The sequence below is a fragment of the Micromonospora sp. NPDC005710 genome (assembly GCF_040630995.1).
In the GTDB taxonomy this organism is placed as follows: domain Bacteria; phylum Actinomycetota; class Actinomycetes; order Mycobacteriales; family Micromonosporaceae; genus Micromonospora.
Window position 1 is genome coordinate 1 of sequence record NZ_JBEXYP010000005.1, and the last position, 115,343, is coordinate 115,343.

Sequence of the window (115,343 nt, forward strand, 5' to 3'; positions counted from 1 at the left end):
CCGAGGCAGATACGACTCCTGCACATGCCCATCCGCCACATTCACCGTGAACACACTCGTATACCCCTCATGCACCACCGCCTGACCCGCCTGCGCAGTCGATGGCGCTGCGGTGCCACCGGCAAGTGCGGCGAGGTCGGCGAGCGTGCCGTTGAAGACGTTGTAGTCCCGGGTTGCGCCACGCCCGCACGCGTCGATCTCGTACTGCCAGAACGTCCAGTTGGTACCCCACCCCGGCACCGATGGCGGCGCGGAGTTGCAGCTGCTGATGTCCAGCGGATACTCCCCGAACGCCGCGCTGCTGCCGGTGCACGGGTTCCACCAGTTCACATTGGTGTAGATCATCGGCGTCGTGCCGATACGCGTCTTGACCTCGGCGAGGAACGAGCTGATCCACGACCGCATGGCCGACTGCGAGAGCCCGTAGCACGCCGGCAGGTTCAGCGACGCGTACGGCCACTCCATGTCGAGAAAGGGTGGCAGCGTCCGACCGTCGGTGGACCACTGCAAGGTGTTGACGAAGTGGGTGGCCTGACCTACAGGGTTGCCGAGGTCCGGCCGGCCGAACGCGTACGCGCCGGTGTAGAGGCCGACATTCTTCGCGTCACGGTTGTCCTGGTCGAAGTATGGATTGACGTATGACGTTCCTTCGGTCGCCTTCACGTAGGCAAACTCGTCACCACCTGCCCGCTGGGCCGCCCAGTTGACCGTCTTACTACCCGCGTGATCATGGCTGGAGACGTCGATGCCGTTGATGGGATACCCGGCAGGCTGTGCGACCGCGACTGCTTTGTCTGCGGCGAGGCCACGGGCGGCACCGTGGCCGGCCCAACCGTTGTCGCCGTCGCTGTGCGGCTGCGGTGCCGCCAACGCCGGGCCGCCAGCGAGCAGAGCACCGAGCGCCGCCGCGATCAATGCCACAGCCCTGAGGCCACCAGTCGATCTCCGAATGTTCACCATGCCTGTCCCTCCGCTGTGGTGGTTCCCGATGTGCACCGGAAACAGCTACGGGCGAGAGCGTGGCAGCGAGGGCTGGACCAGGACTGGACGACGATCGCCCGTAGTCCGCGGCAGCGACGGGCTGCCGCGCGGACCGACGGGACGGCGTCGGAGGGCCCACATTGGCTAGCGTGTGGGGTCAGTCAGACGATTGCAGAGGATGTCGCCGATGGACTTTGCTCTGCTCGGACCGCTGGAGGCGCGGTTGCACGGACGGAGCCTGCCACTGGGCGGGGTCCGCAGTCAGCTTGTCCTGGCATGCCTGCTGCTGCACCGGGGTGCGACGGTCACCGTGCATGAGCTCGCCGATCTGGCCTGGGACGGTAACCCACCACCGACGGCGCGTAAGCAGATCCAGACGGTTGTCTATCAGCTCCGACGCCTATTCGCGGCGGCGCCGGAGCTCCTGCATACGGACAGCGCCGGCTATCGCCTCGTGCTCGGCAGTGACCAGCTCGACGTGGACCGATTCTCGGAGATGGTCCTCGACGCGAGGGCGCGGACGTCCCGCGGCGACCTCGGCGGGGCCGTCGAGCAGTTCAGGACGGCGTTGGGACTGTGGCGTGGGCGTCCGCTCGCCGGCCTGCCGGGACGGACCGTCGAACGGCATGCGACGCATCTGGAGGAGCTGCGGCTGACGGCCGTCGAGGAGTGCGCGGAGATCGAGCTGCGGCTCGGGCGTCACCGGCAGCTCATTCCCGAACTGCGGGCACTCGCGGATGCACTTCCTTTGCGCGAGCGCCTCACCGGTCTGCTGATGTCCGCCCTGGCCGGCGACGGCCGGCAAGCCGAAGCGATCAGCGCGTTCCACGAACGGGCCGCGACCCTGCGAGAGGAGTTGGGTGTCGATCCCGGCCCAATGCTGCACGCCGTCTACGTCGAGACCTTGCTCGGAGCAGCGCAGGCAGCATCGGTCGCCGCGGCACCGTCACCAGCCACACCGGCGGCGCTGCCCACCGAGCCGGTCGCCGCCGCCGACGACCACGCCGCAACCCTTATCGAACCGGCGCAGTTACCGACCGACGTCAGCGGATTCGCGGGCAGGAAAGAAGCGATCGCCCTACTCGACCAGTTGGCCGCGCGCGTCGGCAAGGAGCGGGGGACCGTCGTCGTCGTCGCGTTGGCCGGCAGTGCAGGCGTCGGAAAGACCGCGCTCGCCGTGCACTGGGCGCACCGTGTCGCGCACCGGTTTCCTGACGGGCAACTGTATGTCAACCTCCGCGGTTACGGGCCCTCCGATGCCATCACCCCGTCCGACGAGGCGGCCAGAGTCCTGCTCGACGGATTGGGCGTGTCCGCGCAACGGATGCCCACCGGCCTGGACGCGCGCACCTCCCTGTACCGCAGCATCATGACCGGACGCCGCATGCTGATCCTGCTCGACAATGCCCGCGACGCGGCCCAGGTCAGACCGCTGCTGCCCGCCTCGTCGGGTTGCCTGGTCCTGGTGACCAGCCGCAGCGACCTGGCTGGACTCGTCGTCGGCGAGGGCGCGGTCCCGCTGCCGATCGATGTCCTGAGCCACGACGAGGCATGCAACCTGCTCCGCAAACGACTCGGCGCAGCTCGCATCGAACGGGAACCGGCCGCCGTCGAGGAGATCGTGGACCGGTGCGCCCGGCTCCCGTTGGCTCTGGCGATCGCGGCCGCGCGCGCCGCAATCGATCCCCGACGTTCCCTCGGCGACATCGCCCGCACGCTCGCCGAAGCCGAGGGGCACCTCGACCCGTTCGCCGGCCCGGACACCACGACCGATATCCGTGCAGTCTTCTCCTGGTCCTACCAATTGCTGCGTCCAGCCGCCGCGCGCCTGTTCCGGCTACTCGGTCTGCATCCCGGCAACGACATCTCCGTGGCGGTCGCGGCGAGCCTGACCGGCACGCCGCCGAACCAAGTCGTGGCCGCCCTCGCCGAGTTGGTCAGCGTGCACCTACTCACCGAAGTCAGAACGGGCCGGTACAGCTTCCATGACCTGCTCCGAGCCTTTGCCCGCGAGCAAATCGCCGCCGATCCGGACGCCCGGGAGGGCCTGCGTCGACTGCTCGACCATTACCTGCACACTGCCGCATCCGCAGCCCGGCAGCTTGACGCCTCGCGCAGGACGATCCCGTTGCCAGCACCGGCGCCCGGCGTGGTGCCCGAGACCATTACCGGCCAGGACCACGCCATGGTGTGGTTCGGCGCCGAGTACCGCGCGCTCGTCACGGGTGTGTCGCTGGCAGCCGGGTCCGACGACGCCGGCCTCGCCCTACATCCGGCCCGCCTCGCCCGTACGCTCACCGACTACCAGAAGCGCACCGGGCGGTGGGACGACGCACTCGCTGGGCACCGCACCGCCGAGGTTGCGGCCCGGCAGCGCGGCGACCGGCTGGGCGAAGGGCTCGCGTTGCACGGCCTCACGCGGGCACAGACGTACCTCGGTGACGCCGACAGTGCGCGGGACGCGGGTATGCGTGCCGTCGCGATCTTCCGAGACGCAGGACTGCACCTCGCCGAAGCGGACGTGCACCGCAGCATCATCGTCGCCCTGGCTCGCGTGGACCGTCACGGCGAGGCGTTGGCGCACGCCGAGCGACAGGCGGAGTTGTACGCCGAACACGGAGACGCAGCCGACCGGGCCAACAGTCTGAACACCTACGGGCTGACGCTCACCGACACCGGCCGGTACGACGAGGCGCTCGACCCGCTCAACCGGGCGCTGAAGATTCAGTACGAGCTCGATGACGACTACGCCGCAGCTTTCATCCACGACAGTCTCGGGCGCGTCTACCTCGGGCTTGACCAGCTCCAGGACGCGGAGCTGCACTATCGGCGGTCATTGGCACTGTTCGACCAGGAGGGCGACCGATACGCCATGGTGTACCCGCTCTCCGGCCTAGGTGACGTCTGTGCGGCTCACTCCGATGCAGCTGGCGCCCGGGCCCTGTACGAACGGGCATTGGTGCTCTGCCGTGAGGTGGGCCAGCACCACTGGACGCTGCGGCTCAGCGAGCGGCTGAGACGCCGTGAGGAGCAGCCGAGCTGACATCGACCCCTACCCGATCTGCACGTCCGCATCCTTGCAGAGCTTCACGACCACCGATCCCGGTCGTACCGCCACCGGCCGAGCACTCCTTGAGGGATCTGAACGGCGGGGTTTCCCGAGCGACTCCAACCACAACATCGAAGGACATGGCAGCACAGCCTGACCACCGCCGGGTAGAGGTCCAGGACGCGCCTTCGCCTAGGGCTCGGTCTGCTTTTACGTCCAGCAGCCTGATCGTTATGTGTCGCCGTCCTCACGGCACCCTCCTCACCAGGCAGGGACGCCGGGCAGGTCAGACCGGCAACATCTCTGGATCCAGAATCCCCGGTGGCCCGCTGGTTGGCTCAGCTGACGACAAAATTCGCCATCATGGCCATGTCTTCGTGTTCCAGGTTGTGGCAGTGGAAGACGTATTTGCCTTGGTACCCGTCGAAGTGGATGAGGATCTTGGCTTGTTCGCCGGGGCGCAGGTCGATGGTGTCCTTCCAGCCGGCGTCGAAGGGGCCTGGGCCGCCGCTGCCTCGAGCGAGGACGTGGAAGGGGCTGAGGTGGATGTGGACGGGGTGGTGGAAGTCGGCGTTCAGTTGCCAGATTTCGGTGGTGCCGAGGTGGACGTGCGCGGCGATGGAGTCGGGGCTGAACGGGGCTTGGGAGATGAGCCAGCCGTCGTGGTCGTTGACGTCACCGGCCCGGAAGTCGAACCTGCGGGTGGCGATTGCATCGGCGGGCCGTAAGGCCGGGATGGCGGACAGTCGGTCCGGCACCCTGAACGCCTGCGGACGGCCGTCGTCGACGATGAACCGCATGACCTGTCCCATCGCCGCAGTGTCGTAGTCGTTGATCAGGGTGACTTCGCTGCCGGGCGCGTAGTGGGAGAAGTCGACGAGTATGTCGAAGCGTTGGGCGGGGGCCAGTTCGAGGTGGTCGTGGTGAATGGGTTCGACGAGGAGCCCTCCGTCGGTGCCGATCTGGGTGATGGCGGACGGGGGTGGCGGGTCGAGTCGTAGTGACAGTCGTCGGGCGTTGCAGGCGTTGAGTAGGCGTATCCGGTAGGTGCTTCGCTGGACCGGTGCGACGGGCCAGGGTGTGCCGTTGACGAGCATGACGTCACCGAGGACGCCGGCGACGTAGTCGCCGTGGACTCCGTGCTGGTTCACGAGGGTGGGGTCGAGACTGGGGTAGAGCAGTGATCCGTCGGTGTCGAAGCTGCGGTCCGTGATCATCAGTGGCAGGTCACGGTCGTCGGCGGGCAGGTGCAGCGCTGCCTCTTCGTCGTCGTGGTGCAGGTGGAAGCCGGCGAGGCCCTGCCAGACGCTGGGGCCCGTGAAGTCCATGCGGTGGTCGTGGTACCACAGCGTCGCTGCCCGCTGCTGCAACGGGAAGGTGTAGGTCCGGATGCCCTGTCGCGTGTCTCCGCCGGTGACCATGTCGTGGCCGCCGCCTGCGTGATCATGACGGAGGTGCCGGTTGTAGTAGCTCATGTCGGTCGGATAGACGTAGTCGATCGGGTAGCCGTCGCTGTCCTGCGGTGTCCGTCCGCCGTGCAGGTGCACGACGGTGGGTACCGGCAGATTGTTGGTGTGCCGGACCATGACGGTGCGGCCTCGTTCGCTTCGGATCGTGGGCCCTGGGAAGGAGCCGTTGTAGGTCCACAGTCTCGTCGTCAATCCGGGGAGAATCGTGGCCCGGGTGACGCTCTGCACGATGTCGTAGTAGTCGGTGGTCGTGTCGGAGCGGGTCGGTCGCAGCACGGGCGGGAGGGTGAGTGGCCGTTGGAATGGCGGTGGCAGGGGTGCGCGGCTGGGCAGGACCTTCCCCGTGGAGCTGGCCCCGGCGATGCCGCTGATGAAGGGGACGCCGATCCCGGCGGCGGCGATCCCGGCTCCGGCGACGCCGAGGAAGGTTCGGCGACTGATGCTGTTCATCGGGTCTTCCTCCACGCTGCGGCGGTGAGGGCGATCAACAGCACGATGATGGTGACGCCCAGGGGGATGTGCACGGCAAGGATCAGTTGGTAGCCGAGCCAGGTCTGCAGTGCGGTCAGGGCGAACAGCACGATCGCCGCGGGCAGTGGCCAGAGTGGGCCTGCCCCGGCGCGGCGCCACAGGATCGCGGTGACGATGCTGGCCGCGATCGCTGCGACGGTGGCCGTGGCGTTGTCCCGGTGCAGGTGCAGTGCCCCGTAGCTGCCGGACAGGAACTGACCGGCGAAGACGGCCTGGTCGAAGGCCAGCACCGCCGCGGTGGTGATGGTGAGCCGGAACAGCCAGATTGGCCACCGCCGTCTCGATGACGTGGCCGGGCGCTGTCGGATCGGTGTGGTCCCTGTGATCGTCACGATGCCTCGAAAGCTTGAACGTCGTGGGAGCGGAAGACCTGCACCTCGGCAAGCAGACGCGACGCCGCGATGCTGGCACGTGCAGCCGGGCTGGCCAGCATGGCCGCCAGGGCACCGTCGTCGCGCCAGCGCGCATGGTGGACGACATGTCGCCCATCGTCGGAGCGGGTCAGTGTCGAGCCGAGGAAGCCCGGTGTGTGCTCCAGCACGTCGTGGCCGTTGGCGGTCAGCAGCGCGTACAGCTGGGCCTGGTGTTGTTCGGTCACGGTGAAGACGCTCGTCACGGTCAGTTCGATGTTTGTTGCCGCGGGACTGTCTGGTCGGCTTGTTGGGCTCTCGGTAGGGGTCGTCATCGCTGAGACGCCAGGGTCTTGCGGACAGCGACGATCGTGACCGCGACGAGGGTGGCGAAGACCGGTCCCGTGGCCGCGTGGGCGATGGCGAGCACGACGGTGTCACCCCGCCCGTAGAAGATCACCTGTACGGCGGCGTTGACGACGTTGATACCGATCGCCGCACCGGTGGCCCTGAGGTGGACGCGGCGCAGCCCCGCGTTGCGGTACCAGTCACGCGGGCCGCCGGTCATCCGGTTGAGGAGCAGGCCGGTCAACGGTCGGCGCGCGATGATGGTGGCCAGGCACGCCATGATCACGGCGAACGGGATCAGGGTCGGGACCAGGAAGAAACCCCGCGCGTCCCCGGTGACGGCGGCGACCACCGCGCACACCGCTACGACCAGGATGCCGATCAGCGCGGACCGCGGTGACTGTCGGCGCGCGAGCCGGAAGCCGAGCCCGGCGACGGCAGCGACGGCTGCGGCGGCGATCGCCGGGTACAGGGATGCCACGACGTTCACTGCCACGAACACCAGGCCCGGCGCCGCAGCCACGCCGATCCCGACCCAGCGCTCCGGGTCGCGCCACATCCGCCTGATCGCCGCCCACCCCGACTCCGTTCCCTGGTGGCGGCCGTGCTGTGGGCCGGATCGCGGGGGTGGCTCCGGGTGGCTGCTGACGTCGTGCTGAGGCATCCGGTCGCCGATCGTGAGGGTCGCTCGTAGATCGCTCATGGGCAGAATGGTTGCACGTGAAACAGTATCTTGCAAACCCGTCTCTCGTGAGATAGTGTTCGGGTGTGCCTACAGAATCAGCTTCCGCCGAGCAGCCAGCCCCGTCCGGTAGTCCGGAGAACCCGGAGGAGGGGTCTCCCTTCGCGATCGGTCTGCTGCTGCGTCGAGCGCATGATCGCGTGGCAACGGCGATGGACGACGCTTTGGCGCCGTTCGGCATCGAGCGGCGCCATCTGATGGTGATGATGCGGCTGCACGCCTCGGGCCCGCTCAGCCAACGTGACCTCGTCGCGCACACCAACCACGACAAAGCCTCGATCGTCCGGATCGTCGACGACCTCGAACGACTCGACCTTGCCTCACGCCAGCTCGTGCCGGGCGACCGGCGGCTGCGGGCCGTCACCCTGACCGAGCACGGTCGTGACGTCTTCACACAGGCCCACCAGGCCGCCGAACCCGCCGCCGCAGCGGCGACCGCGCCCCTCACCCCAGCGCAGACCCAGCAACTCCAGCGCCTCCTGCGCGCGATGGTCGCCCCGTAGCCCGCCTGCCTGACACCCGGGCCACACCAGGGCCGTCCCAGGTCGCCCGACGGCGAACGGCAGGCCCCTACCGCCAGCTCGCTGGCAGGAAAGGCACCACCTCATGCGTGTTCTCATCATCGGCGCGGGTCTCGGCGGGCTCACTCTGCTGCACGGACTACGACGCGCAGGAATCGACGCCCGAGTGTTCGAACGGTCGGCGCACCAGGCACGACAACCGGCCAGCTACGGGATCCACCTCAATGCCGACGGCCTGCACGCCCTGCACGCCTGCCTCCCCGATGAGAACTGGAAGATGATCGACGCGGCCGGAATCCCCGTACCGATGATCATCAGGTTCCACGACCCCCACCGCGGCGTCCTGGCCACCATCGACAAGCGGTTCCCCGCAGACACCACCGACCCGGTCACCAAACGCCGCGCGGTCAGCCGCGGCAAGCTCCACGAAGCCCTCCTGCACAACACCCACACCGACGTCGGCGTGGAACCTCTCGTGCACTGGGACAAGAAGTTCACCCACTACGAGCTGCACACCGGCGGCGTCCGGGCGTACTTCGCCGACGGCTCCCACACCGACGGCGACATCCTCGTGGGCGCCGACGGCAGCAACTCCCTGGTACGCCACCAACGCCTCCCCGGCCTGCAACGTCAGGACCTCGGCATCGTCAACATCGCCGGCCGCGTACCCCTCGCAGGCGCCGTCGCCGCCGCCTTACCGGCCGACCTCACCGATGGCGGCATCAACAACGTCGTCCCCGCCCGCAACGGGTGGATGTTCCTGTCCACCTGGCCCACCGGCGATCCCGACAACACCGACGTCAGCAACGGCGCCGCCGAGTACGTCGTCTGGGCCTGGGCCGGGTCGCGGGACTCGTACCCGGACGGGGTCGAGAAGCTCGACGGAACCCACCTGAAGCGGCTCGTCAGCGAACGCGTCCAGGACTGGACAACACCACTGCGGACCATGGTCGACGCCACCGACGCCACCACCATCACCACAGTGCCGCTGCGGACCATGCCCCAGCTCTCCGAATGGGCACCCTCGCGAGTCACACTCCTCGGCGACGCCATCCACAACATGACCCCCATGGCAGGCATCGGCGCCAACACCGCCCTGCGCGACGCCGAGCACCTCTGCCACGCCCTGACCACCGCCGTCGACCCGGTCGGCGCCATCGGCGTCTACGAGACCGCGATGCGGCACGCTGCCAACCAAGCCCTGGCGCTGTCCACCCGAAACGCCACAAACGCCGCCCTGGCCGGCCCGACGAACCGGACCATGTTCCGTACGCTCCTGCGCGCGAGCGCGGCCATCCCCGCCTTGAGGCGCAAAGTCTTCGGGCCGTCCATCTGAGCGATCAGACCCTTGTCAGTTACGCGCCCTCTTCGGCGGCATCTCATTCATTCCCCAGCGAGGAATGGCCAGACGCTCTCGACCCCTGGGCCACAGTGGTGTGGGGGTTCGAGTCGGTCGGGGCAGCTCCGATCCGTCCGGCGTGCGATGCCTGCCTACCATTCGGTTTGTGCCCGACGACACCGGACAGCCCTCTCCCACCGACCCGGCACGGCAGCAGTTTGTGGTCTGCGGTGACGGTGCGGTGGCTCGCCGTCTGGTCGCTGAACTGGTAGAGCGCTACGGCGTAGCGGTCACCGTCGTCCTACCGTCGTCGAGCGATCACCTTGTGTCCGAGAGTGCCGACTTCGCGTTTGAACTCGAGGTGCCGGGGAGACTGCCGGAAATCGTCACTGCGCGCCGCTTGACCGCTGAAATCCTCGACCAGGCTGGAGTTCGGGACGCCGCAGCTGTGGCGTTCGTTGGCGGCGACGAGGTGGCCAATGTGGATGGCGCCATGATCGCCAGGGAACTGGCTCCGGACGTCCGACTCGTGCTCAGACTGTTCAACCCTGTGCTCGGCGAGGGCGTGGCCGCGATGCTCGGGGACTGCGCCGTGCTCTCCGGATCCGAGATCGCCGCACCGGCGTTCGTCGCCGCCACGCTCGGGGACGCGACGCCCACTTATTTGCGGCTGCCCGGCGGTGAGCTTCTGCGTACCGCGATGCGGAGCGCCGTTGATCCGGCCGGTGTGGATGTGGTCTGCGGTCTGGCCGACACGACCGGTTCGGAGCCGGCCGTCCTTCCATCGGATCAGGCTTCGGCAGACCTGGTACTTGTCCGCGCCCATGGGCGGCCGCGAATGGCCCCGCCGCGCCGAAGGCCACGCCTGCTTCGGGCCCTCGGGCTGGTGTTCAGCCGCAATCTGCGACTGGCGTTGGCCGGCACGGCTGCGGTACTCGCCGCGGCCAGCGTGCTGTTGGCGTACACCCGCGGGGTGAACCTCGCGGAGGCTGCCTACCTCACGCTGCTGGCGACGATGGGCGGCGCCGAGGCGGAACCAACCGCGCCGCTCACCGAAAAGGTGGCCACTGTGGTCCTGGCGACCACCGGAGTGGCGCTACTTCCCACGGTCACGGCCCTCGTGGTCGACTCGCTGGTGCGTGCCCGCCTGGCGGTCGCCGCCGGCGGCATGATCGGGCCGATCGACGACCACGTCGTGCTGGTGGGGCTTGGCAACATCGGCACCAGGGTGCTGGAAGAACTACACTCCGTCGGTATTCGGGTGGTCGCCGTTGACCGGATGGAGTCGGCGCGCGGCGTTGGTGTCGCCCGTGCACTGGGCCTGCCGGTGGTCGTCGGTGACGCGACCCGGCCCGAGACACTGCGAGCCGCCTCCGTACCCACCTGCCGGGCGCTGGTGGTGCTCACTGACGATGACGTCACCAACCTGGAGACCGCCCTGTCCGGGCGGTCATCGTACGAGGCGGGCCGCACCCGGTCCGCAGCAACCGGGCCTCCGCTGAGGGTGGTGTTACGGCTGTTCGACGATGGCTTCGCCGAGCGCACTCAGCGCATCCTGGGCATCAACGAGTCACGCAGCGTTTCGTCGCTGGCGGTGCCGGCCTTCGCGGCCGCCATGATGGGCCGGCAGGTCATCGACACCATATCGGTCGGCCGCCGGGTCCTGCTGGTGGCCGAACTCCCCGTCGGCGCCGGCTCCGAACTGGAGGGCCGGTACTGCCACGACGTCAACCAGCCCGGCGGGGTGTGGGTGATCGCGCTGCGGACCGGCCGGGCGGGACAGACCATCTGGTCGTTGCCGCGACGTCGTGCACTGGTCCGCACCGACCGGCTGATCGTGCTGGCCACACGTGCCGGTCTCGCCGCACTGCTGCCCCGCACCGTACCGAGCCCCGATGCTGAACCACTGGCCGACGTCGCGCCCCTGCGACTGCTCGCTCCGGCACCACGCGATGAAGCGTAAGAGGTTCCGTAACCCCTCGCCCGCACCGCGGTCGTTGCGATTATCGCCCGCGGAGACCGTCGATCAAGAAGGTCGTCTGCGGCGGTTGCCACTGTCGTCACGACTCGTGCTCGTCACGTATCCGTGACCTGATGAACATTTGTCCTGGCGGATCGACTGCCTGTCTTTGAGCCCTTAACCTGGCGATCCAGATAACATCAGGTGACGGAAGGTAGCGCGATGGCCGGCGTCCCGGTCGCCGTCGACACCAGCCCAGACGGCACCCTTGTCATACGACCACGAGGTCCGCTCGGCCTCGAAGACGCGGTCGACCTACGTCGTGCCGTCGTGCGCGCCATCCGTCATGATCGGCCGCTGCGGCTGGTCCTCGACCTACGCGAGGTTGACGGACTCGATCCCATCAATGTCGGCACCCTAGCCGCTGCCTGCGACCTAGGCGACGATCAGTGTGTGGCCGTCTTCCTCGATTACCCCTCCAGCGCGATCGCGGACCGGCTGGTGATGGCGGGCATACCCGCCCACCGCCTGCGCCACGTCGGCAGTCGCCCGACTGATTAGTGTCAGCACGACGGGCCTGGAAGATCGCGCCGACTGCGCTCTGCGCGAGAGGCGCCACACCGTCTGCGGAGCCAACCGACATCGGGGGCGGGCAGCGAGTACTGCCGCCCACCCCCCTGCCACCGGGTCAGTACCGACGCAGGATCCGCTTGTCCGCGTCCAGGTGCCGGGCGAGCTTGATCACGATGAACTCGTTGTTGTCCGGCTGTCCGCTCGTCCGGCCCGACGAGGACGGGAAGTTGTTGTCGTTGAGGACGGCGAGCGTGCGGTCGTCGAGGATCACCACGTCCTCGATCGTCTGGAAGGGGAACGTGAACGTGTCACCGAACCCACCGACGTGCCGCGGGTTGGCGATGTCCATCAGGTCGGCGACCAGCGTCTTGTCGACAAGGCCGTCGCGGTTCCGATCGCGCTTGTCGGCAAGGTAGATCTTCTTGACCTTCGCCGTTTCGCCCTGGCCGTTGTCCCGTTCGATGATCAGGAAGCGGTCCCGATCGACCATGACGGCGTCACCGATCGCGTGAGCAGGAGAGTCGAGCGTGTAGGTCCAGCGTCGGCCGGTATAGGTGTTGGTCCGGATATCGAACTCGTGAAGCCGTAGCGTGCCCGCGGGGTCGCCGGTGACGGTGCCTTCGAGCAGCGGATAGAGTGTGCGACCATCTGGCGATTGGGCCATGCCCTCGAAGCCCTTGCTGCTGGCCAGGTTTGCCGGGTTCGCACCGCGGCCAGGATTCTCCGGTGCGAACACCCCTGGCAGCGGCACCGGCGCCTGTAGCAGGCGGCCGGAGCGGTCGAAGTGCAGCAGGAACGGGCCGAATTCGTCACCGAGCCAGTAGGTGCCGTCCGCCGATCGGGTTATCGACTCGACGTCGAAGTCGGCTCCGGTGAGCACGCGATCGGCACGAGTAAGCGGGAATGGCACCTTGCCGAACGGGTCGGTCAGGTTGATGCCGCCGACCACGTCCACGACATTCTTGCCATCGTCAGGTGCGATCCGCTGAATACGTAGCACAAAGTCAGCACTGTTGGCCTTGTTGCCGAAGCCGTTGTCGGACAACACGTCGAAGGTCCCGTCGGTGTTGCGCAGGACGCCACTGAACCCCTGAACGGGCTGGTCGGCAAACGGCGGAGTGATGCCATTGATGGGGGCACTGCCGAGTGACGAGCCGGATGGTTCGCTGCCCGGAACGAAGGTCGCCGCCGGTAGCGCAGCGAACTTCAGCAACTCGGCCCGTCCCCACGTGCTCCGCCCAGCCGCACCGGCAGCGCCCGGCAGCGTCAGGGTCAGGGCAACCACCGCGGTAGCCAGGCCCACTCGCTTGCTTACTGCCATCGATCCTCATTCCGTCGAGTACGAGCAGGATGTCTCGGTGTTGATCCGGATGGGATGGTAGAGCGACGCGGTGAACGCGAACTGGCCGTCGGGGAATCGATGCCCAAACCGTGCGGCCATGGACGACCTGGTGACCGTCCTGGCAGGACAGCGACATGCCCGGGCCGTTCAGCATTCGGCCAGAGTCGATGCCTCAGACAGACATTCCGCGTTCATGACGCAGCCACCCGCACCGCCGCTGTCCGGCGTTCACTGATGGGAGGAGAACGGCGGGGAGGTGGGACGTGGCGTTACCGCTGAACGAGGCTCTTCTGCTCGCGTCGTGGGTGGCCGAGCTCGTGGCCAGCGCTGTCGCCATGTATGCGGGCGCCACGCTGCGGCTGTCTACCCGGCCGGCTGCCACGATGCTCACCCTTCGGATCGCCACTGGTGTCGCGCTCGCGATGCTGGCCGGGTTGACGCTCTGGGCTCTTGGTGCACTGATGTGGTAGGTCCAGCCATATTGGACCGTACTGTTCGCCCAGCGGATCGGTTCCGGCGATGTCCCCGACAGGTCCATCGACATCCATATAGATATGACTGGACATCACCCGCATCACTGCGATCACGACCGTGGATCCAACGACGATGTGCCGTACGGCCAGGTTGACCTCCCTGCGGGCTTCGGCCGACGCGCGCTGCTGGCCGGTGCCGCCGGGACGCTGATGCTGGCCGCGCTACCGACCGCGGCCCGGGCGGCCACCACGACGGTGGCCGGCGCGCCGACCGCGGCGGTCGGCGCCGGCCGGTCATCCCTGATCACCCAGGGCACGATGTTGGTGCACACGGACATGCATAACCACACGGTCATGTCGGACGGTGACGGCAGCGCCGAGGCCGCGTTCGCCTCGATGCGTGAGGCCGGTCTGGACGTCGCCGCCCTGACCGACCACGCGACGCTCTTCGCCATCGACGGGCTCAGCTCGTCGGAGTGGCGAACCACCGGCGACCTGGCCAACGCCGCCAATGACCCGGGTCAGTTCACCGCGATCCGCGGCTTCGAATGGTCACATCCCCTTCAAGGACACATCAACGTCTGGAACACCTCCGACTTCGTCGACCTGTTGCGGGCCGGCAGCCCCGGCAGCCTGTACAACTGGCTGGCCGGTCGGCCCGGTGGTCTGGCGAGCTTCAATCACCCCGGCCGGGAGGCAGGGAGGTTCAACAACTTCTCCTTCAACGCCTCGGCCCGCAGTCAGCTCGTGGGGCTGGAGATGTTCAACCGGACCGACGACTTCCTCTTCGAGGGCTGGTCGTCAGGCGTGACATCGCCGCTGGTGGCCTGCCTGAACGCCGGCTGGCGGCCAGCTCTGACCGGCGTCACCGACGAGCACGGCACCACCTGGGGCTTCCACGAGGGCAAGGGCCGCAGCGGCCTGTGGGTCGCCGAGAACACCCGCGCCGCGGTGTTCGAGGCGATGGCTGCCCGCCGGTCCTTCGCCACTCGCGTCTCCGGGCTGCGGGTGGACGCCACCGCCAACGACGTACGCATGGGTGGGGTGCTGAACGTGAGCTCCGGCGACATCCGGTTCCTGCTTGATCTGGACCGCGGCTCGGCCTGGGACGGCAAGCCGCTGCGGATCCAGGTCCTGCGTCCCGGCACGTCGGCACCGACCGTCGTCGACGTCGTCGACACGGTCAACGGTCGGGTCACGGACTTCACCGTGCCGCTCGACGTCGCCGACGGCGACTGGGTGGTGCTCCGGATCTCCGACCCGTCCCTGCCCAACGGCACCCCCGGCCCGGCCGGTCACCCGTGCAACGACTTCGCTGTGGCGTACACCAGCCCGTGGTGGCTCCGGCCCTGACCCCGAGATGCCGGTCCCGGCACCGGAGTCAGCCGCATGGCTGCCCCGGTCGTGCCGGGACCGGCACCCCGGTGCCGAGAGGTGGTCGCGCCCCGACGTGGTCAGACCACGCGGGAACCTCGAACGGCTGCGACGCTGAGCACACCGGCCACTCACGCGCAGGCCTGCTCAGCGCGATCATCCACGGCGTACTAGCCGCGAGACACCTGCTGCGCCTCACGTACCTCGCGGACGCCTCACCCGAGCAGATCATCGACCTCCTGCGCCCGTGCTTCCAAGGCCTGACCACAGAGCGTGAAGGTCGCTGAGACCGTAGGCCGAGACATCCGCGGCTGCGACGCCGGTAAGGTCAACGGCCGCAAGTAGTTCATCTTCACTGAACATTTTGGACCGCGCATCCGCTTGTCGACTGTGCCCGCCTGCTGCTTTGCAGGCCCGCCATCGTCAGTGTGCGGGCCATCCCCCGCCGGACGGTCAGAGACTGCCCGACGGAGAACGTTGGCGAGGCTTCAACATGAGACTTCGCCGGCGATGCCCACTGTCAACGATTGCGGTACCGCATCAGCATGCAGAGCTTATTGGCGTGTTGCCGACATACAATCGGCCTGACGCATTGATGTCGACTGTCGTTCCACTGCCGCCGTAGGTGTTGCTGCCCCAGAGGGCGTAGTTGTTGGTGTGGTAAATGACGAAGTTTCCGTCACTTTGGTAGACGGCTCGTCCGGACGACTGCCCCTGCGTGCCGGACCACCAACAGGCTTTGGTGGCCACGTGGCTGGCATTGCCCTTGTACAAAACCAGATTGCCGTCACTCTGGAGAATGAGCCAGTAGTAGGTCGAACCGCTGGAGCGCTGGATGTAGTCGTTAACATAGAGCAGCGTAGGAGCTGTTCCGCTGCTGAGGTCCCTCCTGAGGTAGCTGCCGACGTTCCCGGCGAACGCTGGCGCCGCTATGGCAAGCGCCCCAGCGGCCACGAAGGCCGTAACGAGTACCTGCGCGATTTTCTTTCTGGCCATGAAATCCCCCATTCAGCTACGGTGAACCCTCGGAAGCTAGGCGGATGATCGCCCATTGTGGACCACGTCGGCGTAGTCGTTGAGTTGGGCAATCCACGCATTTGCTCCTTTCGTCCTGTCGGCGCGACGATGCGAAAGATACACAGATCGGTCGGATGATCTACCTGCCGGCCGGCAATCATGATGATGGACGAAGCTGCGCGGCAATTGTTGGCAGAGCGCGCAGGAACGTTGACCCTCAGCGCAAGCTTTGGCGCGAGGTGTAGAGCTGGCGGTATTCCCCCGGGGGTAAGCCGAACGCTTGCTTGAATGTACGGCTGAACGCTGTCGCGTCCGCAAATCCCCAGCGTGCGCCGATGACGGCGACCGAGCGGCCCAGCAGCGCCTCGTCACTGAGCTCGCGACGGCACCGGTCCAACCGGCGTTCCTTGATCCAACTGGCGATCGTAAGCCCCTGCTCACGGAACTGGGTTTGGAGTTGGCGGAGGGAGATGGCGTGCGCCGCTGCGACCCCTGCGGGTGTCAAGCCGGGGTCCGCCAGATGCTTGTCGATGAAATCGAGCACCCTGAGGTGAAGAAGGCGATGTAGCGCGTCCCGTCCGGCGCGGTCCGGATGGCTGAACTGCGCTAGGACCGAGACCACAAGATCGATAAGAATCGGCGCAAGACGTCGCACGTCAGCCTCGGCGTAATGGTCGGCGGAGTCCCTGATCTGCCTGGCCATCGTCATCATCAACGATCCAAGCCCGCCGCCGAGAGGCAGCGGCCGCGCCAGCAGCGCGGCCAGTTGCGCCTGTCGCGTCGGCATTTCCGAGCGCTGGAGGTGGATGATCACCTGCTCGACCACCTCGCGGTTCGCAACAACGCCCGGCAGTGATGTGTCGATGATGGTGAACTGTCCCATTGCGACAGCGGACTCCCGGTCGGCGTGGTCGATGGCCAAGCGCCCAACTACTGGCACTGTGAGGTAGTACCAACCAGGATCTGAGCGGCGAATGTGCCGTAACGCCCGCTCTGCGCGCAGTGGCGGATAACGGATCCTGGACAGCTGGACGGCACCGAGATCGAGCAACTCGACCTCCGCCGCGAAGCCGTTCGCATTCTGCGTCGTCACCGTCGTGCTGATCATCGCGGTCGCTGTCATCTCGTGCCACACGGCGAACCGAAGATCTTGAGGAACGCTGCTGGTGCTGAACCGGTCTATCCGCATGAAGACTCCTGAGACAGGCAGGGCTTCCCGTCAATCCCCAGTGAATAGAAGTTATTGTATGTGTATTCCTTGACCCAAGGTTCGTGGCGTGGACGCCAACGTGGGCATTGTGAATCCAGCGGTACGAAGAGGCGCCTGTCTGTTCCTGCCGTAGCCAGCTCGACTGGGAGCGCCCTGAGTTCGACAACGAGCCGGCCGAGCCAGCCGCCACATCCGCGCCAACCTCGGCGCCATCTACGACGCGACGGGTCGCCTGCGGGCGGCCGGCGAGGCAAGCGGTGGCGAGCGCGTCGCGTCGAGGATCGCCTGTTGACCGTCCGGCCGTTGATGCAGAGACCTGGTCGTTGTGGGCCGGCCGGTGTGGCTTTCTGTGGCTTGCCCCTTGACTTGCCCTGAAGTCGGGCGTAAACAAAACCCAAGCAAAACGAAACGGCGGTGAAACAACATGTACGCCGAAGAACGACAGCAGGAGATCCTCCGCCTCGCCCGGGACGTGGGCCGGGTCGAGGTGACCGGTTTGGCCGACGGTCTCAACGTGACGTCGGAGACCATCCGCCGCGATCTCACCATCCTGGAGCGGGCCGGGGTGCTGCGTCGGGTCCATGGCGGAGCCATTCCGGTCGAGCGGCTCGGGTTCGAGCCCGCCCTGGCTGCGCGTGATGCGGTGCTCATCGAGGAGAAGGAGCGCATCGCCAAGCTCGCCCTGAGCGAGGTGCCGGAGGAGGGCGCGATCATCCTCGACGCCGGCACCACGACAGCCCGGCTGGCCCAGCTGCTGCCGGTCGACCGCGAGTTGACCGTCGTCGTCAACTCGCCGGTCATCGCCACGACCCTCGGCACCTGTGCCAACCTCAACGTCCTGCTCCTGGGTGGACGGGTTCGCGGGAAGACGCTGGCGACCGTCGACGACTGGGCGCTGTCACCGTTGGCGGATCTCTACGTCGACGTCGCGTTCATCGGGACCAACGGCATCTCGGTCGAACGTGGGCTGACCACCCCGGACCCGTCCGAGGCGGCGGTGAAGCGGGCAATGGTCCGTGCGGCCCGCCGCACTGTGGTGGTCGCCGATCACACCAAGCTGGGCAACGACTATCTGGCCCGGTTCGCTGAGCTGGCCGACGTCGACCTGCTCGTCACCGACAACCGTGCCGACCCCGACCTGACCGGCGACCTGGAGTCCGCAGGCGTCCGGGTGGTGCGCGCATGATCGTCACCGTCACCCTCAACCCCAGCCTCGACCGGGCCGTGGAGGTCGACTCACTCACCCGGGGCGAGGTCATCCGGGCTGCCACCGCTCACCTCGACCCCGGCGGCAAGGGCGTCAACGTCTCCCGTGCCCTGCTGGCCAACGGGGTGCCGTCGGTGGCGGTGTTGCCATCCGGCGGTGACGAGGGCAACCAGCTCATCCGCCTCCTCGAGGCCGAGGGTGTGGAGGTCCTCGCCGTGGCAATTTCCGGGAGGACCCGTTCCAACATCACCCTGGCCGAGCCCGACGGCACCGTCACCAAAATCAACGAGCCCGGCCCGGTCATGGACGCCGCCGAGTTCGACGAGGTGATCGACGGTGTGCTCACCCGCGCCAACGGCGCCGACTGGGTGGTGCTGTGCGGCAGCGTCCCGCCCGGCCTGCCCTCCGACGCCTACGCCCAGGTGTGCCGCAAGCTACGCGCCGCCGGCGTCAGGGTCGCCGTCGACACCAGCGGTCCCGCCCTGCGCGAGGCCGCCCTGGCCGGGGCGACCCTCCTCAAACCCAACCGCGACGAACTGGCCGACGTGGTCGGCACCCCGCTGACGAACCTCGACGATGTGGTCGACGCCGCCCAGTGCCTGCGGGCCTGGGGAGCCGACACCGTCGTGGCCAGCCTCGGCGCAGACGGCGCTGTCCTCGTCGACGCCGAAGGAGTCCACACCGGCACCTGCCCGGTTGCCCGGCCCCGTAGCAGCGTCGGTGCCGGCGACGCGCTGCTCGCCGGGTTCCTCGCTGCCGGCGCCCAGGGTGCCGCCGCCCTCGCCGAGGGCCTGGCCTGGGGCGCCGCCGCGGTGAGCCTGCCCGGCAGCCGGATGCCCGGCCCCGCAGACCTGTTCCGCCACGACGTCACCATCCACACCTAGCCGGACGAGCTTCTTCCCCTGCGGCCGTCTGGACCGCCCCTCGATGAAGGAGATACCCCCGTGACCTCCTCTTCCTACACACCAGAGGTGAAGGGCCAGGGCCTCAGACCCACCGTGCAACGCCTCGGCGGCTACCTGGCCGCGATGGTCATGCCCAACATCGGCGCGTTCATCGCCTGGGGCCTGATCACCGCACTGTTCATCCCGACCGGCTGGATCCCCAACAAGACCCTGGCCGAACTGGTCGGCCCGATGATCAGCATCCTGCTTCCGGTGCTCATCGGCTACACCGGCGGTCGGCTGGTTCACGGCCAGCGCGGCGCCGTCGTGGGCGCGGTGGCCACCATGGGCCTCGTCGTCGGCGCCGATGTGCCGATGATCCTCGGCGCGATGATCATCGGGCCGCTCACGGCTTACCTTCTCAAGCTGTTCGACGGCCTGGTGGAAGATCGGATCCGTCCCGGCTTCGAGATGCTCGTCGACAACTTCAGCGCCGGCATCATCGGTGCCGCGATGGCCATCGGCGGTGTCTACGGCATCGGCCCCGTCGTCGAATGGCTCACCAAGCAGGCCGGCTCGGGCGTCGACTGGCTCGTCGGCAAGGACCTTCTGCCGCTGACCTCGGTGCTGGTCGAACCCGCCAAGGTGCTCTTCCTCAACAACGCCATCAACCACGGCGTGTTCGGCCCGCTGGGCATCGCCGAGGCCGCCGACAAGGGCAAGTCGATCCTGTTCATGATCGAGTCGAACCCCGGCCCCGGCCTCGGTCTGCTGCTCGCCTTCCTGCTCTTCGGCCCCCGCGCCTTGCGCCCCAGCGCCCCGGCCGCGATCATCGTGCAGTTCCTCGGCGGCATCCACGAGATCTACTTCCCGTACGTGCTGATGAAGCCGAAGCTGATCCTCGCCATGATCGCCGGGGGCGCGGCAGGCGTCGGCACCTTCGTGATCACCGGTGCCGGCCTGGTCGCCACCCCGTCGCCGGGCAGCATCTTCGCCTACCTCGCCGTCACCCCCAAGGGCGGCCACTTCGGGGTCATTCTCGGCGTCGTGATCGCCGCCGCCGTCACCTTCGCGGTCGCCTCGGCCCTGCTCGGCTTCGGGCGCGGCGAGCCCGCCGCGGACGCCGTCGGCCCCGACGAAGAGACGGTTGTACGCCCGGAGCAGGAACGGGTCCTCGACCCCGACGAGACCCTCGACACGTCGGCGAAGCAGGAGGTCTGAACAGATGTCCACAATCAACGGCACCGACATCAAGAAGGTCGTCGTCGCCTGCGATGCCGGCATGGGCAGCAGCGTGATGCTGGCCAGCCAACTTCGCCGGCAACTCGCCAAGAACGCGGTGACGGTCGAGCACACACCGGTCAACTCGATCCCGGCGGACGCCGACGTGGTCATCTGCCACCAGGGCCTCGCCGCCCGGGCCCGGGTCAGTGCACCCGACACGGTGATCGTGCCGATCCAGGTGTTCATCGGCGACCCGGCTGTCACCAGGGTCGTCAACGCAGTGCAGCGCGGTGGTGAGCTGAGTGGCTGACCTGCTGGCCCGCGACGCGATCCGGCTCGACGAGCGGGCCGGATCGCGCGACGAGGCGATAAGCCGCTGCGGCGCCGTACTCGTCGAGGTCGGCGCGGTCGACCCGGCGTACGTGGACGCGATGTTCGCCCGCGAGCAGAGCGTCTCCACCTACATCGGGGAGGGCGTCGCCATCCCGCACGGCACGCTGAACAGCAAGGAATCGGTCAAGCGCGACGCCCTCGCGGTGCTGCGCTTCCCCGACGGCGTCGACTGGGACGGCTTCGACGTGCGGGTGTGCGTCGCCATCGCCGCAGCCGGCGACGGGCACGTCGACATCCTCGCCCAACTCGCCTCGGTGCTGATGGACCCGGAGCAGGCGCAGCGACTCCGAGAGTCGACGAACGTCGATGACGTGATCACCATCCTCGAAGGGAAGCCCTCGTGAAGGTCGTCCGATTCCACGCACCCGGTGACGTCCGCATCGAGGACGCACCCGAGCCCACACCCGGCCCCGCCGAGGTGAAGATCCGCGTCCGGGCCTGCTCCACCTGCGGCACCGACGTGAAGATCTCCCGCTTCGGCCACCACCACATCGCCCCACCGCGCGTGATGGGCCACGAGATCGCCGGCGAGATCGTCGACGTCGGCGGCGACGTCACCGGCTGGCAGCCGGGGGACCGGGTCCAGGTCATCGCCGCCATCCCGTGCGGTACGTGCGCCGAGTGCCGGCGCGGCCGGATGACCGTGTGCCCCAACCAGGTGTCGATGGGATACCACTTCGACGGCGGGTTCGCCGAATACCTGGTCGTCCCGCACAACGTCCTCGCCGTCGACGGGCTCAACCGGATCCCCGAGGCACTCAGCTTCGCCGAGGCGTCCGTCGCCGAACCCCTCGCCTGCGTCCTCAACGGCCAGAACCTCGCCGGTGTGGGGGAGGGCGACGACGTGGTCGTCGTGGGCTCCGGGCCGATCGGCTGCCTGCACGTCCGCCTGGCCCGCTCCCGCGGGGCGGCCCGGGTGTTCCTCGTCGACCTCAACCGCGAACGCCTCGACCTGGCCGCCAACCTGGTCCAGCCCGACGCGGCGATCTGCGGCGCCGAGACCGACGTCGTCGACGCGGTCCTCAAGCTCACCGAGGGCCGCGGCGCCGACGTCGTCATCACCGCCACCGCCGCCGGCGCCGCCCAGGAACAAGCGGTGCAGATGACCGCGCGGCAGGGCCGGATCAGCTTCTTCGGCGGCCTGCCCAAGGACAAACCGGTCATCTCTCTGGACTCCAACCTCGTGCACTACCGCGAACTGACAATCGTCGGCGCCAACGGCTCCAGCCCCGAACACAACAAGGAAGCGCTGCGACTCATCGCCAACGCCTCCGTGCCGGTCGCCGATCTCATCACCCACCGCCTGCCGCTCGACCGCACCCTCGACGCCTTCGGCATCGTCGCGCGCGGCGAAGCGATCAAGGTGACGATCGAACCGTAGGAGGATCCGTTGCCCAGCAGAACAGTCCTTGTCGGCTCCGCCAGCGGGCTGCACGCCCGCCCGGCGGCGCTGTTCGTCGCCGAGGCGGCGAAGCAGCCGGTGCGTGTCACCATCCGCACCGGCGACACCACACCAGTGCCGGCCCGCAGCATGCTCGCCGTGTTGTCGCTCGGCGCCAAGAAGGGCACCGAGGTCATCCTGGAGGCCGATGGCGACGGCGCGCAGGACGCCGTCGACACTCTGGCCGACCTCCTCGAACGTGATCTGGACGCCGCCGATGCGTGAACTTCGGGGGATCGGAGCCAGCCCCGGTGGCGCGGCGGGGCCGGTCTACCGGCTGGCCCCGCCTCCGGCCCTGCCCCCGCCGGCACACACAGTTGACGCCGAAGCCGAGAAGGCCGCCGTGCGGAACGCTGTCCTCGCCGTCGCCGCCGACCTGACCCGTCTCGCCGACACCACCCGGGACACCACCGCAGCCGAGGTCCTGCGCGCACAGGTCCTGATGGCGCAGGACGAGACGCTCATCGACGCGGCCGACATCGCCATCGACGACGGTGCGGACGCGCCGCACGCCATCACCGACGTACTCGCCGTACATCGGGCCGCCTTCGAAGCCGCTGGCGGTTACCTCGCCGAGCGGACAAGCGACCTCGACGACCTGCGCGACCGGCTCGTCGCCGCGTGCCTGGGGCTGCCCATGCCGGGCGTGCCGAACCCCGGCCACCCGTACCTGCTCATCGCCCGCGACCTGGCACCCGCCGACACCGCAGGCCTCGAACCGGCCCTGGTGCTGGGCCTGGTCACTGCCGAGGGCGGGCCGACCAGCCACACCGCGATCCTGGCCCGGACCCTCGGTATCCCGGCCGTGGTCCGCTGCGCGGGCATCCTGGACGTGACCGACGGCGCGTTGGTGAGCCTCGACGGCGGGAGCGGTGTCGTGGTGGCCGGCGTCTCCGCCGAGACCGTGACGACAGTCAACACCGACCGGCTCGCGCAGATCGAACGCCGCGCCCGCTCCCAGGGCCCCGGGCGGACCGCGGACGGCCATCCCATCGCGCTACTGGCCAACATCGGCTCCGCCCGCGACCTCACCGGCGAGGTGGAAGGCGTCGGCCTGTTCCGCACCGAGCTGCTCTACCTCGACCGCACCGACCCGCCGTCGCACGAAGAACAGGTCGCCGCGTACGCGGACGTCTTCGCCGCACTGCCCGGCCGCAAGGTCGTCGTACGTACCCTCGACGCCGGCGCCGACAAGCCGCTGCCGTTCCTGCGTCTGGCCGACGAACCCAACCCCGCCCTGGGCATCCGCGGCCTGCGGGTCGCGCGGCAGACACCGTCGGTGCTCACCACGCAGTTGGCCGCCATCGCGGCGGCGGCTGCCGCGGCGGATGCCGACGTGTGGGTGATGGCGCCGATGGTCGCCACCGCGGCCGAGGCGGCCGCGTTCACCGAGTCCTGCCGCGAGCACGGCCTGCCGACCGCCGGCGTGATGATCGAGGTGCCGGCCGCAGCCCTGCGCGCCGGCCAGGTGCTGTCCCACGTGGACTTCCTCAGCATCGGCACCAACGACCTCAGCCAGTACACGTTCGCCGCCGACCGCATGTGCGGTGACCTCGCTGACCTGCTCGACCCGTGGCAGCCCGCGCTGGTCGCGCTCATCGCCTCCTGCGCGGCAGCCGGCGTCGAGGCGGGCAAACCAGTCGGCGTGTGCGGCGAGTCCGCGGCGGATCCCGCTTTCGCCCTGGTGCTGGCCGGCCTCGGCATCACCAGCCTGTCCATGGCACCCCGCAGCATCCCGGCGGTGCGCGAGGCCCTGGCCGCGCACACACTCGACGAGTGCCGACAGATCGCCGAGGCGGCAGCGGCCGCCCCCAGCCCCGAGGCAGCCCGGGCCGCAGCGGCCGGTGCGTCGCGTCAGCTCCGGTACGCCGACGGCCTGTCCGTGCGCTGAGCTGCGGGGCGCCACGCGGACTGGCTCCGCGCGGGCCCGATTGCGGCCAGGGCCCGCCGTCCGGCGGACCCTGGCGCACAACAGGGACGGTCAGCGCAGGGTGTCGATGTCGATGACGAACCGGTATCGAACGTCCGATGCGAGCACCCGCTCGTACGCGTCGTTGACTGCCTCGGCGCCGATGACCTCGACCTCGGGGGCGATGCCGCGTTCGGCGCAGAAGTCCAGCATCTCCTGCGTCTCGGCGATGCTGCCGATGCCGGAGCCGGCGAACGAGCGCCGGTTGCCGAACAACGCGAAGACGGGCACCGGCAGCGGCTCCGCAGGCGCGCCCACGCTGACAAGCGTGCCGTCCAGACGCAGGAGACCGAGGTAGCTGGCCATGTCGATCGGTGCGCTGACGGTGTTGATGATCAGATCGAAGCTGTTCTTGAGCGCCTCGAACGTCGCCGGGTCCTTGGTGGCGTAGTAGTGCTCGGCTCCGAAGCGCAGGCCGTCGTCCTTCTTGCCGAGCGTCTGCGATAGGACTGTCACCTCGGCGCCCATCGCTGCGGCGATCTTGACGGCCATGTGGCCCAGCCCTCCCAGGCCCACCACGGCGACCTTCCTGCCGGGACCGGCGTTCCAGTGCGCCAGCGGAGAGTACGTGGTGATGCCCGCGCACAGCATCGGCGCGGCCGCCTCGTACGGGATGCTCTCCGGCACCCGCAGCACGAAGTCCTCGTCCACGACGATGTGGGTCGAGTATCCGCCCTGGGTGACGGTGCCGTCCCGGTCGACGCCCGCGTACGTCTGGGTGTTGCCCTTGAGGCAGTACTGCTCGTTGCCGGTGCGGCAGTTCTCGCACTCGCGACACGAGTTGACCATGCAGCCGACACCGGCACGTTCGCCGACGGCGTGGCGGGTGACCTCGGCACCGATCTCGGTGATCCGGCCGACGATCTCGTGGCCGACGGTGAGCGGGTAGGGAACACTGCCCCAGTCGCCGCGCACGGTGTGGATGTCGGAGTGGCAGATACCGGCGTAGCGGATCTCGATGAGAACATCGCGCGGGCCCAGCTCCCGCCGCTCGATCGTCGTACGCACGAGCGGTTCGGTGGCGGAAGGCGCGGCGATGGCGTTGACGGTGAGAATGATGTCCTCCGATGACGTGTTGCTGACCTACCTGCACCTCACCACAGCCGCGGCGGCGCTGCGAGTCCCTGTCAATGGGTGTACCAGCAGTACATCCCACCTCGCGGCCGCCCGCCGTATCGTCGAAGTCGTGGACAACCGAGTCGAGGTACGCGATTTTCTCACCACCCGCCGGGCGAAGCTCACTCCGGAGCAGGCTGGGATCCCGACCGTTGGGCAGCGCCGGGTGCCGGGGCTACGGCGCAGCGAAGTCGCCACGTTGGCCGGGGTGAGCGTCGAGTACTACGCCAAACTCGAACGCGGTCACCTGGCCGGCGTGTCCGCCAGCGTGCTGGATGCGATCGCCCGTGCGCTGCGACTCGACGACGCCGAACGGACCCACCTGCTCCGCCTCGCACAGGAGGCGAACGGCAGCAACGCGTTGCTCCGCCCGAACCGCCGACCAAAGCAGTGGACGGCCCGGCCCAGCCTGCAATGGTCGCTCGACGCCATCACCACCCCGGCGATCCTGATCAACAACCGGCAGGACCTTCTCGCCGCCAACCACCTCGGCCGAGCCATGTACAGCGACGTCTACACCGACCCGACAAACGCGCCCAACTTCGGCCGGTTCACCTTCCTCGACAGCGCCGCACGCCGCTTCTACCCCGACTGGAACCTCGCCGCGGACATGACCGTCGCGAACCTTCGCACCGCGGCTGGCAAGGACCCACACGACAAGGGCCTCCACGACCTGGTCGGCGAGCTGTCCACACGCAGCGACGACTTCCGCCGCCGCTGGGGCGCCCACAACGTGCGTACCCACGGCACCGGCACCAAGAAGTTCCACCACCACGTCGTCGGCGATCTCACCCTGGCGTACGAGAGCATGGACCTGCGCGCCGAGCTGGACCTCACCCTGATCATCTACGCCGCCGAGCCGGCCTCACCGACCGCCCAGGCGTTGACCCTTCTCGCCTCCTGGGCCGCCACCGCGCCCGACAGCAACAAGTCGGTGCGACAGCGGTAACGGCCACCGTCAGGGGTTGGTGCGTGCCCGCCGGGTAGGCAGAAGCCCGCGCGTGCGCCGCGCTACCCGCTCGATGGTCGGGTGGCTGTGGCCGGTCCAGGTGGCGTGGGCGGTGTGTCCGGCACGACGACGAGGCTGACGACCCGGCGTGTCCGGCTGTCGCGGGTGTTGCCGGTCCGGCTGACGACGGCGTGTTCGATCTCGGCGACCATCGCGGCGAACTCCTCGTCGGTCAGCCAGACGGCGGCCTGCCGGTAGACCACGCCGTCCCGGTGGGGGTCGGCGTGGTCGTGGCCGAGGTAGCGGTTGAAGTCGCCGAGCAGGGACGTCACGAACGTGGTGTAGGCGCGTCGGTGATCGTCGAGGGTCATCGCAGCCCGGGCGGCGGGGTCGATCGTGCCCTGGTCCTGCCGTATCCGGTAGCTGCGCTCCACAGTGCCGCGTACTCGCCGCTCGTCGACCACCTCCAGAACGCCTGCCTCAGCCAACACGGCGATGTGCCGGTACATCGTCGCTGGGGGGACGTCGGGTAGGCGCTCACGGAGCTGCGTGGTGGTCAGCGGGTCGGTGTCGAACAGTGTCTGCATGATGCGCATCCGTACGGGATGCAGGAGAAGGTCCGAGGTTGCCATCGACCCATCTTCCCACATACGATAATGTTCCCAGCGCCTGATAATGTTCGCAGGTGGTGAGAATAATCGGAGATGACACATGCGCGATGTCGACATGACGGCAATCGCAGACGACGGACTGTCCCTGGTCGGCACGCTGACCCTGCCCGTCGGTCCCGGACCGCATCCGGCCGTCCTGCTGCTGCACGGCTCCGGGCGACTGGATCGCGATTCCAACACCGCGCGTCTTCGGATGGACCTCGGACCAGCACTGGCCAAGAGGCTGGCACATGCCGGGATCGCCACGTTGCGATACGACCGGCGCGGTGTCGGCGCCACGGGCGGCGATTGGCGCCGCACCGGATTCACCGCCGGTCGGCACGACGCTGCCGCCGCGCTACGCGCCCTCGCGGTGCGACCCGACATCCGTGCGGACGCCGTCGGCGTGGTCGGACACAGCGAGGGTGCCGTTCACGCCATGTCCCTCGGGGCACTCCCGGAGGTGGCGGCGGTGGTACTGCTGGCCGGGTTCGCCCGCCCTGGGGAGGACGCCCTGCGCTGGCAGGCGGCAATGATCGCCCGCGATCTCCCCGCTCCCGTACGACCGCTCCTGCCGCTGCTGCGATTCCTGGCCAACCGGCAACTCACCCGGATCAAGGCAACCAGCACGGACGTGGTGCGCGTCCTCGGGAGGCCGCTCAACGCCCGTTGGCTGCGGGAACTGCTCGACCACGACCCGCGCCCGGAACTGGCGAACATCAAGGCTCCCGTCCTGGCCATCACCGGCGACAAGGACGTCCAGGTCGACCCGGCGGACCTGGACGAGATTCGTCGGCTGGTTCCCGGTGACATCACGGTCCACCGGATTCCCGACCTCACCCATGTGCTGCGTCGCGACCACGGCCGTCCGTCGGTGCGCTCCTACCGACGCCTGCTCCGCGAGCCGGTCGACCACGACCTGCTCGCGCAGGTGGCCGGCTGGCTCGTCGATCGACTGCATGGGACGCCCGACACGCTTCGTTTCAGCTAACCGACGACCCACCCCAGGCAGACCCCCCCGACAACCTCTGTTCCGAACCCCGCGAAGGGAAAAGGCGTGACCACCGCAAACCCTGCTCGCCAACACCACGGTCTCACCACGTTCTGGATCGTCACGTTCGCATGGACCTTTGCCTTCTGGCTCTTCGCGATCACACTCGACGAACCGGCGATGACGTCCCCCACCGTCGTCCCGTACCTTCTCGGTGGATTCGGTCCGGCGATCGGCGCGATAGTGGTCCGGATTCAGCGCGCTCGCCGCCACCAACCGATCCCCGCCCACACGGTGCGACTTCGGCTGCGACCACGACTGTTCTGGGCGCTGCCCATGCTCGTCCTGGCATCGGGGACAGTCCTGGCAGCGGCACTGCTCGCGGAGTTCCTGGGCGGCCCCGCGATGAGCCTGACCGAGGGGCGCGAATTGATCGCGACGGCGGGCGGAACCGTACCGTTCCTGATCGGCATGCTGATCGGCGGTCCGTTGGCCGAGGAGCCCGGTTGGCGTGGCACAGCCTACCCCCGCCTGCGCGCCTCGATGAGCCGCCTGCGGGTCGGTCTGCTGCTGGGTGCCGCCTGGGCGGTGTGGCATCTGCCGCTGTTCTTCATCAACGGGACACTCCAGTCCGAATTCGGCCTGGTCAGCTGGAGTGGCCTGTTGTTCACGCTCAGCGTCTTCCCGATGGCACTGCTCACCAGCTACGCCTACGAACTCGCCGGGGTCGCGGCCTCGGTAGCGGTCCACTTCGGCGTGAACACCACCATCGCGCTGCTCACCGTCAAGGCACCCGCCGCCCAGGCGCTCGTCCTCGCGATACAGGTCGTGGTGGCGGCCGCGCTGCTCGCGTCGCGACGCGACGGTGGACAGGACCGACCGGCGTCGGACCGCGAGTTGGCTCGTCTGCGATGACCCGGCAGATCGTCGGGGTCCAGCTGCCAGGCGTCCCCACGCCGACGGCAGGCAAGATGGACCGATGGCGACGATAAGACTGTTCGACAACGCCGATGCCGCGGCCGTGGCAGGCCTCATCGAACGCTGCCTACGGGACGTCAACAGTCGTGACTATCCGAGCGAGGTGATCGAGCGGATGTGCGCCCACTTCACCGCACAACGCATCAAGGAACTCGCCGTCCAACGACAGATGTTCGTCGCGGAGTCAGACGGGATCGCCGGCACCGTCTCCCGCGACGGCAACAAGGTCTACACCATGTTCGTGCACCCACGGGCCGCCGGTCGCGGCATAGGACGGCAGCTCATGCGCCACATCGAGTCGCTGGCGGCGACCGACGGCTACGACCACATGGAGACCGGGGCGAGCATCACCGGGCACGGCTTCTACCATCGGCTCGGCTACGTCGACGTCCGCACCACGGAGACAGAGTTCGGCTTCAACTACATCCTGCGCCGCGATCTGCCCTGACGAGGTGGCCACCGAAGTCGGTGGACGGTGCGCCCTCATGTCCGCTGGCATCCTGCGGCTGCGACAGACCGCCGGCGGATACGTCCGATCGTCCTGCGGGAGCCGTCAGAACGGGTCGGTGGCGCGCAGCCGCGGCCACCGCTGCTCGGTCCAGGCCCGCAACAACCACTCCAACGGTCCGTACCGGAACCGGGCCATCCACGCCGCACTGGCAGCGAGCTGCACACCGTAGACCGCGACCGCGATGAGGACGACGACCGGCGGCGCGACGGCACCGGCGAGACCCATCCCGACACCCGTGAAGACCAGCACGCAGAGCAGCGACTGACCCAGGTAGTTCGACAGGGACATCCGGCCGGCCGGTGCGAGGACGGCGACGACCCGCCGCCCCCGGTCGGTCTGGAAGAACTGGAGCACTGTGGCGGCGTACGCGGCGGCGAGCAGCGGCGCGGTGAGCACGCCCACCGTGAGGCCGGTCAGGTTGGCGGTGCCCCCGCCCGAGGCGAAGATGACCGCTCCGGCCAGGCCGATCGGATAGCCCAGCTGCTGCACCCGGCGCAGGAGCTGCCCGTTCCCGACGACGTCGGTGAGCAGCCGGCGCCGCCCGGCCGCGTAGCCGAAGAGGAACGCCGAGAAAGCGAGCGGCCCCTGCACGAGTAGCGTGCCGAACATCGCCGGCAGCTGACGTACGTGCTCGGTGACCACTGAGCCGATGCCACCCTGTAACGCCTCGGTGGACTGCTGCCCCGCCGCCAGTGCCGCCGCCGGATCGGTGACCAGTTGGACCCCCCCGACGGCGGCGAGCGCGAGGACGAAGCCGATCCCGCCGGTCAGCAGTACGGCAACCCGCAGCGCGGTCCCCACGCGGACCTCCCGCATGGCGAGCAGGACCAGACCGAGCAACGCGTACGTGGTCAGGATGTCGCCCTGGAACAGCAGCACCGCGTGCAGGATGCCGAGCACGAAGAGCCCGGCCAGCCGTCGCCGGAACCGTGGGGCGACGTCGACGCCGCGCCGTGCGGCGGAATCGAGCTGAAGCGTGAAGCTGTATCCGAACAGGAAGGAGAAGAGCAGGTACGCCTTCATCGTGAAGAGCAGCTCGACCAGCCACCGCACCCCCTGGTCGGCCCACGAGTCGTAGGTGGGATCCGGGACCAGGTGGAAGGAATAGCCGGAGGAGAAGAAGGCGATGTTGACGATCAGGATGAGGAGCAGCGCCACGGCGCGTAACGCGTCGACATCGACGATCCGGGGGGACGTCCCAGACGATCCCTCGTTGACGACTGGCGGTTGCTCGATGGAGAACGTCACGCGGCTACCCCCGTAACCAACAGAAAAGCGAATCCGATCGCTCCCTCCGACCCTACGAAGCGGCAGATCCGGGTGACAGCCGGTGAGCGGGAGTGTCGCCGGTGGGGCAGGCCCTACCCCATGGGGTGAGCAGCCTCGGCGGTCAGGCGGGAGTGACAGTCATCAGGTCGGCGAGGCCCGCGATGGTCAGGACGGGAGCCAGGAGTGGGCTGGTGACGAGGTGGATCCGCTCCACATGGGGAAACAGGACCGCGAGGCCCGCGCTGTCGAGGTACTGCAGTTCGGTCAGGTTGACGGTCAGCTGGCCGGGGGCGGCTTCGACGGCGCGGGTGAGGGCGACCGCGAACTCGTCGGCGTTGCTCATGTCGACCTCGCCGGCCGCGGTCAGTACGGGCGTGCCGTCGGGCTGGTGGCTGGTGGTGAGCGTCAGCGCGGTGCTCATGGGATCCTCGCCTGCATCTCGATTGTGGTACCTGTGGCACCGGGCGTGACGGTGATGGCGTCCATCAGGGCGCGCATGAGGACCAGGCCACGTCCCCGGTGGGTGTCGACGTCCGGCCGAGGTGTCTTCCAGCGCCCGCTGTCGGTGACGCTGACGTGCAGGCCGTCGGCGGTGGCGGTGGCCCGCAGATGGATTCGTCCGCCGGGGTTGTCGCGGTGGCCGTGCTCGATGGCGTTGGCGCAGGCTTCACCGGCGGCCACCAGGACGTTGTAGGCCTTCGTGGGGTCGAGGCCGCAGCGTTCGAGCCAGCTGCGCAGAGCGCTGCGTACTGGTGCGAGACCGCCGCGTTCGGCGGCGAATTCGAGTTCCAACGGGCCGGGCTGGCGGTAGAGCAGGACCGCGACGTCGTCGTCGTAACCCCCGGGCGGGGAGAGTTGGTTCATGACGTCGGTGGCGAGTGTCTCGATGGGGTGGGCGCGTCCGTTCTGGATCACGGCGACGACGTGGTCGATGCCCGCGGTGAGGGGTTGGCGGCGGCGTTCGACGAGTCCGTCGGTGTAGAGCATCAGGGTCGCCCGCGGCGGCACGAGTTCCTCAGCTTCGGGCCGCTCGGCGCGACCACGAACTCCCAGCGGGCGGGAGTGGCCCTGGTCGAGCATCCGGGTGGTGCCGTCCGGAGAGGTGACGATGGCGGGAGGATGCCCGGCGCTGGCGTAGCGCAGTCGCCCGGTCGTCGGGTCGAGGACGCCGCAGAAGACCGTCGCGCACAGGGCCCCGGGCAACTGGGCGGCGAAGCGGTCGAGCGCGGTGAGCGTGCGCGACGGGCTGGAGTCCTGCAGCAGCAGGGCGCGGCAGGCGCTGCGCAGCTGGCCCATGACGGTGGCGGCCTGCAGACCGTGGCCGACGCAGTCTCCGACGACGATGGCGATCTGCCCGTCGACGAGCGAGATGGTGTCGTACCAGTCACCGCCGACCTTCAGCGGCCGGGTGGCGGGTGCGTAGCGCACGGCGAAGCCGCTGGGCAATTGCGCGGGCCCGAGGATGGCCCGTTGCAGCGCGAGGGCGGTCTCGCGTTGCTGATCGATCTGCTGCACCCGGTGCAGCCCTTGACCGAGGTGACCGGCCAGCAGGGCCAGCAGGGTCTCATCCTGCTCGGTGACGGGACGACGTTCGCCGAGGTCGATCCACAGGGCCATCGTGCCGTGCGGGTGCTCGACGGCGATTCCGACGCCGGTGGTCTGGTCCGCGACAGTGGTGAGCAGGGGTCGGTCCCGCACGGCGATGAGGATCTGCCGGCGTTGGTCGGTGAGGGTGTCCCAGCGTTGGTGGGGGTCGGTAGTGGCGAACGTCGGGGTGTGCGAGCCGTCGAAGACAGCGGCGAGGACGCGGGTGGCGCGCCACAGCCCCTTCAGCTCGGCAAGGACGCCGTGCAGGGCGTCGGCGAGGTTGTCCGCCTGCGACAGCCGGATGCTCAGCGCGGCCAGCGCGCTCTCCCGTTGCACGGCGTAGTGCTCCGCCGTGACGTCCCGGAAGGTGCCGACGATGACCCGTCGGCCGGTGTCGGGATCCTGCACCTGGTTGAATGCGGCGGCAACCCACAGGCGATGTCCGTCGCGGTGCGTCACCGGGATGGTGTACGTGCCGGTGGTCTGACCGGTGAGCAGGGTGAGGGCGTCGGCGACCTGCTGGTGTGCCTCCGGTTCCGTCTCCAGGCTCGGCCACCAGGGGTGTTTGGCCGTGTAGGGAAGCCCTTCGGGGCCGTAGCCGAGGATGTCGGTGAAGGTGGTGTTGATCTCGATGACGGCGCCGCTGTCGTCGCAGACGAAGAACGCCTCCTGCAGCGAGTCGACAAGCGCGGTCCGCCACCGGGCGTGGTTGTTGCGCAGCCGGGCCAACTTCACGTTCGTCCGCACCCGGGCCAGCAGTTCGGCGGCGGCGAACGGCTTGACCAGGTAGTCGTCCGCTCCCGCCTCCAACCCCTCGATGGAGGCCTCCTGCCCGGCCCGGGCCGACAGCAGCAGGACCGGCATTCCCGCCGTACGGGGTTCGGCGCGCAGCGCCGCCACCAGTTGCAGACCGTCCAGGCCGGGCATCATCACGTCGCTGACGACCAGGTCGGGCTGGTTGACGCGTGCCGACCGCAGGGCCGCTCGACCGTCGTCGACCGCCTCGACCCGGTAGCCGGCCGAGCGCAGCAGGCGGGTGAGGTATTCCCGCATGTCGGCGTTGTCGTCGGCGACCAGGACGTGCGCCCGGTTCGGCGGCGCGTCCGTCGTCGTCTCCTGGACACGGCGTTCGACAACCTCGTCGGGCGCACTCGTCGCAGACGCGTGGGGCAGCCAGCGCAGCGCCTCTTCGACGAACGGCTCGGCGGTGGCCGAGATGTCACGCTCCTCGGCGGCAGCGACGGCGCCCGGCGGCAGGTGAACGCTCCCGAAGGGCAGCCCGATGGTGAAGGTGGTGCCCTCTCCGACGGTGCTGTCGGCGCTGATGTCGCCGCCCTGCAACCCGACGAGTTCCCGCACCAGCGCCAGACCGATGCCACTGCCCTCGTTCGAGCGGGAGCGGGCGTTGTCGATGCGGTGGAACCGCTCGAACAGGCGCGGCATCTCCTCGGCGGGCACACCGATGCCGGTGTCGGCAACTGTCACCACGGCCCGACCGTCCTCGGCGCGCAGTCGTACCCGGATCGCGCCGTCGAAGGTGAACTTCAGGGCGTTGCTGAGGAGGTTCAGGACGACCTTTTCCCACATGCCGCGGTCGATGTACACCGGCTCGGGCAGCGGAGGACAGTCCACCTCGAAGGTGAGGCCGGCGCGTTCGACGGCGGAACGGAACACGCTGGCGAGATCAGCGGTGACCGCGGCGAGGTCCACCGGCTCGTAGCGGGCCTGCATCCGTCCGGCCTCGATCCGGGAGAAGTCCAGCAGCGCCGTGACCAGCTTGCCGAGGCGCAGCCCGTTGCGGTGCATGACCTGCAACTCCTCGCGCACCCCCTGGTCGGTGTCGCCGAGACGGGAACGTAGCTCCTCCAGCGGTCCCATGATCAACGTCAGTGGGGTGCGGAACTCGTGGCTGATGTTGGAGAAGAACGCCGTCTTGGCGCGGTCGATCTCGGCGAGTTGCTCGGCCCGCTGCTGCTGCGCCTGGTAGCTGCGCGCGCTCGCGATCCCGGCCGCCACGTGGCCTGCGGCCAGTTCGAGGAAGCCTCGGTAACCGTCGTCGAGGGGGCGGTAACGGTTCAGGCCGGCCACCAGGAAGCCGTACGGGGTGCCGCCCTGTTGCAGCAGCGGCACCAGGAGTGCCTGTGCGGGCGGCTGCGACCACGCGCCGGTCGGTAGTCCGACGAAGGGGGCGCCGTCGAGCGGGACACGTGGTGACTCACCCCGCACCAGTGCTGCCACCGGCCACACCGGGGTCGGGTCGTCCGCCGCAATCGTCCGGGGGACCGCGGTGTGACCTGCGGATATGCCCGCAGCCGTGGCCAGGCGGGCGCTGCCGTCGTCGTCGAGGAGGTAGATCGCCGTGAACGGCAGGTCGAGGCCGTTGCGGCTGAGCTGCCGGCCGGCGAAGGTCAACATCTCCTCTTCGGTACGCACCACGCTGGGATCGGAGCCGAGGTCACGCAACGTGGTCATCCGCCGTTCGCCGACGACCCGCTCGGTGTCCTCGCTGACCACGCACAGCATGCCGACGAGAGCGTTGTCGTCGTCGCGGAGTGGGCTGTAGGAGAAGGTGTGGTAGCTCTCCTCCCGGTAACCGGACCGCTCCAGGAACAGCAGCAACGCCTGGTCCCAGGTCGCCACCCCGGTGCTCAGCACCCGATCGATGCGGGGGCCGATGTCCGGCCAGATCTCCGCCCACACCTCGCTGGCCGGGCGACCCAGAGCCCACGGGTACTTGCGGCCGAGGGTGTCCCGTCGGTATGCGGCGTTGCAGAAGAACGTCAGGTCAGGACCCCAGGCCATCCACATCGGGAAGCGCGACGACAGCAGGATGCTCACCGCCGTCCGCAGGCTCTGCGGCCAGCCGGAGGGATCCCCGAGCGGTGTCGACGCCCAGGCCACCTGCCCGAGGTCATGGCCGATCTCGCCGTCGCCCGCGAAGACGTCGGCGCTGGTGGAAGACCGTTCTGCGGCGCTGCTCATCGTTGCGACACTCCCTCGAACCGCACACCTGACCCGGCCGCACCGTCTCGCCGCCAGGATCGGTGCCGCCCTCCGCGTCGACGTGCCGACGGCGCGGATGCCTCGCGGCATCGTAAAACACGTCCACCCCGCGGGCTTCTCCGGACAGCCACGATCAGAGAGCCGCGCGGCCGGTCGTACTCTTAAGATTCTTTGAAGTTCGGCCGCTCAGCTTGATGGTCGGCAAACAGGCTTACTAACCTCATCCCGTCCGGATCATCCCCAGCTCCACGATCCGGGCGAAACATCCCCTGAGGAAAGTTGCCACAGTCATGAGGCTGTCCCGCCGTACCCTGCTCGGCTCAGCGATGGCTGGCACCGCGGCCACCGTCGTCGGCGTCTCGCTCGACGCCCTCGCGGCCAGTCCCGCCGCCGCCGCCGTCAGCCCGCCCGGCGACGTGGTCGGAAAGATCACCGTCGGCTACCAGGGCTGGTTCACCGGGGCCGGCGACGGAAGCCCGTTGTCGGGCTGGTGGCACTACGGCCAGGACTGGCAGAAGACCCCCTCGCCGGTGAACGAGGCGCTCAAGTCGTGGCCGGACGTGCGTGACTACGACCGGGTGTACAAGACCGGCTACCAGAACCTGGGCAACGGCCAGCCCGCGTCACTCTTCTCGTCCTACGACCAGCAGACGGTGGACACCCACTTCCGCTGGATGCAGGAGAACGGGCTGGACACCGCCGCGCTGCAACGCTTCAACCCCGTCGGCGGGGAGGGCCCGATCCGCGACGCCGTCACGATCAAGGTGCGTAACGCGGCCGAGGAGTTCGGGCGCAAGTTCTACATCATGTACGACGTCAGCGGCTGGACGGACATGCAGCAGCAGATCAAGGACGACTGGACGAGCAAGATGAAGGCGTACACGGCCTCCCCGGCGTACGCGAAGCAGAACGGCAAGCCGGTCGTCGGCATCTGGGGGTTCGGCTTCAACGACAGCAACCACCCGTGGAGCGCCCCGGTCTGCCTCGACGTGATCAACTGGTTCAGGGCGCAGGGCGTCTACGTCATGGGCGGTACGCCGACGCACTGGCGCAACGGCGACAGCGACTCGCGGGCCGGCTTCTCCGACGTCTACCACGCGTACGACATGATCTCGCCGTGGATGGTGGGCCGGATCGGCGACGCGGCCGGGTCGGACTGGTTCTACACCAACGTCACGCAGGCCGACGTCAAGGACTGCGTGGCGCATGGCATCGACTACCAGCCGTGTGTGCTGCCCGGTGATCTGCAGGAGCGTCAGCGCGCGCACGGCGACTTCATGTGGCGGCAGTTCTACAACGTGATCAGGGCCGGCGCACCGGCGATCTACATCTCGATGTTCGACGAGTACAACGAGGGCAACCAGATCGCCAAGACGGCCGAGAGCGCGGCGTTCGTCCCGGTCGGCGCGAAGTTCCTGCCGTTGGACGAGGACGGCACCACGTGCTCGGCGGACTACTACCTGCGGCTCAGCGGTGACGGCGGTCGGATGCTCAAGGGTGCCATCGCGTTGACCGCCACCCGGCCGACCGCACCGGTGCTCGGCGCCACCCCGACCCCGCCCGCCGCCGTCGGCGTCAGGTCCAGGGCCAACGGCCGTTTCGTCGGCGGCTCGCCCCTGGTGGCCTCGCTGACGTCGGCGTCGGAGAAGTTCACAGTCGTCGACGCTGGCGGCGGTCTGGTGGCCCTGCGGTCCAGCCGGACCGGAAAGTATGTCTGCGCGGAGCAGGGCGGCGCGGCGGCGCTGGTGGCCGACCGCGACGCGATCGGCGGCTGGGAGACCTTCACGCAGGTGAAGAACTCGGACGGCAGTGTCAGTTTCCGCAGCGGCGCGAACGGCAGGTACGTCTGCGCCGAGGACGCCGGTGCCGGGGCGCTCATAGCGAACCGTGAGGCGATCGGGCCGTGGGAGTCCTTCGACCTCGTCTAGTTCCGGATTGACGAGCGGGGCGAGAACGGCACCGAGGTCCGCGACGGTGGCGGCCAGTCGTCTCCGGGGCCTTCACCGGCACCCGGAGACGACTGGTGCTCAGCCGCGCGTCACTCGACGGTGAGGCGGATCCGCCGCCGCCGGGCCAGCAGGAGCGCGACGACGCCGGCCAGCAGCAGGACGATCCCGGCTCCCACGATGGTCAGCACCTTCGCGCCGGTGATCGGCAGGCCGGGCTCGCCTCCGGCCCCGCCGTCGCCGCCGTCGCCGTCGTCCGGGCCGCCACCCGCGATCGGGGCGCCCGGCTGACCGACGGTGTACACCCGTTCCGCGGTGTCGGCGGTGACCGGCGACTTCTCGTCGAAGTAGTCGACGAGCACGGTGAGGTCGTTGTCACCGCTGGCGAACTGGTCGTCGCCCTCGGCGAGGGCGGCGAAGTTGTCCCCGCCCGAGGCCAGGAACGAGTTGACGGTCACCCGGTAGGTGCCGTTCGGGTCGATGACCGTGCCGTCCAGGAAGATGCGATCGGCGACGACCCGGTTACCGGCGGCACCGTTCGGGTCGTAGACGTAGCTGAAGCCCTTCGAGACGCCCAGGTGCAGGAAGGGCCGCGACGCGCCCGCCGGTTGCCACTGCTGCTCCAGCGCCTCCTTGATCTCCTTGCCGGTGTACGACTTGGTGACCACGTCGTTGGCGAACGGCTGGACGGTGGCAGCGTCGGCGAAGGTGACAGTGCCGTCGGCGCTCTTGACGAAGTCGGCGCGCAGGCCACCCGGATTCATCAGGGCGATCTGCGCCCCGCCCCGGTTGGCGGCCCGGCTGGCCTCCAACTGGACGTCCGCGATGAAGTTGCCGAGGGTCGACTCGTTGGCGCGGTCCTCGACCCCTTCGGCGGTGACGGCGCGCTTGATGTCGGCGGTGATCTCGCCGATCTCCACCTTTCCCTTCTCGTCGGCCTCGGCCTTGGCGTCCGCGACGAGCTGCGCGACCGCCGGGTCCGCCGGGTAGCCCTTGATCGGCAGGACGGCGCCCTCAGCGGCGGTCACTGTGCCGTCGGTGACGGTCAGCCTGACCTGGTCCAGCGCGTCACCGTACCGGCCGGTCTGCAGCACCGGCCGCTTGTGCCCCAGCTTGGGGACGTCGTACGAGCAGTTGTACGGAACGTGGGTGTGTCCCGAGATGATCACGTTGATGTCGGCGCTGGCACCGGTGACGATCTTGCCGAAGGGGGTCTTCGGGTCGGCCACGCCGGCGCACGCGGTGGCCTCCGTGCCGCTCGCCTCGGATCCCTCGTGCACCACGAGGACGACGGCGTCCACGTCCCCGTCGGCCTTCAGCTTCGCCGCGACGCGGTTCGCCTCAGTGGTCGGATCCTTGAACGTCAACCCCGGGATACCGGCCGGTGACACCAGCGACGGCGTTTCCAGGGTCACCGCTCCGACGACGCCGATCCGGACGCCGCCGACGGTCAGCACAGTGGATTCCTCCAGCCGGCCGGGAGCCGGTTCGGCGCCCCGGTAGACGTTCGCCGCGAGATACGGGAAGCCGGCGCGGGGGATGACCCGGTCGTTGAGGTCGTCGAAGCCGCGGTCGAGTTCGTGGTTGCCGATGCTGGACGCGTCGACGTCGATCGCCTTCAGGAAGTCGATCGTCGGCTCGTCCTTCTGCACGAGCGAGATGAAGGGGGACGCGCCGATGCTGTCACCGGCGGCGAGAAGCACCGTGTTGGGGTTGGCCGCCCGCAACTGCGTGATCATGCCGGCCATCTGGGCCGCGCCCCCGACACCGGCGGTGGGGGCCTCCAGCCGGCCGTGGAAGTCGTTGAAACCGAGGATCTGCACCTCGGTCGTCGCGGCGTGCGCCGGAGTCGGCGTGGTGCCGAGTACGACAAGTGTGGCGGCGGCCGTGGCCACTACCGCGCGGACAGGTAGGGAACGCAACTGATACTCCTCATCGAACCATCGGGGGTGCGCTGCTGTGGTGCTCCCGGACGAGCGCCTCGGGCCGATCGGTCATCATGAATGGCGAGTAACGTACCCGCTCTCGCCGTGATCGGATACTCGACGCTGCTCGTCGAGAGCGAGCCAGACCCGGTCGGCGGTGAGGGGCAGGTCGGTGAAGCGGATGCCCGTGGCGTCCCGCAGCGCGTTCGCCAGCGCGGGGGCGACCGGGTTGAACGGGCTCTCGCTCATCGACTTCGCGCCGAGCGGCCCGACCGCGTCGCTGGTCCGCGCGAAGTGGACCTCGGTGAGCGGCACGTCGGCGAAGGTCGGCAGGTGGTACTGGCGAAACGCGGTGGTGGTGACCGCTCCGCGGGCGTCGACGCGTACCTCCTCGTGCAGGGCGGCGCCGATGGCCTGCGCGACGCCGCCCTCGACCTGGCCCCGGCACTGCATCGGGTTGACCACGGTGCCGGCGTCGGCGGCGTGCACACTGCGCAGGATGCGGACCTCGCCCGTGTCGGGGTCGACAGCGACCCGGAACCAGTGCGTGTTGAACGCCACCGACCGCGGGGTGCCCGCGCACCGCCCGTCGGCGGCCACCGGCTGGTCGGCCGCCCGGGCGAGTTCCCAGAGTTCCCGCAGGGGCAGCCGTACTCCGGCGCAGTCGACGTCGTCGGGGCCGAGCCGGCACCGCGCGACGGGTACGCCGCTCCGCGCGGACGCGAAGGCCCGCAGCCGTTCGCCGAGTGCCTGGCAGGCCAGCCGCACGGCAGTGCCCGCGACGATCGTGCCGGTGGAGCCGAACGCCCCGGTGTCGTGGCCCACCAGGTCGGTGTCGGACTGGTTGATGCCGACCCGCTCGGGTGTGGTGCCCAGCGTCTCGGCGGCGAGTTGCCGGTGCACCGTGGTGCTGCCGTTGCCGAACTCCGCGCTGCCCACCGCCACCTCGTAGCGTCCGTCGGGCAGCAGGGTGGCGCGGGCGTCCGCGTAGTGCCCGCCGGGCGGCGCGGTGGCGATCATCGACACCGCCATGCCGTGTCCGGTGAGCCAGCCCGGCGGCGCGGGCGGTCCCGGCTCCCGCTGCGCGGCGGCGACGATGTCCAGGCACTGGTCCAGCCCGTAGCTGCCGATGGTCAGGTCGTCGTCGGGCCCGGCCGGAGCCACGAGTGCCTCGCCGGGCCGGACGACGTTGCGGGCGCGGAAGTCGACCGGGTCGAGGTTCAGGCGGCGGGCCAGCTCGTCGAGGACCGATTCGACGGCGAAGCCGACCTGCCCCAGTCCGTAGCCACGGAACGCGCCGGCCGGGACGGTGTTGGTGTAGACCGCGTACCCGTCCACCTGCTTGTTCGGGCACCGGTACATCGACAGTGACTCGTGGCACCCGTGGAACAGCACACCGGGCCCGTGGTTGCCGTACGCGCCGGTGTTGGAGACGACCCGCAGGCGGAGCCCGGTGAGGGTGCCGTCGCGGCGCGCGCCGGCCGTCACCCGGACGGTGAACGGGTGACGTGTGGTGGTCGCGGTGAACTGTTCCTCGCGGGTGTGTTCGAGTTGCACCGGGCGACCGGTGCACAGGGTGGCGAGGACGACGAGGTCCTCCACGAGCATCTCCTGCTTGCCGCCGAAGCCGCCGCCGACGCGACCGGCGATCACCCGTACCCGGTCGGCGGGCAGGTCGAACAGTCGACACAGCGCGCGTCGGGTCAAAAACGGGGTCTGCGTGCTGGAACGGACGACGACGCGCCCGTCGTCGTCGACGTACGCCAACGCGCCGTGCGTCTCCAGGCTGGCGTGCTGCACCCGCTGGGTGCGGAACGTCTCCTCGTAGACGAGGTCGGCGGCGGCCAGGCCGGCGGCGATGTCGCCGACCTCGGCGTGGATCTCGCCGGCCACGTTGGCGTGCCGGCGGGCGATGCCCGCCTCGGGGCCCTTGTCGGCGTGCAGCGTCGGCGCGCCGGGCGACATGGCCTCCTCGGGGTCGGTGACCGCCGGGAGCACCTGGTAGCTGACGACGACCCGCCGGCAGCCCTCCTCGGCGGCGGCCTCGGTGTCGGCGACGACCGCCGCGACCCGCTGGCCCACGTGCCGTACCACGTCGTCGAGGAGACGGGTGTCGGCCGGGTCGTCGCTCGCCTGTTCGTGCTGGGCGGTCGAGTAGAGCCGGTCCGGGACGTCCGCGTGGGTGAGCACCGCGTGCACACCCGGAAGGGCGAGGGCGGCGGTGGCGTCGATGGACAGGATCCGTGCGTGCGGATGGGGGGAGCGCAGCACCTTCAGGTGCAGCAGGCCGGGCACGTCGACGTCGAAGGTGTACCGGGCGGCGCCGGTGACGACGTCCGGTCCGGCGGGCGCCGGGACGTTCACCCCCACCGACGTACCCGGGGCGGCCACCTCGACGTGCTGGACGCCGTGGATCGCGTCAGCGATGGCCCGGTAGCCGGTGCAGCGGCACAGGTTCCCCTTCAGCGCCTGCGGCAACGCGCGGCGCTGGTCCTCGTCGAGCGCGACTGTCGTCATGATGAACCCGGCGGTGCAGAAACCGCACTGGAAGCCCTGCGCGTCCAGGAAACGCTGCTGCATCGGATGCAGGCCGGCCGTCGTGGCGAGCCCACCGATAGTGGTGACCCGACGCCCCGCCGCACGGACCGCCGGAAACACACAGCTGTGCACGGGCTGCCCGTCGACGTGCACTGTGCACGCGCCGCAGTCGCCCGCGTCGCAGCCCTTCTTCACTCCGAACCGGCCACCTTCGCGCAGGTAGGTGCGCAGGCACTGACCGGGCCGAGGCGCTACCGGGCAGGCCTCCCCGTCCACCACGATGGGTTCGGTCACGGCGTGCTCCCTCGGGCGAGCTCGGCGCGGATCTGCTCGGCGAACAGGAGGGTGAGCTGGCGTCGCCAGGCGGGCAGGCCGTGCACGTCGTCGACGTACAGGTCGGCGGGGATGCCGTCCGCGACGGCCTGCCGCAGGGTCCCCGCCGACGGCACGGCGTCGAAGCGCAGCTGCACGGGCCGGATCGTCGACGCGGTCACGGTCAGCACGAACGACCCGCCGTCCGGGTCGGTGCGGCCGATGAGCAGCGCGGCCGACCGACCCAGAGGAAACAGCGATCCCCTGCGGAACGCGGTCGGGCAGCGCAGCGCGGCGGCGGGCAGGGTCATCGACCGCAGGAACTCACCGGGTACGAGGGCCGTCGTGCCCACGCCCGTGACGAGCTCGGCGACTGGAAGCTCACGCCGGCCGCCACCGGCGGACAGCACCAGGCAGGTACCGTCCAGAGCCGCGCCGAGCGAGATCATCGGCCCGGCCGGCAGGGCCGTGCAGAGGTTCCCGCCCACAGTCGCCGTGTTCCAGATCTTGAACGAGGCGAGGAACGCCTCACAGCACTGTCGGATCAGCTCCCGCTGAACGGTCGTCGGCGACGTGGCGGCGCGCGCCAACACGGCGATCGTGCAGGTCGCGGCGATGTCCAGACCGTCCGGTGTGGCCCTCAGCGGCGGCCAGTCCTCACCGGCGAGGTCGCGGAGTCGACGCAGGTGCCGCTGCGGTTGCGAGAACAGGTGGGTGCCACCGGCCAGCCAGGCATCACCCGGCTGCCACGGACCCGCGGCCGCGGCCGGCACCACCGCCCGTACCGTGTTCAGATCCACCGCCCACACCCCGTCCCGCGAACCCGGTCGGTTCACCTGCCAGCCATCTCAGCAGTGCGCGACGTCCCCGCCCATTGGCGCCTGACACGAACGCTCGCGGTCCGGCGCCCCCGACGGTTGGGCGTTCGCACAGCCTCGCCGGCGGCGGACCCCGCACTCAGTGGCGTTGCAGTTCGAGGGCGAGGTACAGGTCGACGCGGTCGTCGAAGCGGTGCAGCTTACGGCCGGTGAGCTGTTCGACGCGTTGGATGCGGTACCGCAACGTGTTGACGTGGACGTGCAGCGCCATCGCCGTGCGGGTCCACGACCCGTCGCAGCGCAGGAACATGTCGAGGGTGTGCACGAGGCGGGCGTCGTGGGCCCGGTCGTACTCGGCGAGGGGCTGCAGCAGCCGACTGTGGAAAGCCCGGCGGGCCTCGACCGGAACGCTGGCCAGCAGCAGCGCGTGCGAGGACAGCTCCGCGCTGGAGACCACCGCCACCTGGTCCTGCCCGGTCACCGCGTACCGGTAGGCGTGGTGTGCCTCCTCGACCGCCCTGCCCAGCGCCGCGACCCGGTGCGCCGGGGCACTGAGCCCGACGGCGAACCGTTCGCCGGCGAGCCCGGGGGTCAGTGCCCGCGTCGCCAGCCGGATGCGCTCGACGACGTCGACCGGACCGGCTCCCGCGCTGGCGGCGTCACCAGCGGCCGGGCCGACAGCGGTGGTCTCACCCTCACCGGCGCGGTGCGGGTCGACGGGGATCACCGCGTGCACCTCACCACCGACAGCCGCGATGGCGGCCGACGGTGCCAGCGGTCGCACCACCTCCTCGACGACGGTGAGAGCCAGCTCGTCGGGTGCACCGTCGCTGGTCCCGGCGGTGAGGACGACGAAGGTGGCGTCCGGGTCGAGGTGGCACGCCTCGAAGCGGGCCGCTATCTCGGTGGGTACGGCACCGCTGACCAGCGGTTGGAGCAGGAGCGCGGCGACCCGCCGTTCCACATGCAGCTGCCGGTCGAGGTGGGCCCGTTCGAGGCTGAGCAGGGTGAGCAGACCGTCGACGGCCTCCCGGCGGTCCGCGTTCCAGGTCGTCGCGTCGCCCGCGCACACGAACAACCACGCGCCGAGACGCCGACCGGGATGGGCGCCGGCGGCGAAGAGCGAGTACCGCCGGTTGCGTGCCACGCCGACCACGTGTGGCAGTTGCGGCGCGGTCAGGAACGTCCGCGCCAGACGGGTACGTAGCTCGTCGGCGATCGGTGCGGTGCCCGCAACCAACTGACCCGTCGGCGACAACACCCAGCAGGGGATCTCGGCGGCGGCAGAGGGAAGCAGGTCGGCGAGGTGCGCGTCCTCGGTCAGCGCGGCGATCAGGCCCCGGTGCCGGTTCACGATCGCCGCCAGCCCGGTGGCCTTCTCCACCCGCAGGGCGGCACCGATGGCGTCGCTGATCGCGGTGAACGACACCTCGACGGGCACCTCGAACACTGGCACTCCATGCCGGGCGCACGCCTCCACGACGTCGACCGGAACCCCACCGAAGGCGGCCGCGCCGGCCCCGACAGCGCTGACGCCGGCCCGCGCCACAGCCGTCGCGAACACCTCGGAATCCGCCGGGGCGCGCCTCCACATGAGACCGGTGAGCACCACCTCGCCGCCGGAGAGATAGCGGCTCGGGTCGAGCAGATCGGTGGTGAAGAACTGCCTGATCACACGCTCACCCTGGTCGTGGCCGCTGAGCATCGTCAGTCTGAGGGTGGCCTGGCGCAGGAGGTCGTTGAGGCGCATCGACGACTCCTTGCCTTGGAGGAAGCTCCAGAGACCGTAGGGCGGGAATGTTTCAAGTTCGGTTCGCCCGCCCAATGCTCGCCGCCCCTGGGCGCTGCTTGACTACCGCCACCGCAGCGTGGAGGGGAGGACGGGTGGACAAGCGTCTGAGATGGCTCAACGCGTTGCCGGCGATCGACGCCGAGCGGGCCCTGTCGGCCTGTTGCGCGTCGCCGCCGTGGGCGCGGACGGTGGCCGCCGCCCGTCCCTACGCCGACCGGCAGGCGCTGCTGCACATCGGCGCGCAGGCGCTCGCCGAACTGTCCTGGCCGGACGTCGCCGAGGCGCTGGCCGCGCATCCGCGGATCGGGCAGCGGGCCGACGGGGCCGACCGCGACGCCGTCTGGTCCCGGCGCGAGCAGTCCCAGGTCGTCGACAGCGACGACGCCGTCCGGACCGCCCTGCGCGAGGTCAACGACGCCTACGAGGACCGTTTCGGGCACCTCTTCCTGATCTTCGCGAACGGACGATCGGCTGCGGAGATCCTCGCCGCCGCCAGGTCCCGCCTCGACAACGACACCACCACCGAACGGACTGTGGTCCGGGCGGAGTTGACCCGGATCACGGTGCTGCGACTGACCAGGCTGCTCGCCGAATGAGCCTGTCCACGCACGTCCTCGACACCGCCCGTGGTGAACCGGCCAACGGTGTGCTGGTCCACCTCTACCGCTGGGCCGGCGACGACTGGATCGACGTCGCCACCGGGCGCACCGACGCCGATGGGCGACTACGCGACTGGGTGCCCAAGCGGCGCTGGGACCGCGGAACGTACCGGCTCTGCTTCGACACCGCCGGCTACCTCGGCCTCGGGGCGTTCTTTCCCGAGGTGTCGGTGGTGTTCGTGGTCACCGACGCCTGGCGGCACCTGCACGTGCCCCTGCTGCTGAGCCCGTACGGCTATTCGACCTACCGAGGGAGTTGACCCGTTGGACGTTGTGCTCGGTTCACACCAGTACGGAAAGGCCGAGGTGCGGTTGGTGCACGTCGCCCGCCACGGCGACCGGCACCACCTGACCGACCTCACCGTCGGCGTCGCGCTCGCCGGCGACCTCGCCGACACCCACCACACCGGCGACAACGCCCGGGTCCTGCCGACCGACAGCCAGAAGAACACCGTGTACGCGTTCGCGCGCCGCGACGGCGTCGGCGAGATCGAGGAGTTCGGGCTGCGCCTGGCCCGGCACTTCGTCGCGTCCCAGCCCGCCATCACCCGGGCGACAGTCACCATCGAGCAGCACGGCTGGGATCGGCTGGGTGAGCACTCCTTCGCCCGGGCCGGCGCCGAGACGAGGACGACGACGGTCACCGTCGACGGGTCGGACACCGTTGTCGTCTCCGGGCTGAGCGGAATGGTGCTGATGAACACGACCGCCTCGGAGTTCTTCGGCTTCGCCCGGGACGAGTACACCACTCTCCCGGACGCGCACGACCGGATTCTCGCCACGGCGGTGGACGCCCGCTGGCGACACGCGACGGGCGAGAGCGACGACTGGCGGGCCTCGTTCGCCGAGGCCCGCCGTCACCTCGTCGAGGCATTCGTCGGCACGTACAGCCTGTCCCTGCAACAGACCCTGTACGCGATGGGTCGACGGGTCATCGAACACCGCCCGGAGATCACCGAGGTCCGGCTGTCGCTGCCCAACAAGCACCACTTCAACGTCGACCTCGCGCCGTTCGGCCTCGACAACCCGAACCAGGTCTTCCACGCCCCGGACCGCCCGTACGGGCTGATCGAGGGAGCGGTGCGCCGCGACGACGCGCCACAGTGGGTCGACTCGTGGTGGGACGCGTGAGGGCCGAGCGGATCCTGGTCGAGGGCTGCGCCGTCGCGACGGTCGACGACGACGGACGCGAGTACGAGCGGGGTCACATCCTGATCGCCGACGGCTGGATCGTCGCCGTCGGGCCCGGCCCGGCGGCCCTAATCGAGGACGGCGGGCCGGTCCGTCGGGTCGACGGCACTGGCTGCCTCGCCACCCCCGGCCTGGTCAACACCCACCATCACCTCTACCAGTGGGCGACCCGCGGCCTCGCGCAGCAGGCCGACCTGTTCGGCTGGCTCACCGAGCTGTACCCGATCTGGGGGCGCATCCGGGCCGACGACGTGGCGGCGGCCGTCGGGGCCGGGCTGGGCTGGCTCGCCCTCTCCGGGTGCACCACGACCACCGACCACCACTACGTGTTCCCGCCCGGCGCCGGTGACCTGTTCGCCGCCGAGGTGGCCGAGGCGGGCCGGGTGGGTCTGCGCTTCCACCCGGTGCGCGGCTCGATGGACCTCGGCGCGTCGGCGGGTGGCCTGCCCCCGGACCACCTCGTGGAGGACACCGACGCCGCGCTCACCGCGACCGCCGAGGCGATCCGGATGTTCTCCGACCCGTCCCCGGACGCGATGGTCCGGGTCGCGGTCGGCCCCTGCTCCCCGTTCTCCGCGAGCGAGCGACTGATGCGCGAGGCCGCCGCGCTGGCGCGCGACACCGGCGTGCGACTGCACACCCACCTGGCGGAGACCGTCGACGAGGAGGCCTACTGCCGGGCCACGCACGGCTGCACCCCCGCCGAGTACGCCGAGCGGCTCGGCTGGCTCGGCGACGACGTCTGGCTCGCGCACGGCGTGCACCTGGACGGCGACGCCGTCAAACGGATCGCCGAGACCGGCACCGGCCTGGCGCACTGCCCCAGCTCCAACGCCCGCCTCGGCGCGGGCATCGCCCCGGTACGCGACCTGCTCGACGCCGGCGTGCCGGTCGGCCTCGGTGTCGACGGCGCCGCCTCCCAGGAGGCCGGGCAACTCGTCGCGGAGCTGCGCCAGGCCCTGCTGGTGGCCCGGCTGCGAGGTGGCCCGACCGCGCTCACCGCACGGGAGGCGCTGACCCTCGCCACCCGAGGGGGCGCCCGCTGCCTCGGCCGCGAGGACGAGCTGGGATCGATCGAGGTGGGCAAGCTCGCCGACATCGCGCTGTGGCGTGTCGACGGGCTCGGCCACGCCGACATCGGCGACCCGGTCGCGGCACTGGTCTTCGGCGCACCGCCGCCCGTGGAACTGCTCCTCGTCGGCGGGCGACCGGTCGTCGAGGGTGGACGGCTGACCACCGTCGACGAACAGGAGCTGGTGGTGCGGGCCCGACGCGCAGCCGAGCGGCTGCGGACCTGAACCCGGACGCCGCCGACAGCGGTGCGACAGCGACGACAGGAGTGCATGTGCCGCCGATCACCGAACGGGAAATCCTCAGCCCCCAGGCGCTGGAGTTCGTCGCCGACCTGCAGCGGCGCTTCGGCGCCCGCCGCAAGGACCTCCTCGCCCGTCGGCAACGGCGGCGCGCGGAGATCGCCCGCACCGGCCGCCTCGACTTCCTTCCCGAGACCGCGCAGATCAGGGAGGCCGCCTGGACGGTCCCGCCACCACCGCCCGGCCTCACCGACCGGCGGGTGGAGATCACCGGCCCCACCGACCGCAAGATGGCCATCAACGCGCTCAACTCCACGGCCAAGGTCTGGCTCGCCGACCTGGAGGACGCCAACACCCCGCACTGGGCCAACGTGGTGACCGGCCAGGTCAACCTGTACGACGCGACCCGCGGCTCGCTTCGCTACGACGCGCCGGACGGGCGGCGGTACGCGCTGCGCACCGACCTGCCCCTCGCCACCGTCGTCGTCCGCCCCCGGGGCTGGCACCTCGACGAGCGTCACCTGCCGGTCGACGGGGCACCGGCCGCCGGCGCCCTCGTCGACGTCGGACTGCACGTCTTCCACAACGCCCGCGAGTTGATCGCCCGCGGCGTCGGCCCGTACTACTACCTGCCGAAGCTGGAGAGCCACCAGGAGGCGCGGCTCTGGCACGACGTCTTCGCGTACGCCGAGGACACGCTCGACATTCCGCGCGGCGCGATCCGCGCGACGGTGCTGATCGAGACCATCACCGCCGCGTTCGAGATGGACGAGATCCTGCACGAGTTGGGGCCACACGCCGCCGGGCTCAACGCGGGCCGCTGGGACTACCTGTTCTCCGTCATCAAGAACTTCCGGGAACGTGCCGTCCTGCCCGACCGTGCCGCGATCACGATGACCGCGCCGTTCCTGCGGGCGTACACCGATCTGCTCGTCGCCACCTGTCACCGTCGCGGCGCCGTGGCGATCGGCGGCATGGCGGCGTTCATACCCGGCGGCGACGCCGCGCAGAACGAGCTTGCCCTGGCCCGGGTGCGCGCGGACAAGGAACGCGAGGCGACCGACGGCTTCGACGGCTCGTGGGTGGCCCACCCCGGGCTGGTGTCGGTCTGCCAGGAGGTCTTCGACGGTGTGCTCGGCGAGCGGGACAACCAACTCGACCGCACGCGCGACGACGTGCGCGTGCACGCCGACCAACTGCTCGACTTCACCGTCGAGGGCGGCGACGTCACCTCGGCCGGGCTGCGGACGAACGTCTTGGTCGCGCTGCGGTACCTGGAGGCCTGGCTACGTGGCGTCGGCGCGGTCGCCATCAACAACCTGATGGAGGACGCGGCCACCGCCGAGATCTCCCGGGCGCAGGTCTGGCAGTGGGTACACCAGAAGGTCACACTGGTCGACAGCGGTGAGCCGGTGTCCCCGGAACTGGTCCGCCGGGTTCTCGACGAGGAGTTGGCGGGTATCCGCCACACCGTCGGCGCGGACGCCTACGCGGACGGACGCTGGTCGGACGCCCGGACCCTCGTCGAGCGGGGCGCGCTCGACGACGACTTCGTCGACTTCCTCACGGTGCCCGCCTACGAGGTCATCGACTGATGGGCCGCCGACTGGACGCCCGGACCATCGCCGAACTGGACCGCCGGCTCGCGCCCGTCGACGACGCGCTGCGCCGGCACTACCCGGGCACGGTTCCCGGCCGGCAACCGGTGCACACCGTGTACGTGCCGGCCGACCGGTTCACCCCGGACCTGTGCCAACGCTGGGGTGCCCAGGCGCTCGACGCGCTCGACGCCTGCCCACCCCTGCCGTTCGCCGAGGAACTACGCGACCGGGTGGTGGCGAAATTGTCCACCGAACCCATCGAGGATCTCCGGCTGGACTTCGAGGACGGCTACGGCGTCCGCGACGACGAGGAGGAGGACGAGGCGGCCCGCGCCGCCGCGACCGGGCTGCGCACCGTGCCACGCCCCGCGTTCGTCGGGCTGCGCTGCAAGAGCCTGGACCGGGACACCCGGGACCGGGCCGTCCGGACCCTCGACGTGTTCCTCGACGCGCTCGGCCCACCCCCGCCCGGCTTCGTCATCACCCTGCCGAAGGTCCGGGCCGTACCGCAGGTCGCGGCGATGGTGGTGCTCTGCGCGCAGTTGGAGACCGCGTACGCGCTGCCGGCCGCCAGCCTGCGCTTCGAGCTGCAGGTCGAGACTCCCGAGGCGGTGCTGGGCGCGGACGGCACCGCCACCGTCGCCCGCATGATCACCGCTGCCGAGGGGCGCTGCGTCGGGCTGCACTACGGCACCTACGACTACAGCGCCGCGTGCGGCATCGCTGCCGCCCAGCAGTCGCTCGACCACCCCGTCGCCGACTACGCCAAGGCCGTCATGCAGGTGGCGGCGGCCGGCACCGGCGTACGCGTCTGTGACGGCTCGACGAACGTGCTGCCGGTCGGTGACCCGGCCGCCGTTCACGCGGCGTGGCGGCTGCACGCGAGCCTGGTCCGGCGCTCCCTCGAACGGGGCTTCTACCAGGGCTGGGACCTGCACCCCGCGCAGCTGCCCACCCGGTTCGCGGCCACCTACGCGTTCTTCCGCGACGGCCTGACCGGCACCGTGGACCGGCTCCGCGCCTACCTGGCCCGCCGTGCCGGGGGTGTGCTGGAGGAACCGGCGACCGCCCACGCGCTCGCGATGTTCCTCCGCCGTGGCCTGGACTGCGGCGCGCTGGACCCGGACGAGGTCAGCGTCGACCGCGCCACGCTGGAGGCGCTGTGAGCTACGACCTGGTCCTGCGCTCGTCGCGGGTGATCACCCCGCAGGGGGAGCGGCCGGCGACGGTCTGCCTGGCCGACGGTCGCATCGCCGCGGTCACCGACCACGGCAGCGTGCCCGACGGTCCGCTCACCGACCTCGGTGACCTGGCGCTGCTGCCCGGCCTGGTCGACACCCACGTGCACGTCAACGAGCCGGGACGCACCGAGTGGGAGGGATTCGCCTCGGCCACCCGCGCCGCGCTCGCCGGCGGTGTGACAACGATCGTCGACATGCCGCTCAACGCGATCCCGCCGACGGTGTCGGTCCCGGCGCTGGAGGCGAAGCGGCGCGCCGCCGATGGCGCGGTCCACGCCGACGTCGGGTTCTGGGGTGGAGCCGTACCCGGCAACACCGCGGACCTTCCGGCGCTGCACCACGCCGGTGTGCTCGGCTTCAAGTGCTTCCTCGTCGACTCCGGAGTGCCGGAGTTCCCGCCGCTGGACCCGGCGGGGTTCGACACCGCCCTCGGCGCGGTCGACGCCCTGTTCATCGTGCACGCGGAGAGCCCGGAACAGATCAGCGCGGCACCGCCGTCGCGTCGCTACGCCGACTTCGTGGCGTCCCGGCCGCCGAACGCCGAGACGACGGCCATCGCCCGGGTGCTGGACACCGCCCGCCGCGTCGGCGCGCGGGTGCACATCCTGCACCTGTCGTCCGCGGACGCCCTGCCGCTGATCGCCGCCGCGAGGTCAGCGGGCGTCGCGGTCACCGTCGAGACGTGCCCGCACTACCTCTGCCTCGCCGCCGAGGAGGTCCCGGACGGCGCCACCGAGTACAAGTGCTGCCCGCCGATCCGTGACCAGGCGAATCAGGACCGGCTCTGGGCGGGCCTCGCCGCCGGTGTCATCGACTGCGTCGTCTCCGACCACTCACCCAGCACCCCGGCGCTGAAGAAACCACCGAGCGGTGACTTCGCGGCCGCCTGGGGAGGCATCGCCTCGTTGCAGATCGGCCTGCCGGCGGTTTGGAGCGACGCCCGGCGGCGCGGCTACCGGCTCGCGGACGTCGTCCGGTGGATGGCGCAACGGCCCGCCGAGATCGCCGGGCTGGGCGCCAAGGGGCGCATCGCCGTCGGATTCGACGCCGACCTGGTCGCCTTCGCACCGGACGAGCCGTTCGCTGTCGACCCGACCGCGTTGCGCCACCGCCACCCCGTCACCCCGTACGCCGGCCGCACCCTGCACGGCGTGGTGCGATCCGTCTGGCTGCGCGGCCAACAGGTGTCGGCCGACGGCCCACCACGGGGACGACTCATCTCCCGGAGCGACAGATGACCACGCCGAGCACGCTTCCCGACCTGGCCTCCCGGGCGCTGTCCGGCGGGGTCGTCCACGCCAACGACGAGTTCTTCGCCCCGAGCGACTACCTCGTCGACCCGAACCCGCCGACGTTCACCCCGCACACCTTCGGCGCCAAGGGCCAGGTCTACGAGGGGTGGGAGACCCGGCGACGGCGTACGCCCGGGCACGACCACGCCATCGTGCGACTCGGCGTCCCCGGGATCGTCCACACTGTCGTCGTCGACACCAGCTACTTCACCGGCAACTATCCGCCGTTCGCGGCGGTCGACGGCTGCCGGCTGGACGGGCACCCGTCACCGGGGGAGTTGGCCGAGGCGACCTGGACGCCCCTGGTGCCCCGGGCGGCGCTGGCCGGCGACACCCGCAACGTCTTCCCCGTCGACCCCGGTCACCGCATCACCCACGTCCGACTCTCGATCTTCCCGGACGGTGGTGTCGCGCGGCTGCGGGTGCACGGCGAGGTCACCGCCGACCCACGGTTCCTCACCGGCGGCCTGGTCGACCTCGCGGCCCTGGAGCACGGCGGGCTCGTCGTCGACTGCAGCAACATGTTCTACGGCACCCCGACGAACCTGATCGCCCCGGGTCGCGCGCGCACCATGGGGGAGGGCTGGGAGACCGCCCGTCGCCGCGACGACGGCAACGACTGGGTCCTCGTGCGCCTGGCCGCTCCCGGTGTCGTCCGCGTCGCCGAGCTGGACACCAGCCACTTCAAGGGCAACGCGCCCGGGGCAGCCGCGCTGCGCGGCTGCGCGACCGACCCGGACGACCCGCAGGATTGGTTCGACCTGCTGCCGGTGACCCGCCTGCAACCCGACACCCGGCACCGCTTTCCCGTCACGGACGGACGCCCGGTGCGCTGGGTGCGGCTCGACGCGTACCCGGACGGCGGCATGGCCCGCCTGCGCCTGCTCGGCGAGATCACCCCGGCCGGCCTGGACACCCTCTACCAACGATGGTTCACATGACCGGCGGCGTCGGGGGACTGCTGCTGGCCGCCGGCGCCGGTCGGCGCTACGGGCTGCCCAAGGCGCTCGCGGTCGCGCACGGCCGGCTCTTCCTGGACATCGCCCTCGCCGCGCTGCGGGACGGGGGTTGCGACCCGGTGGTGGTGGTCCTGGGCGCCGCGGCCGACCGGATCCGTCTCGTCGCCGACCTCGACGGGGCGACAGTCGCTGTCAACCGGGATTGGTCGAGCGGGATGGGGTCCTCGCTGCGGGTCGGGCTGCACACCCTCCGTTCGACGGGCGTCAGCGCCGCCGTCGTCCAGCTTGTCGACACCCCCGGGGTCACGGCGGCGGCCGTCGCCCGGCTCGCGGCCCACGCCGGCGAGCGGACCATCGCCGCCGCCACCTACCAGGGCCGGCGAGGGCACCCGGTGCTGCTCGGCCGGGCACACTGGTCCGGCGCGACACGGATGGCGACGGGGGACACCGGTGCCCGCCCGTACCTCGTGGCCCGCGCGCGGACGCTGCTCGCCGTGCCCTGCGACGACCTGGGCGACGGCGCCGACGTGGACCGTCCCGCCGGTGGGCCGGGGGACGTCGATGCGTGACGTGCTCGACGACTTGGAGCGGTGCTGGCGGGACGGGCAGCCGACCGGGCTGGCCACTGTCGTCGCCACGTGGCACTCCGCGCCCCTGCCGCCCGGCACCACGATGCTCGTCACCCCCGACGGCGCGGTGACCGGCAACGTCTCCGCCGGCTGTGTCGACAGCGCCGTCTACGAGCTGGCCCGCGAGGTCATCGACACCGGCCGGCCCACCCTGCACCGGTACGGGGTCAGCGGCGAGGAGGCGTTCGCTGTCGGTCTGACCTGCGGCGGCACCATCGACGTGTTCGTCGAACGGGTCGACCAGAGCGGATTCCCGGCCCTGCCGGAGGTGGCCGAGGCGATCCGCTCCGGCACACCCGTGGGGTTGGTGACCTGCGTGGACGCCCCCGGGGCACTACTCGGCCGACGGCTCGTCCTCCTGCCGGACCGGACCATCGGCACGCTGGGCGACACCCGCCTGACGGCAGGTGTCGTCCGGGGCGCGCGGGATCTGCTGCGGGCCGGCCGCACGGAGACCCTGCGGGTGGGCCGTGACGGGGACGACCTCACCTTCCTCGTCGCCAGCATCGTGCCCCCACCCCGCATGATCATCTTCGGAGCCACCGACTTCGGGAAGGCGATGCTCCGGATGGGCTCGTTCCTCGGCTACCGAACGACCATCGTGGACGCCCGGGGCGTCTTCGCGACCGCCCGCCGGTTCCCGGACGCGGACGAGGTCGTCGTCGACTGGCCACACCGCTACCTGGGTACGGAAGCGTCCGCCGGGCGGGTCGACCAACGAACAGTCCTCTGCGTCCTGACCCACGACCCCCGCTTCGACGTCCCCCTGCTGGAGCTGGCCCTGCGCCTGCCCGTCGCCTACATCGGCGCGATGGGCTCCCGCCGTACCCACCGCGACCGGGTCACCCAGCTCACCGCCGCCGGCGTCACCGACACCGAACTCGCCAGGCTCTCCGCGCCGACGGGACTCGACCTGGGCGCCCACAGTCCTCAGGAGACCGCCGTCAGCATCGCCGCCGAACTGGTGGCCCGGCGGCGCGGCGGCACCTGTCGCCCGCTGCACACGCTGCACGGCTCGATCCACTACCGTGCCGGAGAGCCGTCGCGCTGAACCGGACGCCGCTGGATCTCGTTGCCTGTGGGTGGCGTCGTCGTCGGAAGGACGAAACGTGCGGGTTGCTGGGCTGTTCCGGCGTGGCCGTGGCTGGGTCGCCGGCCTGGTCGCTGTCGGTGTCGCCGCCGCCGTCGGCGTCGGCGTGATGGCGAACGCCGGCCAGGACGAGATGGTCGGACGACCCCTCTCCGACGCGCAGATGTCGGCGGTGCTGGCCGCCGGACACGCCTGCCCGATCCTCACCTCGGCCCGGGTCGCCGGGCAGTTGATGGCCGAGTCCGGCCTGGCCACGGACTCGGCCCGCACGGTGTCCGGTGGAACCGGCCTGGCCGGCCTGAACGACGATCAGTGGCGGCGGTGGGTGCCGTGGTCCAACGCGCAGCCGACCGACCCGATGGCAGCCGTTGCCGCCCTGACGCACCTGATGTGCCAGCTCGGCGCCGAGGTCCGGCAGTCCGGCGTCGCGGGTGACCCGTGGCGGTTGGCGCTCGCCGGCTTCCGGGTCGGTGTCCCGGCCGTGACCGAGGCCGGCGGGGTGCCCGACGCGGCGTCCGAGTACGTCCGGCAGGCCGCCGGGTACGCGACCTACTACCAAGGTCTTCCCCACTTCGCCGATGCCGGTGCCGCCGCGTTCACGGCCGGGGCGGTGCCCGACGCCCTACCCCTACCCGACGCGCTCGTCACCCCGATCGCCCGCGCCGGCCGGCGCTGCCCGCAGGTCCCCGCCGCCGCCGTCGCCGGGCAGCTGATGGCGGTGTCCGCCCTGCGCACCGACCCTCCGGGTGGCGTCGTCCCCCAGCGGCTGTGGCAGCGGTACGCGCCCGCGAAGGCATCGCCGGCCAGTGCCACGGATGTGATCGCGGTGCTCGGCGCAGCCATGTGCCAACTGGCGCAGGACCTGGACGCGCTCCCCGGCGATCCGTACCTGCTCGCGCTCGCCGCCTGGCACTCCGGTGAGGACACCGTCCGGCGGGCCGGTGGCGTCCCGGACGCGATGACCCAGTCCTTCCTGGAGCAGGTCCGCCGCTACAGCGACTACTACCGGCTGGACACCCGCCTCGGCGGTGCACCAGTCCCACCGCCGTCCCCGACGCCGTCGGCGTCCCGTACCCCGTCGGGTTCTCCGCCGGCCACCCCCGGGCCGACGACGGCCGCCCCGCCCCGCCCGACGGGCACGCCGGCGCCGCCCAAGCCGAGCCCGAGCAGGAAACCGTCCGGGACGATGTTCGCGCACGAGCGGTCGGGCAGTTGCCTGGACGCGGGTGCCGCCACCGACCTGCTCGCCTCCCGCATCGAGTCCTGCGATCCGTACCGGGTGTCGCAGCGGTGGAACGTGCGGTCGGACGGCACGATCCGGTCCGCGCGCAGCGGGCTCTGCCTCGACGTCAACGACAGCGGTGTCACCGACGGCACCCTCGTGCAGACCGCCACCTGCAACGGTGCCGCCACCCAGCGCTGGACCGTCCGCGACAACGCCGTGATCAGCGTGGTGAACGGCGGCATGTGCCTGGACATCGGCTGGGACCTGGCGACCACTGCCATCTGGACCTGCAACTACGACGCGGACCAGACCTGGCGGCCGACCACCTGATCCACCACCTTCCGGCGACGTGAGGGAAATCCCCGCAGAACGGCCCGCGAGCCTCCCGGGCGGTCCCGCGCCCGCCCGCCGGCTGGTTGTCTACCGGTGCCAACGATCACCGGCGCACAGGAGGCAGCCAGCATGGCGATCACCGACATCACCCCGGCCGACGTCGAGATGGCGGCCGACAACCACCAGGCCGCGGAAGAGGACCTCGACGGTCAACGTAAGGGACTCGACACCACCGTCAACGACCTCTACGCGGCCAACTCCGGCGAACTCATGGAAAAGCTGAACACCGTCCAGGACGCCTGGAGCACCGACATGATCGCCATCCTCAAGGATCTCGACGACTGCGAGCAGTTTCTGCGCGAGTGCAAGACGGAACTGGAACGGCTGAACCAGGAACAGGGCGATTCCCTCTCCTGAGTGCCGTCCCCGCGAATCCCCTGAAGGAGCACCTGCCATGTCGGATTACATCAAGTACGACTACGACTCCATGGACTCCGCCTACGACGAGATGAAGCGCATCAGCGACAACGTGATCGCCCAGCTGGACGTCCTCGAGCAGGAGGCGAAGAGAGTCCTCGCCTTCAACGGTGAGTACGTCCTCAACTACGAGCAGAAGGCCCAGAAGGTCCGGGACGGGATCACCGTGCTGAACGACGCCACGCTCGCGCGAAGCAACGATCTGGCCGAGAAGTTCGCCGACTACCAGGCGACCGACAAGAAACTCGGCGCCCGGTAGTCCACGGGGGCGGCGGGGATTACCTCCGCCGCCGCCGCCCGCACCGCGCCACGCATCGCATCGGCCCGGAAAGGAGCAGTGAACATGGCCAGCTCGGACAGCACAGAGATCGACCTCGTGGCGTTGCGCGACGCGGCGAAACAGATCGAGGATCTGATGACCGACGGCAGTATGACGATCTTCGAGACGGCGGCGGACACCAGCACGCTGGAGGCCGGCAAGCTCGACGCCGCCCAGTGGCTCGAGGCCATGGTCACCGACCGTGGCGCCGGGCTGCGCCAGCACGCCCTCGATCTGCAGGCGTCCTTCGAGGCGCTCGGCACCCAGCTACGCACCATCGCCGACATCTTCGAGCAGCAGGACCAGGCGAACGCCGACTCGCTGCAGGGCAAGGCCGTCGACGAGATCGAGTCCTGGACCGCATCGGTCGGCGGCCTCACCATCCCGCCCGCCGACGGCGAGGAGACGTACGACACCGGTGACAACGTCAACCGTGACGGCGCGCGCCTCGGCTTCGAGGTCGACCCGATGACGGGCGAGGCGAAGAAGGCCGAGGACGGCACGATCGTTGTCACCCTGCCGGCGCCGGAGGACCTGAACGTCACGGTCTTCCCGGACACCTCGATCACCCCGGAGCTGCTCTTCACCGACACCGACGTCCTCGACTACGACTACGAGGGCGGGTTCTTCACCGACGGCACCAACAACCAGTCGGTGCCAACGAGCACGAGCGTCACCGCGAACGTCACGCCCGAGGACGACGAGAAGTAGGCCATGCCCGAGGATTCGGTCGGCTCACTCCAGACACCCGCCCCCCGTGGGCAGACGTTCGCCTCGCTGCACGTGTGGACGGACCTGCAGCCGTACGTCAGCGAACTGGTGGACAACACCGCGGAGACCGGCAACGCCTGGCACGACGCGGGGGCCGCCTTCGACAAGGCCACCGCCGAACTCGCCCGGATCAACGACGAGTTCGACCGGATCAAGACGGCACTGGACCCGGGCTTCGTCGGCAAGGCCGGTGACGCGTTCCAGGAACGCACCACGGAGCTGCTCAACCACAGCCGGGCCGTACACGACCGGCTGGAGGGGTACGGGAAGCTGGTCGGCGACGTCGGGCACGACATCAAGGTGTTCGCCACCGCCTTCTGGGAGGCGGTGGAGACCTTCCACCAGCTCACCGACCAGCAGGAGGAGCTGTTCGAGCAGGCGGTGTACAACGCGTACAACGCGGTCGAGCTGTCGCCACCGGCGGACATGTTGCAGAAGGCCCGCGACGCGGCGTACCAGATGGTCGAACAGAACATCATGATGCCGCACATGCGGCAGCTGCTGATGACGCTCAGCGACAAGTACGTCATCAAGGGCGAGGCGCTGGACCCGCTGGAGATCACCCCGCCGAAGGTGTTCACCAGCGCGGCCGACGACTCGTCCTCGTCCTCGTCAGAGGACGACGAGTCGACGTCGAACGACGACGACTCGTCAACCTCCTCCGACGACGACTCGTCGTCCTCAAGCGGCGACGGCTCGGACCTCTCGCCGAACAACGACGAGCGGGAGACGGCCGAGTCCGTTGCGGACGACGCCATCGACGATCTCGAGGACGCCGCAGCGGGCGGCAGCGTCGACGGGTCCGGGGGTGGCTCGTCCGGTGGTGGGCTCGGCGACAACGCGCTGAACAGCGACGGCTCCGGCTCCGGCTCCGGTGGCGGTGACGCTGCCGCCGAGCGGCAGGCGGCCCTGCAGGACGCGCAGAACGCGGCGAACGAGGCCATCGACAGCCTGTCCAACCCCGCCGGGGGTACGTCCGGCAGCGGTGGGGCGCCGAGCGGGGAGACCTCCGGCGCCGGTGCGGGCGGCGGCATGCCGGGTATGGGCAGCGGTGGCAGCCCGGGGTCCGGCAGCTCAGGTGGCGGCAAGGGCAGCGGCAGCGGCCCCGGTAGCGGCAGCAGTCCGGGCAGCGGTAGCGGCCCCGGCAGCGGCAGCAGTCCCGGCAGCGGCGGCGGCATGCCGGGCGGTGGCTCGGGCAGCCCCGGCGGCGGCAAGGGCAGCGGCGGCGGTGGCGGTGCCGACCAGGCCCGCCAGAAGGCGTTGGACGACGCGCAGAAGGCGGCCAACGACGCGATCGAGGGCTTGCAGTCGGCCGGCGGTGGTGGCATGCCGGGCGGCGGCTCCTCGGGCGGTGGCCTGCCTACCGAGTCCTCCGGGCCGTCCAGCGGCACCGGCGGCGGGAGCGGGCCTGGCGCGGGCGGCGGACAGCCGTCCGAGGCCGCCCGACAGCAGGCCCTGAACGACGCCAAGAAGGCCGCCGACGACGCGATCGCGGACCTGTCGGGCAAGCCCGGCGCAGGTGGCGCCGAGCGTCAGCAGGCGCTCGACGACGCCCGGGAGGCGGCGGACAAGGCCATCGAGGACCTACTGGGCAAGGGCGAGGCCAGCACCGCGGGCGAAGCCGTGCAGGACGCCCGCGACGCGGCCACTGACGCCATCGGCGATCTGCTCGAGGAGAACGAGGCGAGTGACGCGGACCCGGAGGCCAAGGAGCAGCGCCGCGAGGCCCTCGAGGACGCCCGGGACGCGCTCGACGACAGCCTGGAGGAGATCGCCCGGTCGACGGACACGGTGGACCCGGAGGACGCCCGGCACGACGACGCCGTCCGCGAGGCCCGGGAGGCGGTCGACGCCGCGATCGACGACCTGATCGAGGACGCCGAGGCGCAGCCGGGCGAGAGCGCTGAGGAGAAGGCCCGGATCGAGGCGCTGGAGGACGCCCGGGACAGCGCGAGCGACGCCCTCGACGACCTGATCGAGGAGAACGGCGTCCACACCGGTGACGGCCGGCCGACGAGCCTCGCCGACTTCCTCAGCGGGGCGGGCTCCGGCGGGGGATCGGGCGGCGGTTCGGGCTCGGCGGGTGGGCTGGGCTCGGCCGGCGGCGGAGGCTCGTCGGGCGGGGCCGGCGGTGTGGGCACCGCCGGGAGCCCGCTCACCGACCTGCGCCCGGCCGTCCCGGCGACGGTGGCCGGTCCGACCGGCGCGGCCGTCGACCCGTCTGCCGGGCAGGGCATGCCGATGATGCCGCCGATGGGCCAGGGTCACGGGCAGCAGCCACCACGTGACCGGGAACGCAGCATCTGGTTGGAGGGCGACGACGAGGCCTGGCAGGACAACAGCGACGGGGCCTCCGCCGAGGCGATCGGACGGCCGTCGTGACAGTCGCCTTGCTGGAGGAGGCGGTGGCGCGGCTGAGCCGTACCCCGCCCGCGGTGCTCTACGCCGCCGCGGACCGCTTCGAGGAGTGTCGGCAGACCTTCGCGGAACTCGCCGACCGGTTCCGTCGTGCCCTGCGCGACGCCCAGGACGCCTGCCGGGTGACCGGCTCCGCGACCTCGGTACCGGCGTCGTCCGCCCATGTCGAGGCGGTGCTCGACCAGCTCGCCGGGACCGACTTCGCGAGCGCGTTGCGCCGGGCCGGCGACTCACTCGCCGACGCCCGTGACCAACTGGGAGAGCTGGTCTCCCGCCAGGCGGTCGACCCACAGGCGCGGCCTAACACGTACGACGTGCAGGGCGAGGTGGTCCTGTCGTTCGCCGGGGAGGCGCTCCTGCGGGCCGGGCAGGACCTGCCGCCGCCCCCTCCGGTCACCGCTACCGGACGGGAGCTGACCGGGTCGGCGCCTCCCGGGGTCGAGTTGTTCGCCAGCGACCTGGACCCGGACCGGGACGTCCCACCCAGCCCGCCAGGAGCCGCCTCTCCCGGCGCGGGGGCACCCATGATGCCGATGATGCCGATGGGCGGGATGGGCATGGGCATGGGCGCGGTCGGCACCCAACAACGCGAACGGCACGTTTCCGTTCCCGCGCCGCTCGACCCGAGCCCCTGGACCGAAGCGTCGGACGGCTGGGGAACACCCGGACGCGCTCGGCCTTCGACACCCGTACGCCCCGAGAGGAGCCCGTCATGACCGACCAGCGAACCCCCGGCGACGCCACAGCCGGTTTCGAGGCCGCCCTGCAGACGCTCGCCGAGGAACGGCAACGACTGGGGCGGATGCACGAGCGGATGGCCCAGGGCACGACGACCACGTCGAAGGACCGAATGCTGTCGGTCGTCGTTAACGGACGCGGCGAGATCCTCAAGCTGACCTTCCACAACACCCGGTACCGCCAGATGGCCCCGGCCGAACTCGCCTCGCTCGTCACCGAGACCATCGCGGCGGCCCGCGTCGAATCGCTGAGCCAGCTCGCCGACGTCGCCGGCGACGAGGTGCTGCCCGGTATCTCGCTCCAGGAACTGGCCGGCGGCAAGGTCGACCTGGACCGGATGCTGAGCAGCTTCCTCGGCGCCTCGCTCGACGTCCTGCCACCGGGCGCGGTGTCGGCGGCGGACCAGGCGCGGCTGCGGGGGGAGGGCTGATGTCCGAGATCACCTCCGCGGACGTACCCGGTGTGCACGGCACCGCCGGCCGGCTCGGGACGGGCGGCGATCGGCTCGGTGAGGCGCTCAAGGCGTTGCAGCGTGACCTCGACGCCGTGTACGGGTGCTGGGGCGACGACGAGGCGGGCAGGTCGTTCGCCAGCAACTACGTCGGGCTCGCCGAACAGCAGCTCTCCGACATCGCCACCACCGCCGAGACCCTCGGAGGGGTGGCCGACAACCTGCACCTGATCGCCGACGCGTTCCAGCAGCTCGACGCCCAGGGTGGCGGCTCGTTGGAGCTGCAGAGCGAGTAGCAGAAGGCGCGGAGGACCAGATGGCGGAGGATTCCGGGCCCGGGGTCGTCGACCTGCCCCCCGACCTTCAGCGGCTGCTGAAGGTCGTGGTCGGCATGGAGTGGCCCGAGGGCAACGAGGCGATGTTGCGAAGCATGCACCGCATGTGGAGCGACCACGGTGACGTCCTGCGCGCGCTTCGCGACGACATGCCCGGACTGGCCCGTTCCCTCGGCGACTCGATGACCGGGTCGGCCGCCACCACGTACACCGATCTGGTCCGCTCCGACCTCCCCGCCGTCCTGGAAGCCCTGGCCAGCGTCACCGAGGAACTCGCCAAGACCTCGATGAACGCCGCCGCGGACATCCAGAAGACCAAAGTGACGATCATCGTGCAGCTGGTCGTGCTGGCGGCGTCCATCGCCTGGCTGCTGGCCACCCTGTTCGGTGCCCTCTTCATCCCGGTGGTGGTCGCCACCGCGCGCGGCATCCTGTACGCGATCATCCGCACCCTGATCACGGAACTGGCCGCCGAAGTGGCCATCGGCTTCGGCGTGGACCTCGCCACCCAGCTCGCCCAGATCGCCCGCGGCCTGCGCATCGGCGGTTTGGACACGCAGTCGTTGCTGGTCTCCGGTGTCGGCAGCGTGATCGGTGGCGTCGCGGCGGGCGCGGGTCGCCTCGTCGCCGGCGAGGCGGCCCGGCACCTGGCCAACACGTGGACGAGCACCACCCAGAGCATCACCTCGGACGGCATGCGCCAGATCACGGACATCGGCTTCAAGGGCGCGTACGGCGCGATCTCCGCCACCGCGCAGGGCGCGGGTGGGGCCATCGCGGACGCGAGTACCGGCGCGATCTTCGGACAGGGGTTCAACTGGGGCTCGGTGACAGCGGCCACGATCGGCGGCGCGTCCGAGGGTGGGCCGTCCACTGGCGGCCGCAGCGGTGGGGTCGGCGAGGTGGTGGTGCCGACAGTGGACGGCCTCCCCAGCTACGCCGAAGTGGTCGGCGAGTCTGACGCGAAGGCCGGCGACCAGGTCGGGGAGAAGTCCGACGCGAACGCCCCGGAGGAGTCGGACGAGACGGGCCTGGCCAGGTCTGGTGAGCCGAACGCCGACCAGTCCACCTCGGACGGTAAGACGTCGGCGGTACCGCAGGCCGCGTCCTCGTCAGCGTCGACCGCGTCGGTCTCGACGTCGACCTCACCCTCGGCGGCCTCCTCCGTGCCGCCGGCGGCCTCGTCGGCCGCAGCTCCGGCGGCACCCTCCGGGTCGACCCCGGCGGCGGCGTCGTCGGTCGCGCCGTCGACGCCCTCCTCCGGGTCGACGGCTTCGGTGGCCTCGACGTCGACGCCGTCCGCTGGTGTCGCGTCCGCCCCGTCCGCTTCCGCTGCCTCGGCGTCCGTCCCCTCGGCGGCCTCCGTGGCGGGAGGCTCGACCGGCGCGGGTCCCGGCGCAGGGGGAGGAATCTCGGCAGGACCGTCGGCGGGGACCGCTCAGGCGGCCGCCGCCCCGGGCGGGGCCGCGGCGGCGGTCTCCACGCCTGGCTCGACCGCCGGGAGTACGCCCGTCGCGACCGTCGGTGGTGCGTCGGCGGGGCAGACCGGCGCCGGTTCCCCGTCCACCGGTTCGGCGTCGCCGCCGACCTCGTCGTCGCCCGCTGGCACGCCCGCCGTTGCGGGTGGTGCGGCGGGTACGACCGGCCCCACCACCGCAGCGCCCAGCGCCGCCCCCTCGGCCCTCGGCAACTCGGCGCCGACCCCGACGGCATCCGGACCGGCCGCCACCTCGGCCCCTGGCGTGTCCGCCGCCACGACCCCGACGGCGGGCTCGACCACCTCACCGTCGGCGACATCGCCCTCGTCGACAGTCGGGTCCGGCGCCCCGGCAGCCGCCTCGACGACGACGGCAAACCCCGCCTCGGCATCGACGCCGCCGTCGGGCACCCCGCAGTCCTCGGTGGCCTCCGGGCCGGGAGCGCAGCCGCCCACCTCCGCAACCGCCTCGCCGCCCACGGCCACCCCGGCGTCGCCGGCCACCCCGGCGTCGCCGGCCACCCCGGCGTCGCCGGCCACCCCGGCGTCGCCGGCCACCCCGGCGTCGCCGGCCAGTACCGCTCCGACGGCTGGGCCGCCACCGGCTACGACATCCATTCCGACACCGACCACATCCTCGACGTCGCTTCCGCCCGGGACCCCCACCGGGACGCCGGTCGCGTCGGGAAGTCCGACCGCGACGGGAACTTCGCCCTCGGCCCCGTCCACGTCTGTGACCCCAGCCGGGACAGCGACTCCGGCCGGGAGCACGACACCCACCACCACGCCCACGAACGCGGCTCCGGCGCCTAACTCGACATCGACGCCGGCTCCGAGCGCGACGCCAACCCCGACCTCGACTCCAACGGCGCCCTCACCTCCGACGGCGACGCCGACCGCGACGCCGACTTCAACCCCGACCGCGACGCCGACTGCAACCCCGACCGCGACGCCGACTGCAACCCCGACGCCGACGCCGAGCGCGACCTCAACCCCAACACCTGCTGTCACGCCGACGACCGCGATCGGAGACGGCGCTGGGGGTAGGCCGGCGCCGGTCGTCTCGACCGGGGATCCCGCGACGGGCCCCCGGCCGCACGCCCCGACCTCGACCACCGGCCTGAGCCTGACACCCCAGGTCGCCGGCCCTGTCCCAGCGGCCCCGGCCCGCGACAACGGCGGCGGCGACGTGGGTGGTGTCGTGTTCGGCTACCCGCTGCCGCGCCCAGACGTCCGTCCCACCACCGATGTGGAGGCGACGTCGACGCCGGCAGCCACGCCGGACGAGGCGGGCAGCGCCGCACCGAGCGCCGCCGACGTCGCGGGGGCCGTGCCCGTCGATCGGCGCGGCTGGGTTGCGGTGGGCGACCCGCTGACAGTGGACCAGATGCGGGAACGCTTCCCGTACGTGGACCGGGTCAACCCGGACCGGTCGCTGTTGAACTGCGTGTTCGCGGCGATCGTCACCGATCTGCTGGTGCACTCCGGTGGGCGCGGCCGGTTCGAGGCGCCCACCTCGGTCGCCACCGAGGTGGGGGTGCTGGGCTTCTACGCGGGGCGGCCGGTTCAGGAGGTCGACGGTTACCAGGCCGTTGTCGACGCGATGAGCGCGTCACGACCAGGCTCGCGCGGGGTCATGGTGGTCAACGCTGCCACCGGGTCGGTGGCGCACGCCGTCAACGTGGTGCGTACCGAGCACGGGGTCTTCTTCCTCGACGGCCAGACGAACGCCCCGGCGACCGTACCGCCTGATCCGTCGCGGGTCCGCTTCGTCGCCACCACGGCCGACGTGCCGGCACCCGCCGTCCCGGCGGCTCCGACGCCGGTAGTGGACTCCGACGACCTCGCCGGCTCGGACCACGCCGCGTTGTTCGGCCTGCAACCGCTCGGCGGCCGGCCGCGCGACCTCGTCGCCGCGATGCTCGCCGCGGCGGACCTCCAGCAGGAGCCGGGTCCGGTCGCGCACCGCTGGGGTACTACCGACCCCGGCCGTCTCGCCGACGGCCTCGAACTCCGGCTCGTCGTCGTCGGCGAGGACGGCGCGCTGCGGGCCTACGGCACCCCCGGACAGCCCGAGGCGTACGTCGCGCGCAGCGGCGCCGGCTACCTGCCACTGACCCCGACCGCCGGGCGCGAGCCGGAGCTGCCAGGGGACGGTGACGTCGAAGCGATCGGACGGTCCCAGGGACTGACCACTCCCGACGGCGGAGAGCCGGTACGCACAGTGGCGTCGGACCTGCTCGACGCCCACGACGGCGGCCTCGACCGGTACCGCTGGACGCTCGACGGTCACCGGGTGAACCTCAGCACGCTGCTGGCGCTGCCGTCGGTGCATCGTCACCTGCCCCGATTGCTCGCAGACGGTCTGGTGGTGCGGTCGGACCGGACGGGCCCGCGGGCACACCGCTTCGAGCTGCGGCTGACCGGGCGGCGCGCGAGCGGTCACGACCTCGGTGTCGACCACCTCACCAGCCGGGTCGACGTCGGCGTGACACTGCGCCGCGTCGGCCAGGTGCGCGGCAGCACCACGCGTGAGTGGCAGCAGATGGTCACGCTCACCGAGCAGTTCCGGCGAACCGTCCCACTGCTGCCGCTGCCGCCGTCCGGGATGCCGGAGCCGACCGGCGTACCGTTTCCGGTCACTGCCGATCAGCTGCACAGCGGCTCGGTGACCGTCGGCGCGGTGCGCACCCCGTCCGATCGGGCCCGTCCCGGGGAGTTCAGCGACGCCGTACCCCTCGGGTTCGTGCGGCTCGGTGACCATTACCGCCTCGTGATCCGGGCCGTGCAGAACGAGGGTCCGGTGGAGCTGCTCCTCGACGTCACCGCCGTCGCGGAGCTGCGGGACCACTTCGCCGGGCCGGGTCTGGAGGGCCTGGCGACATACGAACGCCCACCGGGGTACGCGGAGCCGACCCGCAGCCTCGACCAGGAACCGGAGGGTGTCGAGCCCGCCGGGTGGGCCGCACTGCGCGACGACCCGGCCGTCGACCTGGACCGGCCCCGGTGGGATGCGCTCACCACGCTCGCCCCGGACGTGCCCGCCGCACGGCTGCTCAGCTGGATCCGGGCGATCGGCCACACGCCCGGCGACCTCACCGCCCTGGCCGACCGGATCGGTGTCGCCCCACGGTCGCTGCTGACCCTCGCCGTCGACATCGGCGTCGACCCGCGGGCGCTCACCGTGTTCGCCAGCCGCCTCGTACGGCTCGACGCGATCACGGTGCCGGAGCTGCGCGACACTCTCGACCCGTACGGGCGGATCACCGACGACGACGTGGTGGCGATCGCGGACATCGCCGGCCGGTTGGGCCTCGACGCCGACGCCCTACCGGCGCTCCTCGACTTCGTCGCCTACGACGTGCCGTTCGATCTGCTCACCGCGCTACCGGACACCCTGCTCGCCGCGGCGATGGCGGTGGCCTGGCTACGGCACGACATCGACACCCGGCCCGACCGGGCCGCCGAGGCGCTCGGCCTCGACGACAGTGACCAGGTCGAGGACCTGGCGATGGCGCTGGGCGTGCTGCCCGGCCACCTGGCGGTGATCGCACCGGAGGTCCGGGATGCCGTGCTTCCGGACCTGGACGTGCCCGGTTCGAGCGGCGCGCCGACGGCCGGGCGGGCCGAGGCCGTCCGCGAGAATCTGCGCCGCAGCGGCTACCTGCCGCACGACAACGCCGCCGGCCTCACCCGTCAGTTGACCCTGGCCGGTCGGCTCGGCTTCCACCCCGGTCAGCTCTCCTTCCTGCTGCCCTCGCCGCACATCGTGATGCTGGCCCACGAGTTCCTCGTCGACGTGCCGCTGCAACGTGTCGAACTCACCCTGCGGCTGCTCGCCGAGGACCTGACCCGCCCGTCCGAGGCGTTGCTGACCGGTCTGCCACGCACCGAGGTCAGCGACGCCGAGCTGACCGAGTGGGCGGACTCGCTCACCAGCACCGACCTCGTGGCCGAGGAGTTCCGGGCCAGCGCCCGTGCGCTGCTCGACCGGCCGTGGGGCGACCTGCGGGGGGCGACAGCGCTCGGCTACCGGGCCGGCTCGTCGGAGCTGAACCGCTTCCTCGACGTCGCCCAGGTCGCGGTGGCCAGCGGCCGGATACCTGTGGACCTGCTCCGCATCGCGCACCGGCTGAACCTGTCGGCGGACACGGTGCTGGTCGCGGCCCGTGTCATCGGCACCGACCCGCGATACCTGCACCCGTTCACCGCGCCGCTGCTACGCAGCGAGCTACCCGCGTCCCACCCGGACCACCAGAGCGTCGCGGACGTCGCCGAGCTGCTCCGGACGTACGCCGCCCGCCGGTCGCCGCTGCACGACGAGTCGTTGCGCGTCCCGTGGATGTTTCGGCAGGCGGCCCGGGGTGCCCTCGGCGCGTGGGGCGCGGTGGTGACCCCGGCGGTCCTGGCCACGGCGCTGGGCCAGTTGGGGCGCGCGGAGGTGCCCGAGTTCCACACCGACGCGTTGCACGATCGGGGCAGGCAGCTCAGCGAGGCGAGGCAGCGGTTCGCCGACGACCTGCCCGCCGACCGGATCGGCGCTCTCGGTGACCTCGGTGGTCTGCTCAACCGCTGGATGGCCGGGCTGCGGCAGATCACCGGCATGCATCAGGCCGTCGACGCGGCGGCCCCGGGCAGCCGAGATCCGCTGCGCAACGCGGTGGTGGCGCGCGACCGGCTGGAACGCGCGATCATCCACCTGCTGGACGCCGAGGCGCGGCCGACGCCGGAGCTGCGCGCGGCGTGGGCGGACCGGGATCAGGCCGTGCGGGATCTGACAGTGGAGCCACCTGCCCGGCTGTCCCGTACCCTGCCCGGGTTGCTCCTCGCGGTCCTCACCGCCGACGCCCGGTACGCCCGGCTGCTGTCCGCCGCCGTCGCCGCGAACCTGCGGCAGCGCCCCGAGCTTCGCGAACCGGATGGCACACCGCACCCCGCCGTCGCCGAGCTGGCCGGCGCTGTCGAGTCGGTCGGGAGGACGTTCGAGGCGATCCTGCAGGACCAGCCGTTCTTCCAGCGGCCGGACGACCTGAGCGCCCTGGAGCTGGACGAACGTCTCGCCAACGCGTTGCCGGACACGCACGGCAGCGCCGTGCAGGGGCAGCGCTCCGGTGAGGCGTGGCTGGGGACGTACTGGGCCCGACGGTTCGCCGATCCGCGGTTCGACGCGTCCACCTTCGCTCTGGATCACCAGGCGCGGCCGTGGCTCGACCACGGTGCGGTCCTGGCGCTCGCCCGCGCCGCCGGTCAGCCGCCCTGGACCGTCCACCGCCTGGTCGCCGACGATCTGGAGCGGACCCCGGTCGAGCTGCTGGACCCGGCCAACCGGCACGGCGTCCCGCTCGGACGCCTGCTGGAGTACGCCAGCCGCTGGTACCTCGACCCGGCCGTCTTCGGCTTCCTGGACCGCGCCGCCCTTGCTGACGACGACCGGCACGCGGAGTACGCCGCGCAGCTCGAGGACCACCTGAACGACCGGGACAGCGTGGTGACCGCGCTCGTGTTGGCCCGCGCGACACAGGGGCGCTTTGCCGGTCCTCCGGCGGACACCGTGCTGTTCGACGACCCGACGGCCGTGGTGCTGAGCATGGGTCTGCCCCGTGCCTGGGGGACGGGCGACCCGGTCCCGCGCGAGGCGCTGGTGGAGTTCGCCGAGCTTGAGGTGTCGCTCATCGACCTGATGGACGTCCAGGAGCCGTCCATCGTGCTGGGCGCCGAACTCGGCGTGCCGGCGATGTGGGTGGCCCTGGTCGGCACGCGGGTCGGCCGGGTGCCGTTGGACCTGGCGGCGCACGCGGCGCGGCTCGGGGTGGCGGACCCGCTGCTGCTGTTCGCGCTGGTCGCCGAGCTGGGCGTCGACCCCGCCGTGTTCACCTCGGCCGACGGGCTGCGGGCGCTGAACGACCCCGCCCCCGCGGAGGACCGGTACGCACCGGTGCGCGCCCTGCTGACGGACCCGGTGACCGGCCCGCGACTGGCTACCGCGTGGACCCGACCGGGGTCCCGGGTCGATCCGGTACCGGGCGGCGACCGACCGCCACGGCCGTTGCCCGAGTCGGTGTGGCAGATCTACCGGACGACCGGCCGGGTGCCCACCGACATCGTCCGGCTCGCGGCCAGCGCGTTCCTGCACCCGGCGGTGCTCGCCGACGTCGCGGCCGACCTGGGGATGGACCCGCGCGTGGTGTCGGTGCTGGTGCAGTCCCTACCGGACGGCCCGCAGCGGGACCTGGCATCCACCGCGCCGCCCGCGCCGCGTGTCGACCGGGCCGCCCGGGTACGCGACGTGGCAGTGGAGTGGACGGACCGGCTCGAACGCCGCTGGTCGGTCACCGCCGACGAGATCTTCTCGCTCTTCCATTTCCTTCGAGGTGAGGGGCACGCGCTCACCGTCCTCGACAACGGGTCGACCGCCCAGGTCACGGACCTGCTGACCCAGTGGCGGGCGGAGCGGGCGGCCCGGCAGGGACGCCCGGCCCTGACCACACCGGCGAACTCGCTCGACTTCGACGAGGCCGTCAACTCCGCGGACGCCGGCCCCGGAATCCGGCCCATCGAGGACCCGCCAGGTCTGCTGGATTTCCTGCGGGCCATCCCGGGCGTCGAGGTCACCGACTTCGCCGACGCCGCGCAGGCGGACGTGGCGGCGCAGTGGGAGGCAGCCGGAGGGCGGACCAGCGACCCGGCCGACGACTCGTCCGACAGCGACCCGTCCGACAGCGACGCGAGCAGCACCGTCGACGCGCTGACGCCGGCACGGCGATCTCCCGCCGAGCCCGGGGCGATCGGCGACCCCGAGGGCGCAGCTCGGCCTCGGCTCCCGGCCGGCGAGCTCGTCGGGCGGGCGCTGCCCGGTCTGGGTCGCGCCGGTGGCCGCGACCCCGAGCGGCTGCGGCAGTGGGTGGCCGCTGTGGAGCCGGATCGGCCCGGCGAGGAGGTGACGCTGAGCGAGACCGACTGTGTGGTGCGGGCGTACGCGGCGTTCGTCGCCCTGCACGGCCGCAGCGCGAACGTGGTGGACAACCGGGTCGCCGCCGCGCCGGAGTCGATGACGGTGCGGGACCTTCAGGAGCTGTTGAACGGGTCGCTGCGGCCGTTGGCGGACTGGCCCGCTCTGGTCGACGGGTTGCGTGCCACTCCAGGGGCGATGGCGCTGATCCACCTGCCCGCGAACGACCTGGTGCTCGCGCCGGACGCCGGCCCGGCTCGTGGGCACGTCTTCTGGCTGTGGTCGGACGACCGGGACGGGACTCCGACGCTACGGGTGATCGACACGCAGCGCGGTGGTCTGCTCGCGGACGAGGCGTTCACCGGTGCGCCGGACACCAGGTGGGAGCGGGCGTTGACCGGACACGGCGTCCGTGCCCTGCTGCTCGACGCGGATGGCCGGCCGGCGACGCAGTTCGTGCCCGTCTCGGCTGGCCGCCTCCGGACGCAGTCGACGCCCGAGGTCGAGGGCCGGCCACCGACGCAGTCGACGCCGGACCGGTCCGCCGTGGACGCGCTGACCCTGGCGTCGCGTTCGCCCGCCGAGCCGGGCGTGCTGGGCCTGCCGGGAACCCGCCACGGGACCGGCTCGGACGCCGTGGCCGCCGCCCTGAGACTGCCCGATCGCCACACCGGCCGGGATCCGGACCGGCTGCGTGGCTGGGTGCGCATGGTGGAGGCGCAGCGCCAGACGGCGTCGCTGGAGCACGACGTGGCCCGCGCGTACGGCGTGTTCGTCGCGATGCACGGCCGGTCGGCGAACGTCGTGGACAGCCGCATGTCGGCCGACGCCGCCACGCTCACCCTGCCCCAACTGCAGCAGCTCCTCGGAGGCCAGCCGCGCCCAGTGAACAACGTGCGTGGCATGCTCACCGCCCTGCGCGACGCGCCCGGCGCGATGGCACTCGTGCACGTGCCCGACCGTGAGCGCGTCTTCTGGCTGTGGTCCGACGACACCGGCGACAACCCAGCCCTCCGGGTCGTCGACCCTGCCCACCCCGGGTCGTTGGCACTTCCCGCACCCGGCATGCTGCCGCAGATACTGGGGACGCCCGACGTCACGGTCCTCGCCCTGGACGCGGACGGCCAGCCCGCCGGCCCCCCGTCGGTCGACACACTGCCACCGCCGGCCGCAGCAACCGAGGACACCACGGTGCCCTGGTATCTCCAGGACGGCGCGCTCGGCCAGTTCACCGTCGTGGCCGCGGGCCGGCCGGCCACCACCCGCACCGGCTCTCCCGCGCAGATCGCGCGGAGCCTCGTCGCCGGACTGCCCGTCATCCCCGGCATCGCCACGACCGACGCGGCGGCGATCCGGGCCGGGGTGCGTCGGGAGATCACCCGGGCGTTGACCGCACCGGAACACGGCAGTGACCCGTCCGATGTCGCCTACGAGCAGTACCTCGAACAGTGGGACGAGCGGCTCACCAGCGGCATCCACCTGAGCGCCGGTGACCGTCTGGTGTGGATCCTCCCGGTGCCCCGGGAGGCCCGCCCCGCCCCGCCCACACCCAAGAAGGACGCCCGGGTCTACAAGGTCAGCTTCGGCTCCACGTCCCGGGAGTGGACCAGAGACCGCGAGCGGTCGTCGGGCAGCGCCTTCAGCCCGGACACCGCGCTCTCCGATTTCAGCAGGTACCTGACCCGGATCATCTTCCAGGTGCCGGACGTCGCCTTCGCCAGCCACCGTGAGCAGGGCAGCTCGGAGAGCCGCAAGGTGGTCGCCGGGCGCCAGATGTTCGTGAACGCCTCCACGCCGTTCCAGGCCGGCCTGGCCTTCACCGTGTACGTCGACGGCCGGCTCTGGGCCACCACAGCGACCCGGCCCGCCTCCGACGACCTGCTGCTCATCCAGTTCCCCACGCCGTACACGCAACCCGGGAACGGGCGACTGGACCCGGCTCGCGCCGACGTGCCGGTGGACCTGCCCGCGCCCCGCACCTCGTACGCCGATCGGGTGATCAACGCCCTGGCCACCGAACAGTTGATCACCAGTTGGCACCGGGCCCTGCGGGAGAGCCTCGACGCGGACGAGGCCGTTCCGTTCGCCGAGCAGGGTGTGGCGCAGTTGCTCAACGAGCGGACCGCGCTCAACCGCAACCGGCGCCTGCTGCACGGATCGGACCGCGTCACCGGCCTGCACCACGGCGGTAAGAGCATGGCCCTGCACCTGATGCTTCAGCCGGTGAGCCTGCAACACCTCGGTGACGCGCCGGACGTGGCGGTCCGCGACGACCTCGGCGTCATCGCGTCGACGGGCACCAGCGCCGACGGCGCCCACAAGGTGGCGGTCACCGGTGAGGTGGCCTCGTACGGCATCAGCCACATCCCCCGACCCCCGGCGACGCCGGGGGGCAAGACGCCCAAGGACACGCGGTGGCAGGGCACTGTCGGCGCCGGGGTCAGCGGCAGCACGGGCCGCGACGCCGGGGTGCAACTGGGTGAGAGCGTGCTCAACCACACGGTGTTCAAACGCAAGAGTGCGCAGACGCGGTACCGCCAGCAGTTCGAGGCGGTCCTGGTGACCCGGCTCAGTTCCGGCGAGGTCCGGCCGGTGGTGCTGCTCGGGATGCCCGGCGAGGTCGGCGTCTGGCAGGAGCAGCGCGGCGCGTACGAGCAGGCGTTGCTCGGTGCCCCGATGGACGGTCCGATCGTGGCGGTGCCGCCGGCCGCGCGGCGGGTCGGGCGGCTCGTCGACGAGGAGGAAATTCGTAACCGTCTCGGGCCGCGTGCCGTCGAGGTCCTGACCGGTGGTCGGGTGGTTGATCCGAAGACCCGACGGTTGATGCCGTTCGTCGAGACGCCGCAGATACGGGGCCGCTACCCGGCGACGCCCGTACCCGGCGAGCCTCTGGCCCTGGCCGCCCGACGCGGTCTGGGCCCGACCGCACCGGTCTCGCTGCCGGGTGCCGAGATCGTGCTGGACACCGCCGTCGACGGTCTGCTCACGCTGTCACATCGTGAGGACTTGCCCGTCGACGTGCTCGCGGACCTGGAGATCCACATCGGGCGCGACGCCATGGAGGCGGACCCGAGTCGGTTCCAGACCGGCGACCCGTTCCAGGTGATCATCGAAGGTGTCCCCTACGACGTGCTCGTTCTCGCCTACCTGGAGGAGTTGCGGGACACGGCCGCGTATCCGATGGACGTCAACCTGCGCGCGTTGCAGGGCAGCTCGGTGGAGGGCTCGGTCGGCACCTCCAGCGGGGTGGGCGGCGGTTTCGGTGGCGGCGTGCTCGTTCCGTTGCCGCTGAGCGACTGGAAGTTCCAGCTCGGGTCGGCGGAGATCCAGGGCGAGTGGGAGTGGTCCCGCTCCGACGCGTACGACGGCACGATCAAGCACTACCGGCGTACCGAGACGACGGGGGGTGTGACCGAACTCCGGTACCGGACGATCTACGAGGTCGTGCTGCGCCGCGCGCCGACTCCGGACCACGCGGCGGGTCCGCGGGTGACCTACCTGATCGGTGACGAGCCGACCGATCCGGGCGAGCCGGACGTCGCCGCGCTGCGTACTGTGCTGCCCGACGAGCACCGGTTGGAGTCACCGGTCACGCCGGGCGAGCTGGACCTTGCTGGCCGGGTGTCCAACGTGACCTTCCGCGAGTGGGACCATGCCGATCCGATCCCGTACGAGAAGGAGTCCGCGGCGGGGGTGTTTCCCTTCCTCACCGGGCTGCCCGAGGTCGCCGCTCAGGCCGCTTACGCGTTCCAGCAGCTCAACAACCTGGATCGCCGGTGGTTCGCGGAGCCGCTGAACTGGCCGCGTCCGTTGTGGGGCCTGGGCATCGCCAGCCAGGCTGCCGGTCGTCTGGCCGAGATGACCGACGGCTTCGGCTGGCTGATCGCGCTGCCCGACGAGGGCGGTCACCACCAGGCCGTACGGGTGCAGGTGCGGGCGTTCAACCCCGAGCAGACCCGGGCACCCTCGACCGTCGAGATCGAGCACTACCAGCAGTTCAATGCCGGTCACAAGTGGTCGCACGACGCGGGTCGGAGCGTCGATGTCAGCATGTCCGGTGGCCCGTCCATCCCCGTCGGCGGGTCCGGCAAGGACGCCGCCCGCCCCGGCCAGGACGGACCGGTCGGGCCGGACCGCCCGCAGATCGGCGGCGGCGGTGGCGGACCGGTGCCGGGCGGCGACGAGGGTGGTCGTGGCCGACTCTCCTTCGGGCCGTCGCTCGGCTACCGGCGGTCCCGCGAGGACGGCGTGTCCGACGAGTCCGGGTACATCGACATCACCCGGGCCACCTACGGCGGGCTCACCCAGCACCATCGCAGCGACCTCGTCTTCAAGATCACTGCGGAGCGGTGGGACGGTGAGCAGGGCGAGGTCACCCGGGGTGTGCGCTACCTGCGCGTCAACCTCGGCAAGGACTTCATCACACCGGACCGGCTCGCGGCGGCCCTCGGGCTGCCCGGCGCCACCACCGTCACGCCGGCCAGCCCACCGGCCCGCCGCCCGGTCGACAGGGAGCCGGTCCGGGCCTGGTCGCACCCGGAACGGCTCACCGCCAGCACCGTGCTGCCCGCCGTCACCCATGCGTTGTCAGCCTGGAAACTGCTGCCGCGCCGCGCCAATCCGGCCGAGCTGCCGCCGAACCTCCTCGTCCGAGCCCTCACCGCCCGGTTGCGGCCCGCAGCCCTGGACGGGCAGTTCGCCACCCTGACCGGCTCGGGCATCCGGGTGTGGCAGCCGATCGTCGCCGACGGGAAGATCCGGTTCCTGCTCGTCCAGGTGACCGGCGACCTCCAACCGCCCACCGCCGACCTGCCCCGCGACGACGTCAACCTGACCGAACGCAGCGAGGCGGTGACGGCGCACTCGACCGAGACCGGCCACACCGGCACGCTGCACGTGACCGGACTGGCACGCGCCCGAGGCGACATCGGGCCCCGGGCCGACCTGGTCGGCGAGCTGCGGGCCGAGTGGGAACGCACCACCGGCGCGGTCAGCGGCCTGACCGACGAGACAAAGGACATCATGCGGCTCGGCATGCGCCAGTCGCACGAGTTCACCCACCCCGTCACCTTCCGGGTCGACATCGGCCTCACCACCGAACTGCCGCAGCTCCTGCGCTTCCTCACCACCACCGGTACCAACCTCTACCGCGCCCTGGAAGGTCTGGTGCGGCGCGACGCCGGCTCGTGGAGCCGCTGGTCGGCTGACGCGCCGGTGGTGGGCCGGGCCGCCTGGTGGGAACGCACCACCACGATCACCGACATCACCGCCGACTGGCGAGTGCTCGTCCCGGCGTACCTGACGATCCCGGACGTGCCCTCGACCGCCACCGGGCCAGCGAACGGCAGTTGGGTGCCGGCCGGCCCGTCCCGACCGGCGGCGCGGCCCTCGATCCGGGTCGAGCGGGGCCCACACCCCGCGCGACCCGCCCTCAACACGGCGGTACTGGCCGACCCCACCTTCACCCCGCAGACGATGCGCGCGGTCGCGGAAGCCGCGCACGCCTGGGCGAAGCTGGTCACCGAACCGCTGCGGACCTGGCCGGACGTCTTCGACGAGGACAATCCTCCCCAGATCGCTCGCAAGGGTGACCTCAGCTCGCTGGAGCGCGCTGTCGCCCACCACACCTCGGACCGCCAGCTCAACCGGCGCTTCGAGGACCTTCTCAACCACCGCTACGAGGTCGGGGACACCGGTATCCGGCTCGGTCTGGACCTCCGTGGCTCGTCGTTCAACGTGGACCTCGCCCCGGACGGAACGGTGTCGCCGCGCGGCTTCGCCCACAAGGGCCGCACGTACCGGCAGCGGGACACCAAGCCCAGCTACGAGGTCTCCGAGAGCACCAGCTCGTCGGTGGGTGCCGGGGCGGCGTTGAGCGGCACGCTGGGTGACGCCCGCACCGGCCCCGGCGGCTCCGGAACCCGTGGATTCGGCAGCGGCCGGGGCAGCGGGGGCGAGATCAGCAACGTCGGTGAGCGCAACAGCGAGCGGCTGACCCAGTACCACCTCATGCGCTACGACGTGACACTGGTGATCTACCCGCCCGGCAACCCGGGCCATCGGCTGCTGATCGACGAGGACGGCGCGCTGTTCGCGGTGACGACGGTGCGCCCGAACATCGCGTATCAGCCGTCGGCCCGGTTCGCGCCGACGGTCGACGACCCGGTGCAGGGCATGGAGCTGGGCAGCCGCATCGACAGGGTGGCGCCCGGTCGGCCTGCGCTGACAGCGGCGCCGGCCGCCCGGCCGATCGTGCCGGTGCGGGCTGCGCCGCCCAGCAGGTTGGACGAGACGGACTTCCGCCGGACCGTCGACGAGGTGGCCGACGCCGGGCAGGTGGCGTCCGTACGCGCCAATCTGCTCTCGCTGGCGGAGTGTCTGGCGTTGGCCGAGCGGATGGTCAACCGGCTGTATCCGTCTGCGACACCGGAGTTGCACGCGTTGCGCCCGCGTCGGACGCAGGAGGCCGACGCCGCCGGGTCCTGGTTGACCGGGCAGAGCGACTGGACGCCGGTGACGGACTGGGACGCCGTGGTCGGCGAACTGCGCGGCCGTCCGGGGTCGACGGCTGTGGTGCTGCTGCAACGGCCGAACCAGACGGTGCACCACATGTTCCTCGCGCACACCCTCACTGATGGTCGGGTGTTGTGGGCCGATCCGGGTCGGGTGGCCGGCGAGCGGGTCTTCGACCATCCGGGACGGTTCGCCGACGCCCGGCTCGAATCGGCCATCGCCGCTCGTACCCTGGTCATCGGTCCGGATGGCACCGTCGCGCCCGGCCGGTCCGTCCCGGAATCCTCCTCGACGGCCCGCGCGATGGTGGACGCACCGCTCGGCCACGACGTACGCGGTCCCGTCCCACGCCTGGGCCGGCCGGGAAACCGCCGCGGAACCGGCTCCGACGCCGTGGCCGCAGCTCTGACCCTGCCCGATCGCGACACCGGCCGGGATCCGGGCCGGTTGGGCGACTGGGTGCGTACGGTCGAGGCGCAGCGCCAGACGGCGTCACCGCAACACGACGTGGCCCGCGCGTACGGGGCGTTCGTCGCGATGCACGGCCGGGCGGCGAACGTGGTGGACAGCCGGCACTCGCCGGACGTCGTGCGGCTCACCCTGCCCGAACTCCAGCAGTTGCTCGGCGGCACGGTGCGCCCCTTGACCAACGTACCGGGCATGCTCACCGCGCTGCGGAACGCGCCCGGCGCGATGGCCCTGGTGCACGTGCCGGACCGCGACCGCGTCTTCTGGCTGTGGTCCGACGAGACCGGCGACGCCCCGGTCCTGCGGGTCGTCGACCCCACCCACGCCGGTCTGCTGGATCGGTCCGCGCCCAGCGTTTACCACGAGATGCTGCGCACGCCCGGTGTCACAGTGCTGGCGCTGAACGCGGACGGCCGGCCCGGCGGCGAGCCAGCCGCCGACCCTCTGCCCCCGCCGGCCGCGACGACGCACGGGACGACAGTGCCCTGGTATCTCCAGGACGGCGCGCTCGGCCAGTTCACCGTCCTGGCCGCCGGCCGACCGGCGAGCGCCCGTGTCGGTTCTGCCGCGCAGATCGCGAGGGCCTTCGTCGCCGGTCTGCCCGTCCTCCCCGACGTGCCGGCCACCGACGCGACGGCGATCCGGAACGAGGTACGGCGGGAGATCACCCGGGCGCTGACCGCCCCGGAACGCGGCGCCGGTCCGGCCGACTCCGCCTACGAGCAGTACCTCGAACACTGGGACGAGCGGCTCACCAGCGGCATCCACCTCAGCGCCGGCAAGCGTCTGGTGTGGATCCTGCCGGTGGCGAGGGTACCCCGACCGGCTCCACCCGCACCCGAGCAGGACGCCAAGGTCTACAAGGTCAGTTTCGGCTCCACGTCCCGCGGCTGGACCACTGACAGGGAGCGGCCGTCCGGCGGCGTCTCCAGCTGGGACACCGCGCTCGGCGGGATCAGCCGGCACCTGACCCGGGTGATCTTCCAACTGCCGGACATCACCTTCGGTAGCCAGCGTGAGCAGGGCAGCTCCGAGGGTCGCAAGGTGCTCGCCGGTCGCCAGATGTTCGTCACCGACTCCACGCCGTTCCAGGCTGGCCTGGCCTTCACCGTGTACGTCGACGGCCGACTCTGGGCCACCACGCCGACCCGGCCCGCCTCCGACGACCTGCTGCTCATCCAGTTCCCCGCGCCCTACACCGATCCGGCGAACGGGCAGTACCGCCCGGCCCGCGCCGCCGCTTCCACCGACGGCTCACCACCCCGTACCTCGTACGCCGACCGGGTGATCAACGCCCTGTCCACCCGACAATTGATCACCAGTTGGCACCAGGCGCTGCGGGAGGGCCTCGACGCCGATGCGGCCGCCGACTTCGCCCGGCAGGGCGTGGCGCAACTGCTCAACGAGCGGACCGCGCTCAACCGCAACCGGCGCCTGTTGAACGGCTCGGACCGCGCCACCGGTCTGCACCACGGAAGCACGACCATGTCGCTGCACCTGATGCTCCAGCCGATGAGCCTGCAACACCTGGGTGACACGCCGGACGTGGCGGTCCGCGACGACCTCGGCGTCATCGCGGAAGCCGGTACGAGCGCTGACGGCAGCCGGCACGTCTCACTGGCCGGCGAGGTGGCGTCGTACGGCATCAGTGCCATCGCCCGTGCACTGCCCAAGCCGGGCGAGAAGCTGCCCAAGGACAACAGGTTGCAGGGCACGGTCAGCGGCGAGCTGAGCGGCAGCGTCGGTCGCGACGCCGGGGTGCAACTGGGTGAGAGCGTGCTCAACCACACGGTGTTCAAGCGCACCGACGCGCAGACGCGCTACCGCCAGCAGTTCGAGGCGGTCCTGGTGACCCGGCTCAGTTCCGGCGAGGTCCGGCCGGTGGTGCTGCTGGGGATGCCCGGGGAGGTAAGCGTCTGGCAGGAGCAGCGCGGCGCGTACGAGCAGGCGTTGCTCGGTGCCCCGATGGACGGTCCGATCGTGGCGGTGCCGCCGACCCCTCGGCGGATCGGGCGGCTCGTCGACGAGGAGGAGGTCCGGAACCGTCTCGGGCCGCGCGCTGTCGAGGTTCTCACCGGTGGTCGGGTCGTCGACCCGACGACCCGACGGCTGATGCCGGCCGTCGAGACGCCGCAGATGCGGGGCCGCTACCCGGCGACGCCCGTACCCGGTGAACCCCTGGCCCTGGCCACCCGGCGCGGCCTCGGCCCGACCGCGCCCCTGTCGCTGCCCGGCGCGGAGGCGGTGCTCGACACCGCCACCGAAGGGCTGCTCGCCCTGTCACACCGCGACGAGTTGCCCGTTGACGCCATCGAGGACCTGGAGATCCATATCGGGCGCGACGCGATGGAGGCGGACCCGAGTCGGTTCCAGACCGGCGACCCGTTCCAGGTGATCATCGATGGCATCCCGTACGACGTGCTCGTCATCGCCTACGTGGAGGAGTTGCGCGACACGAGCGCGTATCCGATGGACGTCAACCTGCGCGCGTTGCAGGGCAGCTCGGTGGAGGGCTCGGTCGGCACCTCCAGCGGCGTGGGCGGCGGTCTCGGCGGAGGTCTGCTCGTCCCGTTGCCTCTGCAGGAGTGGAAACTCCAACTCGGGCGGGCCGAGCTGCAGGGCGAGTGGGAGTGGTCCCAGTCCGACGCGTACGACGGCGCGGTCAAGCACTACCGGCGTACCGAGACGACGGGGGGTGTGACCGAACTCCGGTACCGGGTGATCTACGAGGTCGTGCTACGCCGCGCGGTGACCCCGGACCACGCGGCGGGTCCGCGGGTGACCTACCTGATCGGTGACGAGCCGACCGATCCGGGCGAGCCGGACGTCGCCGCGCTGCGCACCGTGCTGCCCGACGAGCACCGGTTGGACCGGACTGTCACGCCGGGCGAGCTGGACCTGGCCGGCCGGGTAACCGACACGAACTTCCGTGCGTGGAATCAGGCCAACCCGATCCCGTACGAGAGCGAGTCCGCTGCCGGGGTGTTCCCCTTCCTGCCCGGGCTGCCCGAGGTCGCCGCTCAGGCCGCTCGCGCGTACGCGCAGCTCAACAACCTGGATCGCCGGTGGTTCGCGGAGCCGCTGAACTGGCCGCGTCCGTTGTGGGGTCTGGGCATCGCCAGTCAGGCTGCCGGTCGTCTGGCCGAGATGACCGACGGCTTCGGCTGGCTGATCGCGCTGCCCGACGAGGGCGGTCACCACCAGGCCGTACGGGTGCAGGTGCGGGCGTTCAACCCCGAGCAGACCCGGGCACCCTCGACCGTCGAGATCGAGCACTACCAGCAGTTCAGCGCCGGACACACGTGGTCGCACGACAGCGATAGGAGCGTCGGGGTCGGCATCTCGGCCGGTCCGGTCTTCCCGCTCGGCGGCTCCGGCAAGGCCGACGACCCGACCGACCGGGTCGCCCCGTCCGACCCGTCCCGCCGGCAGGTCGGTGGCATCGGCAGCGGCGGGCCGCTGCCCGGTGGTGACACCGCGGGCGAGGGCGGTCTCGGTCGCCTCGCCTTCGGTCCGTCCGGTGGCTACCGGTGGTCCCGCGAGGACGGGGTGTCCGACGAGTCCGGGTACATCGACATCACCAGGGCCACCTACAGCGGGCTCACCCAGCACCATCGCAGCGACCTCGTCTTCAGAATCAGCGCTGAACGGTGGGACAGTGAGCAGGGCGAGGTCACCCGGGCCGTCCGCTACCTGCGCGTCAACCTCGGCAAGGACTTCATCACACCGGACCGGCTCGCGGCGGCCCTCGGGCTGCCCGGCGCCACCACAGTCTCGCCGGCCAGCCCACCGGCCCGCCGCCCGGTCGACAGGGAGCCGGTCCGGGCCTGGTCGCACCCGGAACGGCTCACCGCCCGCGCCGTGCTGCCCGCCGTCACCCGCGCGCTGTCGGTCTGGAAGCTGCTGCCGCGCCGTGCCGACCCGGTCGACCTGCCACCCACGCTCCTGGTCCGCGCGCTCACCGCCCGGTTGCGGCCCGCCGCCCTGGAAGGGCAGTTCGCCACCCTGACCGGCGCCGGTCTGCGGGTATGGCAGCCCATCGTCACCGACGGGACGATCCGGTTTCTGCTCGTCCAGGTGACCGGCGACCTCCAACCGCCCACCGCCGACCTGCCCCGCGACGACGTCGCCCTGACCGAACGCAGCGAGGCGGTGACGGCGCACTCGACCGACACCGCGCACTCGGGCACCCTGCACGTCGGCGGACGGGCCCGGGCCCGTGGCGAGATCGCCTCGACGGCAGACCTGGCCGGCGAGTTCCGGGCCGATTGGCAGCGCACCACCGGCGCGGGCAGCGGCCTGGCCGACGAGACCAAGGACATCATGCGGCTCGGCATCAAGCAGTCGCACGAGTTCACCCAGCCCATCACCTTCCGGGTCGACATCGGCCTCACCACCGAACTCCCGGAACTCGTCCGCTTCCTCGCCACCACCGGTACCAACCTCTACCGCGCCCTGCAAGGACTGGTGTTGCGGGACGCCGGCTCGTGGAGCCGCTGGTCGGCCGACGCGCCGGTGGTGGGCCGAGCCGCCTGGTGGCAACGCACCACAGCGATCACCGGCATCAGCGGCGACGGGCGGCTCGTCGTCCCCGCGTACCTGACGATCGCGAACGCTCCCTCAGCCGCCAACGGGCCGGCGGACGGCAGTTGGGCGCCGGCCGGGCCGTCCCGGCCAGCAGCGGTGCCCGCGGTCCGGGTCGAGCGGGGTCCGCATCCGGCACCGCCAGCCCTCAACGCGGCGGTGCTCGCCGATCCCACCTTCACCCCGCAGTCGGTGCGCCCGATCGCCCGCGCCGCCCACGCCTGGGTCAAGCTGGTCACCGAACCGCTCCGGACGTGGCCGGTCACCTTCGACGAGAACCATCCCCCGGGCATCGCCCGCAAGGGCCACCTCAGCTCGCTGGAGCGCACTGTCGCCCACCACACCTCGGACCGCCAGCTCAACCGCCGGTTCGACGAACTACTCGAACACCGCTACCGGGTCGGTGATACCGGCATCCGGCTCGGTCTCGACCTCCGCGGCGCGTCGTTCAACGTGGACCTCGCCCCGGACGGCACGGTGTCGCCCCGCGGCTACACCCACAAGGGCCGCAACTACCGGCAGCGGGACACCAAACCGAGCTACGAGGTCTCCGAGAGCACCAGTTCCTCGGTGGGCGGCGGAGCGACACTGCGTGGCACGGGCGGCAACGTCCGCACGGGCCCGGGTGGCTCCGGGTACCGCGGCTTCGGTGGCGGCCGGGGGTACGAGGGCGAAACCAGCAACGTGGGCGAACGCAACAGCGAACGGCGAGCCCAGTACCACCTGATGCGCTACGACGCGACAGTGGTGATCTACCCGCCCGGAGATCCCGGCTACCGGCTGCTGATCGACCGGGACGGGGGGCTGTTCGCGGTGACGACAGTGCGACCGGACACCACGTACCAGCCGCCGGCCCGGTTCGAGGCGACGGTCGTCGACCCGTTACAGGGCATGGAGTTGGGCAGCCGGATCGACCCGGTGCTCCCCGTTCAGCCCGCGATCGTGCCGGTGCGCGCCGCGGCGCCGACCAGGTTGGACGAGTCGGCGTTCCGCCGGACGGTGGGCGAGGTGGCCGACGCCGGGCAGGCGGCGGCCGTACGCGCCGGTCTGCTGTCCCTGGCTGAGTGTCTGGCGTTGGCCGAGCGGATGGTCACCCGGCTCTACCCCTCGGCCACACCGGCACTGCACGCGCTGCGCCCGAGCCGCACGCAGGAGGCCGACGCCGCCGGATCCTGGCTGACCGGGCAGGCCGACTGGACGCCGGTGACGGACTGGGACGCCGTGGTCGGCGACCTGCGCGGCCGGCCGGGTGCGACGGCTGTGGTGTTGCTGCAACGGCCGAACCAGACGGTGCACCACATGTTCCTCGCGCACACAGTCGCCGATGGGCGGGTGCTGTGGGCCGACCCCGGCCGGGCCTCCGGTGAGCGGGTCTTCGACCATCCGGGACGGTTCGCCGACGCCCGGCTGGAATCGGCTGTCGCCGCTCGTACCCTGGTCATCGGCCCGGACGGCACTGTCGTGCCCGGCCGGGCCGTCCCGGAATCCTCCTCGACCGCCCGCGCAATGGTGGACGCACCGCTCGGCCACGACGTACGCGGCAGCGTCCCGCCCCCGGCGACCTGGCGTTCGGAGCTGCCGACCGCCAGCGCGGTGGTGGACCTCGCGGCGGTACGGGCCACCCTCGACGACCGTGCCGCGGCCGGCGACGACCCGATCCCGTACCGGATGGGGGAGGTCCTGCCGGGCGCCGACCCCTCCGGCCTCACCCTGACCCTGGGTACGGCCGGGCCGGTCGACCTGGCCGGGCTCTCCCCACGGCTGGCCGACCCCGCCGCGGTGACCGCCGCACCGGACGGCAACGGCGTCACAGTGCACCTGTCCGACACCCGCGACACCTGGACGGACCTGCGGGCGGTGGCCCGACACCTGCGGGCGTCCGGCCAACAGAGCGTCTCCGCCACTGTCGAGGCGGCGCTCGGGCCGGGCGACCACGGCGCGCTCGCGGGACTGGTCACCACCTACCAGGCGGCGCTCACCCGGATGGTCGGGGTCACCGCGACGACCGCCGACGCGCTGCGCGCCTCGCTGGCCCGGACGAGCCTCAACCTCGGCGTCCTGCAGGCCCAGATCCGGCTGGTGCACGCGCTGCGCGGGGCCGGCGCGGCCGCCGCGCCGGCCTGGGTGGGCAACCATCACTACTGGTGGTACGACGACGAGCCGGTCGACGTGTCGGGGGAGGCGCGCCGACTGCTGGAGATCATCGCCGCGGTCCTGCCCGACCACGCCGACCTGGCCGCCCTCGCTCTGCTCGCCGAGGGCGTGAACCCGGGCGACACCGTCCTCGTTGGAGAGTCATGACCATCCGCATGATCGGGGCCGGCGGCCGTCAGGACGTGTCGGCGGAGCATCCGGCGGACCTGCTCGCCGAACTGATCCCCGGGTACGCCGGGCTGTCGCCGCAGCGCCGCCGGGCGGCCCGGGTCCGGCACGCGGAGGGCTCCCTCACCCGGATCCGGCAGCGGCTCGCCGCCGCGTTCGGGCCGGACGGCGCGGCCCCGACGGTCCTCGTCGACACGCGGCACCCGCACTACCCCGCCTCGTCGGTGCTGTGGATACACACCGACGACGATGAGCGCTACCTCCGCTCGCTGGCCGTCGTCGGCGACATCTTCCTCACGGTGGACGAGGGGCGACCGCCTGCGGAGGCCCCCGACCCGGTGGTGTCGCACCCGGCCGACCCCCACCGCTGAAGGGGACGAAACATGCAGAGACGACGTCCGGTGGTGGGCCGGCGGGCGGAACTCGACGCCCTGTCCACCGCCGGGCGCGACACCACTGCCGCCGGGCGCTTCGCGCTGCTCCGGGGCGTCGCCGGCAGCGGGCGGACGGCACTGTTGCGGGCCGCCGCCGACGCCTGGCGGGACGAGGGTGTGGTGGTGCTCTCGCTGCCGCCGGCCGACCCGGAAGAGACCCCCGAGGGCGGGTTCGAGGCGCTGCTGCACACCGTCCGACGGCACTACGAGCTGCTGGGAGAGCCCACCCTGGCCGCGCCGGTGGCCGCCCTCGGCGCACTGTGCGCGTCGCCCACCGACCATTCGCCGGGCCGAACCGCCGCGCTGGCCCGGGAGGCCGCGACCCTGTTCCACCAGATCGGCCGCCACGGCCGCGCCGTCCTGATCGCCGACGACGCCGGCGGTACGCCGGGACGCGTGCTCGCGCTCGACGCCGCCACCCGGCCCGGTGTCCTGGTCGTCGCCGTCACCGAACCGGACGCGCCGGCCGCCGCCCGCCTCGACGCGGTGGCCGAGGTGGTCGTCGAGCTGCCGCCGCTCCCCGCCCCGGCGGTACGGGAGCTGCTCGACCGCCGACACGGCACCCCGGTCGACGACGCGCTCGTCACCGCGCTGGGGGAGGCGCTCGGTCCGTTGGCCGGGCACCCGGCCACAGTGGTGGCGACTGTCGAGGCGCTGCGTCAGGACGACCGACTCACGGTGGCGGGCGGGCACCTGTGCCTGCGCGACCCGCACGAGTCGATCCCGTTACCGCCGGGCCACCCGCTGACCGCCCGGCTGCACGGGTACGGCGCCGACGCCGTCCGCCTGGCCACGATGGCGTCGGTGGCCCGGTTCGGCCTGGCCGACCTGCCGCTGTTCGCGTCCGCGACGCTCGGCGACCCGGACGGGTACGGCGCGATCCTGGACGAGTTGGTGTGTGCCGGGGTGCTGGTCGCCGACCGGCTCGGCGGCATCGGGCCGCAGAGCCCCGCGCTCGCCGCCCGTCTCGTCCGCGACGCCGGGCCGCAGGCGGTGGCCCGCCTGCACCGTGCCTGCGCCGCCGCCCTGTTGCGCCGAACCGGCGCGGGCGAGGCCGGCGACCGGCTCCGGCTCGCCGACCACGTCACCTCGGCCGGTGCCGCGGTGCCACCGGACCGGCGTACCGCTGTCACCCTGTTGTCCACCGCCGTGCGGGCGGCCGAGCGGGAACCGGACCGCGCGACAGACTGGCTGAGCGCGGCGCTGCGGCACAGCGGCGGAGGGGACGCGGCCGGCGACATCCAGGCGCGGTTGCTGCGGCTGCTGGTCCGTACCGGTCAGTTCGCCCGGCTCGCCGCCGAGGTGGACCGGATCGCCGTCCGTGGCGTCACGGTGGCGGACCACGCCGACCTGGCCGCCGCCGCGCTGCTCGCCGCCCTGCACTCCGGCGACCGGATGTCGCGGCGGGTGCACACAGTCCTCGGCGGCCCGGACGCGATGGTGGCGTTCGGCGACGCCTGGCCGGCCCGCGCTCCCGCGCCGAGCGCCGAGGTGAACACCTCGCTGCTCGCGGCGCACGAGGTCGCCACCATCCGGCGGGCACTCACCGGCGGCCCGGTCGCCGACCCGCTGCTGCGCGCCGGGGGCCTCGGCGACGTGGTCGAGGTGCTGCGCCTGGTGCTTGGCGACGCCCGCTACGGCACGCCTGTCGACGGGGCGGCCGCGGCGTACCACCGGCTGCACCAGCACCGCTGTCGCGGCGACCTCGCCGGTGTGCTGTCCGCCGCCCGGGAGGCGAACCTGACCGGAGCGCCGGACCACGTCGTGCCACGGCTGGCCCGGCTCTGGGCGGCCGAGGCGCTGGCGCTGCGCGGGCAGACCGAGGCCGCCACCGAGTGGGTACGGTCGGTGCCGGACGAGCCGCCGTACGCCGCCCTGCTGTGGTCTGTCACGAACGGCCCCGGCGACGCGCCACGCGACGCGGCGGACGCGGCCGGGCGGATCGCCGCCGGCTGGAGCGCCTACGAGGCCCAGCGGGCGTCCGGCAGCCCGATCGGGGTCGAGCAGCTTCTCGTCCGGATCGCCGACCTCGGCGCCCGGTTCGGTGTCAGCGCGGCGGGCGACCGGCTGCGGGCCCTGCGCCGCACCGGCAGCCCACCGCTCACCACCGAGGCCACGTGCCTCCTCCAGGCACTGACCGACGGGGACCCGGCAGCCGCCGCGCAGAGCGTCGGCCTCGTGCGGGTACGCGGTCACCGCCTCGACCTGTGGCACGCCACGCTGGCGCTCGGCCGCGACGTCGACGACACCGGGACGTGGCTGCTGGAGGCGTACGCGCTGGCCCGGTCGATCGGCGCGCCCGCGGCCCGGTCGGCGGCCGCGGTGGCCCTGCGCCGGCGGGGGATGGCGCCGCCGCAGGCACGTGGGGCCCGACCCGCTTTCAGCGCCGTCGAGTTGCAGATCATCGAGCTGCTGCGCGGCGGAGGCACCAACCGGCAGATCGCCGCCCGACTACGGCTCAGCGAGAAGACCATCGAGAACCACCTGACCCGGCTGTTCGCCCGCACCGGCCTGCGCTCCCGCGTGGAGTTGGCCGCGGCGACAGTGGGGACGGACGTTCTCGGTGCGGCGTCCTGACCGGCTGACGAGAGAGGTACCACAAGGCGTGAAGAGCAAGAGGATCCTCGTCTCCCGGACCGCCGCAGGGTCCTGCCGCAGCATCCGCGAGGCGTTGCAGCGGGCCGAGCACGGCGCGCTCATCATGGTGACGCCGGGCCACTACCCGGAGAACCTGGTGCTCGACAAGGTCGTCACGGTGATCGCCGAGGAGGGCCCGGGCACCGTCAAGATCTCCGCGGCGAGTGGTCCGGCGGTCGTGCTGACCGCCGAATCCGCGGCCCTCAGCGCGCTGACCATCGAGGCGCTCGACGCGGACAGCCCGGCAGTGGCCTTCGAGGCCGGTCAGCTCGCGGTGAGCGAGTGCGAGCTGACCGCCGGCGCCTGGGCGACAGTCTTCGTCCTCGGCCGTGCCGCCCTCACCATGCGGGGCAGCCGGGTCACCAACCAGGCCGGCGCCGGGGTGGTGGTCACCGCCGCGACCGGCAGCGTCCTCGACGACTGCCGCCTCGTCCAGCTCGGCACGTCCGGGGTGGTGGTGGGCGAGAGCGGCGTCCTGCGCATGCGGGCCAGCACCGTGCAGGACGTCGGAGGCAACGGCGTGTGCCTCAACGGGCGCGCCTCCATCGACCTGGAGGACTGCGCGATCATCGGCGCGGCCAAGCCGGCCCTGGCGGTGGAACAACAGGCCGCGGCGGTGATCCGCCGGATGACGGTCACCGGAGGCGACGGCATCGGGGCGTACCTGGCCACCAGTGCAGCGGTGTCCATCGAGGACAGCACGATCAGCGGCATCGGGCACGACGGCGTGTTCGTGAGCAGTAGGTGCGCACCCCGGCTGACCCGGGTGGCGGTGCGCTCACCCGGTCGGCACGGGCTGCGCTTCGTCGGCCAGGCCGCTGGTGTCGTCGAGCGCTGCGCCGTCGTCGGGGCGGGCGCGGCGGCGGTCAGCGTGGACGAACGCTCCACACCCGAATTCAGCGAGCTCGAGGTCGACGGCGGCGCCGACGTCGCGGTGCGGGTCGAGGGCGGCGCCGACCCGTTCTTCCGCCGCCTCCAGGTGTCCGGCTGTGCCGGCACCGCGATCGTGGTCACCGGAGGTGCCCGCTGCACACTCGAGAACACCACTGTGGACCACCCCGGCGGCCACGGGCTCACCGTCGACGCCGCCGCCCGCACGACGGTCACCGGGCTCAGCCTGCGCGGGGCGGCAGCCGTCGGCCTCCACGTCGCGGACGCCGTACTGACCTGCGCCGACGCCGACGTCGCCGGGTCCGGCGGCGCCGGAATCGAGGCCGCCGCCGGGTCGGAGCTGTCGCTCACCAACTGCCGGGTACGCGACAGCCGGGCCGACGGGTGCGTGGTGGCCGCCGGTGGCACCGGCGTCCTCGCCGATTCGGAGTTCGCCGGCAACGCCGGCAACGGCGTCACCATCGCGACCACCGAGCCGGTGCGCCTGACCGGTTGCGCGGTACGCGACAACCGCGGGTCCGGGGTGCGCCAGCTGGTGCCGGGCGAACTGACGGTGGACGGGCTGAACAGTGCCCGCAACGGTGCCCCGGACGCGTACGGCACGACCGCCGCCGGCACCGCCCACGCCGACTCCCCGCCACCGGACCGAGTCGAGATCCGCCGTGCCGGTGACCCGCTCACCGAGCTGCACGACCTGGTCGGCCTGTCCAGCGTCAAGCACGAGGTGTCCTCGCTGATCAACCTCAACAAGATGTCGCAGCGCCGCCGGGAGGCCGGACTCAGCGCCCCGCCGATGGCCCGGCATCTCGTCTTCGCCGGGCCGCCCGGCACCGGCAAGACCACCGTCGCCCGACTCTACGGCGCGATCCTCGCCGACCTGCGGGTGCTGCGGTCCGGACACCTCGTCGAAGTGGCCCGCGCCGACCTGGTTGCCCAGATCATCGGCGGCACCGCGATCAAGACCACCGAGGCGTTCAACCGGGCGCTCGGTGGCGTGCTGTTCATCGACGAGGCGTACACCCTGAGCACCGGCCGGGGCGGCACCGGCCCCGACTTCGGCAGAGAGGCGATCGACACCCTGGTCAAGCTCATGGAGGACCACCGCGAGGACATCGTGGTCATCGCCGCCGGCTACTCCGCCGAGATGCAGCGTTTCCTGGACACCAACCCCGGCCTCGAATCGCGGTTCAGCCGGACCATCGAGTTTCTCAGCTACAGCGCTGCCGAGCTGGTGACGATCGTCGAGGAGCAGTGCCGCCGCCACGACTACCACCTCGACGAGGAGGCGACCGCGTTGCTGTTGGACCATTTCGAGGCCATCCCCAGGACTGGCACGTTCGGCAACGGCCGTACCGCCCGGAAGGTCTTCGAACGAATGGCCGACCGGCAGGCGTCCCGGCTCGCCACCTCCGACCGACTCACCGACGCGGACATGCGCCTGCTCACCGCCGCCGACTTCAGCGCCGACGCATGACGGCAGTCGACCTGCTGGGCGGGCCAGGGCTCACAGTGGTCACCGGCCCGGCCGGCATCGGCCGCAGCCACGCGCTGCGGGTCACCGCGGACGCGGCCGCCCGGCAGGGCGCACCGGTGCTGGCGCTGCGGTTGGCGCCGGAGGACCACGGCGAGCCGTGGTACCTGGCGGGGCGCCTCCTGGCTGCGCTCAGCCCGTCCGGTCGGGCCGTCGAGCCGCCGGCTGCCACTCTCACCGGCCTGCTGCGCCGCCGGCCGGGAATGCTGCTCGTCCTCGACGACGCCCAGTGGGCCGACACCGAGTCGGTGCGGGTGATCGGGGACGCCCTGGCCGACCCGGTGGGCCCGCACCTGCGGTGCCTGGCCGCCGTCCGTACCGGTGGCGGCGCTCCCGTCCCGCGCCCGCACGCCGGCGTCCGGGCCCGGGTCGTCCCGCTGCGTCCGCGGCACCCCGGGGACACCGACGCGCTCGTCGCCCGGCTGCTGCGCGCCAGACCGCACGAGGACCTGGCCGCTGCGGTACGCCGGTACGGCGTCGGGGTGCCCGCAGCGATCGACGCTGTCATCTGCGGCTACCGTGCCGCCGGGCACCTCGTCCGTGCCGACGGTCGCGCCGGGCTGCGCGACCCGGGCGCGGTTCCGGTCATCCCACCCGGACATCAGCTCCTGCGGCCGGTGCACCGGCTCGACCGGCCGGCGCGTGCGGTCGCCCGCGCCCTCGCCGTGCTGCAACCGTTCGGTCCGGCCGCGCCCGAGCTCATCGCGCGGGCCCTCGACCTGAGCGTCGAGGAGGTACGCCGGCATCTCGCCGCGGCACGCACCGAAGGGGTGCTGCGCTGCCGGTCGAGCTGCTGGAGTGTGACCACACCGGCCCTGGCGCTCGGTCTCGTCGCTGCCCGCGGCCCGTACGAGCGACGCCGCGTCGGCCGGGCCGCGGTCGAGGCGCTCCGCACCGACCCGTCCGCCGTGTCCGACCCGCACTACCTGCCCGACCGTCTCGCCGAGGCCGGCAGTTCCGTCGACCCGCAGATGGCGACAGCGCGGCTGCGGGAGGCCGCGACGGCCGGCGCGGGCCGGTCACCGGCCGACGCGGCGCGCTGGTGGGCCGCCGCCGCCGACCTCAGCGGCTCGGCCCGCGACCAGGTGCAGGCCGCCCTGAGCCAGGCGACTGCCGCGCTGCGACGAGGGCTCCGCGACGAGGTGGCCCGGATACTCGAGCCGGTACTGGTCGGGCACGCCGACGACGTCACCCCGGCGCAGCGCGCCGACGCCGCAGCCCTGCTCGCCGGCACCACACCGGAGCCGGACGCCGAGGGGCGCGACAGCGCAACGGGCCGGGATCGGACGCGGCCCACCGCGTCAGACGATCGGCACGGGGACCTCGGATCGGGACGGCTGCCTCTGCCCGACCGCTGCCGCCTCGACTTCCGGGCCGGGCGGTGGACGGCCGCCCTCGACGGGGCCATCCTCGCCGAGGCCGCCGGCCAGGCCGGACCGGCCGGAACCGGCCCGCCGGTCGCCTGCGTCGCAGCCCTGGTGCTGCTCGGTCAGGGTCGACCGAACCGCGCCCGTGCCGTGCTGGACGCCGCCGCCGGCCACCCGTCGCACCTGCTGGCGCCGGCCCTCGCCGACCTGCACCGGGCCCTCGGTGACCCACCAGCGGCGGCCCGTACGGTGCACGCCGCGCTCGACAGGTCCGCCACCGCCGAGCTGTGGGTGCTCGCCGCCGAGATGGCCGCGGAGCACTGTGACCCGGGCGCCGCGCGGGCCGCACGGGAGGCGTCGCTGTCTGCGTACCCGGCGGTCGTCGTCCGGATGGTCGTCGACCGGGACGCCGACGCGGCGGCCGAGGCGGTGGCGCGGGCGCGGGCGCTGAACGAGCCGTACGAGCTGGCACGCACACTGGAACGCGCGGTGCGCTGGTCGGGGCACGACCCCGCGGCGCTCGCCGAGGCGTACCGGATCCTCGGCGGCCTCGGGGCTCTGCTGCACCGGTCCCGGGTCCGGCAGCTCGCCCGCGAACGCGGCGCCCCGGTCGCCGGCCGCGCCGAGACCGTCGCCGAGAGCGACATGCTGCTCGCCGTCCTCGTCGCTGACGGGCTGTCCAACCGGGAACTGGCCGCCGCGACGCAGAACAGCGAGAAGAGCGTCGAGGGCCGCCTGAGCCGCCTGTTCGCCCGGACCGGTTACCGTTCCCGGGTCGAGCTGGCCACCGCGGTGCTGGCCGGGACGTTCGAAGCCGGAACCGCCACCCTCACCGCCGGTCCGGCGCGATGAGGCTGGACAGCGACAGCTCGATGCCCTTGGCCCGGGGCCGCCAACGACCGTTCTCGGCGTGCAACACCCGGTCCACCATCGTCCGATCGAAGTAACGGCCGGGCAGCAGCATCGTCACTCCGTCCGCGACCAGCTCGGGCAGCCGCGACCGTACCGACGTCAGCCCGGCCAGCGCCGCCGCGCTGGCCACCACGTCGACCGCGCGGTTCGCCGCGACCTGGAGCCGGACCAGCCGGTGGCCGTCGCGGACGGCGGGACGCCGGGCCAGCAGCACCAACAGGTCGGCGACAGTGCCCGTGGTGTCCGGCCGGTCCGGGACCACCGCCCACATGCGCGCGCCGCGCGGCGCGAAGACGACCTCGTTCGGCAGGCCGTCGGTGCCGTGCCGGGCACCCCGGCAGCGCAACGTCAACGGGTTGCCGGGCAGGTCGACGGGGTCTCGCGGTTGCCCGGCCTCGTCCACCCGCCAGCCCTGCTGAAGGCGGGCCAGGTCCAGCCAACCCGCGGGCAGCAGGAAGGTGCCCTCGGTGGCCTGGTGGCGCAGGTCCGCGGGCAGGTCGTCGCCCACGCGGCTCAGGTCCACCGCGCCACCCGCCTCGACCCGAAGGTGCAGCAGGTGTCGCTGCGGTCCGGTCCGGGCCAGTGGACCGCCGGTCAGATGGGCGACCAGGTGAAGATTCGCCGACGGCACCCCCTCGACAGCGACCCGCTGCGCCGGCCACGGCGACGAGAGCCACAGCCGTACCGGCACGGCGTTGACCTCCGGCCGCTCGGTCAACCACCGGACCGCGTGCGGCCGGCTGCCGCGCGCGGACACCGTCAGCGGCGGGCGTGTGCTGGGCGGCGGCAGCGGGCCGGCGGCCTCCGGGGCCATCGCCGCCGGCTCCGCGACGACCACGGCGTCGGGCCCGGGCCCGCTGGTCGGCTGCCGCAGCGGAACCAGCCAACCGTCCTCGTTGCGCCAGCGGCCACCCTCCGGGACCGCACCCACGTCGGCCGCCCGCTGCCAGCGTGCCGGGAGTCGCTGCTCGTCGACGGCTCGCGGCAGACCATCCTGTACGGACACCACCGCGCCGGGTGCGAGGGTCCACACCTCGACACCCAACTCGTCCTCCAGCACCCGCAGGTGCTCGTGCAGGCCGTCGGCCCGCTCCGGTGGCACCGGGGTGAGCAGCATCAGGTCACCGCCGTGCCAGCCGGACATCTGCAGCAGCCGGCGAAGCTGCGCGGTGCCCGCCGCCAGGACGCTGTCGTCGCCGTGGCGCAGACCCAGCCGCCCGTCCTCCATGATCGTCAGGTCGATGAGGGTGAGACCCGGCTCGGCGCTCAACTCCCGGTACCTGTTGCGCAACGCGACCTCACGCCGTTGCGACACGCTCATCAGCGCGACCTCGCCGGCGGAGGCGATCGTCACGCCGTCGGAGGGAGTGAGCCGCCCGTCCAGGTCGGTGTCGAAGACCGCCGCACCCGACGCGTTCGGGGGGCGGACCGATCGCCACGGCACCGCCTGCCCCGATCGATCCCGCGCGGCCAGGTCCCGGCACCCTCGCAGCAGCACGGCTTCCGCGCCGACCGGCGGTGTCCACACCGTCGCACCGGTCGCCGCCGCGAGCGCGCGCACCTGGTCGTCGAGCAGCCGCTGCTCGGCCGTGTCCAGCGGCCACCGCAGCCACAGCCGTAGGTCACCGCCGTGGAGCGGGATCGAGGACAGCGCCGCGGCGACCTCGTCGGCGCCGTGCACACCGGCGCGCCCCCGATGGGTGGACAACACGAAGCCGCCGCCACGCGTGGCGAGCGCCACGGTGACCAGATCAGGGTGAGCGGTGCCCAGCCGGGCCGCCGCCGCCCGCCGCACCACGTAACCCTCGCGGTCGGCGAACTCCAACCCGTTGGGCAGGGGCAGGGTGACCAACCCGCCGCGGTGCAGGACCAGGCCGCCCGCCAGGTCGTACCAGCCCGGCAGTTCGGTACGCAGCGATGCCGGCTGGACCAGCACCCAGTCGACCACCTCGCCGCTCGCCCGGTTCACCGGCATCGCCTCGGTGCGCCCCCCGGCCGCCGGCGTCGGCTGTACCGTCGCCCCCGCCGGGGTCACCAGCACGTCGCACCCCAGCGCCTCGGCCAGCCGGCCGAACAGTGCCGCCTGCCGGGCGCCGTCGTCCATCAGCACCCGCAGGTCCTGTTCACCGGCGCCCGCGGTCCGGGCGAGATCGGCCAGGGCGTCGACGGTCAGCGCCGCGCCCGGATCGTCCGGCAGGGCCAGCCCGCCCTCGTCGGAGCGGACCAGGGCCAGGTCCGCGAGACCGGGCACCGGGGAGGGCCGGTCGTCACTGTCGCGAGTCGGCGCGTCCGACGCGGTCTCCAGGGTGCGGGATTGTCGCATCAGCTCGCCGACCCTTCTGCCATCGCGTGTACGGACCACCGCGCCTGCGGGGCCTCACCGACCACCACGGGGATGGTGCGGTGTGCGGAGGTGGCCAACGACCGCCGCTCCCGCCACAGTCTTCCCGCCGACGCCCCCGGGCAGAAGACCACCCGTAGCGCCCGCGCGTCCAGCCCCGCCAACTCGTCGACGGAACTCAGGCGGTGGCACCGCTGGGGTAGCGGCTCCCCACCCAGGGCGTCGGCGACCACGACGACGTCCACTGTCGGGGCGAGTTGGGCGAGCAGCCGTACGCCCAACCGTTGACACGCGTGCTCGTCGCCGCCGAGGGTGAGCACGTCGGGAGCGGCGGCCAGATCCACCCACAGCCGGCGGCCGTGGTGCTCGCCGAGCACCACCGGAACCGTCGACGGTGGCGGACGCCAATCCTCTTCGAGCCAGCCGTAGGCCGAACCCCAGCGCGCCGGCCGGGCGCCGATCAGCCGCACGGTCATCGGGGCCGCGTCGGTGTCCAGTTCGGTGACCAGGGGAGGGAACCAGCCCGGCGCCGTCGCCGCCAGCGAGCCGATGCCGGCGACCCGTTGCAGGTCACCGGTCGGCAGCGCGATGGCACGTCGCAGCCCGGTGACGGCCGGCGCGGGTGTCTCCGCTGTCGGTTCGACCGAGGCCCGATCACCGTTCGGCGGGGGTTCGGCGGGCGTCTCCGGCGACTCGACAGGGATCAGTCGGGCGGTGGAGGCGGGTAGGTCTTCCGCCGCCGGCCGGGGCGCGGGGAGGGCAGCCGCGAGGGGCGCGGACACCCGTGTCGGCGCCGTGGTGGGCGTCAGCGGTGTCACGGGTCGGGGCGCGGCGACCGGTGGTGGGCTGACGGGTTGCGGGGAGGCGAGCGGCGTCGCGGAGGTCGGCGGTGGCGTGGGCTGCGTCGGGGCCGGCCGGGGCCGTACGCCGGGTTGCGGTTGCGCGGGTCGCGGCGCGGATGGCTCCCGCTCGGCGGCTGGGCGCTGCTCGGTCTGCGGCACCGCCGGGTGGGGGACGGTGGGCTGCGGGTCCACAGGTGGTGGCGTTGCCGGAGTCGCCGGCTGACGAGCGGTCGGCGCCGGGGTCGGCGGCTGCCGGCGGGGCCCGGACACGACGGGCACGGTGGGCGGAACCGCTGTGGGCGGCGCGCCGGCGGGTTGCTCGGTGGTGGACGGTGTGGCGGGGGTGTCGACGGGCTCGGTGGCGGCCGGTGGGTGCGGGGTGTCCGGCGGCGCGTCGGGCGGGCCCACCGAGGTGAGTCGGGGCAGGGTGGGCGGTGGGGCGTCCGGTCCTGCCAGAGCCGGCGGCCGGGAGGGCGCGGGCGCGGCGGAGGGGCGGGTGGTGACCGGTGGCCCGGGAGTCGTCTCCGGCGTGGACGGCTGAGGGAGAAGTGGCAGCCTGGTGGTGACCGCCGTGGCGGGCGGGGTGACAGTGGCGGCGGCCGTCCCCGTTGTGCGCCGGCCACCCGCCGTTTCGGGGCCGGGACCGGCTGTCGCCGGGACGCGCCGGCCCCGGCGTAACAGGAGTGGCACCGCCAGCGCGGCCAGCAGCAGCGCGGCCAGTGTGGCGAGCAGGCTCGGGGACAGCCCACCCTCATCGGCCTCCGGCCGGGCCTCGGCTGTCGCCCCCGTTGTCACGGTGGACGGCGGGTCGCTGGGTGGCGCGACGGACGGCAACGGCCCGGTACGCACACCCGGGCCCCGGGCGTCGTCCGGGAGCAGCAGGATCCAGCCGGGTTCGACGACCGTCGGGTCGCTCATGACGCGTCCGTCGGGCTGCGGCCGTCCCCGGTTGAGGTCGAAGATCTCGCGGTACCGCTTGCCGTCGCCGAGGGTCTGGGCGGCGATGGCGAAGAGGAACTCACGCTGGCTGTCGACCGGCGCGCCGACCACGTAGAACTTGGTGGTGGCGCTGGTGGGCGCGGGTGCCGCGTAGGCCGCGGGGGTGGAGAGGATCGAACCCACCATCAGGAGCACCGCGAACACCACCCCGGTCAGGACCGCGATCGTGTTCCCACGATCTGTGGCCCGGATCGTGAACAGCCGAGCCCTGCCGTCCGTTTCCATGGTGAGCTCCTGAGTGTGGAGGCATTATGAGCGGAATTACACCGTATTCGTCCGGCGAGAGCAATGGTGCCGACCGATGCCGTGCCGCCGTCGTCGAGATCGGCGAGCAGGTCGAACGACTACGAGTCCAGCTTGGACGGCTCGACCCCGAGCGACTGCGGATGACCCCCCTACGGTTGCAGGCGCTGCTCGTCGGGTTCGACATCTACGCCCGGATGCTCGACGACGCGTTGAACGACATCGTCACCGACCTCCTGACGACAGCCGCGCCGTCGGGCCGTGATCTGGAGTCGGCAGCGGGAGAGAAACGATGACCGACACACCGTACGAAGCAGATCCGGTCTCCGCCATCGGTGAGCTGACTGCCGGTCTCGCCGACCGGTTGGCCACGCTGCGGCGGATGGTGGAACCGGTGACCACCGCCGCTCCGACCGCCGAACAGGCCGCGCTGCGCCCGTCGCACGAGTGCGCCATAGCGGTGGACGGACTGCTCGGCCGGACCGGCATCCTCACCCTCATCGGCGGCGCGCTGGAACTCAACTGGCCGGTCGGTCACGGGGCCCGCTGGGACGCCGACGTGACGCCGGGGCCAGCCGGTGAGTGAGATGCGCTGCGAGGACGCCATGATGCGGGCGAATGTGAGCCTGCTCACCATCGGCCGGGTCAGCGACGCCGAACGCACCGAGGTGGCGAGCCACCTGGTCGCCTGCCCGGCCTGCCGGTCCGAGCGCGACGACATCGCCCGGGTCGTCGACCTGCTCGACGTCCTGCGGTCCGCGCCGCCCGCCCGGCCGGCTGCGCCCTCGACCGCCGCCGCCGCGCCGCTGCTGCTCCGCCCACCGGCACACCAGTTCGGCGTGCCGGGCGCCACGGTGGGGGCGCGAGCGCCGTCGTACCCGCTCGCCCTCGCGTCCGTCCCGGCGGCCGTTGCTCCCCGGCCGGTGCCGCCGCCCCGGCTGCCGCGCCCGGCCTCGCTGACCACCCTCCCGCCCCGACCGACCACCGGCCGGCTCTCCATCGGCCCGCACTCACACCGACGCCCCCGCCGCTGGTCACCGGCGGTCGCGGTCTCGTCGGTCCTTCTTCTCGCGGCGGTGTCCGCCGGCACCACAGTGCTCTACCGCGCGTCCCTGGCGAATCCGCCGGGCCCGATCGTGGCGACCGCCGCGTCGCAGGACGCGGCCGGGGTCGACCTGCGCGCGGTGGTGCGCGGCGGCACGAACAGCCTGGGCGTGGAGCTGACGGTCGGCGGCCTGGTCCGGGACACCCCCTACCAGGTGTACGCCGCCACCGTGGACGACGAACTGCGCCTGCTCGGCGAGATCACCGGCGGCCCCGGGCCGGTCCACTGGTCCGGGGCGGCGGACCTGCCGGTCGACGATCTCGCCTACCTGAGCGTGTCCGACGCCGGAGGCGCGGTGGTGGCGATGGCGACAGTCGTTCGCGGCGCACCGACGCCACTGTGACGTGGAACACATGCCTCGGATGAGGGCGGTTTACCCAGGTCCCGGTCCTCAGTGGAGTTCGGGCCCTTCAGTAAGGTGTCGCCATCCGTGAACCCGGCATTCGGCGGCGTCGTTATGGTTTCCGTGGATCAGGTCACCGCGCAGGCGGCGTCCGGCGAGTTGGCTCGGCCTCCGGCGAACGACGAGGCGCTCGGGGTCGCGTACCGGACCCATGGTCCCGTCGTGCTCAATTACCTGTCGCGGATGCTGCTGGGCAACCGTGCGCTGGCCGAGGACATCCTCCAGGAGACGCTGGTCCGCGCCTGGAACCATCCGGAGGCGCGCACTGCCGACGGTCAGTGGAGCCGGGGCTGGTTGTTGACAGTCGCGCGGCGCATCGCCATCGACCACATCCGGTCGGCTCAGGGGCGTACGACCGAGGTGCTCGACGAGCGCATCGCGGACCAGGAGGTGGCCGAGGACGACGTCGACCGGCTGCTGAACGCGCGGACCGTCCGGGAGGCGGTCGCGTCGCTGCCCGAGCGGCTGCGCGGTGCTCTGATCGAGATCTACTTCCGGGAGAGTTCGGTCGCCGAGGCGGCCCGCAACCTGTCCGTCCCAGAGGGCACTGTGAAGTCCCGGACGTTCTACGCGTTGCGGGCGCTGCACGAGGAACTGGTGAAACGTGAATTCACGCTCTAGGGCGGTGGCGCTCCGATCGACACGCCGGTCAGTGGTGACCGCGATGGTGGTCGCGCTGCTCGCGGTGCTGACGTCGACCACCCCGGCCACGGCCGCGGTCGACGAGTACGTGCTGTACGCCACTGTCACGACGAGCGGCTCGGGCAAGGGGCAGACCCTGACCGACCTCGCCGGGCGCTACCTGGGCGACACCGGGCGGGCGGACGAACTGTTCAACCTCAACAGCGGCCGCCGGCAGCCCGACGGCAAGGCGCTGACCGACCCGGACCGGTTGACTCCGGGGTGGTACGTCGTGCTGCCCTGGGACGCTGTCGGGCCGGGTGTGCAGTACGGCGTTCTGCCGACCCGGCCACCTGACCCGTCCGCCCCGGCCCCCTCCACCGGGCCCGGAAACCCGCAGGCCGTTCCCGACCCGCTGCCGACGTCGCGGCCGGGCGGCAAGTGTGTGGCTGCCACCGTCGCCAGCGACCGGTCCACCTGGGCCACCACCCGGCTGGCCGCGGACCGGGTGTGGCCGCGCACCAGGGGCGCCGGGCAACTGGTGGCAGTGGTGGACTCCGGGGTCGACGGCCGGCTTCCGCAGTTGACCGGCCGGGTCGCGCAGGGCGCGGACCTGGTGTCCGGTGGCCGGCGCGGCGACAGCGACTGCCTCGGCACCGGCACCGCGATGGCCGGGCTGATCGCCGCGAACGCCCCGTCGGGCGGTGGCTTCGCCGGGATCGCACCCGACGCGGTGGTGCTGCCGATCCGCATCGTCACCGACGGCAAGCCGGTGGGCCCGGCCGACCAGGCCACCGCCATCGAGGTGGCCGCCTCCGCAGGCGCCACAGTGATCGCCCTCGGTGACCACGTTGCCGTCACCGACGAGGGCGTACGGCGGGCGATCGAGCAGGCGCTGTCCCGGGACATCGTGGTGATCGCTGGTGCGCCGGCCGGCGCGGAGAACGCGGGGGCGGCGGAGCTGCTGCCGGAGTACCTGCTGCTGGTCGGCGGGGTGAGCGCCGACGGCAAGGCGGCCGAGGAGTACGCCACGGACACCGTGGACGTCGTCGCGCCCGGTGTCAACGTCTCCAGCCTCGGCATCACCGGCACCACGGGGTTCGTCGGCAGCGGCACGCGGTACGCGGTGGCGCTCGCCGCCGGCGAGGCGGCGCTGGTGCGGGCCGCGCACCCGCGACTGTCGGCGGTCCAGGTGGCCCGCCGCATCGTCCTGACAGCGGACGGGATGGGCGGAGCGCCGACCGGCAGCCCCTACGGTCACGGGATGATCGACCCGGAGGCCGCTGTCGTCCGCGACCTGCCGGACGAGACCGAGTCGGTGCCACCGGAGTCGGCCGGCACCAGCGGTGGCGTCGCCGGCGCCAGCACCGTGGCGCAGATCGCCATCCTGTTCACCATGGTGGTGGCAGTGGTGGCCGGTGCGGTGCTTGTCGTCCGGCTGCGCCGCTCCACCCGGCGTCGCGACGACGGTCCCGACGAGCAGAGTGTCGCCGCCGAACCCGCCAGTGCTCCCGAACCGGAGACGTCGGCACCGAACGGCGGCGGACGATGAACCCCCGCACCGCTGAACCGGCACCCGGTCGCACTCGTTCTCCAGGTGGCAGGGGGACGTGCGGACGGGGGGCGACCAGGGACATGAGGATTTGATGCCCAGTGGGCGATATCGGATGTGACGAGCCGGAGGTGCGCGGCAAGATCGCGCTCTACGTCGCCGGCCGGATCTCGGGCAGTGAGCAGTGGGAGGTGGAGGAACACCTCGCCCACTGCGCCGACTGTCTGGAGGAGAGCCGGATCCTCGGCGACGCGGCGCTCGCGCTGGCCATCCTGGGGGAGAAGGACCGGCGTGAGTTGGTGGCCTCCTTCGGTGTGCCGATCGCCGTGACGGCGCGGCACGAGGGCGCGCGCCCGGCGGCGGCGTCCGCGCCACCGTCGCGCGACGGCCGCGCGGACCGACGCCCGGCGCCCCGGCCACCCGGCACGACCCGACCGCTGTCGCGTTCCGGCAGGGTCCGTCGCCGAAAGCCGCTGCTGGCCGCGGGCGGCCTGGTGCTCGTCGTCCTGCTCGCCGTCGGAGGTGTGCTCGGCAGGTCCCTCCTGGTCGACGCGCCGCCACCGGTCGCGCTCGTCGCCGACTCCGGAGGCAGCGCCAGCGGGGCCGTCCTGTCGGTGACGGTGTCGCCGGACGGCGGCGACGCCGCCGTGCGGGCCACCGTGTCCGGCCTGGAACCGGGCCGAAGCTACCGCTTCTACGTGACCGACGTGGCCGGCAACAGCCACGACATCGCGGGGTTGACCGGAACCGGGCAGACCCAGGACCTCACCGGCGCGTGCCCGGTGCCGATGGACCGGTTGGAGCGCTTCAGCGTCACGGCCTCCGACGGCGCGCTCGTCGTCGCCGCGACGGTACGCCGCAACGGCACCACACCAGCCCCGCCCGGTTAAACATTCGACAACTCTCGGTTGCGAGTTGGGCGCGGGGCGCATCGAACGCCTACGATCGCCTGATGCCCACCCCTGGCGGCGTACGCCACGCCGGTCCGAGGTCGTCGTCTTCATGACGGCCGAAAAGTCCCATTGGATCCTCCCCCCGGCAGCCCGCCTCTGATGTCAGCTCCCGCAGCCCTCCACGACGGGCCGCGCCGACCGTCCCCCGGATCCCTGCGCTGGCTGGCCGACGGTCTCGCCGTGGTGGGCCCCGACCCGGCCGGTGTCGTCGCCGTCGGGGCCGCTCTGGTGCCCACCGAGCCCGGCGTGGTCACCGTCGTCGGTGAGGTCGCCGGTCCGGAGGACTGGGCGGCGATCACCGAGGCCCTGCCGGTGCTGGTGCAGCCCGGCACGGCGGTTCGACTGGGCATCTCCGGCGCCGGCACCGCACTCGGGCCGGGGGCCGGACCGGACCGGGACGCGTCCCCGGCCGCCGCCCTGTCCCGGCAGGTACAGGCCGATGTGTACGCCCCGGACGGGCCGGTGCTGATCGTGCCCGGCGGCAGCCTGTACGCCGACGCGGGCTGGCGGCGGTTCAACGGGTTCGAACCGCCGGTGCCGTCCGGCCTGCGTCACCCTCGGCCCGGCTGGGAAGCGGAGATCGACACGGTCGCCCGGCACACCGCCGGCGCGCTGCGGGCGCGTTCGGTTCCGGCGGGGCTGTGGGTGCACCGCCAGACCGTCGACCGGACCCCGGTCTCGTACGACGACCCGGTGTACGCCATCCCGGCGGACAGCGGGCGCGCCGTGGTGGTGGTCGGCCGCCCCGGCCTCGGGCCGCCCGGCGTCGGGGCGGTGCGCGCCGTCCTGGACGCGCTCGACCCGTCGGTGCTGCTGACTCCGTACGGCGTGCCTCTGTCAATGGTCGTCGATCTCGCCAGTGACCTCGCCGGAATGTGGGGGAGCCCGGTGGAGGTGGCGACCGGTCTACCCACACTGGACGGCGAGCACCGACTCGTGTCCGCCGCTGTCGACCCGGACGGTGAGGGTTGGTGGATTCCGCCGGTGTCGGTGCTGAGGTGTGCGCCGGGTCGGCCTCCGGTGCCGGTGACACCGCCGACGGTCGTCGCCGGGTTGACCAGCGAGGGCGATGCCTACCGGCTGGCCCCCGGCTGGGTCGTGGAGCCCACTGCCTGGGGCCTGTGGGTCCGACCGCAACACGTCGGCCACGACCGGGACGACCTGCGCCGCCGCCACACCGACGGCACCCGCCTCACCATCCTGGTCGGCCTGCCGGGGCAGCCTGCCCCGCCCGAGGTCCGGACGGCACTGTCCGCGCTCGTCGCCCGGCTCACCCCGCAGCAGCGGGCGCGGACCACGTTCGTGCCGGACGAGGTGGAGGTCCTGGTCCGCGCCTCGAACGATCCGGTGCCGGCGGGCGCGGACCGGGAGCGCATCAGCGGCCCCAGCTCCGCGCGGTGAGCGCGGCGTCCCGGTCGAGCGCCGGCCCGCTGGGCAGCAGGGCGAGGAACTCCCGGGGCACGTCAGTGGGGGACACTCCGGAATAGCCGAGCGAGTCGGTCGTCTGGTCGTCGGGCAGCGGGAACTTGACCCCGAACTCGGATACGAGGTAGACGCCGGTGGGCACCGCGCCGGGCGCGGGCAGATCGCGGAGCAGCATTCCGCTGCCGGTGCGCAGCACCACCTCGTCGGCCAGACCGGCCGACCCCGGGGCGGCGGGCACCGTCACCGCCCGGTCCAGCGCGGCGTCGGCCACCGCGAGCAGTTCGGACCGGACGGTGCCCGAGGCGACGCTGTGCCGCACGCACGGCACCGCCCCACCCAGGTCGTTGACCAGCGGCGGAGGCTCGGCGGGGAAACCGGTGACGTATTCGGCAACGCCGACGACCGGCGCGGCCTGCATCGCGTCGGCGTCCACCGGAATCGGGCGGGGGGCCGAACCGGGGTAGGAGCGCCGGGTGGCGGGGTCGGCAAGCAACAGCGCGCCCACGGTACGGCTGACCGGCGCGAACCCGTCCGTCCGGGCCAGGTACAACTCGCGCGTGCCGAGCGCCGGATTCGCCACCTCGAAGACCTGCCCGACCACCGACGGGGTGCCGGCGACCAGCGGCCCGACCTGGCCGCGCCCGGCGATCACCGGTACGACCAGATCGCGCCCGGAGTCGATCGGGTTGAGCCACGCCTCGGTGACCCGTATCGGAGGGAGACCGCCGTAGCCCAACGCGACCCGGCCCCGGTCACCGGCGAGGCGGTATCGGCGGCCCTGCCACACCAGGTGCAGCCCGTTGTCGGGGGTGGCCACGAGCAGCGCACCGGGGTCGCGGCCCGTCACGTCGTCGAGTACCAGTGTGGTGCGGTGCGCCCTGGTGCGGTCCACCGGTTGTCGCATGCACACCGTCCACGCGCCACGGTAGAGCTGTTTCCCGGTCGGTACCGCGTCCGGCGCGTCCGGGATGCCCACCGGCGCCCCGATCGGCACCCCGGTCAGTGAGTTGCGGGAGACCGACTGCACCGGGGCGGTGCCCTGCAGGATCAGCGCCGCCGACGTGTAGTTGAGCACCGGCCGCAGTTCGCCGCCGAGCAACAGATACCTCGCCCCGGTCTCCTTGACGACGATGATCGAGCCGGGCTTTCGCCACTTGTCGCTGCCCCCGGGTCGCAGCAGCCCGTAGATGCCGAAGCCGGCCCCGATGAGCACGGTGAGCAGCAGGCCCACTGCCGTCCCGATGGTGAACCGTCGGTGTGGCGGGTCGTCGCCCTCCGGGCGGCCCTTCATCAGCGCGCCGATCAGTCGTCCGGCCTCGAACAGGTAGGCCTGGACCTGATCCCTGCGTGAGCGCACGTCAGCCGGCCCAGGCCCGGATCGCCGCGTAGACGCCGAGCACGGCGCCGAGAACCGGCAGGACCGCGAGGGCGACGACCAGCTCGAGAATGTCGGCGGCCCGTGCCCAGTACGGCCGTAGCCGCCGCCCGGGCAGGACCGTGCTGCCGGCGAGGAACGCCAGGCCGATCGTGGCGAGCAGCGGCAGCGCCACGACCCGCAGGTAGAACGGTTGCTCGCCGATCCAGCCCAGGAGTACCAGGACGACGAGCCCGGTCGCCGGGACCAGCACCGTCCAGCGTTGAAGGGCGCTGGTCAGGTGGCGGGCGCGCAGCAGGAGCAGTGCGGCCGTCACCAGGCCCAGAACCCGCGGCCAGGTGCCGCCGGGCAGGACCAGGAGGGCGGCCAGCGGCAGTTGCGCCACCCCGACCCCGATCAGCAGCGCGGACTGGTGGCCGACGGCGGCGTTGCCGCGTTCCACCACCAGGCGGTACGGGACGGGCTCGATGTCGTCGGAGAGCTGCTCCGGCCGGCGCGGCATCATCGGCAGCAGCAGCCCGCCGAGGCGGAACGCCAGCAGCGGCAGCACCATCATCACGACAAGGGTGAGGACCAGTGTGGTCCCGGCGGTGCGCTGGGTGTCGAAACCGCTGGCCGCGGCGACGACGGCCGGGGTGCCGGCCAGCAGCAGGGCGGTGATCGCGCCGGTGAACAGCAGCGCGCCGTCCGCTACCGCGGCGAAGCCGGCACAGACCGCGGCGAGTGCGCAGAGGTGGACCGCCGAGACGGTAACCGTCCAGGTGGTGCCGGGTGCGGCCCACTGGGTCGCCGTCCACCCGGTCACCGCGGCGTACGCGACGGCGCACCCGGCCAGCAGCGTGCCCGCCACCGGGTCGGCCGCGGCCCGGCTCGCCAGGCCCGCCGCGCCGATGAGCAGCAGGGCGGCGGTCGCGGCGGCCAGCGCCCGGTACGCCGGCGGCCCGTCCAGCGCGAGCACCGGCAACCCGGTCAGTACGGCCAGCCCGCCGAACGTCAGCAGCAACGCCCTCAACCGGGCCGGGGTCCAGGCGCCGTGGTGCCGTTCGACCTGCTCGGCGAGCCCGTGGATGAGGTCGTCGTAGCCGATCGGAGGGAACGCGTCGGCGCGTGGCCGTAGGTGCACTGTGTCACCGTCGAGCAGGTCGAGATCGGCGGGTGTGCGTTCCTCGTCGAGCGGTGCCTCGCCGATTCGTTGCAGGACCCAGCCGTCGTGGCCGGTGCCGTGGTCCCCGGCCTGTGGGTCGAGTGTGGACAGGACGACGGGCAGGGCGTCGATGAGCGGTGTCTCGACCGGCACCGCCATGTCGACAACCGCATCCTTCAGGACAAACCGTAGCCTTACCGGCGCTGCCGTGCGATGCTGGATCAGCTCATCCATCGTTGGATTCGATTCCCTCCTGCCGCCGGGACGCCGAACAGATCTCGCCAGATCAGGGCCGCCACGCTAGTGGCGGCGGCGTCGCACCGGTCCCGCCGCCGCGGGGTCGGCGTCAGGTCGGGGGGAAACCTCCACGAACGACGGGAGCATGCGGGTGGGCACCACGCCTTTCGTCCGCCGTCCACGCACAGCGGGCCCGGTGGCGCCTCCGGGTGAGATCGAACTTCAGCCGCCACCGCCGGTGCCGGAGCCGGCCGCGGGCGGGATGGGGCAGATCTGGCTCTACATCCCGATGGGCCTCGGGTCGATGGCCATGATGCTCGTCTTCGTCAGGCGCGACGCGGGTGTGCTCGCGTACATCGGCATGGGTCTGATGGCGGTGTCGGTGGTCGCCGGTGTCGTCGTGCCGTTCTTCCGGGCGGCCAGTGAGCACAAGGAACGCATGCACGGTGACCGGCGCGACTACCACAGGTATCTCACCCAGATCCGTCGTCGGGCCCGCACCACGCTCGTCGACCAGTACCGGGCGGCACGATGGCAGCACCCCGATCCGCGGGCGCTGTGGTCCCACGCGCTGAGTCGTCGACTGTGGGAACGCCGGACCGCCCACGAGGACTTCGGGGAGGTCCGGGTCGGCGTCGGCGTGCGTAGGTCGACGACCACGCTCGTCGCGCCACAGAGCAAGCCGGTCGAGGAGTTGGAGCCGATGGCCGCGCACGCGCTGCGCCGCTTCATCCGCGCCTACTCCACCTTGCGCGAGGCACCGGTCGCGATCTACCTGCGCGGATTCGCCCGCATCCAACTCACCGGCGACCCGGCCGCCACCCACGGTCTCGCCCGCGCCGTGCTCGCCCAGCTCGCCGTCGCGCACGCCCCCGGTGACCTGGTCGTCGTGTGCCTGGCCGCACCGGGTCGGGAGCGGGACTGGGACTGGCTGAAGTGGCTGCCGCACGCGCAGGACGACGACGAGCCCGACGGGGCCGGCGCCCGCCGACTCGTCGCCGCGGACCTGGCCGGGCTCGACGCGCTGCTCGCGACGCTCGGCGTGGCCGACCGTCCGGCGTTCGAGCCGGACACCCCGATCACCGCATCCGAGCCGTTCACACTCGTCGTGCTCGACGGGCCCACGCTGCACGCCGAGCACCGGCTCGGCGCGGAGGGCTACCGCAACACCGTCGTCCTGGACGCCGGTGGCGCGTTCGACCTGCAGTCCCGGCCGCAGACCCTGGTCGCCGAGGTGACGTCGGACGACCTGCACCTGGTGACCTTCGACCACCTCGGCAAGCCGTCCCGGGAACGGCTGTGCCGCCCGGACGCTCTCGGGCTTCCCATGGTGGACGCCCTGGCCCGCACCATCTCCCGGTACCGCATCGGCCAGGTCGTCGACAGCGAGGAGCCGCTGGCCACCGACTACGACCTGGCCGGTCTGCTCGGTATCGCCGACCTGCGCGAGTTCGACCCGGACGCCTACCGGGCCAACCGTCCGGCCGCGCAGCGGCTGCGTGTACCGATCGGCATCTCCACCACCGGTGCCCCGATCGAGCTCGACCTGAAGGAGGCCGCGGAGAACGGCATGGGACCGCACGGCGTCCTCATCGGCGCCACCGGCTCCGGCAAGAGCGAGCTGCTGCGGACTCTCGTGCTCGCCCTCGCCACCCGGCACACGTCGGCCGAGCTCAACCTCGTCCTCGTCGACTTCAAGGGCGGCGCCGCGTTCCTCGGCTTCGACCGGCTGCCCCACACCGCGGCGGTGATCACCAACCTGGCCGACGAGCTGGAGCTGGTCGACCGGATGCGCGACTCGCTGACCGGTGAGCTGGTCCGCCGCCAGGAACACCTGCGGGCGACCGGCAACCACGCCTCCCGACGCGACTACGAACGCGCCCGGGCCGAGGGCGCCCCGCTGGAGCCGATGCCGGCGCTGCTCATCGTCGTCGACGAGTTCAGCGAGATGCTGACCAGTAAGCCGCAGTTCATCGAGGTCTTCGCGATGATCGGCCGGCTCGGTCGCTCCCTCGGCGTGCACCTGCTGCTGGCCAGCCAACGACTCGACGAGGGACGCATCCACCAGATCGAGTCGCACCTGTCGTACCGGATCGGGTTGCGCACCTTCTCCGCGATGGAGAGTCGCAGCGTGCTCGGCGTCGCCGACGCCTACGAGCTGCCGAACGTACCGGGCAACGGCTTCCTGCGCTCGGACATCCAGACACTGACCCGCTTCAAGGCCGCTTACTCCTCCGGACCGTACCGGCGGTCCGGGCGGACCCGCCGGGGCAGCGCACAGACCGGCCTGGTCGCCTTCGGTACCGGGCACGTCGAGCCGGTCGCGGCACCACCGGACCTGCCCGACGACACGGACGGGGAGAAGCCACCGATGCTCGCCGAGGTGCTGCTCCAACGGTTGCAGGGCCTCGGCCCCGCCGCGCACCAGGTGTGGCTGCCACCCCTGCGGGAACCAGCCACCCTGGACCGGCTGCTGCCACCACTCACCGAGGACCCGGCCCGGGGCCTGTGCCCGATCGGTGGCTACCAACCGCTCACCGTTCCGGTCGGGCTGCTCGACCTGCCCGCCCAGCAACGCCGCGAGCTGCTCGTCGCCGACCTGTCCGGTGCGCGCGGCAACGTCGGGGTGGTGGGCGGTCCGCAGAGCGGCAAGAGCACCCTGCTGCGGACCCTGATCTGCGCCCTCGCCCTCACCCACGGCCCGGACGACGTGCAGTTCTACTGCCTCGACTTCGGCGGTGGCAGCCTCGCCTCGCTCGCCGGGCTGCCGCACGTCGGCTCGGTGGCGAACCGCCTGGACCGGGACCGGGTCACCCGGACCGTGCTCGAGCTGTCGAACGTGCTGGCCGCCCGGGAGAACCTGTTCAGCAGGCACAACATCGACTCGATGGCGAGCTACCGCCGGATCCGCGCCGCCGGTGGGCTACGGGACCAGGACCCGTACGGCGACGTGTTCCTCGTCGTGGACGGGTGGTTCTCCGTACGGCAGGATTTTGACGAGTTGGAACCACGGCTCACCGACATCGCCGCCCGCGGCCTGGGCTTCGGCGTGCACCTCGTCGTCGCGGCGCGCCGGTGGGCGGAGATGCGGCCCTGGCTGCGGGACGTCCTCGGCACCCGGTTCGAGCTGCGGCTCGGTGACCCGGTCGATTCCGAGATCAACAGCAAGTTCGCGGCCACCGTGCCGTCCATTCCCGGACGGGGCATCGTGCCGGAGCGACTGCACTTCCTCGGCGCGCTGCCCAGGGTCGACGGCGACAGCGACACCGAGGACCTGGCCGACGCGGTCGCCGACCTGGTCGACGCGGTCGCCGCCGGGACGATGCCGCGCGCACCCGAGGTCCGGCTCCTGCCGAGCCGGCTGCCCGCCACCGCGCTGCCCGCGCCGACCGCCGCCCGGCCGAGCGCCGACGTCCAACTTGCCCTCGGCCTGGACGACGTCAAGCTGGAACCGCTGTGGCACGACTTCGACACCACCCCACACTTGTTGATCTTCGGTGACGCCGAGACCGGCAAGACCACCCTGCTGCGTCACCTGGCCCGCTCGATCGCCGCGCACCACCCCGCCGACGAGGCGCGAATCATCTTCGGCGACTTCGGCCGCGAGCTGTACGACTCGGTGCCGCAGGAGCACCAGATCGGCTACTCGGTGAGCGCCGGCTCGCTCGCCTCGGCCCTTCAGGAGGCGGCCGGGGTGCTCAAGGACCGGGTACCTGGCCCGGACATCATCCCGAGCCGGCTGCCCTCGCGGGACTGGTGGACCGGGGGCCGGATCTTCGTCCTGATCGACGACTACGAGCTGGCGGAGGCCGAGAAACCCCTTCAGCACCTCCTGCCGTTGCTCCCGCACGGCGCTGACATCGGACTGCACCTGATCGTGGCACGCCGGACCGCCGGCGCCTCCCGCGCCATGATGGACCAGGTCGTCAGGCGCAGCTGGGAGCTGGGCAGCCCGGCGATGCTCTTCTCCTGCCCGCGCGAGGAGGGCTCCTTCCTGGGCGGCGTGCGGCCCCGCGTGCTGCCGGCGGGCCGGGCCCAGTACGTGGACCGCCGCCGCACCGTCCGTCTGGTGCAGGCGCCCGTCATCGAGTGAACCGGCGGAGGAACGCCCCGCCGGTCGCGGTCAGCGCACCGGCGGGGCGGGCTCCGGTGTCGGGACGGCCTGCTCCGGCTCGTACGGGCGCACCGCCCGCGCCGGCCGCCAGCGACGCCGGTGACCGGCGGGACCGAGGACGGCCAGGACCGCGCCACCCGCCGCGGCCAACAGCACGAGTGCCACCCCGGCGGCCAGGAACGGACCCACCCGGGCAGATGTCGTCGGGTCCGGTGCCGCCGCGCGCCTCGCCGCACCCGTCACCGTGCCCGCCCTGCCCTCCTCGGGCAGTACGGTCGCCACCGCGGCCATCGGGTTGACCACACCCCAGCCGAACACCGTGTCCGGCAGGTCCGCGGCGGGCAGGTCGGCGGTCGCCTGAAGTCGGTGCCGTACCTGCGCCGCGCTCAGCGCCGGCCGGTAGGCCCGGACCAGCGCGGCGGTCCCGGCGACGAACGGTGTGGCGTAGCTGGTGCCGCTGCCCTGCCAGTGACCGGGACCGCGCGGACCGATGCTGACCACGTCCGCACCCGGCGCGACGAGGGAGACCGGCGCGCTCTGCGCCGCCGCGTCCGAGCGCCGCCCACTGGTGTCCATCGCCCCGACGGCGAGGACGCCGGGAAACGCTGCCGGGTACGTGCGGACGCCGGCCCCCTCGGCGCGGTTGCCCGCCGCCGCGACCACCACGACGTTGCGCTGCTCGGCGTAGCGGACCGCCGCCTCCATCGCCGGGCTCCGCACCGTGGTGCCGGCCGAGACGTTGATGACCCCGGCACCCCGGTCGACCGCGGTACGAATACCCGTCGCAATGGCCTCCGGTGCCCCCTCCGGCCGGTCGGTGATACGGATCGGCAGGATCCGCACCTTCGGCGCGACACCGGCGAAGCCGCTGCCCGTCGTGGGCGCGGCCGCGATGATGCCCGCGACGAACGTTCCGTGCCCCAGACAGTCGGAGTCGGCCCGGCCCCCGCCGGTGCGGGTCAGGTCGACGCCCGGAAGCACCCTGCGGGAGAGTTGCGGGCTGCGGGCGTCCACCCCGGAGTCGAGGACGGCGACGACGACACCGGTGCCCTCGGTCAGCGTCCACGCCCGCTCCGGCGTCAGGTGCCGCTGCGCCCACGGGATGTCCGGGATCGACCGGGCCGGCGCCGGCAGACACTGACCGCTACGCAGGGGCGGGAGGACCGGCGCCGCCCAGGCCGGACCGACGCCGAGGACAGCGGCCGCGAGCCCGGCCGTCGTGGCGCAGACCAGTCGTCGAGAGCGCATCCGATGTCACCTTCCGTCGGATCGGGTCAGGAGGCGTTCACGGTCAGGACCCGCTCGACAAAGCCCATCGGCGGCCCGGCGAGCCGATCGGCGGCGCCAACGTCGGTGACCAGCCGGGGGGTCGCCGATCGGCGGCGTTCCAGCGCCAGGTGCAACCGACGCAGCACCGCCCGGTCGTCGTCATCGAGCCCCCGGCCGCCTTCGGCGTCGCCGGGGAGCAACTCCCGTAGCAGGACCGCAGTGGCGGGCAGGGCACCCCGGTCGGTACCCGGATCGTCACTGACCGCCAGAACCCTGAACCGCGAACCGGCGAGGAACACTCCCTCGTCCAGGTCACTGTGCTCGGCGAGAGCCCCGACCTGACGGGCGCTACGGGACCACACCAGGAAGTCGACGTCCGCGTTCTCGGTGCACACGTCGGTACGCGCGCTCACGCTGCGGAACGCCGGCTCGACGAGCGTCGCACCCTCCAGGTAGAGCCGTCGGGCGGGCACGCCCAGCCGTCCCTGGCCGACCACCGCGCGGCGGTACGGCGGCAGCCGGCGTAGCCCCGAGACCAGGCAGGGTAGGTAGCCCGGGGTCTCGGGAGCCTGCCCCGCGCGCAGTGCGGCGTTGACCGTGTGGGCGGAGGTCCCGAGGAACGCCCGGACCGCGACCAGGTCCGACTTTTCCGCAGCGGCCATCTCCCGGCGCAGTGCGGGCCACGCGGCGAGCGCGGCGTTCACCGTCGTGATCGAGTCGTGGAAGGCGGCTCCCAGGGCCGCGGCCAGCGCGTTCTGCTCCTCCACGGTGCTGGGCCTGTCGACGACCCGCTCGCCGGACGCGGAGACCCAGCGGGTGTCCTTCTCGGCGGAGGGGTCGTCGGTGACGTCCGGGCCGGAAATGGTGCGCATGGTCGGGATCGGCCCGATGCCGGCGAGGCGCAACGGTGCTGCGGGCGCGTCCACCACCGGCCGCGCGGGGGGTGCGGGGGGCGCGGGGGGTGCCTCGTGCACGGGCCGCGCAGAGGGCGCAGGGGGTGCGTCGTGCACGGGCCGCGCCGGAGGTGCGTCGGGCACCGGCCGCGCGGTGGGCGGGGGCGGCGGTGCCACCGGCTCCGGCGCGACGACGACCGGTGGCACGACCGTGGCCTCCGCCGTGGCCTCCGCCGTGGCCTCCGCCGTGGCCTCCGCCGTGGCCGGCGGCGGATCCAAATCAACCGGTGCCACCGGCTCGGACAGGACAGCGGGTTGCCGCAGGGGGATCGTGAGCGCGATGGTCTCCGACGACGCCCAGGCGGGACGTATGGGCCGTCGCGGCGTCTCGGCCACCGCCGGCCTGGCGGGCGGGTCGAGTGCCGGGGTGTGGTCGCTGGGCCCGTCCCACACCCGGCGGGCCGCCTCCCGCAGAGCCGGAGAGGTCTCCGACCCCAGCACGAGGCGCCCCGCCACCGGGTCGACAAGTGCGAGATCCTCCGACGCGTAGCCGCCGACGGGACGCAGTAGCACTCCCATCGGCACCACCTCGGCGAGCAGCAGATCCACTGTGAGGTGCCGGTAGAGCCGGTTACCGGTGCGCCGCCAGCCCTCCATCGTCGCTGGTGGGGCCTTCAGCGCCGGCTCGACAGCCGTCGGCTCGGGCAGCCGGGCGTCACCGAGGAGAGCCGCCAACGCGTCGAACCACGCCGGCTCCGGCACACCGTCCGAGGTGTCCAGCAGGGCGGTCTCCACCCGTACCGGGAAGTGTGCCGGCAGACCCGCGAAGAGCGACGCCACCTCCGCCGGGGAGGCCGCCGGTCTGCCCACGTGGCGCAACACGAGCACCGGCCCACGCGGGTCGACCGGGATGCGGTACGCCGGCTCTCCCGCGGCGGCCGGCGCCGAGGTGGCCGACCTCAGGAGCATGCCGGCCGGGACCGGGTCCGCGACCAGCCGCCCGAGGGTCGTCGGCCGGTCGGGTAGGCCCGGCTCCCAGGCCGGGGTGGGGCACCGGTTGGCGGTGACCGGGCAGCCACCGCCGGCTCGGAACGAGCGCCACCCCCAGGCTCCGGTGCCGCCGGCGGCGTACCGGCTGCCGCCCGGCACCACGACGACCGGCCCGTCCGGGGCGAGCAGCTCCACCCCGGTGCGTACGGCGAGGCCGGTCATCCACGGGGCGTACATCTCGTCGGGCCGGCCCACCCCGTCAGCCGCGATCCAGACGCGACGGACCCCACCGATGGTCACGGCCTCCTCCACCACCGATCGCAGCAATCTGGCGCAGCCCGCGTCGCGCAGCGCGCGGTCCGACGACACCACGAGCACGTCGGGATGCGCCTCGGCGCGCAACAGCCGCCACAGGTCCAGCGGCTGATCTGCGGCGTGCGAGAGGACGGCCGTGGCGCCCTGCCACTCGACGTGCAGGGACGCGTCTCGCCGGTGGTCCTTCAACCCGATCGCTGTCACGCTCTTCCAACGGGCCCGGCACCCCGGCCGGTTCACGGTCCGAACTTCCGGCACAATCTTCGATGTTCATTGCCGCCGAAGTGAACGAGTGTGCTCCCGTCCACGTTGGTAAGACGTGGCTGCTACCGGGAAAGGGTGGGACGCGGTGCGGGGCTTCGGGCTGAGAGGGCTCACCGAGACAGGCCGCCATCTGATCGCGGTCATGGCGTCGGTGATCGTGTTGGTACTGGTGGTCGGCCTCGGCTGGAGCTTCGCCTACGCGGGGAAGGACACCCTCACCGGCCGGGCGCTCACCGGCGAGCAGCTCAGCGCGCTGTCCAGAGCGGGCCACGCCTGCCCCGCCGTGAGCGCCGCCCGACTTGCCGGGCAGCTCATGACCGAGTCCGAACTGGACCCGGCCGCGGCCCGGACCGAGTCCGGCGGCCGGGGCATCGCTGGTCTCACCGACGACCAGTGGCGGCAGTGGGCACCGTGGCCCGGCGCGCAGCGCGAGGACACCCGGGCGACGGTGCTCGCGCTGGCGCACCTGATGTGCAACCTCGTCGGCAAGGTCCGCGCGAGCGACCTCGACGGGGACGCGTGGCGGCTCGCGTTGGCGGCGTTCCGATCGACGCTCGAGAGTGTTCGGACGGCCGGTCGGATACCCGCCAAGGCGAAGGACTACGTCGACCAGGCCGGCAAGTACGCCGCCTACTACGAGAGCCTGCCGCAGTTCGCGTCCTCCGGGTCGACACAGTTCGTCCCCGCCGGCTCCGTGCCCGAGGCGGTGCCGTTGCCCGACGAGCTGGTCGCCGCTGTGGTCGCCGCCGGCAGCCGCTGCCCCGAGGTGAGCCCGCCGGCGATCGCCGGACAGTTGATGGCGCTGTCCAGCTTCAACGCGGAGCAGCGCGGCACGTTCGGGCAGCTGGGCATCGCCGCCTTCTCCGAGGACCTGTGGCAGGAGAACGCCCCCAAGGGCGCCTCGGTGTGGGACCCGCAGAAGGCGGTGCCGGTGATGGGCGACGCGTTGTGCCGCCTGGTCCGCGAACTGTCGGCGCTTCCCGGGGATCCCTACCTGCTCGCGGCGGCGGCCTGGCAAGCGGGTGTCGACACGGTGCGTCGCGCCGGCGGCGTACCGGACGCGATGACGCGGACGTATCTGCAGAACGTCGCCGCCTACACCGACTACTACCGCCTCGACACCCGGCTGGCCCCGGTGCCGGTGCCCCGGCCGTCCCCGTCGGCCCCCGTGTCACCAACAGTCCGCCCGTCGGCCCCGACAAAGAGTGCGCCCGCTGTCACCCGGGGCGCGACGAACCCGGCCCGGCCGCCGGCCACGACCGCGAAGGCACCAGCGACCACCACGGCCCCGGCACCCGTGGCACCGACAGCCCGCCCCGGCCCGGGCGGCCCCGGCGGCGGCGGTTACCCGTGCTGGCGCCGCTGCCGATGGTGACCAGGGCCCCGCTAGCCCCGTCCGCAGCCGCTCAGGCCCCCACCGCTCGCTGGGCGGGTTACGACTGGGTCCGCAGTGGTTGGTGGGTCGGTGCGTCGATGGTTTCCCGGTCCGAGTGCGGGGGTGCGGGGCTGCCCCATTCGACGAGCAGGACGGTGGCGTCGTCCTGAAGGCGGTCGTCCTGATGGTCGAGGATGGCGTGCACGAGCCGGCGGGCGGTCTCCGGCAGGGGCAGCTGATCGGCGACCGCCTTGGTGGCGAAATCGACGAGCCGCTCCATGCCGAACGTCTCGCCCTCGGAGGTGCGGGCTTCGATGATGCCGTCGGTGTACAGCAGCACCTGGTCGCCGGGTTCGAGGGCTTCCTCGACGACCACAGGTGGGCGCCGGTCGCCGAGGGTGACCGGCAGGGCGGTCGGGGTAGGCAGAACCTTCACGACCTTACCGGCGCGTAGCACGATCCCACCCGGGTGACCTGCCGAGATGACCTGCAGGATTCCGGTGCGCTGGTCGAGCTCGGCGAGCACCGCGGTGATCATCCCGTACCGGTCGTGGTCGCGGACCGCGGCGTCGATGTGATGGTAGGTGGCGGTCAGGTCGAGGCCGGTGCGACGGGCGTTGCGGTACGCGGCGAGAGCGATGGAGGCGAGCACCACCGCCCGCATCCCGCCACTGGACCCGTGACCGGCCGCGTCGAACAACGCCAGGTGCGCCGTGTCGCCGTTGACCGCGTAGTCGAACGCGTCACCGCCCACGTCGTAACACGGTTCGAGGATGCCGCTGATGATCAGATGCCCGGTCGAGAAGGTCAGCGGCGGTAGCTGCGCGCGCAACATCTCCGCGGCCAGTTGCATCGGTGCCCGGCGCCGGAGCCGCTCGATCGTGTCGCTGTACGAACTTCGCGTCACCACCAGTTCGGCGAGCAGGGACGCGACAGCGGCGCAGTCGTCGACGCTGCCGTCGGCCAGCGGGCCG

Annotated in this window: 77 protein-coding genes (1 of these 77 running past the window's edge); 53 read left to right on the top strand and 24 right to left on the bottom strand. The window is 71.9% G+C overall.

Going from position 1 to position 115,343, the window contains the following annotated elements; translation table 11 throughout:
* Positions 1-915, bottom strand: a 915-nt coding sequence (locus tag ABZ406_RS08370) for a GH25 family lysozyme (protein ID WP_357757313.1), incomplete at its 3' end; no start/stop codon positions are given.
* Between the two features lie 253 nt (positions 916-1,168).
* Here ABZ406_RS08370 and ABZ406_RS08375 point away from each other — a divergent pair.
* Positions 1,169-4,024: a BTAD domain-containing putative transcriptional regulator gene (locus tag ABZ406_RS08375; protein ID WP_357757316.1), complete on the top strand. Its 2,856-nt coding sequence runs from the start codon at positions 1,169-1,171 to the stop codon at positions 4,022-4,024.
* Positions 4,025-4,368: 344 nt separating this feature from the next.
* Here the strand turns inward: ABZ406_RS08375 and ABZ406_RS08380 are convergent, their stop codons facing one another.
* From ABZ406_RS08380 to ABZ406_RS08395, 4 genes are all read right to left on the bottom strand, one after another.
* Positions 4,369-5,949 (bottom strand): multicopper oxidase domain-containing protein, encoded by a 1,581-nt coding sequence (locus ABZ406_RS08380; RefSeq protein ID WP_357757319.1) that lies wholly within the window; start codon positions 5,947-5,949, stop codon positions 4,369-4,371.
* Positions 5,946-6,362 carry a hypothetical protein gene (locus ABZ406_RS08385; protein ID WP_357757322.1) on the bottom strand — a complete coding sequence of 139 codons (417 nt, stop codon included), beginning with the start codon at positions 6,360-6,362 and terminating at the stop codon, positions 5,946-5,948. Before ABZ406_RS08385 ends, ABZ406_RS08380 begins: the two co-directional genes overlap by 4 nt.
* A complete protein-coding gene (locus tag ABZ406_RS08390; RefSeq protein WP_357757325.1) occupies positions 6,359-6,646 on the bottom strand; it encodes an antibiotic biosynthesis monooxygenase in 288 nt (95 codons plus the stop codon). The genes ABZ406_RS08385 and ABZ406_RS08390 overlap by 4 nt, the downstream gene beginning before the upstream one ends.
* A 65-nt stretch (positions 6,647-6,711) precedes the next feature.
* On the bottom strand, positions 6,712-7,431 hold the full coding sequence (locus tag ABZ406_RS08395; RefSeq protein ID WP_357757328.1) for a DUF3159 domain-containing protein: 720 nt from the start codon (positions 7,429-7,431) through the stop codon (positions 6,712-6,714).
* A gap of 191 nt (positions 7,432-7,622) precedes the next feature.
* On the opposite strand from ABZ406_RS08395, the gene ABZ406_RS08400 reads away from it, so the two are divergent.
* From ABZ406_RS08400 to ABZ406_RS08415, 4 genes are all read left to right on the top strand, one after another.
* Entirely contained in the window at positions 7,623-7,973 is a 351-nt protein-coding gene (locus tag ABZ406_RS08400) for a MarR family transcriptional regulator (RefSeq protein ID WP_357757331.1), read from the top strand.
* A 103-nt stretch (positions 7,974-8,076) separates the two neighbouring features.
* A complete protein-coding gene (locus ABZ406_RS08405; RefSeq protein WP_357757334.1) occupies positions 8,077-9,327 on the top strand; it encodes an FAD-dependent monooxygenase in 1,251 nt (416 codons plus the stop codon).
* A 169-nt stretch (positions 9,328-9,496) separates the two neighbouring features.
* On the top strand, positions 9,497-11,293 hold the full coding sequence (locus tag ABZ406_RS08410) for an NAD-binding protein (protein WP_357757338.1): 1,797 nt from the start codon (positions 9,497-9,499) through the stop codon (positions 11,291-11,293).
* 219 nt (positions 11,294-11,512) lie between these two features.
* Entirely contained in the window at positions 11,513-11,851 is a 339-nt protein-coding gene (locus ABZ406_RS08415) for an STAS domain-containing protein (RefSeq protein ID WP_357757341.1), read from the top strand.
* A gap of 127 nt (positions 11,852-11,978) precedes the next feature.
* Here ABZ406_RS08415 and ABZ406_RS08420 read toward each other — a convergent pair whose 3' ends face one another.
* Positions 11,979-13,184 carry an esterase-like activity of phytase family protein gene (locus ABZ406_RS08420; RefSeq protein WP_357757344.1) on the bottom strand — a complete coding sequence of 402 codons (1,206 nt, stop codon included), beginning with the start codon at positions 13,182-13,184 and terminating at the stop codon, positions 11,979-11,981.
* 284 nt (positions 13,185-13,468) lie between these two features.
* Between ABZ406_RS08420 and ABZ406_RS08425 the strand changes: the two genes are divergently transcribed.
* The 3 genes from ABZ406_RS08425 to ABZ406_RS08435 all read left to right on the top strand — a co-directional run bounded on the left by ABZ406_RS08425 (position 13,469) and on the right by ABZ406_RS08435 (position 15,339).
* Positions 13,469-13,675 (top strand): hypothetical protein, encoded by a 207-nt coding sequence (locus tag ABZ406_RS08425; RefSeq protein WP_357757347.1) that lies wholly within the window; start codon positions 13,469-13,471, stop codon positions 13,673-13,675.
* Positions 13,676-13,813: 138 nt separating this feature from the next.
* Positions 13,814-15,031, top strand: coding sequence for a CehA/McbA family metallohydrolase (locus ABZ406_RS08430; protein ID WP_357757350.1), 1,218 nt, complete (start codon positions 13,814-13,816; stop codon positions 15,029-15,031).
* A 71-nt stretch (positions 15,032-15,102) separates the two neighbouring features.
* Positions 15,103-15,339: a hypothetical protein gene (locus tag ABZ406_RS08435; RefSeq protein WP_357757354.1), complete on the top strand. Its 237-nt coding sequence runs from the start codon at positions 15,103-15,105 to the stop codon at positions 15,337-15,339.
* Positions 15,340-15,592: 253 nt separating this feature from the next.
* Here ABZ406_RS08435 and ABZ406_RS08440 read toward each other — a convergent pair whose 3' ends face one another.
* Both ABZ406_RS08440 and ABZ406_RS08445 read right to left on the bottom strand, forming a co-directional pair.
* Positions 15,593-16,060: a hypothetical protein gene (locus ABZ406_RS08440; protein WP_357757357.1), complete on the bottom strand. Its 468-nt coding sequence runs from the start codon at positions 16,058-16,060 to the stop codon at positions 15,593-15,595.
* Between the two features lie 226 nt (positions 16,061-16,286).
* Positions 16,287-17,258, bottom strand: coding sequence for a helix-turn-helix domain-containing protein (locus tag ABZ406_RS08445; protein WP_357757360.1), 972 nt, complete (start codon positions 17,256-17,258; stop codon positions 16,287-16,289).
* Between the two features lie 445 nt (positions 17,259-17,703).
* Here ABZ406_RS08445 and ABZ406_RS08450 point away from each other — a divergent pair, with 445 nt between their 5' ends.
* The 8 genes from ABZ406_RS08450 to ptsP are packed head-to-tail and all read left to right on the top strand — an operon-like array spanning position 17,704 to position 24,319.
* Entirely contained in the window at positions 17,704-18,465 is a 762-nt protein-coding gene (locus ABZ406_RS08450) for a DeoR/GlpR family DNA-binding transcription regulator (protein ID WP_357757363.1), read from the top strand.
* Complete coding sequence (pfkB, locus tag ABZ406_RS08455; protein ID WP_357757366.1) at positions 18,462-19,370, top strand: 1-phosphofructokinase; 909 nt, start codon at positions 18,462-18,464, stop codon at positions 19,368-19,370. Before ABZ406_RS08450 ends, pfkB begins: the two co-directional genes overlap by 4 nt.
* 60 nt (positions 19,371-19,430) lie before the next feature.
* Entirely contained in the window at positions 19,431-20,591 is a 1,161-nt protein-coding gene (locus ABZ406_RS08460) for a PTS mannitol transporter subunit IICB (protein WP_357757369.1), read from the top strand.
* Between the two features lie 4 nt (positions 20,592-20,595).
* On the top strand, positions 20,596-20,904 hold the full coding sequence (locus ABZ406_RS08465) for a PTS lactose transporter subunit IIB (RefSeq protein ID WP_357757372.1): 309 nt from the start codon (positions 20,596-20,598) through the stop codon (positions 20,902-20,904).
* Positions 20,897-21,331: a PTS sugar transporter subunit IIA gene (locus ABZ406_RS08470; protein ID WP_357757374.1), complete on the top strand. Its 435-nt coding sequence runs from the start codon at positions 20,897-20,899 to the stop codon at positions 21,329-21,331. The genes ABZ406_RS08465 and ABZ406_RS08470 overlap by 8 nt, the downstream gene beginning before the upstream one ends.
* Positions 21,328-22,368, top strand: coding sequence for a zinc-dependent dehydrogenase (locus ABZ406_RS08475; RefSeq protein ID WP_357757377.1), 1,041 nt, complete (start codon positions 21,328-21,330; stop codon positions 22,366-22,368). The genes ABZ406_RS08470 and ABZ406_RS08475 overlap by 4 nt, the downstream gene beginning before the upstream one ends.
* 9 nt (positions 22,369-22,377) lie before the next feature.
* Complete coding sequence (locus ABZ406_RS08480) at positions 22,378-22,653, top strand: HPr family phosphocarrier protein (protein WP_357757380.1); 276 nt, start codon at positions 22,378-22,380, stop codon at positions 22,651-22,653.
* Positions 22,646-24,319: a phosphoenolpyruvate--protein phosphotransferase gene (ptsP, locus tag ABZ406_RS08485; RefSeq protein WP_357757383.1), complete on the top strand. Its 1,674-nt coding sequence runs from the start codon at positions 22,646-22,648 to the stop codon at positions 24,317-24,319. The genes ABZ406_RS08480 and ptsP overlap by 8 nt, the downstream gene beginning before the upstream one ends.
* Positions 24,320-24,409: 90 nt before the next feature.
* Here ptsP and ABZ406_RS08490 read toward each other — a convergent pair whose 3' ends face one another.
* Positions 24,410-25,453 carry an NAD(P)-dependent alcohol dehydrogenase gene (locus tag ABZ406_RS08490; protein ID WP_357758161.1) on the bottom strand — a complete coding sequence of 348 codons (1,044 nt, stop codon included), beginning with the start codon at positions 25,451-25,453 and terminating at the stop codon, positions 24,410-24,412.
* A 130-nt stretch (positions 25,454-25,583) separates the two neighbouring features.
* Between ABZ406_RS08490 and ABZ406_RS08495 the strand changes: the two genes are divergently transcribed.
* Positions 25,584-26,462, top strand: a complete 879-nt coding sequence (locus tag ABZ406_RS08495; protein ID WP_357757385.1) for a helix-turn-helix transcriptional regulator — start codon at positions 25,584-25,586, stop codon at positions 26,460-26,462.
* Between the two features lie 62 nt (positions 26,463-26,524).
* Here ABZ406_RS08495 and ABZ406_RS08500 read toward each other — a convergent pair whose 3' ends face one another.
* Positions 26,525-27,094, bottom strand: a complete 570-nt coding sequence (locus ABZ406_RS08500) for a helix-turn-helix domain-containing protein (protein WP_357757388.1) — start codon at positions 27,092-27,094, stop codon at positions 26,525-26,527.
* A gap of 94 nt (positions 27,095-27,188) precedes the next feature.
* On the opposite strand from ABZ406_RS08500, the gene ABZ406_RS08505 reads away from it, so the two are divergent.
* The 3 genes from ABZ406_RS08505 to ABZ406_RS08515 all read left to right on the top strand — a co-directional run bounded on the left by ABZ406_RS08505 (position 27,189) and on the right by ABZ406_RS08515 (position 29,529).
* Positions 27,189-28,103: an alpha/beta fold hydrolase gene (locus tag ABZ406_RS08505; RefSeq protein ID WP_357757391.1), complete on the top strand. Its 915-nt coding sequence runs from the start codon at positions 27,189-27,191 to the stop codon at positions 28,101-28,103.
* A gap of 66 nt (positions 28,104-28,169) precedes the next feature.
* Positions 28,170-29,018 carry a type II CAAX endopeptidase family protein gene (locus tag ABZ406_RS08510; RefSeq protein WP_357757393.1) on the top strand — a complete coding sequence of 283 codons (849 nt, stop codon included), beginning with the start codon at positions 28,170-28,172 and terminating at the stop codon, positions 29,016-29,018.
* Between the two features lie 64 nt (positions 29,019-29,082).
* Positions 29,083-29,529, top strand: a complete 447-nt coding sequence (locus ABZ406_RS08515; protein ID WP_357757396.1) for a GNAT family N-acetyltransferase — start codon at positions 29,083-29,085, stop codon at positions 29,527-29,529.
* A gap of 105 nt (positions 29,530-29,634) precedes the next feature.
* On the opposite strand, the gene ABZ406_RS08520 is transcribed toward ABZ406_RS08515, so the two are convergent.
* The 3 genes from ABZ406_RS08520 to ABZ406_RS08530 form a co-directional block, all read right to left on the bottom strand.
* The gene (locus ABZ406_RS08520; RefSeq protein ID WP_357757399.1) at positions 29,635-30,840 is read right to left on the bottom strand and encodes a DUF418 domain-containing protein; all 1,206 of its coding nucleotides are present in this window, start codon (positions 30,838-30,840) and stop codon (positions 29,635-29,637) included.
* Positions 30,841-30,982: 142 nt separating this feature from the next.
* Positions 30,983-31,282 (bottom strand): STAS domain-containing protein, encoded by a 300-nt coding sequence (locus ABZ406_RS08525; RefSeq protein WP_357757402.1) that lies wholly within the window; start codon positions 31,280-31,282, stop codon positions 30,983-30,985.
* Positions 31,279-35,430, bottom strand: coding sequence for a SpoIIE family protein phosphatase (locus ABZ406_RS08530; protein ID WP_357757405.1), 4,152 nt, complete (start codon positions 35,428-35,430; stop codon positions 31,279-31,281). Before ABZ406_RS08530 ends, ABZ406_RS08525 begins: the two co-directional genes overlap by 4 nt.
* 311 nt (positions 35,431-35,741) lie before the next feature.
* Between ABZ406_RS08530 and ABZ406_RS08535 the strand changes: the two genes are divergently transcribed.
* Entirely contained in the window at positions 35,742-37,379 is a 1,638-nt protein-coding gene (locus ABZ406_RS08535) for a lectin (RefSeq protein WP_357757408.1), read from the top strand.
* Positions 37,380-37,489: 110 nt separating this feature from the next.
* Here ABZ406_RS08535 and ABZ406_RS08540 read toward each other — a convergent pair whose 3' ends face one another.
* The 4 genes from ABZ406_RS08540 to ABZ406_RS08555 all read right to left on the bottom strand — a co-directional run bounded on the left by ABZ406_RS08540 (position 37,490) and on the right by ABZ406_RS08555 (position 44,740).
* Entirely contained in the window at positions 37,490-39,319 is a 1,830-nt protein-coding gene (locus ABZ406_RS08540; protein ID WP_357757411.1) for a bifunctional UDP-sugar hydrolase/5'-nucleotidase, read from the bottom strand.
* A 75-nt stretch (positions 39,320-39,394) separates the two neighbouring features.
* Positions 39,395-42,154 carry a molybdopterin cofactor-binding domain-containing protein gene (locus tag ABZ406_RS08545; RefSeq protein WP_357757414.1) on the bottom strand — a complete coding sequence of 920 codons (2,760 nt, stop codon included), beginning with the start codon at positions 42,152-42,154 and terminating at the stop codon, positions 39,395-39,397.
* Positions 42,151-42,972: an FAD binding domain-containing protein gene (locus ABZ406_RS08550; protein ID WP_357757417.1), complete on the bottom strand. Its 822-nt coding sequence runs from the start codon at positions 42,970-42,972 to the stop codon at positions 42,151-42,153. Before ABZ406_RS08550 ends, ABZ406_RS08545 begins: the two co-directional genes overlap by 4 nt.
* Positions 42,973-43,129: 157 nt before the next feature.
* A complete protein-coding gene (locus ABZ406_RS08555; protein ID WP_357757419.1) occupies positions 43,130-44,740 on the bottom strand; it encodes a helix-turn-helix domain-containing protein in 1,611 nt (536 codons plus the stop codon).
* A 134-nt stretch (positions 44,741-44,874) separates the two neighbouring features.
* Here ABZ406_RS08555 and uraD point away from each other — a divergent pair, with 134 nt between their 5' ends.
* From uraD to ABZ406_RS08670, 23 genes are all read left to right on the top strand, one after another.
* On the top strand, positions 44,875-45,378 hold the full coding sequence (uraD, locus tag ABZ406_RS08560) for a 2-oxo-4-hydroxy-4-carboxy-5-ureidoimidazoline decarboxylase (protein ID WP_357757422.1): 504 nt from the start codon (positions 44,875-44,877) through the stop codon (positions 45,376-45,378).
* Positions 45,375-45,701, top strand: coding sequence for a hydroxyisourate hydrolase (uraH, locus tag ABZ406_RS08565; RefSeq protein WP_357757425.1), 327 nt, complete (start codon positions 45,375-45,377; stop codon positions 45,699-45,701). Before uraD ends, uraH begins: the two co-directional genes overlap by 4 nt.
* A gap of 13 nt (positions 45,702-45,714) precedes the next feature.
* On the top strand, positions 45,715-46,572 hold the full coding sequence (pucL, locus tag ABZ406_RS08570; protein WP_357758164.1) for a factor-independent urate hydroxylase: 858 nt from the start codon (positions 45,715-45,717) through the stop codon (positions 46,570-46,572).
* On the top strand, positions 46,569-47,930 hold the full coding sequence (locus ABZ406_RS08575; RefSeq protein ID WP_357757428.1) for an 8-oxoguanine deaminase: 1,362 nt from the start codon (positions 46,569-46,571) through the stop codon (positions 47,928-47,930). The genes pucL and ABZ406_RS08575 overlap by 4 nt, the downstream gene beginning before the upstream one ends.
* A 47-nt stretch (positions 47,931-47,977) precedes the next feature.
* Positions 47,978-49,540 (top strand): malate synthase A, encoded by a 1,563-nt coding sequence (gene aceB, locus ABZ406_RS08580; protein WP_357757430.1) that lies wholly within the window; start codon positions 47,978-47,980, stop codon positions 49,538-49,540.
* Positions 49,540-50,712 (top strand): hypothetical protein, encoded by a 1,173-nt coding sequence (locus ABZ406_RS08585; RefSeq protein WP_357757432.1) that lies wholly within the window; start codon positions 49,540-49,542, stop codon positions 50,710-50,712. Before aceB ends, ABZ406_RS08585 begins: the two co-directional genes overlap by 1 nt.
* Positions 50,709-52,025, top strand: a complete 1,317-nt coding sequence (gene allB / locus ABZ406_RS08590; protein ID WP_357757434.1) for an allantoinase AllB — start codon at positions 50,709-50,711, stop codon at positions 52,023-52,025. Before ABZ406_RS08585 ends, allB begins: the two co-directional genes overlap by 4 nt.
* Positions 52,022-53,020, top strand: coding sequence for an allantoicase (alc, locus tag ABZ406_RS08595; protein ID WP_357757437.1), 999 nt, complete (start codon positions 52,022-52,024; stop codon positions 53,018-53,020). Before allB ends, alc begins: the two co-directional genes overlap by 4 nt.
* The gene (locus ABZ406_RS08600; RefSeq protein WP_357757440.1) at positions 53,017-53,607 is read left to right on the top strand and encodes an NTP transferase domain-containing protein; all 591 of its coding nucleotides are present in this window, start codon (positions 53,017-53,019) and stop codon (positions 53,605-53,607) included. Before alc ends, ABZ406_RS08600 begins: the two co-directional genes overlap by 4 nt.
* Complete coding sequence (locus ABZ406_RS08605) at positions 53,600-54,718, top strand: XdhC/CoxI family protein (RefSeq protein ID WP_357757443.1); 1,119 nt, start codon at positions 53,600-53,602, stop codon at positions 54,716-54,718. Before ABZ406_RS08600 ends, ABZ406_RS08605 begins: the two co-directional genes overlap by 8 nt.
* 58 nt (positions 54,719-54,776) lie before the next feature.
* A complete protein-coding gene (locus tag ABZ406_RS08610) occupies positions 54,777-56,312 on the top strand; it encodes an RICIN domain-containing protein (RefSeq protein WP_357757446.1) in 1,536 nt (511 codons plus the stop codon).
* 132 nt (positions 56,313-56,444) lie between these two features.
* Positions 56,445-56,732: a hypothetical protein gene (locus ABZ406_RS08615; RefSeq protein WP_357757449.1), complete on the top strand. Its 288-nt coding sequence runs from the start codon at positions 56,445-56,447 to the stop codon at positions 56,730-56,732.
* Positions 56,733-56,769: 37 nt separating this feature from the next.
* Positions 56,770-57,051, top strand: a complete 282-nt coding sequence (locus ABZ406_RS08620; protein ID WP_357757451.1) for a hypothetical protein — start codon at positions 56,770-56,772, stop codon at positions 57,049-57,051.
* Positions 57,052-57,135: 84 nt separating this feature from the next.
* Positions 57,136-57,822: a hypothetical protein gene (locus tag ABZ406_RS08625; RefSeq protein WP_357757454.1), complete on the top strand. Its 687-nt coding sequence runs from the start codon at positions 57,136-57,138 to the stop codon at positions 57,820-57,822.
* Positions 57,823-57,825: 3 nt separating this feature from the next.
* Entirely contained in the window at positions 57,826-60,264 is a 2,439-nt protein-coding gene (locus ABZ406_RS08630; protein WP_357757456.1) for a hypothetical protein, read from the top strand.
* A complete protein-coding gene (locus ABZ406_RS08635; RefSeq protein ID WP_357757459.1) occupies positions 60,261-61,016 on the top strand; it encodes a hypothetical protein in 756 nt (251 codons plus the stop codon). Before ABZ406_RS08630 ends, ABZ406_RS08635 begins: the two co-directional genes overlap by 4 nt.
* Positions 61,013-61,468: a YbaB/EbfC family nucleoid-associated protein gene (locus ABZ406_RS08640; RefSeq protein WP_357757462.1), complete on the top strand. Its 456-nt coding sequence runs from the start codon at positions 61,013-61,015 to the stop codon at positions 61,466-61,468. The genes ABZ406_RS08635 and ABZ406_RS08640 overlap by 4 nt, the downstream gene beginning before the upstream one ends.
* On the top strand, positions 61,468-61,785 hold the full coding sequence (locus ABZ406_RS08645; protein ID WP_357757464.1) for a hypothetical protein: 318 nt from the start codon (positions 61,468-61,470) through the stop codon (positions 61,783-61,785). The genes ABZ406_RS08640 and ABZ406_RS08645 overlap by 1 nt, the downstream gene beginning before the upstream one ends.
* A 20-nt stretch (positions 61,786-61,805) precedes the next feature.
* A complete protein-coding gene (locus ABZ406_RS08650; protein ID WP_357757466.1) occupies positions 61,806-84,116 on the top strand; it encodes a toxin glutamine deamidase domain-containing protein in 22,311 nt (7,436 codons plus the stop codon).
* Positions 84,113-84,508 (top strand): hypothetical protein, encoded by a 396-nt coding sequence (locus ABZ406_RS08655; RefSeq protein WP_357757468.1) that lies wholly within the window; start codon positions 84,113-84,115, stop codon positions 84,506-84,508. Before ABZ406_RS08650 ends, ABZ406_RS08655 begins: the two co-directional genes overlap by 4 nt.
* A gap of 12 nt (positions 84,509-84,520) precedes the next feature.
* Positions 84,521-87,148 carry a LuxR family transcriptional regulator gene (locus ABZ406_RS08660; RefSeq protein WP_357757472.1) on the top strand — a complete coding sequence of 876 codons (2,628 nt, stop codon included), beginning with the start codon at positions 84,521-84,523 and terminating at the stop codon, positions 87,146-87,148.
* Between the two features lie 28 nt (positions 87,149-87,176).
* Positions 87,177-89,573, top strand: a complete 2,397-nt coding sequence (locus tag ABZ406_RS08665) for a right-handed parallel beta-helix repeat-containing protein (RefSeq protein ID WP_357757475.1) — start codon at positions 87,177-87,179, stop codon at positions 89,571-89,573.
* Positions 89,570-91,849 (top strand): hypothetical protein, encoded by a 2,280-nt coding sequence (locus ABZ406_RS08670; protein WP_357757477.1) that lies wholly within the window; start codon positions 89,570-89,572, stop codon positions 91,847-91,849. Before ABZ406_RS08665 ends, ABZ406_RS08670 begins: the two co-directional genes overlap by 4 nt.
* Here the strand turns inward: ABZ406_RS08670 and ABZ406_RS08675 are convergent.
* Positions 91,827-94,232 carry a hypothetical protein gene (locus ABZ406_RS08675; protein ID WP_357757480.1) on the bottom strand — a complete coding sequence of 802 codons (2,406 nt, stop codon included), beginning with the start codon at positions 94,230-94,232 and terminating at the stop codon, positions 91,827-91,829. The genes ABZ406_RS08670 and ABZ406_RS08675 overlap by 23 nt on opposite strands.
* Positions 94,232-96,316, bottom strand: a complete 2,085-nt coding sequence (locus ABZ406_RS08680) for a hypothetical protein (protein WP_357757483.1) — start codon at positions 96,314-96,316, stop codon at positions 94,232-94,234. Before ABZ406_RS08680 ends, ABZ406_RS08675 begins: the two co-directional genes overlap by 1 nt.
* A 26-nt stretch (positions 96,317-96,342) precedes the next feature.
* Between ABZ406_RS08680 and ABZ406_RS08685 the strand changes: the two genes are divergently transcribed.
* From ABZ406_RS08685 to ABZ406_RS08715, 7 genes are all read left to right on the top strand, one after another.
* A complete protein-coding gene (locus tag ABZ406_RS08685; protein ID WP_357757486.1) occupies positions 96,343-96,630 on the top strand; it encodes a hypothetical protein in 288 nt (95 codons plus the stop codon).
* Positions 96,627-96,920, top strand: coding sequence for a hypothetical protein (locus tag ABZ406_RS08690; RefSeq protein ID WP_357757489.1), 294 nt, complete (start codon positions 96,627-96,629; stop codon positions 96,918-96,920). Before ABZ406_RS08685 ends, ABZ406_RS08690 begins: the two co-directional genes overlap by 4 nt.
* Positions 96,913-97,782, top strand: a complete 870-nt coding sequence (locus tag ABZ406_RS08695) for a hypothetical protein (protein ID WP_357757491.1) — start codon at positions 96,913-96,915, stop codon at positions 97,780-97,782. The genes ABZ406_RS08690 and ABZ406_RS08695 overlap by 8 nt, the downstream gene beginning before the upstream one ends.
* 123 nt (positions 97,783-97,905) lie before the next feature.
* The gene (locus ABZ406_RS08700; RefSeq protein ID WP_357757494.1) at positions 97,906-98,463 is read left to right on the top strand and encodes a sigma-70 family RNA polymerase sigma factor; all 558 of its coding nucleotides are present in this window, start codon (positions 97,906-97,908) and stop codon (positions 98,461-98,463) included.
* A 4-nt stretch (positions 98,464-98,467) separates the two neighbouring features.
* Positions 98,468-100,015, top strand: coding sequence for a S8 family serine peptidase (locus tag ABZ406_RS08705; RefSeq protein ID WP_357757497.1), 1,548 nt, complete (start codon positions 98,468-98,470; stop codon positions 100,013-100,015).
* Positions 100,016-100,116: 101 nt separating this feature from the next.
* Positions 100,117-100,905: a zf-HC2 domain-containing protein gene (locus ABZ406_RS08710; protein WP_357757500.1), complete on the top strand. Its 789-nt coding sequence runs from the start codon at positions 100,117-100,119 to the stop codon at positions 100,903-100,905.
* Between the two features lie 162 nt (positions 100,906-101,067).
* Positions 101,068-102,369, top strand: a complete 1,302-nt coding sequence (locus ABZ406_RS08715; RefSeq protein WP_357757503.1) for a hypothetical protein — start codon at positions 101,068-101,070, stop codon at positions 102,367-102,369.
* On the opposite strand, the gene eccB is transcribed toward ABZ406_RS08715, so the two are convergent.
* Positions 102,344-103,750, bottom strand: coding sequence for a type VII secretion protein EccB (eccB, locus tag ABZ406_RS08720; protein WP_357757505.1), 1,407 nt, complete (start codon positions 103,748-103,750; stop codon positions 102,344-102,346). The genes ABZ406_RS08715 and eccB overlap by 26 nt on opposite strands.
* 1 nt (position 103,751) lies before the next feature.
* Complete coding sequence (eccD, locus tag ABZ406_RS08725) at positions 103,752-105,146, bottom strand: type VII secretion integral membrane protein EccD (RefSeq protein WP_357757508.1); 1,395 nt, start codon at positions 105,144-105,146, stop codon at positions 103,752-103,754.
* A 154-nt stretch (positions 105,147-105,300) separates the two neighbouring features.
* Between eccD and eccCa the strand changes: the two genes are divergently transcribed.
* The gene (eccCa, locus tag ABZ406_RS08730; RefSeq protein ID WP_357757511.1) at positions 105,301-109,242 is read left to right on the top strand and encodes a type VII secretion protein EccCa; all 3,942 of its coding nucleotides are present in this window, start codon (positions 105,301-105,303) and stop codon (positions 109,240-109,242) included.
* Positions 109,243-109,272: 30 nt separating this feature from the next.
* On the opposite strand, the gene mycP is transcribed toward eccCa, so the two are convergent.
* Both mycP and ABZ406_RS08740 read right to left on the bottom strand, forming a co-directional pair.
* Positions 109,273-110,511, bottom strand: a complete 1,239-nt coding sequence (gene mycP / locus ABZ406_RS08735) for a type VII secretion-associated serine protease mycosin (protein WP_357757515.1) — start codon at positions 110,509-110,511, stop codon at positions 109,273-109,275.
* Positions 110,512-110,537: 26 nt separating this feature from the next.
* The gene (locus ABZ406_RS08740) at positions 110,538-112,970 is read right to left on the bottom strand and encodes a hypothetical protein (protein ID WP_357757518.1); all 2,433 of its coding nucleotides are present in this window, start codon (positions 112,968-112,970) and stop codon (positions 110,538-110,540) included.
* Between the two features lie 166 nt (positions 112,971-113,136).
* Between ABZ406_RS08740 and ABZ406_RS08745 the strand changes: the two genes are divergently transcribed.
* Positions 113,137-114,369, top strand: coding sequence for a hypothetical protein (locus ABZ406_RS08745; protein WP_357757521.1), 1,233 nt, complete (start codon positions 113,137-113,139; stop codon positions 114,367-114,369).
* Between the two features lie 58 nt (positions 114,370-114,427).
* Here the strand turns inward: ABZ406_RS08745 and ABZ406_RS08750 are convergent, their stop codons facing one another.
* Positions 114,428-115,343 carry the 3' portion of a PP2C family protein-serine/threonine phosphatase gene (locus tag ABZ406_RS08750; protein ID WP_357757524.1) on the bottom strand. It continues 332 nt past the right edge of the window, so only the last 916 of its 1,248 coding nucleotides appear in the window; its start codon lies beyond the right edge, outside the window — the gene reads right to left on this strand; the stop codon is at positions 114,428-114,430.

Excerpts from the sequence above, each read along its gene's own strand:
- ABZ406_RS08645 (WP_357757464.1), top strand. The coding sequence starts at position 61,468 with ATGTCCGAGATCACCTCCGCGGACGTACCCGGTGTGCACGGCACCGCC.
- ABZ406_RS08675 (WP_357757480.1), bottom strand. The coding sequence starts at position 94,232 with ATGCGACAATCCCGCACCCTGGAGACCGCGTCGGACGCGCCGACTCGC.
- ABZ406_RS08535 (WP_357757408.1), top strand. The coding sequence starts at position 35,742 with ATGAGGCTGTCCCGCCGTACCCTGCTCGGCTCAGCGATGGCTGGCACC.
- ABZ406_RS08405 (WP_357757334.1), top strand. The coding sequence starts at position 8,077 with ATGCGTGTTCTCATCATCGGCGCGGGTCTCGGCGGGCTCACTCTGCTG.
- ABZ406_RS08585 (WP_357757432.1), top strand. The coding sequence starts at position 49,540 with ATGGGCCGCCGACTGGACGCCCGGACCATCGCCGAACTGGACCGCCGG.
- ABZ406_RS08620 (WP_357757451.1), top strand. The coding sequence starts at position 56,770 with ATGTCGGATTACATCAAGTACGACTACGACTCCATGGACTCCGCCTAC.
- ABZ406_RS08600 (WP_357757440.1), top strand. The coding sequence starts at position 53,017 with ATGACCGGCGGCGTCGGGGGACTGCTGCTGGCCGCCGGCGCCGGTCGG.
- ABZ406_RS08615 (WP_357757449.1), top strand. The coding sequence starts at position 56,445 with ATGGCGATCACCGACATCACCCCGGCCGACGTCGAGATGGCGGCCGAC.
- ABZ406_RS08630 (WP_357757456.1), top strand. The coding sequence starts at position 57,826 with ATGCCCGAGGATTCGGTCGGCTCACTCCAGACACCCGCCCCCCGTGGG.
- ABZ406_RS08505 (WP_357757391.1), top strand. The coding sequence starts at position 27,189 with ATGACGGCAATCGCAGACGACGGACTGTCCCTGGTCGGCACGCTGACC.
- ABZ406_RS08515 (WP_357757396.1), top strand. The coding sequence starts at position 29,083 with ATGGCGACGATAAGACTGTTCGACAACGCCGATGCCGCGGCCGTGGCA.
- ABZ406_RS08465 (WP_357757372.1), top strand. The coding sequence starts at position 20,596 with ATGTCCACAATCAACGGCACCGACATCAAGAAGGTCGTCGTCGCCTGC.
- ABZ406_RS08555 (WP_357757419.1), bottom strand. The coding sequence starts at position 44,740 with ATGCGCCTCAACGACCTCCTGCGCCAGGCCACCCTCAGACTGACGATG.
- ABZ406_RS08690 (WP_357757489.1), top strand. The coding sequence starts at position 96,627 with ATGACCGACACACCGTACGAAGCAGATCCGGTCTCCGCCATCGGTGAG.
- ABZ406_RS08625 (WP_357757454.1), top strand. The coding sequence starts at position 57,136 with ATGGCCAGCTCGGACAGCACAGAGATCGACCTCGTGGCGTTGCGCGAC.
- uraH (WP_357757425.1), top strand. The coding sequence starts at position 45,375 with ATGAGCCTGTCCACGCACGTCCTCGACACCGCCCGTGGTGAACCGGCC.
- ABZ406_RS08670 (WP_357757477.1), top strand. The coding sequence starts at position 89,570 with ATGACGGCAGTCGACCTGCTGGGCGGGCCAGGGCTCACAGTGGTCACC.
- ABZ406_RS08415 (WP_357757341.1), top strand. The coding sequence starts at position 11,513 with ATGGCCGGCGTCCCGGTCGCCGTCGACACCAGCCCAGACGGCACCCTT.
- ptsP (WP_357757383.1), top strand. The coding sequence starts at position 22,646 with ATGCGTGAACTTCGGGGGATCGGAGCCAGCCCCGGTGGCGCGGCGGGG.
- ABZ406_RS08660 (WP_357757472.1), top strand. The coding sequence starts at position 84,521 with ATGCAGAGACGACGTCCGGTGGTGGGCCGGCGGGCGGAACTCGACGCC.
- ABZ406_RS08655 (WP_357757468.1), top strand. The coding sequence starts at position 84,113 with ATGACCATCCGCATGATCGGGGCCGGCGGCCGTCAGGACGTGTCGGCG.
- ABZ406_RS08395 (WP_357757328.1), bottom strand. The coding sequence starts at position 7,431 with ATGAGCGATCTACGAGCGACCCTCACGATCGGCGACCGGATGCCTCAG.
- ABZ406_RS08640 (WP_357757462.1), top strand. The coding sequence starts at position 61,013 with ATGACCGACCAGCGAACCCCCGGCGACGCCACAGCCGGTTTCGAGGCC.
- ABZ406_RS08500 (WP_357757388.1), bottom strand. The coding sequence starts at position 27,094 with ATGGCAACCTCGGACCTTCTCCTGCATCCCGTACGGATGCGCATCATG.
- ABZ406_RS08450 (WP_357757363.1), top strand. The coding sequence starts at position 17,704 with ATGTACGCCGAAGAACGACAGCAGGAGATCCTCCGCCTCGCCCGGGAC.
- ABZ406_RS08445 (WP_357757360.1), bottom strand. The coding sequence starts at position 17,258 with ATGCGGATAGACCGGTTCAGCACCAGCAGCGTTCCTCAAGATCTTCGG.
- ABZ406_RS08685 (WP_357757486.1), top strand. The coding sequence starts at position 96,343 with ATGAGCGGAATTACACCGTATTCGTCCGGCGAGAGCAATGGTGCCGAC.
- ABZ406_RS08420 (WP_357757344.1), bottom strand. The coding sequence starts at position 13,184 with ATGGCAGTAAGCAAGCGAGTGGGCCTGGCTACCGCGGTGGTTGCCCTG.
- ABZ406_RS08380 (WP_357757319.1), bottom strand. The coding sequence starts at position 5,949 with ATGAACAGCATCAGTCGCCGAACCTTCCTCGGCGTCGCCGGAGCCGGG.
- ABZ406_RS08440 (WP_357757357.1), bottom strand. The coding sequence starts at position 16,060 with ATGGGGGATTTCATGGCCAGAAAGAAAATCGCGCAGGTACTCGTTACG.
- ABZ406_RS08650 (WP_357757466.1), top strand. The coding sequence starts at position 61,806 with ATGGCGGAGGATTCCGGGCCCGGGGTCGTCGACCTGCCCCCCGACCTT.
- ABZ406_RS08525 (WP_357757402.1), bottom strand. The coding sequence starts at position 31,282 with ATGAGCACCGCGCTGACGCTCACCACCAGCCACCAGCCCGACGGCACG.
- alc (WP_357757437.1), top strand. The coding sequence starts at position 52,022 with ATGACCACGCCGAGCACGCTTCCCGACCTGGCCTCCCGGGCGCTGTCC.
- ABZ406_RS08605 (WP_357757443.1), top strand. The coding sequence starts at position 53,600 with ATGCGTGACGTGCTCGACGACTTGGAGCGGTGCTGGCGGGACGGGCAG.
- mycP (WP_357757515.1), bottom strand. The coding sequence starts at position 110,511 with ATGCGCTCTCGACGACTGGTCTGCGCCACGACGGCCGGGCTCGCGGCC.
- eccD (WP_357757508.1), bottom strand. The coding sequence starts at position 105,146 with ATGGATGAGCTGATCCAGCATCGCACGGCAGCGCCGGTAAGGCTACGG.
- ABZ406_RS08745 (WP_357757521.1), top strand. The coding sequence starts at position 113,137 with ATGGCGTCGGTGATCGTGTTGGTACTGGTGGTCGGCCTCGGCTGGAGC.
- ABZ406_RS08715 (WP_357757503.1), top strand. The coding sequence starts at position 101,068 with ATGTCAGCTCCCGCAGCCCTCCACGACGGGCCGCGCCGACCGTCCCCC.
- ABZ406_RS08375 (WP_357757316.1), top strand. The coding sequence starts at position 1,169 with ATGGACTTTGCTCTGCTCGGACCGCTGGAGGCGCGGTTGCACGGACGG.
- pfkB (WP_357757366.1), top strand. The coding sequence starts at position 18,462 with ATGATCGTCACCGTCACCCTCAACCCCAGCCTCGACCGGGCCGTGGAG.
- ABZ406_RS08530 (WP_357757405.1), bottom strand. The coding sequence starts at position 35,430 with ATGAGCAGCGCCGCAGAACGGTCTTCCACCAGCGCCGACGTCTTCGCG.
- ABZ406_RS08400 (WP_357757331.1), top strand. The coding sequence starts at position 7,623 with ATGGACGACGCTTTGGCGCCGTTCGGCATCGAGCGGCGCCATCTGATG.
- ABZ406_RS08680 (WP_357757483.1), bottom strand. The coding sequence starts at position 96,316 with ATGGAAACGGACGGCAGGGCTCGGCTGTTCACGATCCGGGCCACAGAT.